This window comes from Streptomyces indicus (assembly GCF_900100315.1).
Lineage (GTDB): Bacteria > Actinomycetota > Actinomycetes > Streptomycetales > Streptomycetaceae > Streptomyces > Streptomyces indicus.
In genome coordinates this window covers 114,635-229,977 of sequence record NZ_FNFF01000006.1, presented here as the reverse complement: position 1 = coordinate 229,977, position 115,343 = coordinate 114,635, and the positions used below count along the sequence as shown (strand labels likewise).

Here is a 115,343-nt window from a genome sequence, read left to right as displayed (position 1 = left end):
TAGTACGCGAAATGCCGTGCCGTCAGGCCTACTTGGGCCGGCCCCGTCGCCACGCCACCCGCCCCCGCCGTCCCCGCGGCCCGGCCGACCGCTTCGACCGCCCGGGCCCGCGCTGCCCCCTCGCCTGTAGCGGGTGCCTCGGCCCGGCCGCCTGTCTCGACCGCCCCGGCCCGGCCGCCTGTCTCGACCGCCTCAACTGCCGTGACCGCCTCGCCCGGTTGCGTCGGCTCCTCTTGCTCGCCCGGCCCGCCCCGTCGCGTTCGCACACCCTGCGCGATCCCCCTGGCCCGTTGCGCCGACCCATCCTGCCCGGCCCACGGCGCCCGCTCACCCTGGCCATCCCGCAGCACCCGCTCACCCAGCCCGCCCCACCGCACCCCCTCGCCCTCCCGGGCCCGGTCACCCCTCGCCGTCGCAGCCGTCGGCATCGTCGCCGTCGCCATCACCGCTCCACCCCCCTCACCCGCGAGCATCTCCGCCCCGTACGCACGAAAGGGCGCGAGCAGTCGGTAATACGGGGCGTGCAGGTCCTCGCGGGAGACCACCGACTTGTCGACGAGGCCGATGAACGCCTCGTGGAGCCGTGGGCCTGACAACGGGCCGGCGGCGCACACGGCTTCAACGGCGTCGAGGTCGAAGGGGCCCGCGAACACGGAGAGCCGGGCCCATAAGTGCCGTTCGTCCGCCGTGCACAGACCGTCGCTCCAGGCCAGGGCGGTACGCAGCGTCCGATGCCGTGGGACGTTGCCGCGCCGCACACCCACGTCGAGCAGCGTCGCGTGTGCGGCCACCTGGCGGCGCAGCCGGTGCAGCGGGACGGTGCGCAGGCGTTCGGCGGCCAGTTCGAGGGCGAGCGGCAGGCCGTCGAGGCGGCGGCACACCTCGGCGAACTCCGTACGCCGCTCCTCGCCGGGAGCGAACCCGGGCAGCACGCCGGCCACCCGCCGCAGGAACAACTCGACCGCGTCACCGCCCCCGTCCCCTTCGCCCAGCGGCAACGGGCCGAGCGTGAACGGGCGTTCCCCCGGCACCCCGAGCGCCTGCCGACTGGTGGCGAGCACACGGACGTCGGGAGCCGTGTGAAGCAACGTTTCGGCAAGGCCGGCCGCTCCGTCGAGCACGTGCTCGCAGGTGTCGAGCAGGAGGAGTGTGCGGCGGTCCTTGAGGTGGTCGAGGACGGCTGCCGTGGCCGGGCCGCGGGTGCTCGCGGGGAGGCCGAGCGCGGTGGCCACCGCGTGCGCCACCAGGCCGGGGGAGCGCAGGCCCGCGAGCTGCACGTACCGGACGCCGTGTGTGAAGCGGTCCGCCACCTGTGCGGCCAGGCGGGTGGCGACCCTGCTCTTGCCCACGCCCGCCGGGCCGCAGACCGTGACCAGACGGGTGCGGGACAGGGCGCCCGCGAGGGCGTCGAGTTCGCCCGACCGGCCGATGAACTCGGTGAGTTGCCACGGCAGTTCCCCCGGGATCCCGGAGGTCTCGTCCAGCACGCTCGGATTCTCCATTCGGCCGACCTGGCGCGGAAGTATCGCTTTCATACTGGTCGGCAGGGTTATGAATCAAAACATTTCGGCTGTTGTCGGACGCGGTCGGCGGGCTCATCAGGCGGCGGCAGGACCCGTCGGCGCGTCCTGACCGGGGGCCGCCGGGGCCGGCAGCAGGCACGGTCCTGGCCGTGCGGGTACGGGTGCGCCGGTGCCGAGCGCGGCGAGCAGCGCGTCGAGGAGGGCCGCGGCGTCGGATCCGGTCAGGTGGGCGGGAAGCGCGTCGCGCAGCCGCCGGGCACGTCGCCAGGCCCGGCCGGTGCGGCCCGCATGGTGGTCGGCGAGGGCCAGCGCGAGCCGGGCGTGGAAGCCGGCCGTGGGGTCGCAGAGGATGCCGGGCTGGGCGAGGGAGCGACGGGCCAGGGTACGGGCGTGGCCTGGCGTCGTCGGTGCGTGGGCCAGGGCGAGGAACGCGAGGGCGAGTGCGGGGGTGGGCCCGTCGGTGGCGTGGGCCGGGATGATGCGGGCGGCGTCTGCCAAGTGGCGGTCGGCGCCGGTGAGATCGCCTTCGCGCCAGGCGATGAGGCCTTGCACGAGGGCGATCCGGCCGGCGTCGGCGCAGTGCGCGTCGAGCACCGTACGGCCCCAGGCCTGGGCAAGCAGCCGGCCGGCCATCTTGGGCGAGTGCACGGCCGTGAGCCAGCCCGCGAGCCACGGCGCGCGCCAGGAGTCCGGCGCGTACGGCGGGCACAGGGCGCGCAGCAGCAGGTGGCGGCGGCCGGGACCAGGAGCGTCCTGGGCGGGCCACCAGAACCACAGGCTCGCCACGATGCCGGCGAGCGTGTCGGCGTGCGGGGGCAGGGCGGGCGCCTGCTCCAACAGCGCCCAGATGTTGTCCAGTTCGGCCCCGACGAGTGCGCGGGCCTCCTGCGGGCTGCCCATGTCCCAGAGCTGCGAGGCCGCGGTCGCGACGTGGCGGCCGTGGATGAAGGATCGTTCCAGCGCGGCTTCGGACTCGCCGGCGCAGGCCAGCATCTCCCGCCCGAAGTCCCGTGCGGCGCGGGTCATCAGGTAGCGGGGGCCGCCCGGCACGGTGCACGTCGGGTGGCTGCGTGGCGCGGTGCCAGGGTGGCGCGGCCCGCCGGGCACCGCGCCAGGCGGGTCCACGATCGTCCGCGGCTCGCGCTCCGGCTCCGTATCCGCCAGGCCGGTGCGCGATGACGCCTCGCGCCCCGGCACCGTACCTGGCACCGCCGCGCCCGCCCGCCGCTCGCGTCCCGGCACCGGTCCGGCTCGCAGCGTATGGACGGTCATGGAATCGCCCGGCATGGAATCGCCCGGGGTGGAATCCCCCGTCCCGGAATCGCTCGCCGCGGAACCAATCCCCGAACCCCCCACCACCATCCGGGCGCCGCCCGCCGCAGCACCCCGCACCACCCGGGCGCCGTCCCTGCCCCCGTGGTCGTCGAGCCGCTCCAGGACGCCCACCGCGACCAGCCGGTCCAGGCACCCCGGTACCGCATCGGCCGGGACCTGGCCGCCCGAGCACAGGAACGCCGCCGCCGACTCGCTGAACGTGCCCTCCAGCACGCTCGCCCGCGCCCACACCGCCTTGTCCCGCCGCTCGCACAGCGAGAACACCGTGCCGATGGTGCGGCGCAGCGAGCGGTGCCGGGCCAGTGCCGCACCCGGGTGCGTCAGCCAGCACTGGCTCTGCCGGAGCCGGGGCAGCAGTTCGCCCAGGTCCAGCGTCCGCAGCTGCTGTGCGGCCTGTTCGATGGCGAGCGGCAGCCCGTCGAGCATCTCGCAGACCGCGGTCGCCTCCCGCAGCGCCGCCGGGCCCACGACGAGACCGGGCCGCACGGCGCGGGCCCGCTCGACGAACAGCCGTGTGGCGGGCGGCAGTCGGCCGTCGCGGGAGCGGGTGCTGAGCGGCCGCAGCCGCAGGGCGTGCTCGTCGCCCCCGCCGAGCGGCCGGCGGGCGGTGACCAGGAGCTTGAGGGTGGGGAAGGCCCGCAGGAGCACGGAGACGGTGCGCCGGCAGCGTGCGAGCAGCGGGTCGATGTCGTCGAGCAGCACCAGGACCGGTTCGCCCGCACCGCCTCCGTCCCCCACCAGCGGGGTCAGCGCGGCCACGGCACGCTCCGGGCGGTCCTGGCTGATCGCGGCCGCCACCGCGGCGGAGGCGGGGCCCTGGAAGGAGCCCTGACCGCCCTGGGGCCAGCGCACCCTGACAGTGATCCGCGCCTCCTGCCGGGCCAGCACCCGTTCGGCGAGCACGCTCTTGCCGACCCCGGCCGGGCCCGTCACGGTGATCAGCCGGTGTGCACGCAGCAGGGCGTCGAGCGCGGCATCCTCCTCCTGACGCCCCACCAGGGCTCCGCTTCCCGCGGTCCGCTGGCGCACAGCCGTCCTGAACCCGTCCCGGCGATACGACACTGCGACCTTCCGTTCCTACGTCGTGATCCTTCTCGGTCGCACGGGAAAACGCCGTTGACGGGGCATGGTGGCGTACCGGAACCGCCCTTCACCCCGAACGCGTATGCGTAAGAACGTATGGATCATGCGTACGGGGCGGGGCGAGGCGGTGTGGGACGGGCGGTGCGGGACGGGACGGGCGCCGTGCCGCGGGCAGCGCTCAGACCCGCGCCCCCGCCATCGCTTCGGCGAGCAGGCCCGGGGTGGTGAGTGCGCCGCTGCCGTCGGGCGGGACCAGCCAGCGCGATCCGCGCGAGGTGACCTCGGGGTGCGGGACCACCAGCCACGCGCCGGACCCGATCACGCGGGCCCGGCTGCCGAAGGGGGCGCAGGACGTGCCCGCGGGCGTGAGGAAGCCGACCCGTGTGCCCGTGGTGTCGGCGAGTACGGGGCCGGTGCGCGCGCCGCGGGCGGTCAGCCGGTCGAGCACGGACAGACCGGCCGCGCCCGCGACGAGGACCATGTCCCAGAGCCGGCCCACCGGCAGCAGCGCCACGTCCAAGGGGTCGCGCTCCCACCGGCGGACGAGCGCCGCGGGGTCGGCCGCCGCGGCGGCCAGCCACTCCACGGCGCTCAGGTCCTGCTGGGGTCCAGGGGTGCTGCGGTCCTGCTGGGACACGGGCGGGGTCCTTCCGGGAGGCGAGCAGGGAACACAGGAATCCTGCGTGCCCCCTTGCCGGAGCGCGACTCGGGCGGGGCGGCACTCGGCTGAACGAGCGCCCCGGACAGGGAGGTTGCGCCCACGCGCGCCGGCCCACGCGTGCCGGTCCGCGCGCGGGCGGGTGCGCGTAAGGGCCTTTCAGGCGCGGGTACGGAGGTTTCACACGCCAGTACGCATACGTACCCGTCCCACCTCACACACCACCGCACCGGCCCGCACCACCGCACCCGCGCCTCAGCGCACCCCCGCAGGCCGCGGCCAGTCGACCAGTACGGCCCGTACCCGGGGCACCGTCCCGTAGCGGCGCAGTCGGCCGCGCAGCGCGGTCCAGCGGGCCTGCGCCACCGAGCTGTGCAGTTCGTCGGCGAGGGCCAGGGCCTTGGCGGCCTGGCTGCAGCCGCGCTCCACATCGCCCTGGTCCAGGGCGAGTTCGGCACGGCGCAGATGGGACAGGGCGGTGCCGCGCCGGTCGGCCGGGGTACGGCGGACGAGCGAGGCGTCCAGCGCCTCCACGGCTCCCCGTAGATCGCCCAGTTCGCGCAGCGCCTCGGCGCGCTGGAACAGCAGGGATGCCTCCGGATACGTGGCGAACGGGTCCTCCTCGCAGGCGGCGCGCCCCTGTTCGTGGTGGCGTTCGGCCGCCGTCAGCGCCCGCAGCGCCTCCTCGCGCCGGCCCAGGCGCGCGAGACAGAGCGCCAACTGGGCCTGTACGTAACCGCGCACCGCGGGCGGCACCGCGTCACCCGCCCGCGCCGCCGCCGACTCCCCGAGCCGCAGCGCGAGCACCGGCTGGTCCAGGGCATGGGCCTGGGCGCTGAGTGTGCGCAACGCGATGACCTGCACGGAACGGTCGCCCGCCGTCTCGGCGAGCGCGTGCGCGGCTTCGAAGCAGTGCTGGGCGAGACCGCGGGCCTGCCCGTCGTCGAACATCCTGCCGAGCAGGTGCACGAGGCGGGCCGTCTCGCCCAGGGCCGCGCCCGCGCCGAGCCGCGTCATCGCGGGCAGGACCGCGTGCGACAGCAGGGTGATGAGGGCGGACCGGCCGAACCCGCCGCCGTACACCTCCATTTGACGGCTGAAGGACTGCACGGTCGCGCGCAGGGTGCCGGCCGCGAGGTCCTGGTGGTCCACAGCGGCCGGCGCCGGTGGCGGCGACGGCGGCAAGTGCCGCGGGCGCGAAGGAGCCGGCAGGCTCAGGCCGGTGGGCAGCGGGGCGGCCCGGGTGCGGAAGGGCAGGGCGAGCAGCCCGGACAGGACCTCCGGATCGGACCACGCGCGGCACAGGTCAGCGAAGGTCGCGGCCTGCGGGCCGTCCCCGAGGGCGGGCGGCCGGCCCTGCGCGGCAGCGAGGCCGAGGTCGCCGCAGGACACGGGCCGGCCGAGCCGGCGTGAGAAGACCTCGGCGAGCAGCTCGGGCACGGGCTCGCGGGGCACGGTGCCGCGCAGCCAGTGGGCCACCGAGGTGCGGTCGTACCGCAGGCTGAGACCGGCCTCGGCACCCACCGCGTTCACCGCGTGCGCCAATCGGTCATGTGTCCATTCGGTCTCGCGCAGAATTCGCCGCAGCTTTTCGTTCGCCGGGCGCGATGCGGGCATGCCGTCTCCAGACGATCGCGGTCGAACCTCGGGGCTCCGAAAGGATGCCCAACGTCCTGCGGGGCATTCCGGGAACGGTCGCGAAACGGAGATCGGCGTTGAATTCAACAGCTTCAACAGGGAGTTGAGGGCATCCTCGATTTTGCGGCGGCCGTGCGGTCCACGATGGCGGTATGAACGCCACCGGAAGGAACGTCACCGGAACACCGCCCGATTCCGTCTGCGTCATCGCCGGGCGCCCCGGTGCGGCACCGGGCCTCGGCACCCTCACCCACCTCGCCGCCCGCTGCCGCGAGGCCCTGACCGTACGGCCCCGGCGTCGCGGCGGATCCGGCGCGGGACAGCCGGCCGCCGCCGGCCGCGGGCACCTCGTCGACCATGTGCGCCGTACGGCGGTGCCGCACGGAACAGGGCAGCAGGAGGTCGTCGCCCGTCTCGCGGCCCTCGAACTGCCCGGCGATCCCTGGGAATTGGCGGCACTGGCCGTCCTCGGCGCCGACGAGCACCACCTCGTCCTGCGGGCCCGCGACTACGCCCTGCGCGAGGACGTACTGCCGCTGCTCCTGTTCCCCGAGGCGGCGTTGGGCGCGTATGGCGGGTCTCCCGGGTCTGCGCCGGGCCGGTCGCCGGAGCCCGCGCCGCGCCGGTCTCCGGAGCCCGCGCCGGGCCGCTCTCCCGAAGTCGCCTTCCACCGGCGCGCAGCCTCACCCCTCCGCCCCGCACCGCCCCACCACAGGTAGCTGCACATGACGCACGACACGGACCTACGTCCGCCCGTACCGACCGCCTCCCCACCCCGTACGCCCCACGCGCCCGGCCGAACACCCCGCACGCCCACCCCCGTCACCCCCCTCCGCTTCACCCTGCCCGACCAGCTCCGGTACGCGGATTCGCGTCGGCTGACCTGCGCCGCGCCGCTGCTGCTGCCCGGCGAGACCGAGACGGTGGCCCGTACCCGGCCCGCGCGCCGGCGTGCGTTCCTGGCCGGCCGGGCCTGTGCCCGCGAGGCCCTGCACGCCCTCGGCGTAGCGGAGGCGCACCGGACACCGCTGCCGCGGGGGCCCGCCGGAGCGCCGGTGTGGCCGCCGGGCGTCACCGGATCCATCGCCCACTGCGGCGGCTTCAGCACGGCCGCCGTCGCACGGCGCGACCACTTCGCCGGACTCGGGATCGCCGTGGCCCCGTCCTGCGCGCCGGTCCGCCGCGAGGACCGGTACGCCTTCACGCGCCGCGAACGCGACTGGCTGCGTGGCCGCGCGGGCGACGGCGAACCGTGGGCCGCCGTGATCCGCAGCGCCAAAACGAGCCTGTACAAGGCGCTGACACCGGAGGACGCGCGCGGACTCGGCCCGCTCGACGCGAGCGTGCTGCCCGACGCGGAGGACGGCACGCTGCGGATCCGCTGGGAGCACGGCTCCCTGAACGTGGTTCTGGCCGGCCGGTTCGCGATCGGCCGGCACCACCTGGCGGCCTGCGTGACGCGCGCCGCCCGCCCCGAGGCCGCCCATGCGGCCGGACCCACGCGGGCCCAGGCCCTGACGGCCGCGCGGGCGGACAGCAGCCCGCCGCTGGCGCTGCTGCACACCATCGGCTGGATATGAGAACCGCCCACGCGTCCGCCTTCAACACATTCAACGGCCAACCAACTGAATTCCACGCGAAGTTGGCACGCCGGAGTGTGTCATGGAACGGCAGTCCGAAGCGGCAGGCGGGGAAGTCCCGGGGAAACTGGAGGAGTTCGGAATGGAAAGAGCCCCGGTCGTCGCCGGCATCGGAATGTGCCTGCCTCCGCGTTCGGTTGACAACCACGAAATGTCACGTGAACTCGACACGACGCACGAATGGATTCTCTCCCGTACGGGAATCGCCCGCCGCAGGCGCGCGGACGCGGGCACCAGCACGGGCGACCTCGCCGTCGGCGCCGCCGCGGGCGCCCTGGCGTCGAGCGGTGACGCGGGCGCCGACGCCCTCGTCGTCGCCACGACCACCCCCGACCGGCGCTGCCCCGCTACCGGCCCCGAGGTCGCCGCGCGGCTCGGGCTCGGCGAGATACCCGCGTTCGACGTGGCGGCGGTGTGCACCGGTTTCCTGTACGGCCTCACCGTGGCCTCCGCGCTGATCCGCTCCCGCACGTACCACCGTGTCCTCGTCGTCGGCGCCGAGACGTACTCCCGCATCGTCGACCCGCTCGACCGGGGCACCGCCGTCATCTTCGGCGACGGCGCGGGCGCCGTGCTCGTGCGCGGCGGCGACCCGGACGAGCCCGGCGCGCTCCTGGGCACCCACCTCGGCAGCGACGGCAGCGGCGCCGACCTGATCGCGATCGCCGCGGGAGGCGCCCGCACCCCGCACCCCGACCCGGAGTCCGGCCGTGAACTCCCGCGCGAGGAGCGCTACTTCAGCATGCGGGGCCGGCAGGTCTACGGGCAGGCGGTGCACCGTATGACCGCCTGCGCGCGCGTCGTGCTCGACCGCGCCGGATGGGCGCCGGGGTCGCTCGGCGCCTTCGTCGGGCACCAGGCCAACCAGCGCATCCTCGACGCCGTCGGCGACAAGCTGCACATCCCCGCCGAGCGCCGCTTCGGCAACATCCGCGACGTCGGCAACACCGCCGCCGCCTCCATCCCCCTCGCCCTCGCGGACACCGCCGCGGCCGGCCGCGTCCGACCCGGCGCCCGCACCCTCCTGACCGCCTTCGGCGGCGGCCTGACCTGGGGAGCGGCCACGCTCACCTGGCCCGCCGCCGCCCCCGTCGCCTGCCCGCCCGCCGTGCGTCCGAGCACGGCGGCCCCCACCGGAAGGACTGTGGAATGAACACCGCACAGGACACGATCGCCCGGATCCTCGTCACCAAGTTCAGCGTGGACGAGGAGAACATCGCCCCCGCGGCCACCCTCGCCGCACTCGATCTCGACTCCCTCGCCGTCCTCGAGCTCTTCGACACCCTCCAGGGCGAGTTCGGGGTGACCATCGACGAGGCCGAGACCAGCGAGGACATGACCGTGGCGGAGCTGGCCGCGTATGTCACGGAGCGGCTGCCCGGCGCGGCGCGCGCGGCGGAGGCCTCGTGATGGCCTGTCTGCCGCAGGAGGCGTTCGCGCAGAGCCGCTCACCGGGTGCGGCCGCCCCGCCCACCCGTACCCCCGACGTCGCCGTCACCGGAATCGGCCTCGTCACCCCGGCCGGGACCGGCCGCGAGGCCTCCTGGGACGGGGTGTGCTCCGGGCGGCCGACGGCCGCGACCGACCCCGAACTCGCCGGTGAGCCGGTGGACTTCTCGTGCCGGGTGCGCGATTTCGACCCCGTACGCGACCTAGAAGATCCCCAGGCGTGGCGCTACGACCGCTGCACCCAGTTCGCCCTCGCGGCGGCCCGTGAAGCGGTCGGCGACGCCGGGCTCGATCCGGTCGCGTGGCCCGGCGAGCGCGTCGGCGTGGTCCTCGGCACGGCGGTCGGCGGCATCTCCACCCTGCTGCCGCAGGCGCGGAAGTTCGACGCCACGGGCGCCGGCGGCCTGTCCCCGATGCTCCTCGCCAAGTTCCTGCCGAACATGGCCGCCGGGCACCTGTCCATCGCGCTCGGCGCACGCGGCCCGAGCCTGCAGACCAGCACGGCCTGCGCGGCGGGCGCCACCGCCGTCGGCCTCGCGCTCTTTCTCCTGCGGTCGGGGGCGTGCGACATCGTGGTGGCCGGGGGCGCCGAGGCCGGCGTCATCCCCATGATGACCTCGGCGTTCGCACGGATGCGGGCGCTGTCGCGCAGGACCGGCGAACCGGCCGCCGCATCCCGGCCGTTCGACCGCGACCGCGACGGGTTCGTGATGGGCGAGGGCGCGGGCGTGCTCGTCCTCGAACGGGCCGCCGACGCGGCACGGCGCGGCAGGACCGGGTACGCGCTGCTCGCGGGATACGGAGCCACCTCCGACGCCCACCACCCGGTCGCCCCGCACCCCGAGGGCCGCGGCGCCCGCGCCGCCATCCGGGCCGCACTCGCCGACGCGGGCGCGGCCGGCACCGAGGTGGACCACGTCAACGCGCACGGCACGAGCACCCCGCTCAACGACGCCGTGGAAGGCGCCGCCCTCCGCCAACTCCTCGGCACCGGCGCCTCGGTGACCTCCACCAAGGGCGTCACCGGCCACCTCCTCGGGGCCGCCGGAGCGGTCGAAGCGGCCTTCACGGCGCTCACGATCGCCCGCGGCCTCGCCCCGCCCTGCGCCAACCTCACCCACCCCGACCCGGCCCTCGACCTCGACCTCATCCGCGGCCCCGCCCGCCCGCAGCGTCCGACCCTGGCCCTGAGCAACTCCTTCGGCTTCGGCGGGCACAACGCGGTGCTCGCGTTCCGGCCGGTGGCGGAGGTGACCGCATGACCGCGGCACTCCCGGCAGTGACCGGCACCGGTACGACAGGACTCCCGCACGCCACCGTCGACGCCCTGCGCGACACCGTGGAGGCCGAACGGCGCGGTCTGCACGAGCAGTTGACCGCCGTCTTCGAGGACCCGCTGTTCGCCGCGGCGGCCTGGCCGCACACCCGCGCGGCCGCCTGGCGCCTGGCCTACGACCGGCTGGCGCTGCTCAGCCGTACCTTCGGCGTCGACCGCGGCACGCTCGCGGCGCCGCAGCGGTACTTCGCGCTGCAGGAGTGGACGGCCGTCGTCGACGGCGTCGTGGCCGGACTCGTCGCCGCCCATCTGAACCTCGGCCTCGGCACGCTCACGCCCTACGCCGAGGACTCCGCACACACCGCCCGGGCGGCCGCCGACATGGAGTCCCTCGCCACCTACTGCGCCTTCCTCGGCACCGAGGCGGCCTGGGGCGTGGACCTGGCCCGCCTGGAGACGGAGCTCCGCCACGACCCCGTGCGGGGCGAACTCGTCCTGCACACCCCGCATCCCGGCGCGCGCAAGTTCATGCCCAACGCCACGCCCCAGCACGTGGCGAAGACCGCCATCGTCCTGGCCCGACTCACCGCACACGGGCAGGACCGGGGAATCGTCCCCGTCCTGTGCCCGATCAGCGACGCCGAAGGACGCACCCTGCCCGGCGTCACCGTCACCCCCATGCCGGACAAGGCCGGCCTGTGGAGCGACAACGCACTCACCGCCTTCGACCACGTACGCCTGCCGGCCGACGCGCTGCTGCACTCCCCGGCCGCCGCGCCCGGCCATCCGCTCGCCCCGGCGGCCCCGCGCACCGACCGGCGGCTCTCCTACGCGCGGTCCGTGCACCGCATCCGCACCGGCAAGATCGGGCTCGCCGCCTCCAGCGTCGCCCAGGCACGTGCCGCCACGGCCATCGCCCTGAAGTTCGCCCGCCATCGCGGCAGTACCGGCGGCGGCAGCGCCCGCGTCCCGCTCCTCGCCCACCGGGTGCACCATGCGGCGCTGCTCGACGCGGTGGCCGACACCTACGCGGTCGGCCACCTCGCCAACGCGGCCATGCGCCGTGAAGCCGAGCTGGCCCGCGGCGCACCGGCGCCGGCGGCCGCCACACCCGCCGACCACCTGCTCGCCTCACTCACCAAGTACGTCACCAGCCGGACCGTCGACCGGGTCGTGCGGCGCTGCGCCCTGCTGTGCGGTGCGCACGGGATGTTCGACGCCAACCGCTTCCCGCACTACTCGGCCTGCACCCAGGGCGTGATGATCGCCGAGGGCGAGAACACGGTCGTCGCCGTCGCCGCCGCCCAGGACATGCTCGCGGGCCGCGGCTACACCCCGCCCGCCCCTGAGCCACCACCGGACCTGCCCGTCGACGACCCGCGTCTGTGGCCCCTGCTCGCCCGTGAACGCGAGCGTCTCGCCCACGCCGCCACCCGTGCCCGGCTCACCCGGGCGCGCGCCGGGCACGGCACCTTCCTCGACAGCTGGAACACCTGTGAGAACGAGGCGCTCGCACTCGTCGAGCGGCACGGACTGCGGCTGGCGCTCGAGGAGTTCCTGCGGGCGGCCGACCGCACGCGCGACGCGAAGGCGGCGCGTCTGCTGCGCGACCTCGCCGGTGTGTTCGCCCTGCGCGACCTGCGTCAGGACGCCGCCTTCCTCGCCGCGCACGGCCTCCTGGACGCGGAGCGGTTCCGTGAGCTGCCCGCCGCACTCGACACCCTCTACGGCCGGCTGGCCCCCGAACTGCCCACGCTGGTCGCGGGGTTCGGCATCCCCGACGCGCTCCTGGACGTCCCCGCCGCCACCGCGGGTTTCATGGACCGCTACGAGGCGCTGGCCCGCCTGCGCGACACCGGAGCCGACGCGGACCCGCGCGGCGCCCTTCCCCGGCAGACGCCCGTACGCGACCCCCGGCAAACGCCTGTACGCGACAAGGAGTCCACCCCGTGAGCGACCAGACCTTCCAAGGCACCCGCGCCCTGGTGACCGGGGCGGGCCGCGGCTTCGGCTACGCCATCGCCGAACGCCTCCTGGGCGAGGGCGCACAGGTGGCGGTCACCGGACGCGACCGCGCGCGGCTGGCCGAAGCCGCGCGACGGCTGCGGGCGCGCGGCGGCACCGTCCTCGAACTGCCCGGTGACGCCAAGGACCCCGCCACCATGACGGCCACGGTCGCGCGCGTGGCCGAGGAGTGGGGTGCGCTCGACCTCCTCGTGGACAACGCGGGCGTCGCCGGACCCGGCGGCCCGACCTGGGAGATCGAGGCGCGCGAGTGGTGGTCCGCGCTGGAGGACAACCTGCTGACCACCGTGGCCAGTTCGTGCGCGGCGGTCGAGTCGATGCTGCGCACCGGCGGCGGCCGGGTCGTGCACATCAGCAGCGAGGCGGGCAACGGCATCTGGCCGTTCGTGTCCTCGTACTCCGTCGCCAAAGCGGGCTGCATCAAGTTCTTCGAGAACCTCGCCTACGAACTGCGCGGCACCCGGGTCGAGGTGTACACGCTGCACCCGGGCATCCTCGAAACCGGCCTGACCGCCCAGGCGCTCACCTATCGCGACGACCCGGACCCGTGGCGCCGCCGGTGCGCCGCCTGGTTCGCGCGCCAGATCCACCAGGGCAACACCATCTCCCTGGACGACGCCCTGGACGCCCTGACGCTGCTGGCCGCGGGGCGCACCGACTGCCCGCAGGGCCGGTTCGTGACCGTGGCGGACGTGCTGGGCGCAAGGGAGGACTCGGGAGCCGCGTGAGACGGAGCGGCCGGGCCCGCCCGTGTCTCCGCTCCGGGCGGGCCCGCGCCGTTCACTCCTGCCCGGCCCTCCGAGGCGCGCCCACCCGCCCCGCCTCCCGCCGCCGTCCCAGGAGGCGGGCGAGGCCGCGGCGGGTCGCCGCCACCACCACGCGGTCCTCGGCGGTGAGGACCTGGCCGGGGTGCAGGTCCCAGACGAGCCCGGACGTGTGGCCCTGGCCGTACGGGGGCGGGCCCGCCGAGAGGTCCGGGAGGCGCTGGGCCGGGGCCGAGGTGTCCAGGGCGACCACGCGCCACGCCCCCGGCCGGAAGGCCTCCGCCACCGTGCGGTCCCGGAGTTCGGGGTGTTCGGCGACGTCGAGCGCCGCGAAGAGCAGGACCTTGCGTTCGACGGGGATCGCCCCGAGGATCCGGCGGCCCATCATCGCGCCCGCGAACGCGGGTGCGGCCAGCGTGGTGACGCTGCGGCTGCGGGTGTTCGCCCCGGGGTGCGCGGCCCGCAGCGTACGGAAGACCGCGAGCGCGAAGTCGTCGTCGTACAGCCGCAGCACCACCCCCAGGTCGGGCTTCACCGACCGCGCGTACAGCGCCGCTTCGAGGTTGGTCGTGTCGACGCTCGTGAGCGCGAGCAGGGCGTGCGCGCGGTGGATCTTCGCCGCCTCCAGGACGCCCTCCTCGGTGACATCGCCGAGCACCACGGGCACCCGCAGCCGCCGCGCGTGCGGGATGCCGCGGGCCTCCGGGTCCTCCTCCACGCAGACGACGGGGATGCCGAGTTCGCGCAGCCGGGTCAGGACGCGGGAACCGATCTTGCCCAGGCCGAGCAGCACGACATGGCCGGACAGACCGCGCGGCGGACGGCGCAGCGCCGCGGCCGTACGGAAGGTGCCGAAGGCCTCCAGTGCCGCGGCGAGCAGCACCGGCAGGAGCAGCAACCCGGCGAGCGCGGCGAGGAGTTGGAGGACCTGGCGGCTGTGCGGTCCCTCGGTGGCGGGGTCGTTGAGGGCGAACAGGTCCAGGAGGGTCAGATACGTGGCGTGCAGCGGGTTGCCGCCCGCGGTCGCCCAGGAGGCCACGGCGAGCCCGAGCACCGCGGTGAGCAGCCCGGCGAGCGCCCAGCGCAGCCGCCGCGAGAACAGTTCGCGCAGCGGCGCTCCGCGTCCGGCCAGCCTTCCCGGGGCGAGCGGCGGCGCATGGTGCCGTACCGCCTGCAGGACGACCGTGCCGCGCCCGGCGGCCGCCGCGACCGCCGCGTCGTCGGGCAGCAGCAGCGGGCCCTCGTCGCCGTTGCCGCCCGCGCCGGTGCGGTTGGTGGACAGGAGCGCCAGCGTGCACAGTCCTTCCGGCGGCGCACCGTCCTGGGCCGGTGCCTGCTGTTCCACCGCCTGAAGCAGCAGCCCGTCGGCCTGGAGCACCTTGCGGGTGCCGGCCACCGCGGCGGCGGCCAGGGCGGGCGCGGCGGTGTCGGCGTCCGAGAGCACCGTCGTGGAGACGTCGCGCGTGGCGAGGTCGGGGTCCGCCAACAGGGCTGCCTGGTCGAGGAGTTCGGCCAGGTGCTGGCCCAGCTTGCGGTTGTAGAGGCGGATGACGAGCCGCAGCCGCGGATTGAGCCGCCGGGCGGCGAGGGCCGCGCGGATGTTGGTCTCGTCGTCGTCGTTCACCAGGGCGAGTGCCCCCGCGTCCGCCACCCCCGCCTCGGCGAGCACCTCCTCGGTGAGCTCGGCGGCCTCCACCACCCGGTCCCCGTCGGGCACTTGGGCGGCACCGGGGCCGCGCCCGAGCGCCGCCGAGAACCGCCCGAGCAGCGCACCCGCCCGCTCGCGTCCGGTCTGCGGCGAACGGCCGCCCGCGGGCGGCACCACGAGCGTGACCCGCTCCCCGTACACCTCGCGCAGCTCACCCGCCAGACGCCGGGCGAGCGCGTCGTCCCCGCAGACGACCATGCGGTCGGAGAGGGGGAGGGCGGAGGAGGAGCCGGGAAGGGAGTCGGAGCGGGGTTCGGATCGGGGTTCCGAGCGGGAGGCCGTGTGGGCCGGGGGAGTTGGGGGAGCGGGAGGTGCCGGGCGCCTGGGCGCAGCCGGGCCGTGCGCGGGGTCGGCGAGGGGTGCGGGGTGCGGGCGTGGTGCCGGGTCGGGGCGCGGCGCGGGATCCGGACGGGGTGAGTGATCGGACTGATCGGGCACGAGGGTGAAGCGTGCCGCATGGGGCGGGGTGCTGCCAAGGAGGGGACGGAGCGCCGGGCCCGGACACGCCGGTGCCGGCGCTGAACGGCTCGCGCCGCCAGCGGGGTGCAGGATGCCTGCGGCGGCCGGCGCAGCCGAGCGCCCCGCCGTCCCGAGCACGCACTGGAGCACCGCATGACCACCGCACACGCCCCCCACTCCGCCCACGCCCACCAGCACGGCGACGGCTGCGGGCACGTGGCGTTCCCGCACGGGGACCACGTGGACTACGCCCACGACGGCCATCTGCACCGCGTCCACGAGGACCACGTCGACGAGTGCGAGCCGGCCGGCCACCACACGCACGACGGCCACGAGCACCGGCACGGCGAGGGCTGCGGCCACGTCGCCGTGCCGCACGGCGACCACGTCGACTACGTACACGACGGCCACCGGCACGCCGACCACGACGGGCACTGGGACGACCACTGAACGGGCGGGCGCTTCGGGTGGGGTGACGGGAGGGCGGGACGGCCGACGACGGTACCTGGGGACCGCCGGCCCTCCCGCCCGCCGCGGTCTTCCCCGCCGCAGTTGGGCCGCCTGCCGGGCCCGCCGCCTGTCCCGTCCGCCGATCGGGTCGCCTGTCCTGCCCGCCGCTCAGCGTGCAGCGCCCGGGCTGAGCCCCTCGGCCCCCGGCCCCTCACCCCCGCCGCCCTCAGCGAACGTCACGTCAACAGGCCCGAACACGACACGCGTCAAGGCCCCGTCGCCCCACCTGACCCGTACCCCCTCGCTGTCCGCGGCCGTCTCCACGACCACTTGGTCCAGAGCGACAGGCTCCGCGGAGAGCACGGCCAGTGCCACGTACACCCCACGCCCCGGCCCGGCCCCGGATCCGTCGTCAGCGTCCGACCCGGCCTCCGCCCCCACCCCCGCCGTCAACCGCGCCATCTCCGCCCACCGCGTGAACGCCGTGCCCTGCGGCGCCCGTTGCACCTCCGGCGCGCCCTCCGTGTCCCAGCCGTACAGCGGACGCAGCCCGGTGTGCAGCCCGTCGTCCGGTCCCGTCGCCCACCCCGTCTGTTCCACCCGCGCCCCCGGCGGTGCGCCGAGCACGCGGTGGATCCGCAGCTCGTAGGGGCCGCGTGCCACCGTCACCGACTCGACCCGCAGTCCGGGCACCGTCGGCGGTCCCACGGGGAACACCGGCCGGTGCCGCGAGGCCGCCCAGCCCCAGCCCTCGCCACCGCCCGCGCCGAGCGGGTGGATCCGGCGCCGGACGCTGCGCACCCCGTCGAGCACCACGGCGAGATGGTTGTCGGGCGCGTTCCCGGCCGCGGTCGGTCCCGTACGGGTCGAGTAGTGCTGCCGTCCGTAGAGCGGATCGTCCTGTGCCGCCGACTCGCCCGCCTCCGGCGGCACATGGTCGCTGCCGTGGTTGTGCACCCGCACGATGCCGTCCGCGCGCGTGCCGTGGATCAGCAGCCCCGGGGAGGCCAGCGGGAGCACACGGTCGGCGGTCCCGCTCGGCGCGGGCTCCTCCACGGCCGTCCACAGCGGAGCGTCCGCGGGCGCGAGCAGGCAGACGAACGCCTTCGAGGCCCAGTACGGCGAGGCGGGACCGGAGTAGCGCTGGAGCGTGGCCTCGTGCGGGCCGTGCCAGCCGAGGGTGAGCAGACCGTCCGCGTCCACCGCACCCCGGTCGAGGAAGTACCGCAGCGCTCCGCTGATCAGCCCGCGGGAGGTGCCGGGACGCCACGGGGTGTCGCCGGTCAGCGCGCCGAGCCCCACCGCGGACGCGGCCGCGAACCGGTACGTCAGGGACCGGCCCAGGTACACCGGCGCCCCGTCGGCCCCGAACAGCAGCCCGAGACCCGCGAGATGCTCCCGCAGCCGCTGCCCGTACACCCCGGTGCCCGCGCCCGACAGGTGCGCGTCGAGCACCGGATACAGGTGCAGCGCCCAGCCGTTGTAGTGGTCGAAGGCACGCCCGTCGCCGTCCGCGTACCAGCCCTGCCCCCGGTACCAGCCCTCCAGGAGCCCGAGCCCCCGCTCGCGCGCCCGCGCCGTCTCCGCGTCCCCGCGGCCCACCTCCTCCAGGAAGCCGGCGACCGTGAACGGGAAGAGGTACCAGTTGTTCGGCGCGGGCACGCGGCGCAGCGCGCCCCGCAGCCAGGCCTCGGCCCGGTCCTGCACGTCGCCGTCGAGCCGGTCCCACAGCCAGGGCCGGGTCAGCCGCAGCCCGAGCGCCACGGACGCGGACTCCACCATCGGCTGTCCGGCCACATGGATGTCGCGGATCACCGGCCAGGACTCGGCGTCGTCCCGGCCCGGCGTACGGGTCCCGGCCGCGAGCCCCTCGGCGTACCGCTCCAACCAGCCGTACGGATCGGCCCCTTGGGCCCCCGCGACCCGGAACGCGGCGGCGAGGAAGGTCCGCGCGTACCCCTCGAGACCGTCCGACCGCACCCCCGACTGGGAGGGCGGGCCGGGCAGGTCGAGCAGCGCGCCGCGCGGAGTGGCCCACCGCCAGGCGGCGTCGAGCAGGCCGTCCGCGGCGGCTTCCCAGTGGGCGCGGGAGTAGCCGGTGTACGGGCTGAGGGCGCGATCCTCCGCGGGCAGCCGTGCGGTCCACGGGCTCATGCGAGAAGCCCCGACCGCTCGCGGCTCACGGCATGGGCGAACCCCTCGCCCGCCGCCCACCGGCGCAGCTCGCTCACCGCGAGATCGGTCAGACGCCCCCATTCGTTGCCCTGGGAGCCGGCGACGTGCGGGGTGATCGTGACGTTCGGGCAGTCCCACAACGGGTGCTCCGCGGGCAGGACTTCGGGGTCGGTGACGTCCAGGACCGCTCGGATCCGGCCGGCCAGCGCGGCCTCGGTGAGCGCGTCCTGGTCGACCACGGCGCCGCGCGCGGTGTTGATGAGCACGGCGTCGTGCCGCAGCGCGCCGATCAGCTCCCGGCCGACGAGGCCGCGCGTCTCGGGCAGCAGCGGAGTGTGCACGCTGACGGTGTCGCAGCGCGCGAACAGTTCGTCGAGGCCGACGAGTTCGGCCCCGAGCCCGGCCGCCTCCGCCGCTGTGACGAACGGGTCGTACAGCAGAACCCGCACGTCGTACGGCCGCAGCAGCTCGATCACCCGGCGTCCGATGAGCGAGGCGGACAGGATCCCCACCGTCCGCCGGTAGTTGCCCACGTCGCGGGGGACCAGCGTCCAGTCGACCTCGGTGCGCGCGGCCCGGTGGTCCCGTGCGGTCTCGAGCACCCGCTTGCCGCTCAGCAGGATCATCGCGACGGTGTACTCGGCGACGGGCAGCGCGTTGGCCGCGGCCGCCGAGCTGATCTCGATGCCGCGCTCCCACGCGGCCCCGGTCATCACCCCGCGCACCGAACCGGCCGTGTGCACCACGGCCTTGAGCCGCGGCGCGGCGGCGAGCGCGGCGGCGTCCAGGGGCGGACACCCCCAGCCGGTGACCAGCACCTCCGTGCCCCGCAGCACGTCCCGCGCCTCGGCCGAGCCGAACTCGTGCAGCAGCCGCGACGCGGGCGCACAGACCTCACGGAACGCGGCGACGGCTTCGTCCGTGAGCACGGCCCGGGCCGCCTGCGGCGAGAACGCGAAAGCGGCGGAGGGCTTCGCGGACACGGAGTCCGGTGGCACGGACGGCTCCGCGGAGACGGTGAGTGGCGCGGGCGCGGAGGGTCGTTCGGGCATACGGGGGTCCCCTTGGCTGCGGGTGGCGTATGGGCGTTGTGGGTGAGGGCGTACGGGCGTACGGGCGTACGGGGGCGAGGCGTACAGGCGTCGTGGGCCGTGGCTGTTGATCCACAGGAATCGTGGGTCGGCGCAGGGCCCGGGGTCAATGGTGCGAAGATCGCGGGTCCTTGCGGACGCGGGCCGGGCCCACGCCGGACCCGGAACGGATGCCCCTCCGCCGGGCCCCGGCCCACGTACCGCCCGCCCCGGCCCGCCCCCTACAGTCACACCCGTGATCCGCTTCGAAACCACCACCCGCATCGCCGCGCCCCCCGAGCGGGTCTTCGACCTCTCCCTGGACGTCGGCCTGCACACGGCCTCCATGGCCCGCAGCGGCGAGCGCATCGTCGGCGGGGTGACCGAAGGGCGGATGGCGCTGGGCGACACCGTCACCTGGCGCGCCCGGCACTTCGGGGTGCCGTGGCGGATGACCTCGCGGATCAGCGCCTGGGAACGGCCGTCGCACTTCGTGGACGAGCAGGTGGCGGGCCCGTTCGCGCGCTGGGTGCACACGCACGACTTCGCGGCGGACGGGACGGGCCGCGGCGGCACCGTGATGCGCGACACCGTCGTCTTCGCCGCGCCCTTCGGTCCGTTGGGACGCCTCGCCGAGGCCGCGTTCCTCGGCCGGTACATGCGGCGGCTCATCCGGCAGCGCAACGCGCATCTGCGCACGGCCGCGGAGACGGGCGGCGGCGACCGCGCGGCCTGACCCGCGCCCGGCCATGAGAGCAGTACGCCGCTCACCCGGCCGTGAACATCCGCGCCCTCACCCGGCCGCGAGCACCCGCGCCCCCACCCGGCCACGAGCACCCGCACCCCGCCTCAAGGCTCCGCCACAAGCACCCCACCCCTCACCCCACCACCAACAACTCCCCCCGAATCGCCCGCCCCGCCTCCCGGTGCCGCTCCGCCGCCTCCGGGTCCGTGTCCGCGAGTACCGCCGCCAGGCCTTCGTGCGCCTGGGCCTCCGCGTGGCGGTTGCCGGCGCGCGGGGCCAACTCCAGGGCCTGGCGGTGCAGTTCGAGCGCCTGGTCCGGCAGGCCCGCCAGACGGCAGGTCTCCGCGTAGTCGTGCAGGAAGTGGATCTTCCAGTGCTCCTCGAAGAGTGCGTCGAGCAGCGTGAAGGCCTCGCGGTGGGCGGCCAGGGCCTCCTCGTGGCGGCCGATGCGGCGCAGCGCGACGCCCAGGCAGTTCAGGCACCACGCCTCGTTGTGCCGGTGGCCGTCCTCGCGCGCCAGGTCGAGCGCCCGCCGCAGCTGGTCCACCGCCTCCTCGGGCGCCTCGGGCGCGAGCGCGACCCCGAGCGTGATGCGCGCGGTCAGAGCCGGCGGCCACGCGGGGTCGGCGTGCGGCACGGCCAGCGCCTCGCGGGCGAGCCGGGCCGCCTCCTCGTGATGCCCCAGCTGCAGCAGCGCCCACGCCTCGTACGCCGTGGCATGCGCCGCCCCCGACGGGCAGCCCGCCTCCGCGTACAGCCCGCCGGCCTGCCGGAACAGCTCCAGCGGCTCGGTCACCAGACCCGCGTCCCACTTCAAGTAGCCGCGCCGCATGGCCAGTTCGGCCTGCGAGCGCGTGTCCCCGGTCTCGGCCACGAGCGGCAGCGCCGAGGCGTAGGCGGCGTCGGCCTCCGCCATCCGGCCCGCGTTGTAGCGCGCGAAGCCGAGGTCGCTGTGCGCCTCCGCGAGCTGCCACGGATCGGCGAGGCGCCGGGCCGCGTCCAGGGAGCGCTCGAAGAGGAAGTTGAGGTGGGTGGTCCCGCAGCGGCGCGCGAAGTACGCTCGCATGAACCGCGGCAGCTCGCACACATGCCGGTCGGCCCCGGCCGCCACCGCCGCCTCGAAGGCCCCCATCAGGTTCGTGTACTCGGTGACGTACCACATCATCGCCGCCCGCTTGTCCGCGAACGACGGTACGGCTGCGGGCGGTTCACCGGCCGAGGGCGCCCGCGTCCCGGCCAGGAACGGCATCGCCGCATCCGCCGCCGCGGCCGTGTGCACGTAGTAGTCGAGCACCCGCGCCAGCGCCTTCTCGCGCAGCGCCGACGGATCCTGCTCGGCCGAGGCCCGCCGCGCGTGCTGGTGCACGAGGTCGTGCAGCCGGTAACGCCCCGGCGCCCGCTCCTGTACGAGATGGGCGTCGAGCAGATCCTCCAGCATCTCCCGCGCCGCGCGCGGCGGCACATCCGCCAGCGCCCCGGCCACGTACATGTCGAAGGTCTCCCCGGGCAGCTGCCCGAGCAGCCGGAAGAGCCGCCCCGTCGCATGGTCCAACTGCCGTACGGACATGGCGAACGCGGTGTCGAACTCGCTCGCCCCCTCCGCGAGCCGCTCCACGAGGATGCCGACGGTCCACCCCGGGCGGTGCCGCAGGCGGGCCGCGGCGAGCCGCAGCGCCAGCGGCAACTGCCCGCACAGCCGCAGCACTTCGGCCGTCGCCTCGGGCTCGCGCCCGAGCCTGCTCTCCGCACGCCCCGACTCGCCGCTCGCCTTCGCGAGCAGCTCGGCACTCTCCTCGGGCGTCAGGACGTCCAGCGATACGGGCGGCACCTCGTCCAGGCCGAGCAGCCGGTTGCGGCTGGTGACCACGGCCACCGAGGAGCCCGCACCGGGCAGCAGCGGGCGCACCTGCTCGGCGTCCGCGGCGTTGTCGAGCACGATCACGGCCTTGCGGTGCGCGAGTTCGGACCGCCACACGGCGGCGAGCGGCTCGACCCCGCCGGTCTGCGGAATGCGCTCGGAGGGCACGTCGAGCGCCGCGAGCAGCGAGCGCAGCGCCGGATCGGGCCCCAGCGGCTCGCGCCCCTCGGTGAACCCGTGCAGGTCCAGGTAGAGCTGGGCGTCCGGGTAGTCCGCCGCGAGCCGGTGCGCGGCGCGCACGGCGAGACAGGTCTTGCCCACGCCCGCCATCCCGTCCACGGCCACCACACGGTCGGCCCGCACGGCGTCGAGCACCGCCGCGAGCTGCTCGCTCCGCCCCGTGAAGTCCGGTACGTCACGCGGCAGATCATTGCGCGGCGGACGTGGAGCACCCGGCGGCGGCGCCGGGGGAGTGACCTGCCGGCTGCTGCGGGGCGGCGCGGGCAGCGGGTTCGACGCCTGCTCCCACAGCGGACGCAGCGGGCGCGGATCACGCCGTACGAACTTGCACAGCGCGAGCACCGCGGGCCAGGGCGGCACGGTCTGCCCGCCGAGGTACCGCGACAGCGAGGAGGAACTCAGCCCCAGTTCGCGCGCGAGCGCCCGCACCCCCTGACCGGACACCTCCTGCAACGCCCGCAGCCGCGCGGCCAGTTCGTCCCGCGGATCCCTCTTCGCCTGCTGCGGCCCCATGGCCCGCCCCCTCGTTCCCGTGCTCCGTCCCGCCCGCGCAGAAGTTTTCCCGGGGACAACGCCCCTGTCCAGGACCGGTGTTGCTGTCCCACGGTGTCCCACATTCCTCGCCGGGCCACCCCCGCCCGGGCTGTCATGGAGTCACACCCCGACGAGAGCCGGGGGAAACGGAAGGCCGGCCCCGCCGGCCGCACCACCGAAAAGACGAAGGCCGGTCCGCCGGCCCACCCACAAGGAGACCGCCATGCAGTCCCGTATGCAGAACCCCGCCGCCCTGCTCCCCGGTTCGATGGAGGCCATCCAGGGCCTGTTCAAGGCCGTGCACTCCGCCGGGGTCGACGGCCACATCCTCGAACTGGTCCACCTGCGCGCCAGCCAGATCAACGGCTGCAGCGCCTGCGTCGACGGCGGCACCAAGACCGCCCGCAAGGCCGGCGTCACCGACGAGCAGCTCGCCACGGTCGTGGCCTGGCGCGAGACCCCGTACTTCTCCGACGAGGAGCGCGCGGCCCTCGCCCTCGCCGAGGCCGCGACCCGGCTGGCCGACCGCCCCGACGCGGTCAGCGACGAGGTCTGGGACGAGGCGGCCTCGTACTTCGACGAGAAGCAGCTGGCCGCGATCATCATGATGGTCGGCGTGACGAACCTGTTCAACCGCCTCAACGCGACCACCCGGCAGATCGCGGGCGCCTGGGGCTGAGCGTGCGGGAGCCCCGCGGGACGGGACGGACGGAGTGAGGCCCCGGCGGCACCGGGGCCTCACCGCCACCCCGGCGGCAACGGGCCTCACCACCACCCCGGCGACGCCCCCGCCCACGCACCACCGCACGCTGCACCGCCCGTCCTGCCGCACGCGGTACAACAGACCCATGCCAGCCCCACCCCGCCCCGACCTCCCCGGCGTGGACGCCGTCACCCGTGCCGTGCTCACCGCCTCGCGGCTGCTCGTGGCCGTGTCGGCGCGCTCCCTCGCGACGTACGAGGACCGGGTGACCCTGCCGCAGTTCCGGCTGCTCGTCGTGCTGTCGGCGCACGGTCCGTCCAAGCTGGTCGCGCTCGCGGACGGCCTGGGCGTCAGCCCGTCGACCGCGATGCGGATGACGGACCGGCTGATCGCGGCGGGCTTCGCGGACCGGCAGATCAACCCGGCCAACCGCAGGGAGACGGTGCTGCGCCTCACCCCGGAGGGCGCCCGCCTCGTCGAGGACGTCACCGCCCGCCGCCACCGCGAGATCGAGCAGATCGTCGCCCGCCTCGCACCGGCCCAACAGGCCGCCCTGGTCGAGGCATTGACGGCGTTCACGGAGGCGGGCGGCGAGCCGGCGGTCTCGGGCGCGGACACCTTCCCGCTGGGCTGGACCCCCGGCGCCGAAACCCTCACCACCCCGCCGGCTACTTGATCGCGGGCTCAGGATCCTCGTCCGTCGTCTCATGCGTGGGCGCGTCCGCCGCCACCGGCACATGCAGCCACACCGCCTCGGAGGGTACCCCGCGGTCGTCGACGGCCATCAGCATGTACCAGCCGGGCGGCACCAGCGCCGGGTTCTCCGGCAGCGTGACGTCCACCCCCTTCTCCGTGCGCTTGAAGTCCAGCGCGATCGACCGCTGTTCGACGTTCGTGACATGCGTGAAGGAGCCCGGCCGGATCAGCCGCATCCTGCTGATCGCCTTCGGGTCGTCGCTGTCGTACGACACCGTGTTCCCGAGCTTCACCGTCCGCCGGCCGCCCTCCGGGTCCCGCAGCACCGGCCGCTCGCCGCCCTGGTGCAGATACGGCGGGGTGTAGAGCTCCAGGCGCTGGTCGAACTTCGCCTTCTTCGAGTTGGCCTCGTCGGAGAAGAGCGAGTCCGAGCCGAAGGTCATCACCCGGCCGTCGGGCAGCAGCAGCCCGCCCGAGTGGTAGTTGCGGCCCACCAGCGGATCGGCGGCATCGGTGAACTTGTCGGTCTTCGGGTCGTAGATCGAGGCCTTGAGCACGTTGCTGTCGGACTTGCCGCGGTAGTCCCCGGAGCCGTTGGTGGTCAGCACCGTGTCGTCGGGCAGCACCACGCTGCTCGGGTAGCGCGCCTTGTCGTACAGCGGCGGCCCGTCACGGAAGCGCGGCTCGTCCTCCTTGAGGTCCACCAGGCGCGTCCGGTCCGTGGACTTCGCGGACTCGCCGACCCCGCCGCCCCCGAGCACCATGTACTTCTGCTCCTGGGCGGGCGGAAGGAGCACGGACATCGAGGTCTCCAGGAGGTCCGGGTCGGACATGCCCGGCACCTTGGTGAACTCGTTGCTGTCCAGATCCCAGATCCCCGGCTCGCGCCCCTTGTCGTCGGGCCCGTAGCCCGCGTTGGAGCCGGTGTAGAAGATCCGCCCGTCCGAGGCGAGGAAGAGTGCGGGATACGTGGGGAAGAACCGGGCCTCGGGCAGGAACTCCCACTTCTTCGTCTTCGGGTCGTAGATCTCGTTCTTGCCCGGCACGACCTGGCCGATCTCGTCGAGCCCGGACACGGAGAGGACCTTGCCGTCCTCCAGGGTGGTCAGCGTCGGATACCAGCGCGCCTCGTGCATCGGGTCGACCTGCACATACCGCTCGGCCACCGGGTCGAACTCGAAGGTGTCCTTGATCCCCTGGAAGTCCTTCTTGTCGAAGGACAGCTTCTGCGCGATCCCGTAGACGTTCTGCTTCTCCTCGCCCTCCAGGCCGGAGATGCGGTACTGGTCCTGTGTGCCGGTCTGGTGCTGCGGCCCCTTCTCCAGCGCCTCCACGTACACCCGCGCGCTGGACGCGGTCACCTCGGCCTCACCCGTCACGGGGTCGACCTTCTTCTTCGCGCGCGGCACGACGATGTTCGCCTGCGAGGTGAAGCTCTTGCCGGTCTCGCGGCCCGTGAACCGGGTGCCCTTGGGGAGGGTCTTGGGCGCGTCCGGATTCTCGTTGTAGACGATCATCAGGCCGCCGGCCTTCTCGACATCGCCTTCGAGCGTCTCGTACCGCTGCGTCCCGCCCGCCACCAGGAGCCTGCCGTCGGGGAGTTGGGTGTGCCCGGCGCAGAACAGGTCGGCCGGGGTGGGGATGTTCTTGAACGAGTTGTCCTTCGGGTCCCACAGGACGGTCCGGAAGGTCTTCGCGTCGAACTGCTTGGCGTCGTTGCCCGACCCCGCGACCAGCAGCACCTTGCCGGTGTGCAGGAGCGCCGCGTGGATCGTGTTGATCCGGTACTCCTTCGGCACGTCGACCAGGCTCCACTGCCCGCGTTCGGCCTTGTACTCGGGCTGGTCGATCTCGTACGCGTGGTACTGGGTGGAGGCGAAGTCGTAGACGGCGGGCGCGTTCGTCGCACCGAGCACCAGCACGGCGCCCGTGCCGAGCAGGATCTTGGAGGTGCGTCGGCTCAGGCGGTGGCGCTTCGGCTCCGGCATGCGGTGACTCCCGGCGGCATTCCGTTTTGCTCGGTTAGTACGGAATGCGACTTTAGGTCAGTGCAAGGGTTCCCGCGCTCCGGGCGTCTCGCCCGAGTGAGCAACTCCCCGTACGGACGCGCGCATCGGCCTGTTCCGCTTGCCGTCTATACGCCTATACGTCGCCGGCGCTGTGCACCACGTTGAAGGCGGCCCCTTCGGGGTCGGCCACCGTAGCCATCCGGCCGTGCCCGCTGTCGTACGGTCCGCGCAGCACATGGCCGCCGAGCTCGCCCACCCGCTCGACCGCCTCGTCCACGTCCTCGACCTCGAAGAACGTGGTCCAGTGCGCCCCGCGGTCGCGCGGCAGCCCGTGCCCCACGCCGTGGATCGCGGCGACGGACCGCCCCTCCACGGAGAGCGACAGATAGTCGAAGTCGGCGGAGACCACCGGCTCTTCGCCGTACCCGAAGACGGCCTGGTAGAACTTCGCGACCGACGCGGTGTCCCGCGTCACCAGCTCGTTCCACACCGGAGTGCCCGGCAGTCCCACGCCACCGGCGCCGATGTGCTCCGCGGCCTGCCACACCCCGAACACCGCGCCTGCGGGATCCGAGGCGATCACGAGCCGTCCCGCGTTGTCCGCGTCCAGCGGGCCCACGCCGACCGTGCCGCCGCAGTGCCGGATGGTGTCCGCGGTGGTGTCCACGTCGTCCGAGGCGAGATACGGGGTCCACGCGACGGGCAGATGCCGGTCCTGCGGCATGACGCCGATGCCGGCCACCTCGTGGCCGTCGAGCAGCGCGCGGACGTACGGGCCGAGCTGCTGCGGTCCGGGCAGGAACTCCCACCCGAAGAGCGCGCCGTAGAACTTCTGCGTACCGGCCAGTCCGTGCACCATCAAGCTCACCCAGCACGGGGTGCCGGGCGCGTGCCGAGCTGCTGACTCGGTCATCGTCACTCTCTCCTCGGGACGGCCGCAGGCCTCGATGTCGTGAGCAGCATGCCCGCTCTGGTCCTGCTCACCCCTCCGTGGCGGGCCGGCACCTCCCGTCCGGCGCGGCCGTGGGCCGCACCGTCCGTGCCTCGGGCCGTGCGCGAGGATGTGCCCCATGACTGCCACGAACGCTATGCAAGCCATCATCTCCGCTGCCGAACTGGCGAGCGAGTCGAAAGGGCAGAATCCGCCGGTCCTGCTCGACATCCGCTGGCAGCTGACGCTGGCCGCGGCCGCGGGCTCGCCGCCCTTCGACGGCCGTGCCGCCTACGAGGCCGGGCACATCCCGGGTGCCGTCTACGTCGACCTGGACACGGCGCTCGCGGGCCCCGCGGGCGATGGCGGCCGCCACCCGCTCCCCGACCTGGACGTCTTCACCCAGGCGATGCGCGCGGCAGGCGTACGGGCGGACCGCCCCGTGGTGGTCTACGACGGCGGCCAGGGCTGGGCGGCGGCCCGTGCGTGGTGGCTCCTCCGCTGGGCGGGCCACCCGTCGGTACGCGTCCTGGACGGGGGCCTGGCCGCGTGGCCGGGCGAACTGTCCACGGAGACCCCGGCCCCCGACCCCGGCGACTTCACCCCCCGCCCCGATTCGATCCCCGCCCTCACCGCGGACCAGGCCGCGGCGCTGGCCCGCGAAGGCCTCCTCCTGGACGCCCGCGCCGGCGAGCGCTACCGCGGCGAGGTGGAGCCCATCGACCGCGTGGGCGGCCACATCCCGGGCGCGGTCTCGGCCCCGACCACGGAAAACGTCACCCCGGACGGCCGTTTCCTGCCCACCCCCCAACTGACCGCCCGCTTCCAGTCCTTGGGCGCTTTCGACGCCCCGAAGGTAGGCGTCTACTGCGGCTCGGGCGTCTCAGGCGCCCACGAGGTCCTGGCCTTGGCAGTAGCCGGCATCGAAGCGTCCCTGTACGTGGGCTCATGGTCGGACTGGTCCTCGGACGAGTCCCGCCCGGTGGCTACGGGACCGAATCCGTAGCGGTTGGGCCGGTTCAGCAGGGGGTCCGGGGCTCGGAGCCCCACGGCTCTGGTGGGGCGGCGCACCTGGGCCCACGAGCGCAGGCATGAGAGGTGCGCCCACGTGCGGGGGTGCAGGGGACGGAGCCCCCGCGGGGCGAGCGGGGCCGCAGTCCCGCCACCTCACCGCGCCGCGGAGCGGCGCAGCAGTCCGGCCCGAGGGGCTCAAGGCTGAGGGCCGCGCCCGCATACGGGGGTGCAGGGGGCGGAGCCCCCGCGGGGTAGGCGGGGCGCCCAGCCCCGCCACCTCACCGCGCCGCGGAGCGGCGCAGCACCCTGGCCCTTTGGGCCAAGGGCCCAGGCGAGCGGGGCCGCAGCCCCGACACCTCACCGCGCCGCGGAGCGGCGCAGCAGCTCGGCCCGAGAGGGCAGGTGCCAAGGGGGCAGCACGAGGGGGCCCGTACCCAACAACGGCACGGGCCCCCTCGTACACATCAATCCTTCTTCTTGCGGCGGGTGCCGAACACGATCTCGTCCCAACTCGGGACCGCCGCCCGGCGCCCCGGCCGGACCCCGTCCGCCTCGGCCTGCCGGTCCGTCGTGCCGACGAGCCGGTCACGGTGACCGGCCACCGAACGCGGCATCAGCACATCCGCATACGCGGACCCCGCCGAAGCCGCCGGCGCGGGCGGCTCCTCGACCTCCGGCTCCTGGGCAGGAGCCGGCTCCTCGACGGCCCGCTCCGCAGGCGCGGGCACACTCGGCCGCTCCGGCACCACCAGATCGCCACGGAAACTCGGCACCGCCTCGAGCAGACTCGTGAGCGAGTCACGCTCGGCAGGCGTGGACTCCTCCGCCGGCTCCGGCGAGGGAGTCGGCGCAGGGATCTGCCGCTCGGGACGCTCCAGCTGACGGTCGAGCGCACGGTCGAGAGGCCGGTCCCGCGGCAGCCGCGCGATCCGCGGCACGAACGGGAAGCTCGGCTCGGGCGCCGCGATGTCGTCGCTCTCGCCGATCAGCGAGCGCGCCTCGTCGTCCACGGCCGCCACCAGACGCCGCGGCGGGTCGTAGGTCCAGCTCGCCGAGTGCGGTTCCCCCGCGACCCGGTACACGAGCAGCACCTCCCACGTGCCGTCGTCACGACGCCACGAGTCCCACTGGACGGATTCCTTGTCGACCCCGCGCAGCAGCAGCCGCTCCTGCACCGCCTCGCCGAGCTGGGGTCCTGCGTTCTCACCGGGGCGGCGGACAGGAGTCTTCCGGGCACGCTCGGCCATGAAGGCGCGCTCCGCGAGCACCGGCCCTTCGAAGCGGCGCACGCGATCGACGGGGATGCCGGCGAGCTGGGCGACCTCTTCCGCGGTCGCACCGGCCCGTATACGCGCCTGGATGTCGCGGGGGCGCAGATGCGACTCGACCTCGATCTCGATCTGGCCGAGCCGTGGCCGGTCGCCGCGCACAGCGGCGCGCAGGCGTTCGTCGATCGGAAGGGTGTACTCCGTTGAGTCCGCAGCCTTCAGCACCAGCCGTGTGCCGTCATTGGAGACGGCCACGACACGCAGTTCGGGCATGGGGACCTCCCGGGTGGTGCCTGCCGACGTCACGTGCGTCGCTGCTTCCGCTAGTCGAGTGTGGCCTGCCCGGGTGCAGCCTGCCACAACCTTGCCGAGTTGCCCGGCGTGTCGGGCATGGGTCCTTGATCGCCGTTATGGCACGGTTACCTATTCGCCACGCAAAGTGACCGAACTTGCCCACATCGGTCACCCTGTGCAGCGATCCCCCTCCCGAAGGTCCCTCACGGGCCCCTGGGTACCCAGGCGGGAGTCCGAACCCAGGGCTCGCAACAGTACTCCATTCGGGCCACCTGGGTGGACCGCCGCGCCGCCGAAGTTGTCCCGGGGCAAGGGAGTTGACCCCTGCCGCACCCATATCCCCTGCTTACAGGGGTGTGCTGCTTCACAGAAACTCCGGAATCGGAACTATCCGCTTCGCCCATAAGTCCCTTCTGGGTAGCAGTCAGACGAGTCGGCGAGCAAGGGACGGGGATGGCTCAGCAGTCGGAAACCGGCGCAGAGGACAAGAAGAAGGGCATAGACGTCAATGTGCCCCAGGTGGCCGGCGGTGCGCTCGCGGCGGTGCTCGCCGCGAAGCTGGCCTCCAGTTTCGGGGTCTACGGCACGATCCTCGGCGCGGGCGTGATGAGCGTCGTGGCCACCTGCGGCGGCCCGGTCTTCCAGCACTTCTTCAAGCGCACGGGGGAGCAGGTGCGCGAGGCCGCGGTGAAGGCGAAGCCCGGCCGGGCACGGCAGGTGCCGGTGACAGGGGACGGACGGCCGGTGCCGGAGACGTTCCGCGCCGATTCCGAGCCTCCGCAGCAGGTCGGCCAGGTGCTGCCGAACACCGCGACGATGGCGACGACTTGGCGCCCGGGCGTGGTGGACGTGCCGCCCGTACCACTGGACGAGGTGGCGACCACGGCGCTCCCGGCGGCAGGTGAGGCCGGTGCGACCAGGGCGACAGGCGCGTCCGGGGCCGACGCCGACAGGACCCAGGTCCTGAACTCGGCCGACGTCACACGGGTCCTCGGTACGGCGGCCGCACCGGTGGACGCCGACGACGCCACCCGCGTCCTGCGGACCGCCGCTCCCACGGACGCCACCCAGGCACTGCCCACGGCACCCGGCGCCACCGGCCCGGCCGACCGGACCATGATGCTCGGCACCGTGATGGGCCCGCACGGCGAGCCGTTGACGACAGGCGCAGCAGCCCAGGCGCACGACGAGTACCGCGTATCTCCCGTACAGGGAAAGCGGATCCGCAGCTGGAAGCGCCCGGTGCTCGCGGCCGCCGCGGTGTTCGCCGTGACGATGGGCGGCATCACCGCGTACGAGGCCGTGGCCGGCGAGAACCTGTCCGGCACCGAGGGCTCCACCCTGACCGGCGTGTTCACCGGGGGAGGCAAGGGCGGCGGGGGAGACCACGGGACGCCCTCCCAGGACCCCTCGGCGTCGAGCTCGGACGGGTCCACGGGGACCGACGGCCGGCAGGGCGACGGCACCGCATCGCCCGACCCCGGCACCTCCCCGGACGGCAACGGCAGCGGCAACGGCGGCACCGACGGCCAGGGCGACGACGGCGGCAGGAAGCCGGACCCGACCCCCACCCCCACGCCCACTCCGACCCCGACTCCCACGCCGACCCCCACCCCGACGCCGGACAACCCGACCGCGGACCCGCAGACGCCGGAACAGCAGCAGGACCCGGGCACGACCGGCTGACGGTCCAGCGGACAGAAACCGGATGACGGGGCAGCGGACCGTAAGGGGACCGCGGCCCGCACCGGGTCAGTCGCCGAGCACCCGCCGCAAATAGTCGTTCCCGAACACCCGCTCCGGGTCGAGCCGGTCGCGCAGTGCGGTGAACTCGCCGAAGCGCGGGTACACCGACGCGAAGTACTCGGCGTCGCGGGTGTGCACCTTGCCCCAGTGCGGCCGCCCGCCGTGCGCGGTGAAGATCCGCTCGGCGGCGGTGAAGTACGCCTGGTAGGGCGTGCCCTTGTACATGTGCACCGCGATGTACGCGCTCTCGCGGCCCGAGGCCGTGGAGAGCGTGATGTCGTCGGCAGGCGCCGTGCGCACCTCGACGGGGAAGCTGATCCGCAGCTTCGAGCGGTCGACCATGGCCCGCAGCTCGCGCAGCGCCTCGACGGCGGCCTCGCGCGGCAGGGCGTACTCCATCTCCACGAAGCGCACGCGGCGCGGAGAAGTGAAGACCTTGTAGGGAATGTCGGTGTACGTGCGGGCGGAGAGCGCCTTGCTGGAGATCTTCGCGATCGCCGGGATAGTCCCCGGCACCGCGCGGCCCAGTGAATTGACCACCTGGAAGAGGCCGTTGGAGAGCAGCTCGTCCTCGAAGAAGCCGCTCACCGTGCCCACCGGCTGCTCGGGGCCCGCGCTGCGGTTGTTGCGCTTGGTGTTGCAGTTGCCCGTGTGCGGGAACCAGTAGAACTCGAAGTGCTCGTTCTCCGCGTGCAGGGCGTCGAACTCCGACGTGACCCGGTCGAAGCTCATCGGCTCCTCGCGCGCGGTGAGCAGGAAGACCGGCTCCACGGCGAAGGTGATCGCGCTGATCACACCGAGTGCGCCGATGCCGATCCGGGCCGCGGCGAAGATCTCGGGGTTCTCCTTGGCCGAGCAGCTGAGCACCGAACCGTCCGCCGTCACGATCTCCAGACCCTGGATCTGCGCGGAGATCGAGGCCGAGTCGCGGCCGGTGCCATGGGTGCCGGTGCTGGTGGCGCCCGCGACGGTCTGCTCCATGATGTCGCCCATGTTCGTGAGCGACAGGCCCTCGCGGGCGAGTGCGAGGTTCAGGCGCTTGAGCGGGGTGCCCGCCTCGACGGTGACCGTGCCGGCCGCGCGGTCGATGTGCCGTATCCCGGTGAGCAGATCGGGACGTATCAGCAGGCCGTCGGTGGCCGCGGCGGAGGTGAAGGAGTGGCCGGTGCCGACCGCCTTGACCCGGCGGCCCTCCTCGGCGGCCTGCCGTACGGCGGCCGCGAGTTCCTCGACCGAGGCGGGAGTGACCTCCTGCCCGGGGCGGGCCGTGACGTTGCCGGCCCAGTTACGCCACGTTGTCGCGGACGCCTTCGGGCCGCTCGCCGCCGTGCCTGTCGATCCCGTCGTACCCATCAGGTCCTCCCCGCTGCGGAACCGGCCTGGTCAGCCGGCGGTAGCCGAGGAACCCGATCACGACCGCGACACCGCCGGCGATGGCCGGCACCACATACGCCCGGTCGGCGCCCACGGCGTCGATGACCCAGCCGGCCGCCGACGAACCGAGCGCGATGCCCACCGCGAGGCCCGTGGAGGTCCACGTCATGCCTTCGGTCAGCTTCGCCCGGGGTACGTGCTGCTCGACGAGGGCCATCGTCGTGATCATCGTCGGTGCGATGGACAGGCCCGCGACAAACAGCGCCACGGCCAAGAACAGCAAGTTCCCGACCAGTAGGAGGGGGATCATACTCACGCCCATCGCACACACGCCCACGAGCCACCGCTTGGCGGCGGGGCCCTTGAAGTGCACGAGTCCGAAGACGACTCCGGCGAGACAGGACCCGGCCGCGTACACCGCGAGCACCAGGCTGGCCGCCTCCTTGGCGCCTTCGTGCTCGGCGAACGCGACGGTCACCACGTCCACCGCGCCGAACACCGCACCGGTCGCGACGAAGGTGGCCATCAGGACCTGAAGTCCCGGGGAGCGCAGGGCACTTCCGCCGGTGTGGTGCTCACGCGGGTGCGGGACGGGCTCGGTGCCGCGCTGCGCGGTCAGCCAGAAGGTGCCGATCGCGAGGAACACGGCGGCGAGCAGCGGGCCCGCCTCGGGGAACCAGACCGTGGACAGACCGATGGAGATGATCGGCCCGAAGATGAAGCAGATCTCGTCGACGACGGATTCGAAGGAGTACGCGGTGTGCAGCCGGCGCCGGTCGCCGCGGTACACCTCCGCCCAGCGGGACCTGACCATCGAGCCGAGCGAGGGCACGAAGCCGACGAGCGCGGCACACAGGAAGAGCGTCCAGTCCGGCGCCTCCAGCTGCGCGGCGACGAGCAGTCCGGCGACCGCCACCAGCGAGACGAGGGTGGCCGGGCGCAGCACGCGCGCCTGCCCGTAGCGGTCCACGAGCCGCGAGACCTGCGGGCCGATCACGGCGGCGGACAGGGCGAGGGTCGCGGAGAGCGCGCCGGCCAGTCCGTAACGGCCGGTGAGCTCGGAGATCATCGTGACGACGCCGATGCCCATCATGGCCAGCGGCAGCCGCCCGATGAGTCCTGCCGCCGAGAACGACAGGGTGCCGGGCGGCGTGAATATCTCGCGGTAGGGGCTGGCCAAGGAGTGCTCCGGTAAGGCGTGTGCGGGGTTCGTACAGCTTACGGCCGGGGTGTACCGCCGCGCGCGCCGATTTCCGGTACGCCCGACGCCGTGCCGTGGGCCGAAGGGCCCGGCCGGACGGCCGGGGCGACGACCTAGGATCGGGAGCATGTCCCACGCGCCCGACCCCAGCCCGTACGACGCCCTGCTGCTCCTCTCGTTCGGCGGCCCCGAAGGCCCCGACGACGTGGTCCCGTTCCTGGTGAACGTGACGAAGGGGCGAGGCATCCCCAAGGAGCGTCTGAAGGAAGTGGGGCAGCACTACTTCCTGTTCGGCGGCAAGAGCCCGATCAACGACCAGAACCGCGCGCTGCTCGACGCCCTGCGCAAGGACTTCGCGGAGCACGGCGTGGACCTGCCGGTCTACTGGGGCAACCGCAACTGGGCCCCGTACCTGACGGACGTCCTGCGCGAGATGGTGACCGACGGGCACCGCCGCATCCTGGTCCTGACCACCAGCGCCTACACCTCGTACTCGGGCTGCCGCCAGTACCGCGAGAACCTCGCGGACGCGCTCGCCGCCCTGGAGGCGGAGGGCCTGGAGCTGCCGCGTGTCGACAAGCTGCGGCAGTACTTCAACCACCCCGGCTTCGTCCGGCCCATGATCGACGGTGTCCTGAAGTCGCTGTCCGAGCTGCCCGAGGACGTACGCGACGGCGCCCACCTCGCCTTCACCACCCACTCCATCCCGGACGCCTCAGCCAACACCTCCGGCCCGGTGGAGGGGCACGGGGACGGCGGCGCGTATGTACGCGAGCACCTGGACGTGGCGCGCCTGATCGCCGACGCCGTCCGCGAGGAGACCGGCGTCGACCGCCCCTGGCAGCTCGTCTACCAGTCGCGCTCCGGCGCCCCGCACATTCCGTGGCTCGAGCCCGACATCTGCGACCACCTGGAGGAGCAGCACGGCAAGGGCGTGCCCGCCGTGGTGATGGTCCCGATCGGGTTCGTCTCGGACCACATGGAGGTCCTGTACGACCTCGACACCGAGGCCACCGCCAAGGCCGCCGAGCTCGGGCTGCCCGTGGCCCGCTCGGCCACCGTCGGCGCCGACCCGCGCTTCGCCGCGGCCGTGCGCGACCTGCTCCTGGAGCGGGCCGCCAAGGAGCGCGGCGCGGCCGTCACGCCCTGCGCCCTGGGCGCCCTGGGCGCGAGCCACGACCTGTGCCCGGTCGGCTGCTGCCCGGCCCGCGCCCCGCGCCCGGCCGCCGCCGGCGTCGACAGCCCCTACGCGTAAGGACCCCGCAGTGACCCGTCACGAGGACCTCCTCGACCTCGCTCTCGAAGCCGCCCACCGGGCCGGTGTCCTGCTGCGCGACGGCCGGCCCGACGACCTCGGCGTGGCCGCCACCAAGTCCAGCGCGGTCGACGTCGTGACCGAGATGGACCTCGCCTCCGAGAAGCTGATCACCGGCTTCCTCGCCGAGCACCGTCCCGACGACGGCTTCCTCGGCGAGGAGGGCGCGAGCCGCGAGGGCACCAGCGGTGTCGAGTGGGTCATCGACCCCATCGACGGCACCGTCAACTACCTGTACGGACGCCCCGCCTGGTGCGTCTCCATCGCGGCCCGCAAGGACGGCGAGACGGTCGCGGGCGTCGTGCACGTCCCGGCGCAGGGCGAGACCTTCCGCGCCGTACTCGGCGGCGGCGCGTACCTGGGGGAGCGGCGACTGCGGGTCGGACCCGCGCCCGAATTCCCGCTCGCGCTGCTCGGCACCGGCTTCGGCTACCTCAAGGAGCGCCGGCTCAAGCAGGCCGACGTGGTCCGCGAGCTGATCCCGCAGGTCCGCGACATCCGCCGCGGCGGCTCGGCCGCGATCGACCTGTGCGACGTCGCGGCGGGCCGCCTGGACGCGTACTACGAACGGGGCCTCAACCCCTGGGACTTCGCCGCCGGCGACCTGATCGCCCGCGAGGCCGGCGCCCTGGTCGGCGGCCGCCCGGGCGAGGAGGCCTCGGGCGAGCTGCTCGTGGCGGCCCCGCCCGGCCTTTTCGCACCGCTCCAGGAGCAGCTGGACCGGCTCGGCGCCTGGCACGACTGAGGCGGCTGTACGGAACCGACGCCGACGTACGAAGGGGCTCACCGCATGGATTGCGGTGAGCCCCTTCGTACGGGATTCGGGATGACGGGATCAGGCAGCGGTACGAGATCGGCTAGGCGACCTGTACGCCGTGTTCGGCAGCCAGGCGGTGCAGGTCGTCGAGCTCGGCCTGCTCCACTTCCGCGAGGAAGTCGTCGCCTTCCTCGCGTGCCCGCGTGAGGTCGGTCTCCGTGGCCCTTATGCGCTGCAGAAGCCCTGCGGTGAATGCGTCCATGGTGCGCCCCCTCGTCGTGGGTCGAGTGTCGGTGGCACGGGGGTGTGCCCTCGGGAAGGGGCGATCACGTCTCTTGCCGCCGATGCCGATGCGGTCCGGGTGCCGCTCGGCGTAAGCGGTTCGTGGCGTGCCACTTGCAAAGAGTGATCGCGGGTGTAAGGCCGTCCTCCCCTGGGTTCCTGTCGCGGAAACCTCAACCTCCGGACGGATCTCCTGATTCCCGTTCGAGGAGCCGGAATTACGTCGGGCCTCAGCGGGCATGCGCCCCGCCACCCCTGCCCGCGTCCCCTCCGCGAGCAGGGACGGCGGCCGTCTTACAGCCGGTTTACGGGCCAAAGGGGCAGGATGGAGACATCACCATGTGACCGGAACCTGTCGCTCGCGCGTCCGGACGGTCGGTGAGGCGGCCCACAGCACAGCGGGCGCATCAGGACTCAGCCCGCTCACCGGGCTCACAGAAGGGACAGCGACGTGCGCGTACTCGTCGTCGAGGACGAGCAGCTGCTCGCCGATGCCGTGGCCACCGGGCTGCGCCGCGAGGCCATGGCCGTGGACGTCGTGTACGACGGCGGCGCGGCCCTGGAGCGCATCGGCGTCAACGACTACGACGTCGTCGTACTCGACCGCGACCTGCCCGTCGTCCACGGCGACGACGTCTGCCGCAAGATCGTCGAGCTCGGGATGCCCACGCGCGTCCTGATGCTCACCGCGTCCGGCGACGTCAGCGACCGCGTCGAGGGCCTGGAGCTGGGCGCGGACGACTACCTGCCCAAGCCCTTCGCGTTCACCGAACTGACCGCGCGCGTACGGGCGCTCGGCCGGCGCACCACCGTCGCGCTGCCGCCCGTCCTGGAGCGGGCCGGCATCAAGCTGGACCCCAACCGCCGCGAGGTCTTCCGCGACGGCAAGGAGATCCAGCTGGCCCCCAAGGAGTTCGCGGTCCTGGAGGTGCTGCTGCGCTCCGAGGGCGCCGTGGTCTCGGCCGAGCAGCTCCTGGAGAAGGCCTGGGACGAGAACACCGACCCGTTCACCAACGTGGTGCGCGTGACCGTCATGACCCTGCGCCGCAAGCTCGGCGAACCCCCGGTGATCGTCACGGTCCCCGGTTCCGGCTACCGGATCTGATCCGGCGATGGCCGCCACCCCGGCGCCGCCATCGGCGCCGCCCAAACCGACGTGGGATCCCCCCAAGGCCGAGCCGCCCTTCCCGTGGCTGCGCCCGACCATCCGCATAAGGCTCACGCTGCTGTACGGCGGCATGTTCCTGATCGCGGGGATCCTGCTGCTCTCGATCATCTACCTGCTGGCCGCGCAGGCGGTGCATGTGGGGAACGAGTTGCCGTTCCGTATCACCGACGGCAAGTTCTCCATCGATTCCAACACCTGCAGCGCGCTGGCGGGCCGCGAGTTCAACGACACCGACACCTTCAACGAGGCGATGCGCCTCTGCGTCGACCACCAGCGCCAAAAGGCCCTCGACGACCTCCTCAGCCGCTCGCTGCTCGCCCTCCTGGGCCTGAGCGTCATCGCCTTCGGCTTCGGCTACGCGATGGCCGGACGCGTCCTGTCGCCGCTCGGCCGGATCACCCGGACCGCCCGTCAGGTGGCCGGTTCCGACCTGACCCGGCGGATCGAACTGGACGGCCCGGACGACGAGTTGAAGGAGCTGTCGGACACCTTCGACGAGATGCTGGACCGCCTGGAGCGCGCGTTCACCGCGCAGCAACGGTTCGTCGCCAACGCCTCGCACGAGCTGCGCACCCCCCTCGCCATCAACCGCACGCTCCTCGAAGTGCACCTCTCGGACCCGGGCGCGCCCCCCGAGCTCCAGCAGCTCGGCAAGACGCTCCTGTCCACGAACAAGCGCAGCGAGGAGCTGGTGGAAGGCCTGCTGCTGCTCGCCCGCAGCGACAACCAGATCGTCGAGCGCAAGCCCGTGGACCTCGCCGAGGTCGCCTCGCGCGCCCTCGACCAGGTGCGGCCCGAGGCCGAGGAGAAGGGCGTGGAGATCCGCGGGGAGCGCGGTCTCGCGGTGGTCCAGGGCAACGGCGTCCTCCTGGAGCGCATCGCCCTCAACCTCGTCCAGAACGCCGTGCGTTACAACATCCCGGAGGACGGCTGGGTGGAGGTCACCACCGAGGTCAAGGACGGCCAGGCGGTGCTCGTGGTCTCCAACACGGGTCCCGTGGTGCCGGCCTACGAGGTGGACAACCTCTTCGAGCCCTTCCGGCGTCTGCGTACGGAGCGGACGGGCAGCGACAAGGGCGTGGGTCTCGGCCTGTCCATCGTGCAGTCGGTCACGCGGGCCCACGGGGGCCGTATCATCGCCGAGCCGCGGGAGGGTGGTGGTCTCGTGATGCGAGTCACCCTCCCGATCTGAGATGCTGTCGCGAATCCGCGCCGAAGTTCGCTTTTAGCGGAATTTTCGGGACCTGGTCCCGAGGAATCCGTGTGGAATCGATCACAGGCGCGAATTTTCGGCCATCTACTCTCCGTGATCGTCGAGGCGGCCGGAAAACCGGGAAAAGTCCGGGTTTTCAGGGGTCTTGATCACGGGAAGTACACGGGGTGGCGCCCGTGAAGGGCGGTCGAAGGGCCATGTATGGTCCCGATCGCCGTCCCAGCCGGGCCCCTTTGAGGGGTGCGGTTGGGTGTCGATTGAGTAACAGACCTTGATGTGAGGCAAAATCTCCGCCTCGGGTCGGGCACAAGTCCGGCCTCTCACGCGTTACGTGCGCTGGAGACACCGCAGACACCCAGAGGGGGAGAGCGACATGGCAACGGATTACGACACCCCACGCAAGACCGATGACGACGTCGAGTCGGACAGCATCGAAGAGCTGAAGGCGCGGCGCAACGACAAGTCGACTTCGGCCGTCGACGTCGACGAGTTCGAGGCCGCGGAAGGCCTGGAGCTGCCCGGAGCAGACCTCTCCAACGAGGAGCTCGCCGTCCGGGTCATGCCCAAGCAGGCGGACGAGTTCACCTGCATGAGCTGCTTCCTGGTCCACCACCGCAGCCAGCTGGCCCGCGAGAAGAACGGCCAGCCGATCTGCCGCGACTGCGACTGAGGCGTGGGTCGGCCATGACTGGTTCGACCCCGCCCCGGAAGCGACTGCTCCGGCGGCGATCACCGAAGAAGTGGCAGGCGGACAGCTCGCAGGGGTCCGCACCGCTCGACGGCGCACGTGACGATGAGCGAGGCCCCACGGCCTCGCTCGAACCCGCGGACGCCGCCACCGGTGGGCCCGCGCAGGCGGGCACCGCCGCTCCCGCAGGAGCCGAGGTCTCGACGACGGACGGCGACGGATACGACGCATACGCCGCCGCCCCGTCGCGCAGGCTCGCCCGCGTACGGCAGGGCGTGCGCAAGGGCCAGGAAGGCGCGAAGGCCGGTATCGGCTACCTCGCCGACCGGATCATGGAGAACGCGCCGCGGGTTCCGGTCCGCGATCTGGCCACCCTGAGGCGGCAGTTCCCGGGCCTCGGCCCCGAACAGCTCGCCGACAAGCTGGTCGCCGGCGCGGCCAACGCCTCATCGACCGTCGGTGCCGGAGTCGGCGCGGCGGCCATGCTGCCGGTGCCGCCCGCGATGCCGGCCGAGATGGCCGCGGAGATCACCGGCGTGGCCGCGATCGAGCTGAAGCTCATCGCCGAGCTGCACGAGGTCTACGGAGTGCGGCCGACCGGCAATCTCAAGGCCCGCTCCACCGCGTATCTGACCTCCTGGACGGAGGAGCGCGGCATCGAGGTGAGCAAGCCGCAGACGATAAACGCGGCACTCGGCGGTCAGATGAAGCGCGAGCTGCGCCAGCAGATCATGAAGCGCATGGTGCGCAACCTGCCGAACCTGATGCCCTTCATGGTCGGCGCGGCCGTGGGCGCCGTGATGAACCGGCGCGACACGAAGAAGCTCGCGGAGAAGATCCGCAAGGACCTGCGGGCCCGCCAGGTGCCGTGGGACGCGCTGGACGCGCTGCCCGCCCTGGACAAGCCCGCCGACCCGCTGGACCCGCTGACGGGTCTGTCCCGCAGGGAACTCGAAGGCTGAGTCCCGCGGGTGCTGCCCGGGTGCGCCGGGGGTTCCTGCCCGGCGCCTACTGCCCGGCGCCTACTGCCCGGCGCCTACTGCCCCGGCGCTTACTGCCCCAGTGCCGCGACCAGGCGCTCCGGGGCACGCGTCGAGACGTACACGTACGGGGTCGGGTCCGCCGGGTCCGTGACCGGGATGCGCACCGCCGTCGGCACGTAACTGCGCAGGAGCATGAAGGCGCGCGGGTCCGCCTTGTGCATGCGCCAGGCCCGGGCCTCCTCCGGATCGAGGATCTCCGGCGTGCCGAGCGCCGTCAGCGGAATGCGGGCCCGGCCCGCGACCAGGGAGCCGGCCACGACCCGGATGCGGGCCGAGCCGTACGAGCTGACGAGCACCGACGCGAGCGCGGTGCCGCCGATCAGACCGCCGAGCAGCGGGAGCGTGCCCAGCGGCAGCAGCATCAGGGCACAGGAGAGGCCCACCAGGACGGCGATCACCCACCAGGAGCGGGGAGCGGTGAGGCGTTCGTCGTACGTTTCGGTCGCGTGCTGCATGCCGTCTAGCTTGGCACGGTGTCCTGAGCGGCCGGAGGCGCGGGTAAGGTCAGCGCCTGTGAGTGGACGAACCCCATCGTTGACGCCCCCGGACGACGCCACGGCGCCGGTGCGGCACCCCGACGCCCCCGCCCCCGGCGAACTGCTCGGCGCGCACTATGCGCACTGTTTCGGCTGCGGCGACGCACAACCGCACGGACTGATGCTCCAGGCGCGGGCCGCCGAAGGCGTGGCGATCACCGCCGAGTTCACCGTCAAGCCCGAACACCAGGGCGCCCCCGGTCTCGCCCACGGCGGCGTGCTGGCCACCGCGCTCGACGAGACCCTCGGCTCCCTGAACTGGCTGCTCCGCGTCATCGCCGTGACCGGCCGCCTCGAGACGGACTTCGTGCGGCCCGTACCCGTCGACACCGTGCTGCACCTCGAAGCCGAGGTGACCGCGGTCGCGGGCCGGAAGATCTACTCCACCGCCGTGGGACGCATCGGCGGCCCCGACGGCGAGATCGCCGTACGCGCCGACGGCCTCTTCATCGAGGTCAAGGTCGACCACTTCATCGACAACGGACGGCCCGAGGAGATCCAGGCCGCCATGAGCGACCCGGACCAGGTCCGGCGCGCGCGTGCCTTCGAGGTGAACCCGTGAGCCGCCCCCCGCTCGACGTGCAGATCCGCCTCGTGGACCCCGAGGTCCCGCTGCCCGCGTACGCGATGCCGGGGGACGCGGGCGCCGACCTGCGCACGACCGAGGCCTGTGAACTCGCCCCGGGGGAGCGGGTCGTCCTGCCCACCGGTGTGGCTATCGCGCTCCCTGACGGGTACGCGGCCTTCGTGCACCCTCGCTCGGGGCTTGCCGCACGCTGCGGTGTCGCTCTGGTGAATGCCCCGGGGACCGTGGATGCCGGGTACCGTGGAGAGATCAAGGTGATCGTGGTGAATCTCGACCCGCGCGAGTCCGTGCGGTTCGAGCGCTACGACCGGATCGCCCAACTTGTCGTCCAGCAGGTCGAGAAGGTCCGCTTCCACGAGGTGGCGGAGCTTCCCGGATCGGCGCGGGCCGAGGGGGGCTTCGGGTCCACCGGCGGTCATGCCGCGGTGGGCGGCGAGGCGGGCTGCGTCGACGGCACAGCCGCCGGCATGGGTGGGAATCGATACGCTTCGGTCGTATCCGACCGGGAAGGACAGTGACGTGTTCGGACGTCGTAAGAAGGACGCCGCCAGGGACGCGGCCGGCGAGGCCGAGCAGGTCGTCGAGGACTTGGACCCGCAGGGAGAGGCCGAGGAGGGTGAGCCGCAGCGGCTGAACCTCCCGCCGGCGCCGCGCCCCGACGGACCGTGGGATGTCTCCGAGGTCGGCAAGCCCGGCGAGGGCCGCGTCGACCTGGGCGGTCTGTTCGTGCCCGGTGTCGAGGGCATGGAGCTGCGGGTCGAGGTCGCCGGCGACGCCATCGTCGCGGCCACCGTCGTCCTCCAGGACAGCGCCGTCCAGCTGCAGGCCTTCGCCGCCCCCAAGAAGGAAGGCATCTGGGGCGAGGTCCGCGAGGAGATCGCCTCCGGCATCACCAAGCAGGGCGGTGTGATCGACGAGGTCGAGGGCCCGCTCGGCTGGGAGCTGCGCGCGCAGGTGCCGGTCCAGCTGCCGGACGGCACGGGCGGTGTGCAGGTCGTGCGCTTCGTGGGCGTGGACGGGCCGCGCTGGTTCCTGCGCGGGGTCATCTCCGGCCAGGGCGCAGTGCAGCCGGAGGCCGCCGGGCTCCTGGAGCAGATCTTCCGCGACACGGTCGTGGTGCGCGGCGAAGGCCCGATGGCCCCGCGCGACCCGATCGTCCTGAAGCTTCCCGAGGACGCGCAGATGGTCCCGGAGGGCGTCAAGGAGGAGTCCCAGGCGGAGTCCCGTTTCTCGGGCGGCATGGGCCAGCTCCAGCGCGGACCGGAGATCACCGAGGTCCGCTGAGCGCAGGGTTTCCGGCACCGGGGCAGTGCCCCGCGTGCCGTGTGGGAGCCGCATCCTTTTCGGAGGGTGCGGCTCTTTCGTGTGTACGGAGAGGGAGTTGCCGTACGGAGTGGGAGTTGCCGTAGGGCGTGGGAGTTGCCGTAGGGCGTGGGAGTTGCCGTACGGAGTGGGAGTTGCCGCAGGGCGTGGGAGCCGCCGTGGAGCGACGGCGGTGCTGCACGGCGAGGGTGCTGCGGGGCGGCGGGTGCGGTGCGGGGCTGTAGCGGACGCCGGGGCCGAGGCGGGAGCCGGGGCGGAAGCGGGCGCCGGAGCCGAGGAGGGAGCCGGGGCCCAAGCGGGACCCTGAGCCGAAGCGGGAGCCGGGGCCCAAGCGGAACCGGAAGCGGAGGCTGTCCCGGCCGGACGGGGCCCCGCAGGACGGCGGGAGCGCGGCATCGGGCGGCCCCAACCACCAGCCCGTACCGGCGACTTGAGCGCGCGCACGGCCATTGCGGGGGTCCGCGGCGGGCGCCCATACTGTGCCCTCGAAACGGGGGTGAGCGGTGCGGGGGAGCGGTACGCGTGTGCCTGCCGTCGTGCGCAGGGGCCGGCACCATGCCCTCGTTCTCGGGGCCGCCGGGCTCGCCGTGCTCCTCGCCGCGACCGTACTCGCCGCCCTCGCGGCGCTGACCGAGCACGCCGTGCTGGGAGCCGCACGGCAGCGGCTCGCCGCCGACGAGGGGGCCGTCGTCTCCGTCAGCGGGCCCTACGAGCCCGGCCGGGAGCAGAGCTACGAGCGCACCGGTGCCTCGGTGCGTGCCGCGCTGGCCCGCGCCTACGGCGACGTACCGCAGCACACGTACGACGCCCTGCGCGTGCCCGAGCAGCTGGCCTCCGAACTGCCCGTGACCGAGGCGGACGGGCGCCCCCGCAGCGATGTCACGGTCGCGCTCGTGGCCGTCGAGGCGGTGCGCGAGCACGTCGACCTGGTGAGCGGACGGCTGCCACAGGCCCGGACCGACGGGGTGGTCGAGACCGCGCTCACGCAGCCGGAGGCCACCGGCCTCGGGGTCGGGCCCGGCGACGAGCTGACCGTACTCGCCGCCTCCGACACCCCCCTGAAGGTCCGGGTCACCGGGGTCTACCGGGCCGACCCGGACAAGGCCGCACTGTGGCGCAGCCTCAGCGGCACCTTCGGCGGGACCGAGTCCCTGGCCGTCGTGCCGTTCACGACGATCACGGGGACGCCGCAGCTCGCCGGGGACAGCGTGCGCTCCTGGCTGGCCCTGCCGGAAGCCGGCCGGTTCCCGCTCGACGCCGTGGGCCCGCTGCGTGAACGCGCCTCCGCGTTCCGCGGCAGCGATCCCGACCGCGTGCTGTTCCAGGGGCAGGTGCCGCGCGAGGGCCGCCACCTGCGGATCGACTCGGGCATCGGCACCGCCCTGATGCGGCTCGAGACGCCCATCGCCGTCTCCCGCGCCGGCCTGTACATCCCCGCCTCGCTGCTCGCCGCCCTCGCGCTGGCGGCCCTCGTCCTCACCGGACGGCAGCTCGCCGGACACCAGCGCGCCGAACTCGCGCTGCTCGCCGCCCGCGGCGCCGGCACCTGGCGGCTCGCCCTGGGCGCCGCGGCGCAGTGGGCGGTGATCGCCGTGCCCGCCGGGATCGCCGCCCCGTTCCTGGCCGGACCCTTGCTCGGATTGCTGCGGGCCGTGACCCCGGTCGGGGGCGAACTGCCGGAGTCCGCGCTGCTCGCCGCCGGGTGGACCGCCGCGCTGCTCGCCGTGGCGGTGCACGGCATCGCGGTGCTCGTGCCCGTCGTGCGCTCCGTACGGGACCGGCGTGCCGTCAGCCGGCTGCGGTGGCGGCCCGCACGGTTCGCGGCCGCCCAGCGGTTCGGCGCCGACGTCGTGCTCGCGGCCGTCGCGGTCCTCGGCTGGCTCCAGCTGCGCCAGTACCGGTCACCGGTCGGCGCGGCCTCCGCCGTCGACCCGGTCCTCGTCCTCGCACCGGTCCTGATGACCGCCGCGGCCGCCCTGCTCGTGCTGCGCCTGCTGCCGCCCGCGGCCCGGCTCCTCGACCCGCTCGCCCGGCGCGGCACCGGCTTCGTACTGCCGCTCGGCGGCTGGCAGTTGGGGCGCCGGGCGGCAGGCCACGCGGGGCCCACGCTCGTCGTCACGCTCGCCCTCGCCGTGGCCGCGCTCAGCTCCACCGCCCTGGTGATCCTGGACCGGGGCGACCAGGACCAGGCCGCCTTCCAGGTGGGCTCCGACCTGCGGATCGAACCCTCCGACCGGCTTGCCGCCGACCAACGCCGCGGTGCCTACGAGGCGTTGCCCGGCGTACGCGAACTGACCCCGGCGAGCGAGGTGGACGTCAGCGTGGGCCAGCGCGCGGTGGGCCTGACCGCCGTCAACACCGCGGCGGACGCCCTGCCCACGCTCGACCCGGCCGACCGCGAGCGCCTCGGAGGGAGCATCCCGGAGCACGGTCTGGCGCTCGACGGGCGCCCCGCCCAACTCACCCTGCGGGCAAGCCTGTCCGCGAGCGGACCGGGCACGGCCGGACCCGTACGGCTCACGGCGTACTTCGAGGACGGGGACGGGCTGGTGCACGAGAGCGGGACCGACCTGCGCACGGGCCCGGCGCGGGCCGTCGCGCTCACCGTGCCGCAGGGCGCCACCCGGCTCGTCCAGCTGGGCCTCGCCATGCCGGACGAGAGCGTGCGGCGCACCTACCGCCTGGTCATCGACCAGGCGAGCGCGCTCACCGCCTCCGGCAGCTGGCGCGACCTGTACACGCCCGCCCCCGATCTGCACGTCGCGGGCTGCCCCGGGGCCGAGCCGCGCGACCGGCCGGGCGACGCGCCCGGTCCGGTGCTGTGCTCGGCCGAGGCGCCGCGCGCGGGCGTCCTGATCGACGGGGTGCTGCGCGGCCCCGACACCGCGCTCGCCTATCCCATCCGCACGATCAGGCTGGGCCTGCAGTCCTCCGGCCGCCCCGAGGCCTCACCCGCACTCGCCGACCGCGCGCTGATCGCCGCCGGCGTCGCCTCGGTCGGGGACACCGTCACGGTGTGGCGGGCCGAGGGCGGCACCGCGCGCCTGAAGATCGTCGGCGAGATCGCCGCCGTGCCGGGCGATCTCAGCCGGGACCGGCCGCGGCTGCTCGTGGACTCCCGTGCGTTCACCGGCCAGTTGGTGCGCTCCGGCGGCCTGCCCGGCGCGGCGGGTCACTGGTGGGCGCGCACGGACGGCGGCGACGCGGGCCCCGCGCTGCGGGCCCTGCGCGCCGACCCGCGGCTCGGCACCGCGCGCGACATCCCCACGGTCCGCGAGGAGTTGGCCGCGGATCCGCTCAGGCGCGGGGCCCGGGCCGCGCTCACGCTGTGCCTGCTGCTCGCGCCGCCGTTCGCCGTCGTCGCGTTCACCCTGCACACGGCGCTCGCGGCCCGCTCGCGCAGCCGGGAGTTCGCGCTCCTGCGCGCCATCGGGGTGCGCAAACGCCAACTGGCCGCCTACCTCTGGACGGAACAGCTCGCCCTCGCCGCGGTCGCGGCCGTGCTCGGCACGCTCCTCGGCGCCGCCCTGGCCGTGCTGATCATGCCGGTGGTGACGGTGGACTCCGGCGGCGACCCGGTCTTCCCCGACCTCGCCACCGAAGTGCCCTGGGGCCGGGTGCTGCTCACCGCCGCCGTCACCACTGCCTTGATCTGCGCGGTGGTGACGGTCGCCGCCCGGTATCTCGGACGCGTGGACCTGGCGCGGGTGCTGCGGGCGGGGGAGGACCTGTGAATCGGGTACGAGTGATGCGGAGGTGGCAGCGGATCCGCGGGGACATCCCGCTGTTCGTCTGCCTCGCGCTGCTCACCGCGCTCATCACCGCGGTCACCGCCGCCGCCCCCGCGCTGCTCGACGAGCTGGCGGGCCGGGCCTTCGCCGCCCGGCTGGCCCAGACGCAGCAGAGCCGGCCCGGGATCACTTACACCGCGAGCTTCGACGTGGCGGAGAAGGGAGGGGACCACGCGCCGGAGTACTTCGCCGACGACCTGACCGCGGCCGCCGGCGTCCTGGAGGACCAGGTCGACGCCGACCTGCGCGGGGCGTTCGTCACCGACTCGGCACGCGCCGTCCTGCCCGGCGCCGGCATGGACCTCGCCTCCGGGCCCGGCAGGCTCTCGCTCCTCTACGCCGCGGACGCGCCGCCGAAGAGCCGTTACGTCGAGGGGCGCGCCCCGCGGGAGCACACCGGCAGCCCCGAGATGGCCGTGTCGACCCGGACCCGGGACGCCCTGAAGCTCCGCGTCGGCCAGAGCGTCCGCCTCGGCGAGGGCGGGCTCAGGGACATCGACGCGACCGTGGTGGTCGTCGGTGTCTTCGCCGCGCCCGACACCCGCATCCTGCGCGAGGAACCGCTGCTCGCCGCCCCGTCGCCGCGCACCGGCGGCGGCTACGAGGCGATGGCCCTCACCGCCCCCGGCGCCATCCTCGAACTCCAGGCGCAGGCCCGGGTGCGGCTCACCGCGCAGTGGGGCGTGCGGCTGAACCTGGACGACGAGCAGGCCAGGGCGTATGCCGGCACCGAGGGGCGCGCCCGGCTCCAGCGGGCCCTGATCGCGTCGAGCGAGCTGGCCGCCGAACAGTTCTGCCCCATGAGCACCTTCGGCGGGCTCGCCTGCCAGCTCGGCCGGCAGCCGGCCACCGGCATGGACGTGGACACCGTCCTGCCCGCCGCCGTCGACGAGTTCGGACGCCAGTGGACGCAGGGCCAGGCCGTCATCGCCTTCGGGCTCGCCACGCTCGCCGTGGTCGCGCTGGCCGCCGCGGTCGTCACGGCGCTGCTCGCCCTGCGCCGCCGCCTCGACGTCCACCGGCTCCAACGCGCCCGCGGCGCCTCCGCGTTCGGGCTCGCCGCCGCACGCGCCGGACACACCCTGCCCGGCGCGCTGCTCGGTCTCGCGGCCGGGCTCGCCCTCGCGGCCCTGGCCGGTGAGGGTGTCGCGACGGCGCGGGGTGTCCTCGCGGCGCTCGGCTGCTGGCTGCTGCTGCCGCTCGTCACCTTCTTCGCCGTACGCGACGGGGCGCTGCTGCACGCGAAGTCCCCCTCGCTGCGCGGCCGCCGGGTCGTCGCGGAAGCCGCGCTGCTGCTGCTCGCGGCGGCCGGGGTGTGGGCGCTGCACGCGCGCGGCACCCGCGCCGAGGCCGGCCCGGACCCGCTGCTCGCCGCCGTACCGGCGCTGCTCGGGTTCGCCGCGGTGGTGGTCCTGGTGCGCTGCTATCCGCCGCCCGTACGGCTGTTGGCGCGCTGGGCGGCGCGGCGGCGCGGTGCCGTGGCCCTGGTCGCGCTGCTGCGGGCCGCGAAGGAGGCGCCCGCGCGGGCCCTCGCGCTGCTCGTTCTGGTGGTCACGCTGGCGGGCGCGGTCTTCGGCGGGCTCGTGGCCGGGACCCTGACCGACGGACGGGTCGAGGGCGCGCGCTGGCGGGCCGGGGCGGACGCCGCCTATCTCGGGGCGGAGGCCCATCCGCGGGCCGCCGAGCAGCTGGCCCGTGCGCGCGGGGTCCGGCACAGCGTGCGGGTCGCGGAGCTGCGGATCTCCCCACGGGGCGCCAACGGCAGCGGGGTCGGATCCACTGTGCTCATCGGCGTCGACAGCGAGGCCCTGCGCAAGGCCGCGCCCGATTCCGCCCTCGGGCACGCGGCGGCCGCGCTGCCCGCAGCCGACGGCGCGGTGCCCGTGCTCACGCGCGGCGGCACCGCACGGGTGGGCGAACTGCTCGACGCGGACGTGGGCGGGCGCACCCTGAAACTGCGGGTCACCGGCACTCTGAGTGACGCGGCCGCCGGCGACCGGGCGCTCGGACCGCTGGCCCGCGCCGACCGGCCCGAGCGCGTGCTGCTCACCGACCTGCGGGGCCTGGGCGCCGTGCAGCGCCGTGACTTCGACGAGAGCCTGCTCCTGCTGTACGGCGAGAGTCTGCGCGCCGGCGATCTGCGTGCCCTGGTCCCGCGCGCCGAGCCCGACGCGGGCACAGGTGAACTGCGCATCCTGGACGAGGAGTTGGCGCGGGTCTCGGAGGACGACCTGGCGGGTGTGCTGATCCGCGCGCACACCGCGACCACCGCACTCGCCGTGGCTCTGGCGCTGCTCGCCCTGGTCCTCGAACTGCTCCTGTCCGCCCCGGCCCGCGGCCGCACCGCGGCGCGCCTGCGCACGATGGGTCTCGGCGACCGGCAGACAGCCGCGCTGCACCTGATCCAGCTGCTGCCCATGGTGCTCGCGGCCGTGGCGGGCGGCACGGCACTCGGCCTCGCACTGCCCTCATTGCTCGGACCGTCCCTGGACCTGGACGAGTTCACGGGCGGCCCCGCCGACCCCGGTCTGCACGCCGATGCCCTCCTGACGACGGTCCTGGCCGGCGGCTGCGCGACCCTGGTCCTGGGCGCCGTCGCCTTGGAGACGTGGCTGGGCCGACGGCGTGGGTTGGGGGCGGTGCTGCGGGTGGGGCGGTCGGATGAGTGAGGGGCGGGGCGGTGTGTGGGAGGGGGGTGCGGGTTTGTTGGCGGCGGTGTGGGTGCGGATCGACCGCGGGACGGTGGCGTTTCGTCGGTGGTACGGGTGCGTCTCGTCGGTGGGACGGTGGCGTTTCGCCGACGGTACGGGTCCGTATCAGCGGCGGTACGGGTGCGTATCGGCCGCGGGTCGGGGCGTATCGACGGCGGAACGGGACCGTCCCGTCGGCGGAACGGGGCCGTACCGACGTCCGTACGCGACCGTACCGACGGCGAAACGCCTCCGTACCGCCCCCACCCGTATGCACCCACGCACCGACAGCGATGCGTGGCAGTGGGGACGGCGAGACGATGACGCGCAGTGGACGGAGGGGCCATGAGCGGGGCTGAACAGGCGCGGCAGGGGCGGGAGTCGGTGGTTCCGCGGCTGACCGACCTCGAGGCGCGGGCGCGCAGCGCGCCGGGCGGCGGGCCCGACGACGGCGTGATCGTGTGCGACAACCTCGTGCGCGTCTACCGGACCGACGAGGTCGAGGTGCAGGCCCTGCAAGGGCTCGACCTCACCGTCACCGAGGGCGAGTGCGTCGCGCTCGTGGGGGCGTCGGGGTCGGGCAAGTCCACGCTTCTGTCCATCCTGTCGGGCCTCGACCTGCCCACCGCAGGACGGGCCCGCGTCGCCGGCCACGACCTGCTCGCCATGGGCCGCCGCGAACGCCTCGGCTACCGGCGCGCGACCGTCGGCTTCGTCTGGCAGCAGACCGGCCGCAACCTCCTGCCGTATCTCACCGCGCAGGAGAACGTCGCCCTGCCGATGAAGTACGCCCGCGTGCCCCGGCGCAAGCGCCAGGAGCGGGCCGCCGAACTGCTCGACACCCTCGGTCTCGCGTACTGCCGTGACCGCCGCCCCACCGAACTCTCCGGCGGCGAGCAGCAGCGCGTGGCCGTCGCCGTGGCCACCGCCAACGCGCCCCGGGTGCTGCTCGCCGACGAGCCGACCGGCGAGCTCGACACCGCCAGCGGCGAGGACGTCTTCGCCGCGCTGCGCCGCGCGAACGAGGAGCTGGGCGCCACCGTCCTCGTCGTCACCCACGACCCGCAGGTCTCCGAGCAGGTGCGGCGCACCGTACGCATCCGCGACGGCCGCACCTCCACGGAGACGCTGCGCGGCGGCGAGCGCGAGGCCGCCGAGGAGTTCACGGTCCTCGACCGTGCGGGCCGCCTTCAGCTGCCGCGCGAGTACGTGGACCGGTACGGGCTGCGGGGACGGGTGCGGCTCACCGCCGAGAGCGACCACGTCGGGGTGTGGGCTGCCGACGAATTCGCGCCGGCGGCCGAGGAGTCCGTGCCGGCCGCCGAGGAGCCTCGGGCCGCCGATTCCTCCGATGAGTAGAGGTTCCTCCATTGCACCGGCCGCGGAGCCATGGCGATACTGACGCGGAAAACACAGGAGCGTACGGGGGGTTGGGCATGACGCAGAGTGCGAGCGGGGCCACGCAGACGGTCACGGCCGAGGCGGGCGAGGGCGCGCCGATGGTCGTCGTCGAGGACGTGCACCGCTCCTACGGCAGCGGTGCCGCCGCCGTGCACGCGCTGCGCGGGGTGTCCTTCAGCGTGCCGCGCGGCGAACTCGTCGCGCTCAAGGGCCGCTCGGGCTCCGGCAAGACCACCCTGCTCAACCTGGTCGGAGGTCTGGACTCGCCCGACGGCGGCACGATCACCGTGGACGGCCTCGACATCGGCTCGCTCGGCGAGAGCGGCCGGCTCGCCCTGCGCCGCGACCGTATCGGCTTCGTCTTCCAGTCCTTCGGTCTGATCCCGATCCTGTCCGCGGCCGAGAACGTGGGCGTGCCGCTGCGGCTGCGCAAGGCCGACCCCAAGGAGCGCGAGGAGCGCGTCGAGCTGCTCCTGTCGCTCGTGGGCCTCGCCGACCATGCCAAGCAGCGCCCGGGCGAGCTCTCCGGCGGCCAGCAGCAGCGCGTCGCGATCGCCCGCGCCCTCGCCAACCGCCCCGCCCTGCTGATCTGCGACGAGCCCACCGGCCAGCTCGACGCCGAGACCGGGCACGCGGTGATGGAGCTGCTGCGCGCCGTCGTCCGCAGCGAGGGCGTGACCGCCCTGGTCGCCACCCACGACGCGGCGATGCTCGACCTCGCGGACCGGGTCCTCGAGCTCAGCGACGGCGAGATCGTCGAGAGCGGCGACGCCGAGCGCGAGTAGCGGGGCAGAGCTCCCGGCGGCCGCGTATCAGAATCCCGTCAAGGATGCGGCCCTGCTCCCCATTCGCCCCATGTGCCGGAATTCCTGGCCTTAAGGTCTACGCAGAGTACGCGGCCGATTCTGGCCGGCGTATGCGGACCACGTAACTCGAAGACAATGGGGCCATGGCACGCGGCAAGCTTCGGATCTACCTCGGTGCGGCACCGGGCGTCGGCAAGACGTACGCGATGCTCTCCGAGGCGCACCGGCGCGTGGAGCGCGGCACGGACTGCGTGGTCGCGTTCGTCGAGCACCACGAGCGCCCGCGCACCGAGGTGATGCTGCACGGCCTCGAGCAGATCCCTCGGCGCGAGCTGGAGCACCGGGGCGGCACATTCACCGAGATGGACGTGGACGCGGTGCTCGCCCGCCACCCCCAGGTCGCCCTGGTGGACGAGCTCGCCCACACCAATGTGCCGGGCTCGCGCCACGCCAAGCGCTGGCAGGACGTGGAGCTGCTGCTCTCGGCCGGCATCGACGTCATATCCACCGTGAACATCCAGCACCTGGAATCCCTCGGCGACGTGGTCGAGTCGATCACCGGGGTACGCCAGCGCGAGACCGTCCCCGACGAGGTCGTCCGGCACGCCGACCAGATCGAGCTGGTCGACATGTCGCCCCAGGCGCTGCGCCGCCGCATGGCGCACGGCAACATCTACAAACCCGACAAGATCGACGCCTCGCTCTCCAACTACTTCCGCATCGGCAACCTCACGGCCCTGCGCGAACTGGCCCTCCTGTGGGTGGCCGACCGGGTCGACGAGTACCTCCAGCAGTACCGCGGCGAGCACAACATCAAGTCCACCTGGCAGGCGCGCGAGCGCATCGTCGTCGGCCTGACCGGCGGCCCCGAGGGCCGCACCCTGATCCGCCGCGGCGCGCGGCTCGCCGAGAAGGGCGCCGGCGGCGAGGTGCTCGCCGTCTACATCGCCCGCAGCGACGGCCTCACCAACGCCTCGCCCAAGGAACTCGCCCTCCAGCGCACCCTCGTCGAGGACCTCGGCGGCACCTTCCACCACGTCATCGGCGACGACGTCCCCTCCTCGCTCCTGGAGTTCGCGCGCGGAGTCAACGCCACGCAGATCGTGCTCGGCTCCAGCCGCCGCAAGGCCTGGCAGTACGTGTTCGGGCCCGGCGTCGGGGCCACCGTCGCCCGCGAATCGGGCCCCGACCTGGACGTCCACATCGTCACGCACGACGCGGTCGGCAAGGGCCGCGGCCTGCCGGTGGCCCGCGGAGCCCGCCTGGGCACCTCGCGGATCATCGCCGGCTGGCTGACCGGTGTGGTCGCCCCGGTCCTGCTCTCGCTGCTGCTCACCTCCATCCCGACGGACGTCGGCCTCGCCAACGACATGCTCCTGTTCCTGTCGCTGACGATCGCCGCCGCCCTGCTCGGCGGGCTGCTGCCCGCGCTCGCCTCGGCCGCGCTCGGCTCGCTGCTGCTCAACTACTACTTCGCGGCCCCCGTCCACCGGTTCACCATCGCCGACCCCAAGAACATCGTGGCCATCGTGGTGTTCGTGGGCGTGGCCGTCGCGGTTGCCTCGGTGGTGGACCTCGCCGCCCGCCGTACGCACCAGGCGGCCCGGCTGCGCGCCGAGTCCGAGATCCTGTCCTTCCTCGCCGGCAGCGTGCTGCGCGGCGAGACCAGCCTGGACGCCCTGCTCGAACGGGTCCGCGAGACCTTCAACATGGAGTCGGTGGCGCTCCTGGAACGGCAGAGCGACCTGGACCCGTGGACGCGCGCGGGCAGCGTCGGCACGAGCAGCCCCATCGAGCGGCCCGAGGACGCCGACGTGGACATGCCCGTCGGCGACCACATGGCCCTCGCCCTCACCGGCCGGGTGCTGCCCGCCGAGGACCGCCGCGTCCTCGCCGCGTTCGCCGCCCAGGCCGCCGTCGTCCTCGACCGCCGGCGTCTGATGGACGAGGCCGAGCAGGCCCGCGCCCTGGCCGAGGGCAACCGCATCCGCACCGCGCTGCTCGCCGCCGTGTCGCACGATCTGCGCACCCCGCTCGCCGGCATCAAGGCCGCGGTGACCTCCCTGCGCTCCGACGACGTCGAGTGGTCCGAGGAGGACCAGGCCGAGCTGCTCGCCGGCATCGAGGACGGCGCCGACCGGCTCGACCACCTCGTGGGCAACCTGCTCGACATGTCCCGCCTCCAGACCGGCACCGTCACCCCGCTGATCCGCGAGGTCGACCTCGACGAGGTGGTGCCGATGGCGCTCGGCGGCGTGCCGGAGGGCTCCGCCGACCTCGACATCCCCGAGACCCTCCCGATGGTCAGCGTCGACAAGGGCCTCCTGGAGCGCGCGGTCGCCAACATCGTCGAGAACGCGGTGAAGTACAGCCCGGACGCGACCCCCGTACGCGTCTCCGCCAGCGCGATCGGCGACCGCGTCGAGATCCGCGTCGTGGACCGCGGCCCGGGCATCCCGGACGAGGCCAAGGAGCGCGTCTTCGAGCCCTTCCAGCGGTACGGCGACGCGCCGCGCGGCGCCGGCGTGGGCCTGGGCCTCGCGGTGGCGCGCGGCTTCACGGAGTCGATGGGCGGCACGCTCAGCGCCGAGGACACGCCGGGAGGCGGTCTCACGATGGTGCTCACCCTGCGTGCGGCCCGTACCGCCGAGCAGGTTCCCGCCGGGCTCGACGCATCGGCTGCGTCATGACGCGGCCGGCCGACGGGATACTTCCTCCACCCCAGCCCACCATCCCTTCCCGAATCCGGGGTTCCGCCCCCGGCCCCCTGCATCCGGCCTCCGGCCGGATCCGCGCAACCGCCGCAGGGGCTGAAATGAAAGGCAGGACCGCATGACCCGGGTGCTCGTGGTCGACGACGAACCGCAGATCGTCCGCGCCCTCGTCATCAACCTCAAGGCACGCAAGTACGAGGTGGACGCGGCCGCCGACGGCGCCACCGCGCTCCAGCTCGCCGCCGCGCGCCACCCCGATGTGATCGTGCTCGACCTCGGCCTGCCCGACATGGACGGCGTCGACGTGATCCGCGGCCTGCGCGGCTGGACCCGCGTCCCGATCCTGGTCCTGTCCGCCCGGCACAGCTCCGACGAGAAGGTCGAGGCGCTCGACGCGGGCGCGGACGACTACGTCACCAAGCCCTTCGGCATGGACGAGCTGCTCGCCCGGCTGCGCGCCGCGGTCCGCCGGGCCGAGCCGGTCGCGGGCTCCGGCGAGGACGACGTGACGGTGGACACCGGGGACTTCACGGTCGATCTCGCCGCGAAGAAGGTGAACCGCGACGGCCGCGACGTCCGCCTCACACCCACGGAGTGGCACCTCCTCGAGGTCCTCGTACGCAATACGGGCCGTCTCGTCAGCCAGAAGCAGCTGCTCCAGGAGGTCTGGGGCCCGTCGTACGGCACCGAGACCAACTACCTGCGCGTCTACATGGCCCAGCTGCGCCGCAAGCTGGAGGCGGACCCCTCGCACCCCAAGCACTTCATCACCGAGCCGGGGATGGGCTACCGCTTCGAGCGGTAGCGGCTGCTCAGGGAGCCGGTCGCAAGCCGTGCACAACCGGGGAGGCCGCCCAGGAGTAACCCGCGCCCACCCCGGTACGCTTCATGTATGAGTGACGATCCGCGCCCGCAGAAGCCGGCGGGCCGCTTCCGCCGCATGCTGGACCGCCTCTCCTCCTCGCAGGAGGAGCTGGAGTCCGAGGAGCTGCAGGAGGACGCGGCCACGGCGGGCTGCACCCGTATCGGAGACTGCCACGACCGGCAGATCGTCACGGTTACTGGTACCTTGCGCACCGTCACCCTGCGGCCACGCGCCGGAGTCCCGGCCCTGGAGGCCGAGCTCTTCGACGGCACGGCCGCGCTCGACGTGGTGTGGCTCGGCCGGCGCTCGATCGTGGGCATAGAACCCGGACGCAAGCTGATCGCATCGGGCCGTGTCTCCATAGACCGGGGCCGCCGGGTGCTGTTCAACCCCAAGTACGAACTCAGACCGCTCGGACGGGAGTAGCCGGTGACGTCAGTCGACAAGCCGACCGACGAAGACGCACGGCCGCAGGGCCAGACGCCGGACACGGACGTGCAGACGGTCACGGAGGCCGCGCTGTTCGAGGCCTTCGGCGGTCTGCGCGGCATGATCGAGACGGTCCTGCCGGGCCTGCTCTTCGTGACCATCTACACGATCAACAAGGACCTGCACAGCTCCGCGATCGCGGCGCTCGGTGTCTCGCTGCTGCTGCTCGTGGCCCGGCTGACCCGCCGCGACACCATCAAGCACGCCTTCAGCGGCGTCTTCGGCGTGGCCTTCGGTGTGGTCTTCGCGATGATGACCGGCAATGCCAAGGACTTCTACCTGCCGGGCATGCTCTACACGCTGGGCCTGGCCCTCGCGTACATCATCACGACGCTGTGCGGTGTGCCCCTGATCGGCCTGATCCTCGGTCCGGTCTTCAAGGAGAACCTGTCCTGGCGCACCCGCAACCCCGGCCGCAAGAAGGCGTACGCCAAGGCCAGTTGGGCCTGGGGCCTGATCCTGCTCGCCAAGTGCGCGATCCTCTTCCCGATGTACTGGTGGGCCGACACCACCAAGTTCGGCTGGGTCCTGGTCGCCCTGAAGATCCCGCCGTTCCTGCTCGCCGTCTGGCTGACCTGGGTCTTCCTCGCGAAGGCCCCGGCGCCGATCGACGTCTTCGCGGAGATGGAGGCGAAGGAGAAGGCGGAGCAGGAGGCCAAGGAGGCGCGCGAGCGCGAGGCGGCGACGCGTGAGCAGTTCGCCCAGCAGATGGACCCGCTGGTGGACGAGACGCTCCAGCGGCTCGCGCAGGAGGAGCCCCAGCAGGCTCGACACCGCAAGCCGTAGCGTTCTGCGGTCATACGCGGAGGGGGCGCCCGGTTCGAACCGGGCGCCCCCTCCGCGTATGCGCTGGTGGGGTCAGGCCCCTTCGGTCTCCCGCCGCACCGACAGCAGATCCTCCAGCTGCTCCTCGCGCGCCTGCGCCGCCACGAACAGCAGCTCGTCGCCGGCCTCCAGGGAGTCCTCGTGGGTCGGTGAGAGCACCCGCGTGCCGCGGATGATCGTGACCAGCGAGGTGTCCTCGGGCCAGGCGATGTCGCCGATCATGGTGCCCGCGAGTGCGGACTCCGGCGGCAGGGTCAGCTCGACCAGGTTGGCGTCGCCGTGGCTGAAGCGCAGCAGGCGCACCAGGTCGCCGACGCTCACGGCCTCCTCGACCAGGGCCGACATGAGCCGCGGCGTGGAGACGGCGACGTCCACGCCCCAGGACTCGTTGAACAGCCACTCGTTCTTGGGGTTGTTCACGCGGGCCACCACCCGCGGCACCCCGTACTCGGTCTTCGCGAGCAGCGACACGACGAGGTTGACCTTGTCGTCACCGGTGGCCGCGATGACCACGTTGCAGCGCTGAAGGGCCGCCTCGTCCAGCGAGGTGATCTCGCAGGCGTCGGCGAGCAGCCACTCGGCCTGCGGCACCCGCTCCACCGAGATGGCGGTGGGCGCCTTGTCGATGAGCAGGACCTCGTGCCCGTTCTCCAGGAGCTCGCCCGCGATGGAGCGGCCGACGGCACCGGCTCCGGCAATAGCGACGCGCATCAGTGACCGCCCTCCTCAGGGCCCTCGGCGAACGCCGCTTCCACCTTCTCGATCTCATCGGTGCGCATCATCACGTGCACCAGATCGCCCTCCTGCAGCACCGTCTGCGACGAGGGCAGGATCGCCTCGCCGAGCCGGGTGAGGAACGCGACGCGCACGCCGGTCTCCTCCTGCAGCTTGCTGATCTTGTGTCCCACCCAGGACGTGGCGGCGTGCACCTCCGCGAGCTGCACCCCGCCGGTGGGGTCGCGCCACAGCGGCTCGGCGCCCGAAGGGAGCAGCCGGCGCAGCATCTGGTCGGCGGTCCAGCGCACGGTGGCGACCGTCGGGATGCCCAGGCGCTGGTAGACCTCGGCGCGGCGCGGGTCGTAGATACGGGCCGCGACGTTCTCGATGCCGAACATCTCGCGGGCGACGCGCGCGGCGATGATGTTCGAGTTGTCACCGCTGCTGACCGCCGCGAACGCGCCGGCATCCTCGATGCCCGCCTCGCGCAGCGTGTCCTGGTCGAAGCCGACTCCGGTGACCCTGCGGCCACCGAATCCGGAACCCAGCCGGCGGAAGGCCGTGGGGTCCTGGTCGATCACGGCGACCGTATGCCCCTGCTGTTCCAAGGTCTGCGCGAGAGCGGCACCCACTCGTCCGCAGCCCATGATGACGATGTGCACGACCGTCCTTCCGGCTGTCAAGCTTCCGTTAAAGTCTGGCGCCGTCCAGCGCGCCCCATGGGCGGCTTATTCCGCCTTCACCAGGGTCTCAGACCACAGGCCAAGCTACACACGCGCCCGGGCAGGTGCGCGGGGGCCCGTTCGAACGCTTACGATCCACTGCGTGTCCAAACTGACCGACCTGCCCAAACGCATTCTGATCGGGCGCGCACTGCGCAGCGACAGGCTCGGCGAAACGCTCCTTCCCAAGCGCATCGCACTCCCCGTCTTCGCCTCCGACCCGCTGTCCTCGGTGGCGTACGCGCCGGGCGAGGTCCTGCTCGTGCTGTCCATCGCGGGCGTGTCGGCGTACCACTTCAGCCCCTGGATCGCGGTGGCGGTCGTGGTGCTGATGTTCACGGTGGTGGCGTCGTACCGGCAGAACGTGCACGCGTACCCGAGCGGCGGCGGCGACTACGAGGTCGCCAACACCAACCTCGGCCGCAAGGCGGGTCTCACCGTCGCGAGCGCCCTGCTCGTCGACTACGTCCTCACCGTCGCCGTGTCGATCTCCTCGGGCATCGAGAACCTGGGCTCGGCGGTCCCCTTCGTGGTGGAGCACAAGGTGCTCTGCGCGGTCGGTGTGATCGTGCTCCTCACCCTGATGAACCTGCGCGGGGTCAAGGAGTCCGGAAAGCTCTTCGCGATCCCCACGTACGTCTTCGTCGTGGGCGTCTTCCTGATGATCGCGTGGGGCGCGTTCCGCGGGATCGTCCTGGACGACACCCTCAAGGCTCCGACGGCCGACTACGAGATCAAGCCCGAGCACCAGGGCCTGGCCGGCTTCGCCCTGGTCTTCCTGCTCCTGCGCGCCTTCTCCTCCGGCTGTGCCGCACTCACCGGTGTCGAGGCGATCTCCAACGGCGTCCCGGCCTTCCGCAAGCCCAAGTCGAAGAACGCGGCGACAACGTTGGCCCTGATGGGCGCCCTCGCGGTCACCATGTTCTGCGGCATCATCGGGCTCGCCATGGCCAGCAACGTGAAGATGGCCGAGAACCCGGCGCACGACCTGATCAACAACGGGCAGGCGGTCGGCAGCGACTACGTCCAGCACCCGGTGATCTCGCAGGTCGCCGAGGCGGTGTTCGGCGAGGGCTCGTTCCTCTTCATCATCCTGGCCGCCGCGACCGCGCTGGTCCTCTTCCTCGCGGCGAACACCGCGTACAACGGCTTCCCGCTGCTCGGCTCGATCCTCGCGCAGGACCGCTACCTGCCGCGCCAGCTGCACACCCGCGGCGACCGGCTCGCGTTCTCCAACGGCATCGTGCTGCTCGCCGGCGCGGCCGCCGTCCTGGTCGTCATCTACGAGGCCGACTCCACGAAGCTCATCCAGCTCTACATCGTGGGCGTCTTCGTCTCCTTCACGCTCAGCCAGACCGGCATGGTGCGGCACTGGAACCGCCACCTGCTCACCGAGCGCGACCCGGCCAAGCGCAGCCGCATGAAGCGCTCGCGGGCCATCAACACCTTCGGCGCCTTCTTCACCGGCCTGGTCCTGGTGGTCGTCCTCGTCACCAAGTTCACGCACGGCGCCTGGGTGGCCCTGCTCGGCATGGTCATCTTCTACGTGACGATGAGCGCGATCCGTAAGCACTACGACCGGGTCTCCGAGGAGATCGCCGCCCCCGAGGGCCCCTCGGACGACAGCGTCCGCCCCTCCCGCGTGCACTCCATCGTCCTGGTCTCCAAGATCCACCGGCCGACGCTGCGCGCCCTCGCGTACGCGAAGCTGATGCGCTCGGACACCCTGGAGGCGCTGAGCGTCAACGTGGACCCGGCCGAGACCAAGACGCTGAAGGACGAGTGGGAGCGGCGCAACATCACCGTCCCGCTCAAGGTCCTCGACTCGCCGTACCGCGAGATCACCCGCCCGATCATCGAGTACGTCAAGAACCTGCGCCGCGAGAGCCCGCGCGACGCCGTCTCGGTGATCATCCCGGAGTACGTGGTCGGCCACTGGTACGAGCACCTGCTGCACAACCAGAGCGCGCTGCGCCTCAAGGGCCGTCTGCTCTTCACCCCCGGCGTGATGGTCACCTCGGTGCCCTACCAGCTGGAGTCCTCCGAGGCCGCGAAGAAGCGCGCCCGCAGGCGCTCCGAGTGGAACGCGCCGGGTGCGGTGCGCCGCGGTCCGGTGGAGAAGAAGCCGGCGTCGAAGAGCTGAGTCCCCGGGGCTCCCGCCTGTGGCGGGCGGTCGTCCGACACCCACGTAGACTCGTGGGTTGTCGTGTGACCGCCCGCCTTCTTCGTATCGGAGCCACCCCACCATGCAGTCAGAACCCAAGAACTCGCTGGTCGGGGAGGAGTACGAGGTCGAGGTCGGCCCCGTCGCGCACGGCGGGCACTGCATCGCCCGTACGTCCGAGGGCCAGGTGCTCTTCGTCCGGCACGCGCTGCCGGGGGAGCGGGTCCTCGCCCGGGTCACCGAAGGCGAGGAGGGCGCGCGCTTCCTGCGCGCCGACGCGGTGACGGTCATCGAGGCGTCCAAGGACCGCATCGAGGCGCCCTGCCCGTTCGCCGGGCCCGGCCGCTGCGGCGGCTGCGACTGGCAGCACGCCAAGCCCGGCGCCCAGCGCCGCCTCAAGGGCGAGGTACTCGCCGAACAGCTCCAGCGCCTCGCCGGGCTCACCCCCGAGGAGGCCGGCTGGGACGGCACGGTGATGCCGGCCGAGGGCGACAAGCTCCCGGCGGGCGAGGTCCCCGCCTGGCGCACCCGCGTCCAGTACGCGATCGACCCCGGCACCGGCAAGGCGGGCCTGCGCCGCCACCGCTCCCACGAGGTCGAGGTGATCGACCGCTGCCTGATCGCCGCCGAGGGCGTCACCGAACTCGGCATCGAGCGGCGCGACTGGACGGGCATGGCGTCCATCGAGGCCATCGCGGCCTCCGGCTCCCAGGACCGCCAGGTGATCCTGACCCCGCAGCCCGGCGCCCGCCTCCCCATCGTCGAACTCGACAAGCCCGTCTCCGTGATGCGCATCCACGAGCGCGACGGCTCGGTGCACCGCGTCCACGGCCGCCCCTTCGTCCGCGAACGCGCCGACGACCGCACCTACCGCGTCGGCGACGGCGGCTTCTGGCAGGTCCACCCGAAGGCCGCCGACACCCTGATGCGCGCCGTGATGCAGGGCCTGCTCCCGCGCAAGGGCGACATGGCCCTCGACCTCTACTGCGGCGTCGGCCTCTTCGCGGGCGCCCTCGCCGACCGCGTCGGCGACAAGGGCGCGGTGCTCGGCATCGAGTCGGGCAAGCGCGCGGTGGAGGACGCCCGCCACAACCTCGCCTCCTTCGACCGCGTCCGCATCGAACAGGGCAAGGTCGAGTCGGTGCTGCCGCGCACGGGCATCACGGAGGTAGACCTCATCGTCCTCGACCCGCCCCGCGCAGGCGCCGGCAAGGACACGGTCCGCCACCTGTCCGGCCTGGGCGCCCGCCGCATCGCCTACGTGGCGTGCGACCCGGCGGCGCTGGCGCGGGACTTGGGGTACTTCAGGGAGGGCGGGTACAGGGTGCGGACGCTGCGGGCGTTCGATCTGTTTCCGATGACGCATCACTTGGAGTGTGTGGCGATTCTGGAGCCGGCCGAGAAGGGGCGCTGACCCGCCGGGTTCGTCGCCTCGTGCGCGAGGGCGCGGGCGGACCCTAGATGCCGGCGGCGCGCAGTTGGTCGAACGAGCCGACCTGCGCCACCCATGCCCGCTGTTCGGGGTCGTGCCGCCAGCCGGCCAGAACGCCGGGCACCACGGGCAGGACCGTGTCGGGCCAGATCATGTACCCGAGCCTGATGAGCTCGCGCCCCGCGGCATGGGCCGCGTCGAACGGGAAGGCCGGGTAGTCGGGCCAGTGCGTCAAGTCCTTCTCGGCGAGGGGTACTTCGACGCCCTCGCGCCGCACCTGCAGAACGTAACCGGTGTCGGCGGCTCGGCAGACGGCGGTGAGGTCGCGGCGGGTGTGTTCGTCGGGCATGGGTGGCACGTTAGTACGCGCCCGCTCGCGAGCCGGCGCGGTGGGGCGGACGGTGCGGCGTTGCGGTCAACTTGTGTCCCCTGTGCGGCAGTTCGTGCAGATTGAGGGCGGCAGGATTGTGGCCCACGTCACGTTACCGGCGGTATCTGAAACAGTGTGTCGCAGGTAAATTGCGGGAAACACAGTTGTGGATCCACGTGTCCGAGCAGCCGTCAGCGGCCGAGCGGCGGGACCCGGTGCCCCGCGCCCCTCGCGGCCCACGAACGAGAAGGACCCCTCGCGATGGACCAGCAGCACGTCGACGTCCTGGTGATCGGTGCCGGGATTTCCGGAATCAGTGCCGCGCGGCATGTCCTGCGCGACAACCCGAAGGCCTCGGTGGTCGTGCTCGAGCGGCGGGCGCGGGTCGGTGGTACGTGGGATCTGTTCCGGTATCCAGGGATCCGGTCCGACTCCGACATGTCCACCTTCGGGTTCGGATTCCGGCCGTGGCGTGACGCGCGGATCCTCGCCGGGGGTGCGCAGATCCGGCAGTACGTCGAGGACGCGGCCTCGGACGACGGGGTGCTCGAGCGGATCCGGTTCGGGCGCCGGGCGGTCGCCGCCGACTTCTCGCACGCCACCGGGCGTTGGACTGTCGAGGTGGAGGACGAGGGCACCGGTGGGCGGGAGGTCTACAGCGCCGGGTACGTCGTCGGGGCGACCGGGTATTACGACTACGACGCCCCGTATCGGCCCGAGTTCGAGGGTGAGGCCGACTTCCGGGGGACGGTGGTGCACCCGCAGCACTGGCCGGAGGATCTCGACTACCGGGGCAAGCGGGTCGTGGTGATCGGGTCCGGCGCCACCGCCATCACCCTGCTGCCGGCGATGGCCGACGAGGCCGCGCACGTCACCATGCTCCAGCGCTCGCCCACGTATGTGCTCGCGCTGCCGGAGGTGGACCCGCTCACCTCGGTGCTCCAGAAGCTGCGGGCGCCGGCCTCGCTCACGTACAAGATCTCCCGTGCGCGCAACATCGCGCTCCAGCGCGGGAGTTACGCCTTCTGCCGCAAGTATCCGCGGCTCGCGCGCAAGGTGCTGCTCGGGCTGGTGCGGGCGCAGGCCGGCAAGAGTGTCGACATGCGGCACTTCAGCCCGCGGTACAAGCCCTGGGACCAGCGGCTGTGCGTCGTGCCCGGCGGCGATCTGTTCAAGGTGCTCAAGAGCGGCAAGGCCTCGGTCGCGACCGATCGGATCGACACCTTCACGGCCGACGGCATCCGTCTGAAGTCCGGTGACGAGCTCAAGGCCGACATCGTCGTGACCGCGACCGGGCTCAGCGTCCGGCTGCTCGGGGGCATGGAGCTGACGGTCGACGGCGCGCCCGTGGACGTCGCCAACCGCGTGCTCTACAAGGCAGTTCTGCTCGAAGGCGTGCCCAACATGTCCCTCGTCATCGGATACACGAACGCCTCCTGGACCCTGAAGGCCGACCTCGCCGCCGGCTACACCGCGCGGCTTCTCGCGCACATGCGGCGGCACGGGCACGACATCGCCACGCCCGTCGCCACCGACGCCGACCGTTCGGAGTTCTCCGTCATGGGTGAGGCGCTGACCTCCGGCTACATCGCGCGGGCCGACAAGGTCATGCCGCGCCAGGGCACCCGCGACCCCTGGCGCCTGTGGAACAACTACTACCGCGACCGCGCCATGCTGCGCGATGCGCCGATCGACGACTCCGTGCTGCGGTTCGAGAAGGCGGGTGGTGCCGGTGATGCCGTGACCGGCGGGTCCGGCACCCCCGAGTCCGTCCACGCCGCCTGACCGCACGGGCCTACGTCCCGTACCGCACCAGCAGCACGCCCCGACGCCCCCGCGCCCCGGGGGTCCTCCGAGCCGACAACCGAGGACGACGATGACCGCGAATCTGACCAGGAAGGCCTACGACGAGCGCCTGCGGACGCTGTCGGAGGGCTCCGTGAACGTCAACTTCAACGCCTTCACCGACATCAAGTGGGACGACCCCGAGTTCGCCGTGGACACCAGCGATCCGCGGTGGGTGCTCACCTCGGCGGACGCGCTCGGCGCCCACCCCTGGTACAAGGAGCAGCCGCTCGACGTGCAGATCCGCATCGGGATCTGGCGCTGGGCGACCATCGCCAAGGTGGGCATGCAGTTCGAGAACCTGCTGATGCGCGGGGCGCTCGACTACGTCTACCAACTGGGCAACCGCAACGAGGAGTTCCGGTATCTCACGCACGAGATCACCGAGGAGACCCACCACACCCAGATGTTCCAGGAGCTGGTGAACCGCACCGGCGTGGACACACCCGGCGGCAAGCGCTGGTTCCGGCAGCTCAGCCGGGTGCTGCCGCTGTTCGGATCGCTGTACCCCGAGGCCTTCTTCACCGGCATCCTGGCCGGTGAGGAGCCCATCGACCATCTGCAGAAGGCCGCCCTGCGCAGTGGTGAGCCGGTGCACCCGCTGCCGCAGCGGATCATGCAGATCCACATTGCCGAGGAGGCGCGGCACATCTCCTTCGCGCACGAGTTCCTGCGGCTCCGTGTCCCGCGCTACGGCAAGGCGCGGCGCGGCGCGCTGTCCCTGCTCTTCCCGGTGATCATGCGCGTCCTGTGCGACGTCATCATGATCCCCGACCGCAAGTCCGCGGCGGAGGTGGGGATTCCGGCCTGGGTGGTCAAGGAGGTCTTCTGGAAGTCCGAGGACGGCCGCAAGATGCTGCACGATCTCTTCTCCGACGTGCGGATGCTCGCCGAGGAGATCGGTCTGATGAACAAAGCGTCGCGTCCGGTGTGGAAGGCCCTGCGCATCGCCGGCCGTCCCGCGCGCTTCCGGGGCGAGCCCGTCCCGCACGCCGTCACCGACTGAGCGCCGGTCCGCTCCACTTGACGGCCTCACCTCCTGTGCGCCCTGCCATCTGAACGCCCGAACGGAGACCAGCCCGCCGTGCCGTACGTCGTCACCCGATCCTGCTGCGCCGACGCCTCCTGCGTGCTGGCCTGCCCCGTCAACTGCATCCACCCCGCACCGGGCGAGCCCGGCTTCGGCACCGCGGAGATGCTGTACGTCGATCCGCGCACCTGCGTGGACTGCGGTGCCTGTACGACGGCCTGCCCGGTGGACGCGCTGAAGCCCCATACGGCCCTGGCTCCGGGGGAGTTGCCGTTCCTGGAGCTGAACGCCTCTTACTACAAGGAGAATCCGCACGACGACCGCGCGCCCATGTACGTGCTGCCGCGGCAACGCACCCTGGCCGCGGGCGAGTTGTCGGTGGCGGTGGTCGGGGCCGGGCCCGCCGGGCTGTTCGCGGCCGACGAGCTGCTGCGCCACCCCGGCGTGCGCGTCACCGTGTTCGACCGGCTCCCGACCCCGTACGGGCTCGCGCGGGCCGGGGTCGCCCCCGACCACCAGGACACCAAGCAGGTCACCGAGCTCTTCCGGGCCATCGAGTCGCAGCCCGGCTTCCGCTACCGGCTCGGCGTCGAGGTCGGCACCGACCTCACCCACGCCGACCTGCTGCGTACCCACCACGCGGTGATCTACGCGGTCGGCGCGGCCACCGACAAACGGCTCGGCATCGAGGGCGAGGACCTGCCCGGCAGTGTGTCCGCCACGGAGTTCGTGGCCTGGTACAACGGCCACCCCGACCACGCGGACACCGTGTACCGCCTCGACACCGCACGCGCCGTCGTCGTCGGCAACGGCAACGTCGCCCTCGACGTGGCCCGCATCCTGACGGCCGACCCCGAGGCCCTGGCCCGTACCGACATATCCGACCGTGCGCTCGCCGCACTGCGCGCGAGCCGGGTCCGCGAGGTCGTCCTCCTGGGGCGCCGCGGTCCGGCCCAGGCCGCCTTCACCGTGCCCGAACTCCTTGCGCTCTCCGCCCTGGACGACGTGGACGTCACGGTGGAGGGCTGGCCCGCGGATCTGCCGATCGACCCCACTCGTGCTGCCCACGCCGACGACCCCGCCGGTGCCGGCGTCGGCGTCGGCGTCGGCGAGAAGATTCGGCTGCTCGCGCAACTGGCGGCCCGCACCCCGGTCGAGGGCCGCCGCCGTATCACCCTGCGCTTCCTGGCCGCCCCGGCACGGCTCACGGGCGACGAGCGCGTACGGGCCCTGGAGATCACCCCCACCGAGCTGCACACCGACGCGGACGGCACCGTGCGCGCCCGGCCCGCCGGACCCGTCGAGACCCTGGAGACCGGTCTCGTGCTGCGCTCCGTCGGCTACCGCGCCCGGCCCGTGCCCGGGCTGCCCTTCGACGAGCGGACCGCGACCGTCCCGCACGACGGCGGCCGGGTCGAGCCCGGTGTCTACGTCGCGGGCTGGATCAAGCGCGGTCCGACCGGCTTCATCGGCACCAACAAGACCTGCGCCCAGGAGACCGTGGAGTCGCTCCTCGACGACTTCGCCGCCGGTCGCCTGGCACAGCCGGAGGCCGGTGCGGACATGGCGCCCGGCGCGCTCGGCCTGGAGGAGTGGCGTGCGATCGACCGTACGGAACGGGCGGCGGGGGAGTCCCAGGGCCGTCCCCGCGTGAAGCTCACGGACCTCGGCGCGCTGCGCCGGGCCGCCGCGGCCTCGACCGCGCCAGCGGCTCCGGTACGCGCCTGACCGGCGCACCGCCGCTCGGTACGGGGCGGGGCCTGGGCCCGGACGCTCAGGCCCTCTCCAGGTCCGACACCCGCTGGTCCGGGGACAGCTCCACGCCCAAGTTCCTGAGGGTCGCGTCGAGCACCGCCCACACCGAGCGGCACAGCATCGTGCGCAACTCCTCCTCGGACAGCTCACGTTGGGGGTCGCGCACCCACTGGTTCACCGCCGTGTCCACGAACCCCACGATGCCCACGGCGACCGACCGGATCGGTGCCCCGCGCACTCCGAGCGCCTCGAGCACCTCGCCGAACCGCTCGCCCAGCATGAGGGCGATGGCGGTCTTGGTGTCCGCGACCAGCGAGCCGTCGCCCATCGCGTGCTCGCCGACGCCCATGTACGCGTACAGGCGCGGGTGTTGGGACACCCAGTCCAGGTGGGCGCTCACCACCCGGCGTACGGACTCCTCGATCGTCCCGTCGAAGGTGAGCGTGGGCTCCATCCGCCGCATGAACGACTCCACCACGCGGCGGCGGATCAACTCGTCCAGCGAGGCACGGTCCTTGAAGTGCCGGTACAGCACCGAGCGCGGCACTCCCACGCGCTCCGCGAGCCGCTGCACACCGAAGACCGCGCCCTCCTCCTCGATGAGCGCCACCGCCGCGTCCACCCACTCGACCTGCCGCTGTGCCTTGTGCTCGTCCCAGCGGGTGGAGCGTCCGTCGATCTGCGGCTCTCCGCCGGTCTTCTGCGCCATCCCGTCACAATATCCGCCGTTCACACACGTCCGGAGTCCGCGTGCGGTGCGGACCCGCAGGCCCGGGCCCCGCCGGCCCGACTGCCGGTCCCCGCGGCCGTGTTCGTGCCGTCCGCGGAGGTGAGCCGCGGTTTTCGGGGCACTCGTCATCCGGATGAGGAAGCGGAGGAGACAACGCTCATGGAAATCTCGGGTGTCATCAGCGCGATAGTGATCGGAATCGTGATCGGCGTGATCGGCAGGCTGGTCGTTCCGGGGCGTCAGCGCATCGGCGTGCTGTGGACCATCGTGGTGGGGATCGTGGCCGCGTTCGTCGGCTCGGCCATCGCCTCGGCGTTCGATGTCGCCGACACCGAAGGAGTCGACTGGGTCGAGTGGCTCTTCCAGATCGGCCTTGCCGCACTCGGCGTCGCCGCGCTCGACAGGGTGAAGGTCCGGCGGCGCTGACGCGGCGCCGACCGCACTGCGCAACCCTCGTGCCCGGGCCGGCCGCGTGCCGGTCCGGGCACGCGCGCGAGCGCACGCCCTGCCGGTTCGCGTCCGCCTCCCGCCGCACCGGTTCGCGTCCGCGTGCCGACCTGCCGGTCCGCGTCCTGTCCTGCCGGTTCGCGTCCGCGCGGCGTCCTACTGGCTCGCGTCGGCGCGCTGTCCGCTGCCCGTGCGCTGCCCGTCGTCCGCGCGCTGCTTGTCGTGCCGCGCCAGCACGGTCAGGAGCGAGGCCACGGTGAGCCCGGCCTCGGCCGGGTGCCGCAGCGGGTTGCTCGGCTCGATGCGGTACGTGTTGGAACGTCCCTCGCGCGTGTGCGAGAGGTATCCCGCGGCTTCGAGGTCGCCGATGATCCGCTGCACCGCCCGTTCCGTCAGCCGGCAGTGGGCCGCGATGTCACGGATCCGTGAGGACGGTTCATCCGCGATCGTGGCCAGCACACGGGCGTGGTTGGTCAGGAAGGTCCACCCGGAGTGAGGTTCTGGTACGCCACTCATGGCTTCAGGGTAGACGTACCATTCGCGACAGGAAATAGACGAAAACAATTTCCTGTATCGCTTGACGCGTAAGTTCTGTCAGACGACTCTGGAGATGGGATTCCGTTACGCCAGGGTGCAGGCACATCCGGGGAGCCGACGCCATGTCCGACCACCAGTCGACGACTGCCGTCCCGGGCAGCGCCGCACCGCCCAGCCCTGGGCCGGTGCCCGGGCCGTCGGGGCAGCTGGTCGTCGAGGTGTACGAGGTCGGGCCGCGCCGGCACATCGTGGTCGGCGGCGAGATCGACCTGGACAGCGGTCCCGCCCTCGCGGACGCCCTCGCGGCGGCGCTCGAGGACTCGCAGACCGGGATCGACCTGGACCTGAGCCGTGTGGGCTTCTGCGACGCCACCGGGCTCAACGTGCTCCTGAGCCTGCGCGAGCAGGCCCTGGAGCAGGACCGGACGCTGGTCCTGCGGGCCGCGAGCCCGCTGCTGATCCGGGTCCTGTCCGTCACCGACTCCCTCGCCCTGCTGGCCGGCTGGCCGGAGGGCGAGGACGCGCAGGAGGGGGAGGAGCTGCGGACCGAGCTCGCCCATCTGCGCAGGGCCATGGAAACCCGTCCCGTCATCGACATGGCGCGCGGCCTCCTCATGGCCACGTTCCGGCTGGACGCCGAGGACGCCTGGACCGTACTGGTCGAGGTCTCCCAGCACACCAACATCAAGCTGCACGAGGTGGCGCGGATGCTCCTCGACGCCGGTACGGCCGAGGAGACGGTGGACCCGCAGGTGCAGCAGGAGGTCGCGGCCGCGGTCGGCCGTCTGACGGCCCGGAGCGCGGCGTCGGCGTCGGAGCGGCCCGCGGAGGTCTCGTCGAACGGGTCGGCTCCGGAGCATGGGGCGGCTTCGTCGAACGGGTCCGCTCCGAAGCATGGGGCGGCCCCGGGGCAAGCGTCGGCTCCGAAGCACGGGTCGGCCCCGAATCACGGGCCCGCCCCGGCGCATCAGCCCGCCCCCGTGCCGGGCCCGGTCCCGCGCCGGGTGAACGGCTCGGCGCCGTCGACCGGTTCCGGCCCCGGGGACGCCGCGGAGTACACCGACGCGCCCGCCCCGCCCACCGACAACACGCAGCCCACTGGCGCACCCGCCCCGCCCACCGACATGCAGCCCACCCGCGCACCCACACGCGGCCCGCGGTCCGGTGCGACCCGGTCAGGCGGCTGACGCGGCCGGCGCCGACATCTCGCGCACCGAGGCGTCGCGCACCCTGCGCCCCGTCTCGGCCAGCCGCACCGCCGCCCTGGCCGCCGCCTCGTAACACCGCCGTACGAACGGCAGTTGCTCCAGGTGCGGCGAGAGCCCGGCCAGGGCGATGGCCGCCGCGACCCCGGCCCAGGCCACCGGGCCGAGCGGCGTGCAGCCGAAGAAGTGGCTGACGCCCGGCGTCTGCACGAGCGCGACGAGCACCGCGGCCGAGCCGAGCGCCGTCGCCCACACCAGCGGGCTGCGCCGCCGGCCCGCGAGGGTCTGCGCGAGCTGCGCGCCCACCACCCCGCACAGCGCCATCGTGCCGGCGCGGCGCTCCGTACCGGGAGTCCAGCGGCCGATCAGATACGCGGCCACGGCGCCCAGACAGGTGGTCACGCCGCGCCGCCGGATGTGCCGCAGCAGCGGCGCGCCCAGGATCCGTACGCCCATGGGCTCGGTCCTGGCCCGCTCGGCGGTTGCCTCGTCGTCGCTCGGGGTGACCGCGACCGCCATCGCCGGGAACATGTCGGTGAGCAGGTTCACCAGGAGCAACTGCCGTGTGGAGAGCGGCGACGCACCGGAGATCAGCGTGCCCAGCACACTGAACGCGACCTCGCCCGCATTGCCGCCGATGAGGATCGCGATCGCGTCCGCGACGCTGCGCCAGAGCGCGCGGCCCTCGTGGATCGCCTCCGCGAGGACGGACAGATCGCCGTTGGTCAGGACGATGTCGGCGGAGCCGCGCGCGGCCGCCGAGCCGCGCGAGGTGATCGCGATCCCCACGTCGGCCGCGCGGATCGCGGCCGCGTCGTTCGCGCCGTCGCCGGTCATCGCCACCACCCGGCCCGCCTCCTGGAGCGCCTCGACCACCTGGAGCTTCTGCTCCGGCGCGACCCGCGCCACCACCCCGGCGCCGTGCAGCGCGCGGGCGCGGCCCGAACGGTCCATGGCCAGGAGCTCGTCCCCGGTGACCACGCCCGCGTCCTCGGGCCAGCCCAGCTGGGCGGCCACCGCCTGCGCCGTCTGCGGATGGTCGCCGGTGAGCATCACCGGAAGGACACCCATCTCCCGCAGCTGGGCGAGGAGTTCGGAGGAGGTGGCGCGCGGCAGGTCGGCGAGCGCGAGCAGACCGGTGAACTCCAGGTCCTTGAGCGGCTGTTCGAGATCGCCCTCGCGGGCCTCGGCCACGGCGAGCACCCGCAGGCCCTGCCCAGCGAGCTCCTCGGCGGTGGCCGCCGCGTGCTCGGGCAGATCACGGCAGGCGGGCAGGACCACCTCGGGGGCGCCCTTCACCACCAGATACGGTTCGCCGCCGCCGTTGTGCCCGGTCGCGGCCGCGTACCCGCGGCTGGCCTCGAACGGCAGCTCGCCCGTCGGGGTCCACCCCTCGTCCGCCGGTGCCGCGTCGAGCACGGCCTCGTCGGTGGCGTGCGCCGGACGCCTGCCCTGCTCCGTGTCCACCGGCGGGCAGGCCCGCGCCGCGAGCCGCAGGATGCGCTCGGCCGCCTCCTCGTCCGCCGCGTACACCGTGCCGTCGGGCGCGGCCACGCGCGACAGGCGCAGGCGGTTCTCGGTGAGCGTGCCCGTCTTGTCGAAGCACACCGTGTCCACGCGGCCCAGCGCCTCCAGGGTGCGCGGTGTGCGCACCAGCATCCCGCGGCGCGAGAGCCGGCGGGCCGCCGCCATCTGCGCGACCGTCGCCACCAGCGGCAGCCCCTCGGGCACGGCGGCCACCGCCACCGCGACCCCGCCGCCCACCGCACGGCGCAGCGGAGTGCCGCGCAGCAGCGAGAGCGCGCTGACGGTCGCCCCGCCGAACAGGGTCAACGGCAGTGCCTTGCCGGTCAGTTCGCGCAGCCGCGCCTGGACCCCCGCCGCCGGCGGGGTGCGGGCGGCGAGCGAGGTGGCCCGGCCCGCCTCCGTGTGCCGGTCGGTGGCGACGACCACGGCGCGCGCCCGTCCCGCGACCACGATGGTGCCCTCGAAGACCATGCAGTGCCGCTCGGCCACCGGGGCGCCAGGCGTCGGATCGGTCTGCTTCGGCACCGGCAGGGACTCCCCGGTGAGCGAGGACTCGTCGACCTCCAGGCCCTCTTCGTGGACGAGCCGGGCGTCGGCGGGGACCACGTCGCCGGATTCGAGCAGGATCTCGTCGCCCGGCGAGAGCCGGGCCGCGTCGACGGTCCGCGCGTGCTCGCGGTCCGGCCGCGAGCCCTCCTGGATGCGCCGCGCCTTCTGCTTCTGCCCGGCGGCCAGCCCCTCCAGGGCCTGTTCGGCCCGCAGCCGCTGCACCCCGCCGGCCATCGCGTTGAGGTCCATGGCGCCGACCACGAGCAGCGCGTCCACGACGGAGCCGAGCAGAGCCGAAGCGGCCGCGCCGGTGGCGAGCACCGGCGTGAGCGGATCGTTGAGCTCTTTGCGTACGGCGTCGGCGAACCGCAGCGACCACAGCGCCGGTGCCGCCGCCTTGTGCCGCAGTACGGAAGCGGTCGCCTCGCGAGCCGAGCCGCGCAGCCGGTCGAGCGTCGAGGGGGCTGCCGGGCGCTGCTCGGCGAGCCGGGCGCGCACCTCCGCCGGGTCCAGGCCGTGCCAGGGCACGCGCGGACGGGGCGCCGGCGGCCGGGCGGCGGCCACGGCGAGCGCGCCGCGCCACCCGGTGAACAGGGCCACCGCCGCGGCACCGTTGACCGGGGCGTGCCGGGTGCCGGGCAGCAGCGGTGTGCTCTGCCCCTTGCCGCCGCCCGCCACCATCAGACCGGACAGGGCGGCGCCCGCGCGGGCCAGGGCCTGGGAGCGGGCGCCGGTGCGGCGCGCGGCCGGGATCGCGGTCAACAGCCGCCATACGTCGGTCAGTCCGCCGCGCGCGAGCACGTCGGCGCCCCACACCAGCGCCGAGTCCTCGTCGGTCACGGCCACCGCGAGGTCTCCCGCGAGCAGCCCCCGTACGAGCGCCGCGTCGTCGTCCGTGCCGATGCGCGCCACGGTCAGGACGACGCGCCCCTCGTCCCGGAGCGCGCCCACCACCTCGTCGAACGGCCGCTGCGCCGGGGCCACTTCGTCGGCCACCGAGGCCACGTCGCCGAGCGCCGGATCGCCGCAGAGCACGAGCCGCAGGCCCGCCCGCCGTGCGGCGTCGAGCACGGGCTCGGTCATCGGGTCGAGGGCCGGGGGCCGCTCCGGCCCGCCACCGGTGTCCGTGCCGGTTGCGTCACGGGCCGGACGCAGGGCGCTCGGGTGTACGACGAGGGTGTCGGCCAGTTCCAGCCGCCGCAGCCGGCGTCCGTCGCGCACCAGGACCCCGGCCCGGGCCAGCGCCAGGCCCAGGCCGGAGGAGAAGGCGGCGGGGCCGTAGCGCGCGGCCTTCGGCGACCCCGCGAGCACGGCCTCGGCCGCCTCCGCCAGATCGTGCTTGACGAGCAGCGCGGCCGCCGCGCCCGCCCCGCTCCCGGCGCCCGCCGCCGCGGCGTACTCCTGCGCGGGCGTGACCCGCAGCGGCGGCCGGACGCCCTCGGGTGCGGGGAGGCTCTGCCGTCCGGGCGCGCACAGGTCGTCATGCAGCGCCTCGAAGGCCGCGGCCCGTGCCGTCGCCTCCGCCAACTGCCCCGCGCGCAACGTGCCGTCGAGCAGCAGGGAGACCGGCGACTGGCCGGCGCCGTGGGCCGCGGCGTTGGCGGCGGCGAGCAGCAGATCGCGCCCGGTGCGGCCGAACCTGCCCCGCAGCAGCGCGCGGGCGCGCGGGTTCTCCCGTACGAGCGTGACCCCGGCGGTCACCAGACGCGAGGAGGGCGGCAGCCGCAGCGCACGGCTTGCCACGGCCGCGACCACGCCGGCCGCGTCCAGGGCGAGCACGCCCGCGGCGTCCCGTATCGCTCCCGTGTCGCCGGGATGCGCGGTCTCCTCCGGCGCGTCCTCGTCGTCCCCGTCCTCTCCGACAGCGGGTGCGTCCGCGGCCAGACCGTGTCCGGCGAGCAAGTCGCGCGCCTTGGCGACGAGGTGTTCGGCGGCCTCGTCGCCGACCGCGGTCAGGATGAGCCGGCCGAGCCCGTCGTCCCAGTGCGCCGTCAACACATCGGGATGGGCGGCGAGTTCGGCCGCGGCCTTGCGGGCGGCGGCGGTCAGCCGGGAGCTGCGGCCGTGCGGCGCGGCTTCGTCGGCGTGCCGGACCGGCAGGTGGACGCGCGGGCCGGCCCGCCAGGTCCCGGAGCGTCCGCGCAGGGTGTTGCGGGCCACGTGCTCGACCCGGGTGACGGCACCGTGCACGGCGTCGGCGCCGGACACGACCGTCCGCAGAACACCGGCCGTCAGTCCCGCGGCGGCACCCGCGGACGCGGCGAACGAGAGCCCCGAAGGCATGCTGAACACCATGAGTTACCTAGACCTGCCTTGTCCGTACGCGGGTGGGAGGGGTGGGGATCGGCGGGCCGCCGGCATCCAACTGGCCTGTGGGGCCCGCTACTTGAGGGGCTCCTCGGCCCGGACGGCTTCGCGTGCACCGGCCGGCTGACGCGTACCGCGCCGGCCGGTCCCGGCGCTCTTCGTGGCGGGGAGCTTGGCGCCCGGGCCGGGCGGGGTGGGGTCGTCGGTGTCGGGTGCCGCGGTCTCACTTGTGCCGGGCGGCGGCGCGGGCTTCGCGCTCTTGCGGCGGGAGGCCGGCGGGGTGCCCTTGCCAGGCGTGGCGGGGTGGTGGCCCTCGCCGGTGGCGGGCGGGGTGGCTTCGCTCAAGGCCTCGGGTTCCCTGCCCGGCGGCGGCGCGGGTGCGGTCTCCTGGTCCGGGGCCGCGCGCTCCGTACCCGCCGACGCGGACTCCACGTTCCGGCCCGCGGACCCCGTCTCCGCACCACGGCCCGCCGCCGCCTCGTCCACGTCCTCGTCCTCGTCGCGGGACTGGGTCAGCCACACCACGGCGGCTCCGGTGACGGCGATCGGCCACTCGATGGCCCCGGCCACGCCGAGCAGCCCGGCGCCCGCGTACGCCACGATGCGTCGGCTCTTCGGCGACACCACCCCGACCCGGTCGAGGGTTTCGTCGGCGACCCTGGCCACCACACCCGCTCCCGGAAGCTGCCGCAGCCGTGCGGCGGCCGCGCGCACGGGACGGGTGAGGTCGGGGGGCGCGCTCCGGTTCTCGCTCACGACGGCCTCCTGCTGCTGCTTGCTGCCTTGCGACGGTTTCCCCGCCGGGTTCCCAGAAACCTTCGGGGAAAGCCCGCGCGAGCAGCGGCAGTTCAGTGGAGGCGGGGTGGAGACGACGGGTGTGGGTGCAGGAGGCGGATCAGTGGACGCAGAGGCAGAACGGGTGCCCCGCGGGGTCCGCGTACACCCGCCAGTTGGCACCCGGACGCACCTCGTCCGTGCGCTCCAGAAGGGTCGCGCCCAGTGCGAGCGCCCGCTTCTCCTCGGCCTCGAGGTCGTCCACGTCGAAGTCCAGATGGAGCTGCTGCGGATGCTCCTGGCCGGGCCACTGCGGCGGCCGGTACCCGTCCACGCGCTGGCAGGCCAGCGGGGTCCCCTCGAATCCGCGCACCTCGATCCACCCCGGGTCCTCGGGGTCCCGCTCCACCCGGCCGCCCAGCAACTGGGCGTAGAATGCGGCCAGTTGTACGGGATCGGCGCAGTCGAGCGCGATGGCCTGAAGCTTCCGGATCACCGGCGTCACTCCTCGTTCCGTGTTCGCCCGCGCGGCGCCGCCCGCCGGTACCGCTGCGGCACAGCCGTCACGCCGCCGTCGCCGCACCGCCCTCACGGACCCGCCTACGCACCTTTTGTGCCCTCTCGTTCCCCGCGGAAGCCGGCCCACACCACCATGGTGGCCGCCAGGACGACGAGGGTGACGGACCGGAGCGTGGCCGACATCCCGGCCGTGTGGTCCTGGCCCGCCGAGACAGCCAGACGACGTAGAGGCCGTACGGGGTGTGCTCGCCCGCCGTGGGCAGCGCGAGCAGGCCCAGCCGCCGCGGTGCGGTGGAGCACGGTGCGGTGGTGGGGGCGTCAGCCCAGCCCTCTGTCGCCGCGGAGCCGCGGAGCAGGGCGCCCACAACCCCCTCAACCCGAAAACCCCGCCTCCCCGAGCGACTTCTCGATCCGCGCCCGGTGGTCCGCCTCCCACTCGTCGAGCGTCAGGGCCTCCTCCTTCGCCGTCTTCAGGCGCGCGGCCGTGAGCACGTCCTGCGCGCGGTCCCGCGGCACGACCACCACCCCTTCCTCGTCCGCCACCACGATGTCGCCCGCGTGCACGATCACCCCGCCCACGCGGACCGGCTCGTTGAAGGGTTCGACCGTCTTCTTGTTGCCTGGGAGGGGGACAACTCCCCGCGCGTACACGGGAAACCCGCTCGCGCGCACCTCGGCGATGTCCCGGATCGCGCCGTTCATCACGAACCCCGCGATGCCGCGCCGCTGGGCGATCGCGCACACGTTGCCCCCGGCCAGCGCGTAGCGCGCGTCGGCCGCCTCCACGACGAGGACCGACCCGGGCTCGGCGCGGTAGATCGCGGCGTGCAGGCCCAACTGGTCGCCCGCCGGGCAGCGCACCGTGAAGGCCGGGCCCGCGATCCGTGGCGCGGGGCCCCACAGCGGACGGATGTCGAGGTCCATCACCTGCGCACGGCCGACCGCCTCGGCGAGGGTGGTGGGCGAGAGCGCACGGAACGCGTCGTACGTGCGGTCCTCGTCCGCACGGCCACTACCCGTCGCGCCGCCGCCGCTGCTCTGCTCGTCGTCGTTCATATCCGTTACGTCCTCGCTGAGTTCGAGTGGGTGCGCGCCGGGTTCGACCTGATCACGAAGGGGACCCGCGAAACAAGTGGTGACGGATGCGCGGCCGCGTGACCCGTGTCGCTGTTGGGCCGATCGGGTGAGTCTGCGCAAGAATCGGCTGGTGCAGACAATCAGTGCGAGCCGGAAGAGCCGCTCAGGCTCCCAGGACGGCGCGGCGACGGGCCGCGCCGGAGACCGACGGACGGGACAGGTGGAGCAGTGAACCGGCACAGCCGCGACGTCACGGACGAACAGTGGGAGGGACTCGCCGAGGTCGTCCCCCTGCGCAGCCGTGACGCATGGCCGTCCTGGCCGGGCTACCGAGCCCTGCCGGAGGCCGAGACCGAGACACGGCGCCGTTTCACGGTGCTGCGCGTGAACGTCTTCGCCGACGCGCGCGACGTCGCCCGCTCCCTCATGGGCGGGATACCCGTGCTGCTCGACCTGAGCGGTGCGGAGACCCAAGTGGCCAAGAGAGTCCTGGACTTCAGCAGCGGGGTCGTCTTCGGCCTCAACTGCGGCATGACCCGCGTGGACCGCAACGTGTTCCTCCTGACGCCCCCGGACACCGAGGTGCAGGGCTTCGTACAGGAAGCGACCGGGATCGCGCTGCCGCGCCCGTAGCGGCGTCCTTCGATCGTAGGAAGGCCCGGACGGTAAAACGGTTCGGCAGAAAAGCCCTGCTTAGCCTCGCGGCATGACGCTGCTCCAGGAAGGCGAGGCCACCGGTGCCGCGACCGCGCCCGACCGCCCCGCCGCCCCGTACACCGACCACCCCGCCCACCGCCCCGCCGTCCGCGCCCTGCGGCTCTCCGCCTTCGCCGGACACCGCCGCATCACACTGCCGCTCGGGCCGTTCACCCTCATCACGGGACCGAGCGGCAGCGGCAAGTCCAGTGCGCTGCGCGCGTACGAGCTGCTCGCGCGCCTCGCCTCCGGCACACCCCTCGCGCAGGCCGTGCCGGACCCGGAGGCCTGCGTGCCGGAACAGGCCGGGCCCGACCGGCAGGGGCGGCGCGGGTTCCGGCTCGGGTGCCTGGTCGAGGGACCGGCAGGGCGCGTACGGCTCGACCTCGCCGTCCAGGTCGAGCCCGAACTGCGCATCGCCGGCGAGCGCCTGAGCCTCGGCGACGTGGTCCTCATGGAGTCCGCGCTCCGCGACCCCGCCCGCCGCGCGGTCCACGCGGTATGGCACCCGGCGGGCCACGCGCCCGCCACCGGAGTGCCCCTGCCCGACGACCAGCTGGCCACGGCTCTGCTCCCGCTGCACGTGGCCGGTGCGACGGACGGACAGCGCAGCGTCCTCGCCGCGGCCGAGCAGGCCGTGCTCGCCCTGCGCTCCTCGTACGCCTGCGATCCGCAGCCCTCCCGCATGCGCGCCCCGGTGCCTCCGGGACCGGGCCGGCTGCTGCGGGACTGCGGGAACCTGGCCGACGTGCTGCGCCGCACCCGGGCCGAGTGCGGCACACGGCACGCCCAGCTCGTCGCGGCGGCGCGGGCGGGTTCGACGGGCGCGGTCATGGACGTACGGGCGGAGAGCGCCGCAGCAGGACACATCCGCGCGGTCCTCGACCGGGGCGGGGCGGCCGCCACCCCGCTCGCGCACCTCGGAGACGGGGAGCTGCGGCACCTCGCCCTCTCCCTGGTCCTGCTCACCGGCCCCGGTGTGCTCGCCGTGGACCAGGTCGGCGAAGTCCCTTCGGCGCTCCAGCCGTTGACCGTGCTGGCCGACGGACTCGACCGCGACCTGGACCGGCGCCAGCGCGAGGAGCTGCTCCGGCTCGCGGCGCGGATGTGCGCCCGCGGCCACATCCGGCTCGTGGCGGCCGTGGGCGAGGACGCGGCGGGGGCGGGACGGGCCGCCGGGGCCGCGATGGTAGACCTGGGGCGTGACAGAGAAGGAACAGAGCACCACGAGCGGCGATCTTGACGTACGGGACCTGCAGCGCAGGCTGGCCGCGTTCGCGGCCGCGCGGGACTGGGGCCCGTATCACACGCCCAAGAACCTGACCTCCGCGCTCAGCGTCGAGGCGGCCGAACTCGTCGAGATCTTCCAGTGGTTGACGCCCGAGCAGTCCGCGCGGGTCATGGACGACCCGGACTTCGCGCACCGCGTCCGTGACGAGGTGGCCGACGTCCTCGCGTATCTGCTGCAATTGTGCGAGGTGCTCGGCGTGGACGCCCTCGCGGCCCTCGCGGACAAGATCGAGCGCAACGAGAAGCGGTATCCGGTGGGGGCGGAGGGTCCCGCCGTGCCGGGTCGGATCAAGTCGGCTCCGGAGTCGGCCGGGGGCCCGGACCCGGCGAAGTGAGCAGCGCCACGGGGTGCGGGCCGACCGCCCGCACCCCGTGCCCGACAGCAGCAGGCCTCAGCCCAACTGCCCCTGCACCTGCGAAGAGATCAGCTCCAGGTGGTCCAGGTCGTCCAGATCGAGGATCTGGAGATACACCCGCTGCGACCCGATCTCCGCGTATCGGCCGATCTTGTCGACCACCTCGGCCGGCGAGCCCGCCAGCCCGTTGGCCTTGAGCTCCTCCACCTCGCGTCCGATGACCGCCGCGCGCCGCGCCACCTCGGCGTCGTCCTTGCCCACGCAGGCCACCAGGGCGTTGGAGTACACCAGGCTGTCCGGCTTGCGCCCTGCCAGCTCGGCCGCCGAGCGGACCCGGCCGAACTGCCGCTGGGAGTCCTCGATCGAGGCGAACGGAATGTTGAACTCGTCCGCGTACTGGGCCGCGAGCCGCGGCGTGCGCGTCGCACCGTGCCCGCCGATCAGAACCGGCACCTTGCTCTGCGCCGGCTTGGGCAGCGCGGGCGAGTCGGTCAGCCGGTAGTGCGTGCCCTCGTACGAGAAGGTCTTGCCCGTCTCCGTGCCCCACAGGCCGGTGACGATGGCCAGCTGCTCCTCGAGCCGGGCGAACTTCTCCTTGGGGAACGGGATCCCGTACGCCTTGTGCTCCTCCTCGAACCAGCCCGCGCCCAGGCCCAGTTCGACCCGGCCGCCGGACATCTGGTCCACCTGTGCGACCTGGATCGCGAGCACACCGGGCAGCCGGAAGGTGCCGGCCGTCATCAGCGTGCCGAGGCGGATGCGCTTGGTCTCGCGCGCCAGGCCGGCCAGCGTGATCCACGCGTCGGTCGGCCCCGGCAGCCCGTCGGCGGAGCCCATCTTCAAGTAGTGGTCGGAGCGGAAGAAGGCGTCGAAGCCGAGGTCCTCGGTCGCCTTGGCCACGGTCAGCAACGTGTCGTAAGTGGCCCCCTGCTGGGGCTCGGTGAAGATGCGAAGATCCATGTCCTCCATCCTGCACGCTCGAACGGCCGTCAACCGAGCCGACCCCGCGCGTCCGCCCTGTCCTCGGTCGGGTGAAAGTCCGTCAACTCCATGCATGAGGACGGTTGCTGACAGTGACCGGCCCCAGAGGTGATCGTTGGCTCGGGCGGAGCCGGAACGCCCGGCGCCGGCGAACGCTGCCCGGGCGTCGCCCGCACGTACTGCTCCGCCCCACTGGACGGAGCGCAGGCCGAGGAGGCCGTCAATGTCCCAGGAAGCCGCGCCGGAACAGACCGCCGACTCCATCCCCGCCCAGGGCGGCCGGCCCAAGGGCCTGTTGCAGCAGATGGAGGAGCTGATGGCCGCGCTCAACGCGGACCTGTCCCAGCTCGACGCCGAACTCCAGACCTCCCCCCGCACCCGCACCGAGGACACTCCCGGGACCGCGCCGGACACCGTCGGCTAGGGTGTCGGCCCGAACGAGGGGCCCGAACGCGGGCCCCGACGCGGGCCCCGACGCGGGCCCGGATGTGGGTCGGCACGCAGGGCCGAGCTCGGGGCCGGACGAGGTGGGGGAGATGGCGCAGACGCGCGGCAGCAGTGTGACGGGCTGGATCCATGCGACGGCCAGCGTGCTCGTCGGCGCGGGCGCCATGCTCATGCTGGGCGTCCAGTTCTTCTCCGCCACGACGGCCGGCGCGATCGCCATCGGCGTCGCGCTGGTCGGCCTGGTCGTCGAGGCCAAGAACGGCGACACCTCCCCCCGCCGCACCTTCCACCTGGCCGGCCTCCTGATGGGGCTCGCGGCGGCGGTCCTGGCGCAGATCGTGCCGGGGCTGTTCCTGTTCGCGGCGATGTAGCCGCTTCTCCGTCCCCCGCTTCCCCGCTTCTGTGCGGGGCTGTGGGCCGCGGCCCGTTTACTGCCCGGATCGGCCCGGCTCCCCTTCTGACCTCCGGCTTTGCATAATGCTCGGGTGACAGCAGGACGGCATCGAAAGCAGCGCGCGGAAGGGGGAGTTGGGCGTTCCGGTCATGCCGGATATGTACGGGTGTGCCGTGCCCTCGCCCGCAGGCTCCGCCGCCCGGCCCTGCCGCCGCCCCTGTGGCTCCGTCTCGAAGGCATCGCCGTCGCGGTGCTCGGTGCCGGCGCGATCGTGGTCTGCGGCGCGGCGGGCACCCTGGCCGGGTTCCCGTCGGCGCAGTCCGCCGCGGCCGGCGCGGTCGCCGCGCTCGCGCTGACCCTGTACCTCCTGGTCACCCGCGCCGGCCGGATCCTCGGCGCCGCCGTCGCCGCGCTCGGCATCGCGCTCGCCCTGCTCGTCCCGCAGCTCACCACCGACGTCACGCTGGCCGGACGCGGGGAGCGGGTGCAGGTGGTGGTGACCGCCGTCGCCGTGAGCCAGGAGGACGACGAGAAGTACCTCTGCTCCGTGCGGTACGGCGACGGGACACCGGTCAAGCGCCGGCTCTCGCGCGGCTGCTCGGCCGCGGTGACCCCCGGCTCCTCGATCGGGATGCTGTACGACCCGAAGGGGCGGCTGGCCCCGCACGGCATCAGCCCGGCGGGCGCGACCTGGCGCCTGGTGGCCCAGGGTGCGGCGCTGACTGCGGGCCTCGCCGTGCTGGCGTATCTGGCGGTCGTACGCTCCATCCGCCGCGGCGCCTGAGCGCCCGCCCGTCGCGGCTGCCGGGAGCCCGCCCGCCTTCGGCCCGTACCCGCGCGATGCGCCCTGGAGAGCCCCCGAAGAGCCCTTGAGCCCTGAGCCTACGGGCCGAAAATCCCTGCAGGTCGCAGCGGTGACCGGGGTACTTTGTGCGGACGCCCGGCCCCGGGCGCACTCCACCCGACGGCGTCATCGCGCCCTCGGACGACCGCCTACGTATCGAGGCACCCACCGTGTTCCTGACGATCTCCACCACCGGCACCCCGGACCGCCCGGCGACCGACCTCGGCTTCCTGCTGCACAAGCATCCCGACAAGGCGCAGGTGTTCAGCACCGCGCAGGGCAAGGCGCATGTGCTGTATCCCGAGGCGGACGATCAGCGGTGCACGGCGGCGCTGCTCCTGGAGATCGACCCCGTCGCGCTCGTCCGCAAGGGGAAGGGCAAGGGCCGCGGCGGCGCCCCCGACGCGGCACTCGCGCAGTACGTCAACGACCGGCCGTACGCCGCCTCGTCCCTGCTCGCCGTGGCTCTGAGCACCGTGTTCAAGTCCGCCCTGCGCGGGGTGTGCACCGCCAAGCCGGAGCTCGTCGGCCGGAAGCTGCCGCTCACCGTCGAGGTGCCCGCGCTGCCCGCCCGCGGCGGGGCGGCCCTGGTCACCAAGCTCTTCGAGCCGCTCGGCTGGACCGTCACGGCCGAGCCCGTCCCGCTCGACGCACAGTTCCCCGACTGGGGCGACTCGCGGTACGTACGCCTCGTACTCGAAGGGGAGCAGGTGCTCGCCGAGGCGCTGCGGCACCTCTATGTCCTGCTGCCGGTGCTCGACGACGCCAAGCACTACTGGGTCGCCCCCGACGAGGTGGACAAGCTGCTGCGCGCCGGCGAGGGCTGGCTCGCGGAGCACCCCGAGCACAAGCTGATCACCAGCCGCTACCTGTCCCGGCGCTGGTCGCTCACGCGCGAGGCGATGGACCGCCTCGAACTGGTGCGCCTGGCCGACCTCGACGACCTGGCGGTCGAGGAGGTCGACAACGCCGTGGACGAGACCACCGACACCGAGGAGAAGCCGGTCCCGCTCGCCGTGCAGCGGCGCGACGCGATCATCGAGGCGCTCAAGGGCGCCGGCGCGCACCGCGTGCTCGACCTGGGCTGCGGCCAGGGCCAGTTGGTGCAGGCACTGCTCAAGGACGTCACGTTCACCGAGATCGTCGGCGTCGACGTGTCGATGCGCGCCCTCACCATCGCCGCGCGCCGCCTGAAGCTGGAGCGGATGGGGGAGCGGCAGGCCTCGCGCGTGCAGCTCTTCCAGGGCTCGCTCGCGTACACCGACAAGCGGCTCAAGGGGTACGACGCCGCGGTGCTCAGCGAGGTGATCGAGCACCTCGACCTGCCGCGGCTGCCCGCCCTGGAGTACGCGGTGTTCGGCTCCGCGCGGCCCGCGACGGTGCTCGTGACCACGCCGAACGTCGAGTACAACGTGCGCTGGGAGTCGCTGCCCGCCGGGCACGTACGCCATGGCGACCACCGCTTCGAGTGGACCCGCGAGGAGTTCCGCATGTGGGCCGGGCAGGTCGCCGAACGGCACGGCTACGGCGTGGAGTTCCGGCCCGTCGGGCCCGACGACCCCGAAGTGGGACCCCCCACACAGATGGCTGTTTTTACGATCAGCAGCACCACCGAAACCACCACCGCGAAGGGAGAGAAGGCAGCATGACGAACGACATCCGCACCGAAGCGCCGCGCGCGGGCCGCGTCCTGCCCGTCACCGACCTGTCCCTCGTAGTCCTGGTCGGCTCCACCGGTTCGGGCAAGTCCAGCTTCGCCCGCAAGCACTTCAAGCCCACCGAGGTGCTCTCCAGCGACTTCTTCCGCGGCCTGGTCGCCGACGACGAGAACGACCAGAGCGCCAGCGGCGACGCCTTCGACGTGCTGCACTACATCGCCGGCAAGCGCCTGGCCGCGGGCCGGCTCACCGTCGTGGACGCGACCAACGTGCAGACCGAGGCGCGCCGTCAGCTGGTCCAGATCGCCCGGCAGCACGACGTCCTGCCGATCGCGATCGTCCTCGACGTGCCCGAGGAGGTGTGCGCCGCGCGCAATGCCGGCCGCGCCGACCGCGCGGGCATGCCGCGCCGCGTCATCCAGCGCCACCAGCGCGAACTGCGCCGTTCGCTGCGGCACTTGGAGCGCGAGGGCTTCCGCAAGGTGCACATCCTGCGCGGCGTCGAGGAGATCGAGCACGCCTCGATCAGCATCGAGAAGCGCTACAACGACCTCACGCACCTCACCGGCCCCTTCGACATCATCGGCGACATCCACGGCTGCCGCTCCGAACTCGACACCCTGCTCGCCACGTTGGGTTACGAGGACGGGGTGCACCCGCAGGGCCGTACCGCCGTGTTCGTCGGCGACCTCGTCGACCGCGGCCCGGACTCCCCGGGCGTCCTGCGCCGCGTGATGTCCATGGTCAAGTCGGGCAACGCGCTGTGCGTACCGGGCAACCACGAGAACAAGTTCGGCCGCTACCTCAAGGGCCGCGGCGTCCAGCACACCCACGGCCTCGCCGAGACCATCGAGCAGATGGAGGGCGAGAGTGAGGAATTCCGGGCGGAGGTAAGGGAGTTCATCGACGGGCTCGTCAGCCACTACGTCCTCGACGAGGGCAAGCTGGTCGTGTGTCACGCCGGGCTGCCCGAGAAGTACCACGGCCGTACGTCCGGCCGGGTGCGCAGCCACGCCCTGTACGGGGACACCACCGGCGAGACCGACGAGTTCGGCCTGCCCGTGCGCTACCCGTGGGCCGAGGACTACCGCGGCCGGGCGGCGGTCGTGTACGGGCACACCCCCGTGCCGACCGCGACCTGGCTCAACAACACCATCTGCCTCGACACCGGCGCCGTCTTCGGCGGCAAGCTCACCGCGCTGCGCTGGCCGGAGCGCGAACTGGTCGACGTACCGGCCGAGAAGGTCTGGTACGAGCCGGTCAAGCCGCTCGCGACCGAGGCGCCCGGCGGGCACGAAGGCCGGCCGCTGGACCTGGCGGACGTGCACGGCAAGCGGATCGTGGAGACCACGCACGCGGGCCGGGTCGCGGTGCGCGAGGAGAACGCGGCGGCCGCGCTGGAGGTCATGAGCCGCTTCGCCGTCGACCCGCGCCTGGTCCCGTACCTGCCGCCGACCATGGCGCCGACGGCGACCTCTGCCGTCGAGGGCTTCCTTGAGCACCCGGCCGAGGCCTTCGCGCAGTACGCCGCCGACGGGGTCGAGCGGGTGGTGTGCGAGGAGAAGCACATGGGCTCGCGGGCCGTGGCGCTGGTCTGCCGCGACGCCGCGGCCGCCCGCGAGCGCTTCGGCGTCGAGGGCGTCACCGGGTCGCTGTACACACGTACCGGTCGGCCCTTCTTCGACGACTCGGTGGTCACGGAGGAGATCCTCGACCGCGTACGGAAGGCGGCCGACGAGGCCGGACTCTGGGCGGAGCTCGGCACGGACTGGCTGCTCCTGGACGGGGAGTTGCTGCCCTGGTCGCTGAAGGCGGGCGGCCTGCTCCGCTCGCAGTACGCGGCGGTCGGCGCCGCGGCCGGCGCGGTCTTCCCGGGCGCGCTCGCCGCCCTCGAATCTGCGGTTGCGCGCGGGGTGGACGCGGGCGAGCTGCTTGCGCGGCAGCGCGAACGGGCCGCCGACGCCTCGGCGTTCACCGAGGCGTACCGGCGCTACTGCTGGACCACCGACGGTCTGGAGGGCGTGCGCTTCGCGCCCTTCCAGGTGCTCGCCGTCAAGGGCCGCAGCATGGCGGCCGTCCCGCACGACGAGCAGTTGGCGCTGCTCGACCGCCTGGTGGCCGCCGACCCGACCGGTCTGCTCCAGACCACCCGCAGGCTCTACGTCGACACGGGCTCGCCCGAGTCGGTGCAGGCGGGCGTCGACTGGTGGCTGGAGATGACCGGGCGCGGCGGCGAGGGCATGGTGGTCAAGCCGCTCGGTGCCCTGGTGCGCGACGGCAAGGGCCGGCTCGTGCAGCCCGGCATCAAGTGCCGCGGGCGCGAGTACCTGCGGATCATCTACGGAGCGGAGTACACGCGCCCGGAGAACCTGGAGCGCCTGCGCCAGCGGTACCTCGGCCACAAGCGGTCGCTCGCCCTGCGCGAATACGCCCTCGGGGTCGAGGCCCTCGACCGGCTCGGCGCGGGTGAGCCGCTGTGGCGGGTGCACGAGGCGGTGTTCGCGGTGCTGGCTCTCGAGTCGGAGCCCGTGGACCCGCGCCTGTAGGACACCGGCGGGCGGCGGCAGGGGACCATCCCGTGCCGCCGCCCGCCCGAACCTGTGCCGAGCCCGGCGCTGACCGCCCCGAACTGGGGAAGGATGCCGTCATGGGATTCCATGTCGCCTCCGAGACCGGGCGCCTGCGCCGCGTCATCCTGCACCGACCCGACCTCGAACTGAAGCGCCTCACCCCCAGCAACAAGGACGCCCTCCTCTTCGACGACGTGCTCTGGGTCCGCCGGGCCCGCCAGGAGCACGACGGGTTCGCCGATGTGCTCCGCGACCGCGGCGTCGAGGTGCATCTCTTCGGCGACCTGCTCCGCGAGGCACTCGACGTGCCCGCCGCCCGCACCCTCGTCCTGGACCGCGTCTTCGACGAGAAGGCCTACGGCCCGCTGGCCACCCCGACCCTGCGGGCGGCCTTCGAGACGATGACCGCCGCCGACCTCGTGTCGGCGCTCGTCGGGGGCATGACCAAGCGCGAATACCTGGAGCAGCACCCCGAGCCGACCTCCGTGCGCTTCCACGCGATGGAGCTCGACGACTTCCTGCTCGGCCCGCTGCCCAACCACCTCTTCACGCGCGACACCTCCGCCTGGATCTACGACGGGGTCTCGATCAACGCGATGCGCTGGCCCGCCCGGCAGCGCGAGACCGTGCACTTCGAGGCGATCTACCGCCACCACCCGCTGTTCGCCGGCGAGCAGGGCGGGGCCTTCCACCACTGGTCGGAGGGGCAGTCCGACTACCCGTCGACGATCGAGGGCGGGGACGTCCTCGTCATCGGCAACGGCGCGGTGCTGATCGGGATGAGCGAGCGCACCACACCGCAGGCCGTGGAGATGCTCGCGCACAAGCTCTTCGCGGCCGGCTCGGCCCGCTCCATCGTGGCCCTCGACATGCCCAAGCGGCGGGCCTTCATGCACCTGGACACCGTGATGACGATGGTCGACGGCGACACCTTCACGCAGTACGCGGGCCTCGGCATGCTCCCCTCGTACACCATCGAACCCGGCGTGGGGGAGCGGGAGCTGAAGGTCACCGACCATCCGCCGGAGCACATGCACCGGGCCATCGCCGCCGCACTCGGCCTGGACGCGATCCGCGTCCTCACCGCCGTCCAGGACGTGCACTCCGCCGAGCGCGAGCAGTGGGACGACGGGTGCAACGTGCTGGCCGTCGAGCCCGGGGTCGTGATCGCGTACGAGCGGAACGCCACGACGAACACCTATCTGCGCAAGGAAGGCATCGAGGTGATCGAGATCCGGGGCAGCGAGCTGGGACGCGGCCGGGGCGGGCCGCGCTGCATGAGCTGCCCGGTCGAGCGGGATGCGGTGAACTGAGGGGGACCTCCGACCGCACCGGGTGGCTGTATATATTTGCCGACTCTCGTATAGAGTTGCAGACGTAGCCGAACCCGTCCCCTCACCGCCTTGGAGCATGCGCATGGCCACCGACCTGACCGGGCGTTCCTTCCTCAAGGAGCTCGACTTCAGCGCCGAGGAGTTCCTCGCCCTGGTCGAGCTGGCCGCCGAGCTCAAGGCGGCGAAGAAGGCGGGGACCGAAGCCAGGCGTCTGGCCGGGAAGAACATCGCGCTGATCTTCGAGAAGACCTCCACCCGTACGCGCTGCGCCTTCGAGGTCGCGGCCGCCGACCAGGGCGCCTCCACCACGTATCTCGACCCCTCCGGCTCGCAGATAGGCCACAAGGAGTCCGTGAAGGACACCGCGCGGGTGCTCGGCCGGATGTTCGACGGGATCGAGTTCCGCGGCGACAGCCAGAGCGCCGTCGAGGAGCTCGCCGCCTACTCCGGGGTGCCGGTCTGGAACGGTCTGACCGACGACTGGCACCCGACCCAGATGCTCGCCGACGTGCTCACCATGACCGAGCACAGCGCCAAGCCGCTCACGGAGATCGCCTTCGCCTACCTGGGCGACGCCCGCTTCAACATGGGCAACTCGTACCTGGTGACCGGCGCGCTGCTCGGCATGGACGTACGGATCGTCGCCCCCCGCGCCTACTGGCCGGCCGAGGAGATCGTGGCGCAGGCCCGCGCCCTCGCCGACAAGAGCGGTGCGCGCATCACGCTCACCGAGGAGGTCGCGGACGGGGTGCGGGGCGCCGACTTCGTGGCCACCGACGTATGGGTCTCCATGGGCGAGCCCAAGGAGGTCTGGGCCGAGCGCATCGAGGCCCTCACCCCGTACGCCGTGACCATGGACGTGCTGCGCGCGACGGGCAACACAGACGTGAAGTTCCTGCACTGCCTGCCGGCCTTCCACGACCTGGGCACGAAGGTGGGCAAGGAGATCCACGAGCAGTACGGGCTCGCCTCGCTGGAAGTCACCGACGAGGTCTTCGAGTCGGCACACTCGGTGGTGTTCGACGAGGCGGAGAACCGGCTGCACACCATCAAGGCCGTCATGGTGGCGACCCTCGCCTGAGAGGCCGTGCGAACGGAGAGGACGGGCCGGGAACTCAGAGGGCCGGCCGCGCGGGGAGCGTGAACCACACCGCCTTGCCGGAATCGGTGAGGCGGTGTCCGCATGCCTGGCTCAGGGTGCGGATCAGGAGCAGCCCGCGGCCGTGCTCCTGCCAGGGGTCGGGCTCCTCGAGCGCGCTCGGGCGGGTCAGATCGCCCGGCGGGTTCGGCGAGGGGTCGTGCACCTCGACCTGGCAACCGGTGGGCAGCAGCTCCACGACCAGCTCGATGGGGGCGTCGCCGGAGGTGTGCTCGACGGCGTTCGCGACCAATTCCGCGGTGAGCAGCTCCGCCGTGTCGCAGTCGGCCGCCGTCTCCGGGTCGATGTCCTGGAGCGCCGTACGGACCAGGGCGCGGGCGACGGGCACGGCCGCGACGGTGTGCGGGAGTGCGATACGCCAGGAGGCAGGGGGTTCGTGCAAGGTGGGTCCGTTCACAGGCAGGCTGTCCTGCTTTCAACCTTAGGAAGCGTAACCCCCGACACAGTAGAGCCGCCGGGCCGGGGGCAAGTGGGACGAACGCCACAGTGGTCAGGACCTTTGGCAGCTTCCGCTCTGCGGTTCTCACCCGCCTCCCGCCCTTGCCGCGGAAGGCTTATCGCGTACTCGTGACGGCAGTCATATCCGGGTGATAGCTTCGAAGGGCCGCCCCACCCACAGGAGGCCCGAGGTATGAGCCCGTTCACCGGTTCCGCGCCCCGCACCCCCGAGTGGCGGCACCTGCGGGTGACCGTCGACGAGAGCGGGGTCGCCACCGTCACGTTCGCCCGCCCCGAGAAGCTGAACGCGCTGACCTTCGGCGCCTACGCCGACCTGCGCGACCTGCTCGCCGAGCTGTCCCGCGAGAAATCCGTCCGCGCGCTGGTCCTCGCAGGTGAGGGCCGGGGCTTCTGCTCGGGCGGCGACGTGGACGAGATCATCGGCGCCACACTCGCCATGGACACCGCGCAGCTGCTCGACTTCAACCGGATGACCGGCCAGGTGGTGCGCGCGATCCGCGAGTGCCCCTTCCCCGTGGTCGCCGCGCTGCACGGGGTGGCCGCGGGTGCGGGCGCGGTGCTCGCCCTGGCCGCGGACTTCCGGGTCGCCGACCCCTCGGCGCGTTTCGCCTTCCTGTTCACGAAGGTCGGTCTGTCCGGCGGCGACATGGGCGCGGCCTATCTGCTGCCCCGCGTGGTCGGCCTCGGCCACGCGACCCGGCTGCTCATGCTCGGCGACACAGTGCGCGCGCCGGAGGCCGAGCGGATCGGCCTGATCAGCGAGCTCACCGACGAGGGCAGGTCCGACGAGGCCGCGCAGGCCCTGGCCCACCGCCTCGCCGAGGGCCCGGCGCTCGCGTACGCGCAGACGAAGGCGCTGCTCACGGCCGAGCTGGACATGCCGCTCGCGGCGGCCGTGGAGATGGACGCGGCCACGCAGGCGCTCCTGATGAACGGGGAGGACTACGCCGAGTTCCACGCCGCCTTCACCGCGAAGCGGCCGCCGAAGTGGCAGGGCAGGTGACCGGCGCGAAGGCGGCGCCGCGGGTCGCCGTCATCGGCGGCGGTCCCGGCGGCCTGTACGCCGCCGCCCTGCTCAAGCGCCTCGACCCGACGCGCGAGATCACCGTCTGGGAGCGCAACGCACCGGAGGACACCTTCGGCTTCGGCGTGGTCCTCTCCGACGAGACCCTCGGCGGCATCGAGCACGCCGACCCCGTGGTGTACGCGGCGATGCAGCGGGAGTTCGTGCGCTGGGACGACATCGACATCGTGCACCGTGGTCACCGCTCCACTTCCGGCGGCCACGGCTTCGCCGCCCTCGGCCGCAAGCGGCTGCTCCAGATCCTGCACGAGCGCTGCCGCGACCTGGGCGTGGAGCTCCGCTTCCGTACGGAGGCGCCCCCGGCCGCCGATCTGAGCCGCGCGTACGACCTGGTGATCGCCGCCGACGGCGTGCACAGCGCCACCCGCACGGCGCACGCCGAGGCCTTCGGCCCGCACATCGAGGAGCACCGCTGCCGCTACATCTGGCTGGCCGCGGACTTCGCCTTCGACGCCTTCCGCTTCGAGATCGCCGAGACCGGGGCCGGCGTGATGCAGCTGCACGGCTACCCGTACAGCGACAGCGCCTCCACCGTCATCGTCGAGATGCGCGAAGAGGTCTGGCAGGCCGCCGGATTCGAGGGGCTCGACGAGCACGAGTCCGTGGAGCGCTGCGCCAAGCTCTTCGCCGACGCCCTCGACGGCCGCCCGCTGCGCTCCAACAACTCCGCCTGGATCCGCTTCCGCACGGTGGTCAACGACCGCTGGTCGCACGGCAATACGGTGCTCATCGGCGACGCGGCCCACACCGCGCACTTCTCCATCGGCTCCGGCACCAAGCTCGCCGTCGAGGACGCCCTCGCGCTCGCCGCCTGCCTCCAGGAACAGCCCACCATCGAGCGGGCGCTGCACGCGTACGAGGAGGAGCGTCGCCCCGTCGTGACCTCCACGCAGCGCGCGGCCCGCGCGAGCCTCGAATGGTTCGAGGAGCTCAAGCGCTACGTGGACCAGCCGCCGCGGCAGTTCGCGTTCAACCTGCTCACCCGCAGTCGCCGCGTCACGCACGACAACCTGCGGCTGCGCGACCCGGAGTTCACCGCGGACGTGGAGCGCGAGTTCGGCTGCCCGCCGGACACCCCGCCCATGTTCACCCCGTACAAGATCGGCGCACTGACCCTGCGCAACCGTGTGGTCGTCTCGCCGATGGACATGTACTCGGCCGTCGACGGCGTGCCCGGCGACTTCCATCTCGTCCACCTCGGCGCGCGGGCCCTCGGCGGGGCCGGGCTGGTGATGACCGAGATGGTGTGCGTCAGCCCCGAAGGCCGGATCACGCCCGGCTGCGCCGGCCTGTGGACCCCCGAACAGGCCGCCGCCTGGACGCGGATCGCGGAGTTCGTGCACCAGCAGGCCCCCGGCACGGCGCTGGGACTCCAGCTCGGCCACTCCGGCCGCAAGGGCTCCACGAAGCTGATGTGGGAGGGCATCGACGAGCCGCTGGACGAGGGCAACTGGCCGCTGTCCGCGCCCTCCCCGCTCCCGTACAAGGCGAACAGCCAGACCCCGCACGAGCTCACGCGCGACGGACTCACCGAGATCCGCGAGCAGTTCGCCGCCGCCGCCTGGCGGGCCGCGCGCTGCGGCTTCGACCTGCTCGAACTGCACTGCGCGCACGGCTACTTGCTGTCGAGCTTCCTCTCCCCGCTGACCAACCACCGCACGGACGCCTACGGCGGACCGCTGGAGAACCGGCTGCGCTACCCGCTGGAAGTCTTCGACGCCGTACGGGCGATCTGGCCCGCGGACCGGCCCATGACCGTCCGTATCTCCGCCACCGACTGGGCCGAGGGCGGCAACGGCGGGGACGAGGCCGTGGAGATCGCCCGCGCCTTCGCCGCGCACGGGGCGGACGCGATCGATGTGTCCACCGGGCAGGTGGTGGCCGAGGAGCAGCCCGCGTACGGCCGCTCGTACCAGACCCCGTACGCCGACCGGATCCGCCAGGAGACCGGCCTCCCGGTGATCGCCGTCGGGGCGATCTCGTCCTGGGACGACGTCAACTCCCTGATCCTGGCCGGGCGTACGGACCTGTGCGCCCTCGCCCGCCCGCACCTGTACGACCCGCACTGGACCCTGCACGCCGCGGCCGAACAGGGCTACACGGGCCCGGGCATCTCCTGGCCGCTCCCGTACCGTGCGGGCAGCCGCCGCCCCCAGACGGGCCGCACCGACGCACCGAAGCCGCGCTTGACCCTGGGCTGACGCCTGTCCCCCGCACAGCGCTACCCGAGCCCGGCGAACTCCGCCCCGGCCTCCCGCAGCCGCGCGTGCAACCGCGAGAACACCTCCGCCGACCGCCCGCCCGGCCAGTCGTCCGGCAGCAGTTCGGCCGGCAGGACGGGGTCGGCGTAGGGCAGATGGCGCCAGGAGTCGAGCGCGAGCAGATAGTCCCGGTACGCCTCCTCGGCCGGGGTGTCCGCGCGCGCCTCCCAGGCGGCGAGCACCGGTTCGTGCCGGTCCAGGAACTCCCGGTGGAGTTTCGCCACCGCCGTCAGGTCCCACCACCGCGCCACCGTGTCGACGGTCGCCGCGAACCCGAGGTGGTCGCCGCGGAACAGGTCCACGTACGGGGCGAGTTGGAGCCGTTCGAGCGTGTGCCGGGTCTCCTCGTGCAGGCGGGCCGGCGCGATCCACACCCCGGGCGCCGCCGTGCCGAAGCCGAGCCGCGCCAGCTGGGAGCGCAGGACGTGCCGCTTGCTGCGCTCGGCCTCCGGCACCGAGAACACCGCGAGCACCCAGCCGTCCGCGAGGGACGGCGGGCCCTCGGCGTAGATCCGCCGGTCCCCGTCGTCGAGCAGCCGCCGCGCCTCCTCGGACAGCGCGTACCCCGCGGCACCCTGCCCGGTGCGCTCCGGCACGAGCAGCCCGCGCCGCTTCAGGCGCGACACCGAGGAGCGCACGGCCGGCGCGTCCACGCCCACCGCGCCGAGCAGCCGGATCAACTCGGCGACCGGGACGGGACCTTGGGAACGGCGCCCGTAGGCCCCGTAGAACGTGACGATCAAGGATCGCGGGGTCTGCTGCTCTGCCACGTGATCACTCTGCCACGCGCGCGCCCGGGAGCGTGATCACTCCGCAGCGCGCAGCTTGAACCGCTGGAGCTTGCCCGTAGGCGTCCGCGGCAGGGCTTCGGGGAACTCGATCAGGCGCGGGCACTTGTACGGCACCAGCTCGCCCTTCACGAACTCCCGCAGCGCCTCGGCCGTCACCTCCGAGCGCGGCACCCCCTCCCGCAGTACCGCATACGCGGCCACGACCTGCCCGCGCAGCTCGTCGGGCTGCCCGACCACCGCCGCTTCCAGCACGTCGGGATGCCGGAGCAGGGCGTCCTCGACCTCGGGACCCGCGATGTTGTACCCGGCCGAGATGATCATGTCGTCCGCGCGGGCCACGTAACGGAAATAGCCGTCCGCCTCGCGCACGTACGTGTCCCCGGTGACGTTCCAGCCGTCCCGTACGTACTCCTGCTGCCGCGGATCCGAGAGATAGCGGCAGCCGACCGGGCCGCGCACCGCGAGCAGCCCCGGCTCCCCGTCGGCCACCGGCTTCCCCTCGCCGTCCACCACGCGCGCGGACCAGCCGGGCACGGTGGTGCCGGTGGTGCCGGGGCGGACGGCGTCGTCGGCGGCGGAGATGAAGATGTGCAGCAGCTCGGTGGCGCCGATCCCGTTGATGATCTTCAGTCCGGTCCGCTCGTACCAGGACTGCCAGGTCGCGGCCGGCAGGTTCTCGCCGGCGGAGACGCAGCGCCGCAGCGACCGCACGTCGGCGCCCCGCTCGATGTCCTCCAGCATCACGCGATACGCGGTCGGCGCGGTGAACACCACCGACACCCCGTGCTCGGCGATGGCAGGCAGCAGCTGCTTGGGACCGGCCTGTTCGAGCAGCAGCGCGCTCGCGCCCGCCCGCATTGGGAAGATCACCAGACCGCCGAGCCCGAAGGTGAAGCCGAGCGGGGGACTGCCCGCGAACACGTCGTCCGGCTCGGGCTTCAGGACGTGCCGCGAGAAGGTGTCGGCGATGGCGAGCACATCGCGGTGGAAGTGGATGCAGCCCTTGGGCCGTCCCGTCGTGCCGCTGGTGAAGGCGATCAGCGCCACGTCGTCCGCGGCCGTCGCGACCGGGGCGAACGCCTCCGGCTGCCGCTCCGCGAGCCGCAGCAGATCGTCCTCGCCCTCACCGCCGAACGGGGTGACCCGCAGCCCGGAGATGTCCTTCAGGTCCTCGGTGAACCGCGCGTCGCACAGGGCATGGCTCACCCGCGCGATCTCGCACATGGTCGCCAGCTCGTGCGCGCGGTGCTGCGCCAGCACGGTCACGGCCACCGCGCCCGCCTTCATCACCGCGAGCCAGCAGGCCGCGAGCCAGGGCGAGGTCGGGCCGCGCAGCAGCACCCGGTTCCCGGGCACGACCCCGAGCTCCGAGGTCAGCACATGCGCGATCCGGTCGACATGAACCTGAAGCTGCCCGTACGACCACACCTCGCCGCCGCCCGTACGGAACACGGTCCGCTCGGCTCCGAAGCGCTCGACGGTGGCGTCGAGGAGCTCGGCCCCGCAGTTGAGGCGGTCGGGATAGCGCAGCTCGGGCAGGTCGAAGGTGAGCTCCGGCCACTGGTCCGCGGGTGGGAGATGGTCCCGCGCGAAGGTGTCGGCGTGGGCGGAGGGCGTGAGCGGTGTCGGCTCCATGGTGGCTGCCCCTTCACTGTGGTGGGGTCGCGCAACGAGCGTATCGTGATGGTGACGACAGTCAACTGTGCGCGATATACCCGTGTGAGTGAGCGGTGCGAACCGTGGAGGGAGACGCGTGGTGCCGGAATTCGCCTTGGATCCGAAATCCGTCCAGTGGTGCGAGGAGGTGCGCGCGCTGGCCGCCGACCGCCTGCGTCCGCTGGCCGAGGCGGGTGAACCGGGCGCGGTCAACCGCCCGTTGGTCGCCGCACTCGGCGAACTCGGCCTGCTCGCCCGCCTGTTCACCTCGGGCTCGCTCGACCTGTGCCTGATGCGCGAATCCCTCGCGTACGGGTGTACGGAGGCGGAGACGGCCCTCGCGCTCCAAGGCCTCGGCGCCCACCCGGTGCACGCCCACGGCACCGAGGCCCAGCGCGCCCGCTGGCTGCCCGAGGTCGCAGCCGGCCGCGCGGTCGCGGCCTTCGCGCTGAGCGAGCCGGATGCCGGGTCGGACGCGGCGGCCCTCGCGCTCGAAGCCCGCGCCGACGGCGACGAATGGCTGCTCACCGGAACGAAGTGCTGGATCTCCAACGCGCCGGGCGCCGACTTCTACACCGTCTTCGCCCGCACGACCCCGGGCGCCGGAGCCCGCGGGGTGACCGCCCTCCTGGTCCCGGCGGACCGCCCCGGACTGACCGGCTCGCCCCTCGACATGCTTTCGCCGCACCCGATCGGCAGGCTCGACTTCGACGGCGTCCGGGTCTCGCGCGCCGACCTGCTCGGCCAGGTCGACCAGGGTTTTCGCGTGGCGATGACCACGCTCAACCTGTTCCGCCCGAGCGTCGGCGCCTTCGCGGTGGGCATGGCGCAGGCGGCCCTGGACGCGACCCTCGCGCACACCGCCGAACGCCGGGCCTTCGGCGGGGTGTTGAAGGATCTCCAGGCGGTGGCCCACCAGGTGGCCGACCTCGCCACGCGCACCGAGGCGGCCCGCCTGCTCGTCTACGCCGCGGCGGCCGCGTACGACCGCGGCGAACCCGATGTCCCGCGCCGGGCGGCCATGGCGAAACTCCTCGCCACGGAGACGGCGCAGCAGGTGGTCGACGCCGCCGTCCAGCTGCACGGAGCGCGCGCCCTGCAACGCGGTCACCTCCTCGAACACCTCTACCGCGAGGTCCGCGCGCCCCGCATCTACGAGGGGGCGACGGAGGTGCAACGCGAGATCATCGCCAAGGAGTTGTACAAGGAGCTGCACACGCGGCTCTCCGAGGAGGCAGCCCGCTGATGGCCCTGGAACGCATCAACCCCGCCGAACTCTCCCCGCCCACCGGCTTCTCGCACGCCGTCACGGTCACCGGCTCCCGCCTCGTCTTCCTCGCGGGCCAGACGGCGCTCGACGGCGAGGGCAAGGTGGTGGGCACGACCCTGCCCGAGCAGTTCGAGCTGGCCCTCACGAACCTCCTCGCGGCCCTGAAGGCTGCGGGCGGCACGCCGAAGGACCTGGCCCGGGTCACGGTGTACGCGACGGACGTGGCCGACTACCGGGCCAGGGCCGCCGAACTCGGCCGTATCTGGCGGCGGTTGGCGGGCCGCGACTACCCCGCGATGGCGGTGATCGGGGCCGTCCGGCTGTGGGACGAGGAGTGCCTCGTGGAGCTGGACGGGGTGGCGGCGGTCGGCTGAGACGCGGCCGGGATGCGACTCCCGCCCTCGTGAGCGGGTACTCGTCGGATACGGACTTCACCGGACTTCACCCGACTTCACCGACGAGTGAAGGGAGGCGATCCCCATGCGCGGGCTGAAGCACGCCTTCGACCGGAGCCCGGCCGCGCAGATCGCGCTGTCCCTGGTCCTGGTGGCCGGGATCTTCCGCCTGGCACACCCCGGCGAACCGCCCTCCCTGACCCTGCTGCGTGCCGTCCTGCTCACGGCCCTGGCGGCCGTGGTGTTCCTGGCGCGCCGCCACGCGTATCTCAAGGCGCTCAAGGTGGACGCCGAGGAACTGCGGGTGGCGGAAGGGCAGTTCAGGCGGGGCGAGGTCCCGGCGAGCCTCCGTGAGCGCGAGGTGCTGCGCCGCCTCGTCGCCAAGCGCCGCGCCGAACTGGCGCAGCCCGGCGCCCTCTTCTACCTGTTCCTGGTCCTCGCGGCCGTGGGCCCGATCGGCCTGATGGCACTCGGCGCCTGGGTGCCCGCCCTCACGCTCCTCGCGGTGTACGCGGCCCTCACCGGCTGGATGGTGTGGATGCGCCGCCGCACCCGGGACCGTGTGGCCCGCATGGAGGAGGCCCTCGGCCGGTCTCCCGACGCGAGGGCCTCCTCCCATACATGACGTACTAGATGTCGCGGAACGTCTCGATCTGCGCGCCCACCGAGTTGAGGCGCTCGGCGAGGTCCTCGTAACCGCGGTTGATCACATAGACGTTGCGCAGGACCGAGGTCCCGTCCGCCGCCATCATCGCGAGCAGCACGACCACCGCCGGGCGCAGCGCGGGCGGGCACATCATCTCGGCCGCGCGCCAGCGGGTCGGGCCCTCGACCAGGACGCGGTGCGGGTCCAGGAGCTGGAGCCGGCCGCCCAGGCGGTTGAGGTCCGTGAGGTAGATCGCGCGGTTGTCGTAGACCCAGTCGTGGATCAGGGTCTTGCCCTGGGCCGCCGCCGCGATCGCCGCGAAGAACGGCACATTGTCGATGTTCAGGCCCGGGAACGGCATCGGGTGGATCTTGTCGATCGGCGCCTCCAGCTTGGAGGGCCGGACGGTCAGGTCCACCAGACGCGTGCGGCCGTTGTCCGCCGCGTACTCCGCCGAGCGGTCGTGATCCAGGCCCATCTCCTCCAGGACCGCGAGCTCGATCTCCATGAACTCGATCGGGACGCGGCGGATGGTGAGCTCGGACTCCGTCACGACGGCCGCGGCCACCAGGCTCATCGCCTCGACCGGGTCCTCGGAGGGGGAGTAGTCCACGTCGACGTCGATGTTCGCGACGCCGTGCACGGTGAGCGTGGTGGTGCCGATGCCCTCGACCTTGACGCCGAGCGCCTCCAGGAAGAAGCACAGGTCCTGGACCATGTAGTTCGAGGAGGCGTTGCGGATCACGGTCGTGCCGTCGTGGCGGGCTGCCGCCAGTAGCGCGTTCTCCGTCACGGTGTCGCCGCGCTCGGTCAGCACGATCGGCCGGTCCGGCTTGATCGAATGATCCACCTCGGCGTGGTAGATGCCCTCGGTGGCCGCGATGTCCAGGCCGAAGCGGCGCAGCGCGATCATGTGCGGCTCGATCGTGCGCGTGCCGAGGTCGCAACCGCCCGCGTACGGCAGCTTGAAGCGGTCCATGCGGTGCAGGAGCGGGCCGAGGAACATGATGATCGAGCGGGTGCGGATGGCCGCGGCCGAGTCGATCGCGTCCATGTCCAGCGTGGCCGGCGGGACGATCTCGAGGTCCTTGCCGTCGTTGATCCAACGCGCGCGGACCCCGATGGAGTTCAGGACCTCCAGGAGGCGGTAGACCTCCTCGATGCGTGCGACCCGGCGCAGCACGGTGCGGCCCTTGTTGAGCAGCGAGGCGCACAGGAGCGCGACGCAGGCGTTCTTGCTTGTCTTGACGTCGATCGAGCCGGACAGGCGTCGTCCGCCGACGACCCGGAGGTGCATCGGTCCCGCGTAGCCCAGAGAGACGATCTCGCTGTCCAGGGCTTCACCGATTCGGGCGATCATCTCAAGGCTGATGTTCTGGTTGCCGCGTTCGATGCGGTTGACGGCGCTCTGGCTGGTACCGAGTGCCTCGGCAAGTTGCGACTGTGTCCAGCCCCGGTGTTGACGGGCGTCACGGATGAGCTTGCCGATGCGTACGAGGTAGTCGTCTGCCATGGGGCGACCGTATACCGGATGTGAGATAGAGGAAAAACGGAGTGCGTCCGTCCGAGTAACCGCCCGTGTCGGCGGTCCGGTAACCGAGGCTCCGTCACCTGCCCATCCAGCTGCGGCGATTGCGCCGGGTTCGTCCGGAATGCGTGGTTCGGCGCCAGCCGAAAGGGCCCGGCAGATCCATCGACGTGGTGCGCCGGCCGGTGCTGCTGTGCGTGCGGCGCGGTCCGTGCCGGCCGCCCGTGGTGATGGACCAGGAGCGGCGGTTGAGGTTCAGCCGGACACCCGGAAGGATCCGGAAACTCTTGCGGAACGTGAGAGGCATACGGGTCTCCTGACGCGTGTCGTGCTCCGACCGTGCAGGTGCTGGGCTCCGGGTACCCGCCCGAGGGCGCGTCAGACGCGCGGCGCCGGCGCGGGACTCGGCAGACCTCCGACGCCCGCCGCGGCTCCGCTCACAGGCCGTGCGCCACGGGGTGCTGCGGCTGGTACAGCGGGAGTTCGGCCCCGCTCGGCATCCGTACACCCGTCAGCCGCCCCCACCCCTGGTCGCTCACGGGCCGGCTGAAGGAGAGCCCGTGCCGGGCGAGTGCGTCCCGTACGGCATCGAGGTCGTCGCACATCAGATACAGCTCGTGCCGCGGCTCCGCGTCCGTCGGGTGCACCGCGACCTCCGCGGGCGGCAGCCGGAAGATCAGCCAGCCGTGGCCGGCGTCGACATGGGCGAAGCCGAGGACGTCCCGGATGAAGGCCCGGTCGGCCTCGGCGTCCTGGCTGTACAGGATGACGTGCGCGCCGCTGAACATACGGAGATCGTCGGTCCGGCCGTGAGGCGGTGCAACAGAAGGCGGGCCGCGGCGCCCTGTTACGGTCGCCGCCGTGACCGAACAAGCGCTCGCCCTGCTGCGCCGCGAACCCCGCCTCGCCGCCCTCGCCGCCTTCCCGTTCAACTTCGACCTCGGACGGGCCGCGCACGGCCATGTGGAGGAGGTGCGGCTCGCATCGGGCGGCGCGCTGGAGGTGCTCGCGGGCGACGACACCGGCGGCACCTTCTTCCGGTGCGCGGACGGCTCCGTCCTGTACGCCTCCTCGGAGGGCGACGCCGGGATCATCGGATCCACCGTCGACGAGGCCCTCGACATCCTGACCGGCCTGCCCGGCTGGGGCGCGTATGTCCGTCTGTCACCGGCGGACGGCGCCGAGGCCGTACGGGCCGCCGTCGAGGAGACGGAGGAGGAGCTGCGCGAGTACTACGGCATCGACGACGAGCGCGCCGAACTGCGCACCGCACTCGGCTTCCCCGACCGCTCCCCGCTGGAACTCGTCGGCCTCCTCCATGCCGCACTCCTGCGCACCGAACCCGGCTTCGTGCTGCTCAACGCGGAGGAGGGCCGCGCCTACCGGCTCCTCGACGACCATCCGCGGCCCCCGCTGTGGGAGGCGGTGCTCGCGTCCGGACGCGCGGACCTGGCCGCACTGCGCAACGGAGACGGCGAGCGCGCGGTGTGGCAGGGCGTGGCCGAGGATCCCGTACGGCGCCGGCTCGTCCTGCGCGCGGCCCAGTTCGACCGCGCGGACGAGGACCTTCCTCTGCTGCGCCGGCTGATCCGGTACGAGACGGGGTCCTCCATGACGGACGAGCTCCGGCTCGCCGCCGTCCTCATCGGACGGCACGGCCGGGCGGAGGACCTGCCGCTGCTCGACGAGGTGCGCGGGACGGACTTCGACACCGCGTGCGGACTGAGCGAGATACGGGAGCTGTCCGACGGCGCGGCGCTGCGGCAGTGGGCGCGGGAGATGGACGACGCGATGTTCGGCACCGATCCCGCCGGTGAATCCCTGTTCACCTGGACCGAGCTGGCCACGGCGCAGGGTCTGACCGAGCACGCGCGCATCCCGCTCATCCGCCGCCTGGACGCGATCGAACTCGACCAGGGCCTGCTCCGCGACCCCGGGAACCCCGGCCGCCTGGTCGCCGACCGCCTCAACTCGCTCGTGTACGCCTTCGAGGAACTCGGCGATCTGGCACAGGCGTTGCGCGCCCGCCGCCTCTACGCCGCACTCCAGGAGAGCGCCTGGGACCGCGTGTCCACCCTGTACGACCTGGCCGCGCTGGAGCGGCGGGCGGGGGAGCTCGACGCGGCGGTCCGCTCGTTGTCGTCCGTCCGGGCGGTGCTGCGGGATCCGGGGGACGAGAGCCTCCGGTACTGGGAGCGGATCAATCTGGGCCGCTTCATCGTGCGCGAACACGACGAGCTGGCCGGGGCGTTGGCCGACGCGGGCCGCACCGCTCTCGCGGCGGAGGTGGCGGAGGCGGCCGAGGAACTGCGGGCCCAGCTGGTCCCGCCGCGGGCTCCGTAGCGTCCGCCGCGGACTTCGCAGCCGTCCGCACCGTTGACCCCCGCCCCGCCGTCGGCTGTCCTGGCCCGATGGCGATCAGCGACGCTCACCGGACCGACAGCGGGACCCGCACCGACCCCCTCGTCCAGCTCACCCTCGACCAGCTGCGCCGCCGCACCAGCGTGAAGTGGCGCACGCACCCCGAGGACGTCCTGCCGCTGTGGGTGGCCGAGATGGACGTCCCGCTCGCCCCCGCGGTCGCGGACGCGCTGCGGGCGGCGGTCGACCTCGGCGACACCGGCTACGCGTGCGGCGGCGACGGCTACGCCCGCGCCCTCGCGGACTTCGCCGCCGCACGCTGGGGGTGGCAGGACCTCGCCGTCGAGCGCACCGCGCTCGTGCCCGACGTGATGCTCGGCGTCGTGGAGGTGCTCCGCCTGGTCACCCGGCCCGGGGACGCGGTGGTGGTGTGCTCCCCGGTGTACCCGCCCTTCTACGCCTTCGTCGGGCACGACGCCCGCGACGTGATCGAGGCACCGCTCGGCCCGGCCGGCCGGATCGATCCCACGGCCCTGGAGGACGCCTTCGAGCGGGCACGGCAGGGCGGCCGCGGCGCCGCGTTCCTGATGAGCAACCCGCACAACCCCACCGGCGCCGTGCACACCCGTGAGGAGCTGGAGACCGTCGCCGAGCTCGCCCGCCGGTACGGGGTCCGGGTGGTGTCCGACGAGATCCACGCGCCGCTGGTCCTGCCGGGCGCCGTCTTCACGCCGTATCTGAGCGTGCCCGGCGCCGAGAACGCCTTCGCGCTCACCTCCGCGTCCAAGGCCTGGAACCTCTCCGGACTCAAGGCGGCGCTCGCGATCGCCGGGCCCGAGGCCGCCGAGGACCTGCGGCGCCTGCCCGAGGAGGTGGGCCACGGCCCCAGCCACCTCGGCGTCATCGCCCACACCGCGGCCTTCCGCGACGGGGGCGGCTGGCTGGACGGGCTCATCGCCGGACTCGCCGCGAACCGGGAACTGCTGGGAGACTTGGTCGCGCAACACCTGCCGGGCGTCCGGTACCTCGCACCCGAGGGGACCTACCTCGCCTGGCTCGACTGCACCGCGCTCGGCCTGCACGACGAGCGTCCGCTCGACGGCCCGGGCATCGTCTCCGACCTGGCCGGACCCGCGAAGATGTTCCTCGACCGCGGGCGGGTCGCGCTCAGCTCGGGCCATGTCTTCGGCACAGGAGGTGCCGGCTGTGTACGGCTGAATTTCGCCACGTCACCGGATGTCCTGACCGAGGCGCTGACCAGGATGGGCCGCGCGCTCGGGGGCACTCGTACGTGACCAGCGCAACAGAGCAGCCCGCGGGGCCGGGGCATGACCAAGCCCCGGCGATGTACTAGAGTTATCTCGACATCGAGATATCTGCCGAGGCGCGCCGCAGGTCGCCACCCCGGCCACCCCGGTAAGGGTTACCTAACTTAGCCCTACCTTAGCGGACCGGGCTCAGGTCGTGGCGGCAGGATGCGGTGGGAACGCGCACATATATGAAGGAGACTGTCGTGTCGGCGAACAGCTTCGACGCCCGCAGCACGCTGCGCGTGGGCGACGAGTCCTACGAGATCTTCCGGCTGGACAAGGTCGAGGGCGCCGCACGCCTTCCCTACAGCCTCAAGGTTCTGCTCGAGAACCTCCTCCGTACCGAGGACGGCGCGAACATCACCGCCGACCACATCCGCGCCCTCGGCAACTGGGACTCGCAGGCTCAGCCGAGCCAGGAGATCCAGTTCACGCCCGCCCGCGTGATCATGCAGGACTTCACCGGTGTGCCCTGTGTCGTGGACCTCGCCACCATGCGCGAGGCCGTGAAGGAGCTCGGCGGCGACCCGGCGAAGATCAACCCCCTGGCCCCGGCCGAGCTGGTCATCGACCACTCCGTCATCGCCGACAAGTTCGGCACCAACGACGCGTTCGCGCAGAACGTGGAGCTGGAGTACGGCCGCAACAAGGAGCGCTACCAGTTCCTGCGCTGGGGTCAGACCGCCTTCGACGAGTTCAAGGTCGTCCCGCCGGGCACCGGCATCGTGCACCAGGTCAACATCGAGCACCTGGCCCGTACGGTCATGGTCCGCAACGGCCAGGCGTACCCCGACACCCTCGTCGGCACCGACTCGCACACCACGATGGTCAACGGCCTGGGCGTCCTGGGCTGGGGCGTCGGCGGCATCGAGGCCGAGGCCGCGATGCTCGGCCAGCCGGTCTCGATGCTCATCCCGCGCGTCGTCGGCTTCAAGCTGACCGGTGAGCTGAAGCCCGGCACCACCGCCACCGACCTCGTGCTCACGATCACCGAGATGCTGCGCAAGCACGGCGTCGTCGGCAAGTTCGTCGAGTTCTACGGCGAGGGCGTCGCCGCCACCTCGCTGGCCAACCGCGCCACCATCGGCAACATGTCGCCGGAGTTCGGCTCCACCGCCGCGATCTTCCCGATCGACGACGAGACCCTGAACTACCTGAAGCTGACCGGCCGTTCGGAGCAGCAGGTCGCGCTGGTCGAGGCGTACGCCAAGGAGCAGGGCCTCTGGCTCGACCCGGCCGCCGAGCCCGACTTCTCCGAGAAGCTGGAGCTCGACCTCTCCACGGTCGTCCCGTCGATCGCCGGTCCGAAGCGTCCGCAGGACCGCATCGTCCTGGCGAACGCCGCGGAGCAGTTCAAGAAGGACGTCCTCAACTACGTCGACACGGTGGACGAGGCCGGCCAGGAGTCCTTCCCGGCCTCGGACGCCCCGGCCGTCGCGCCCAACGGCGTCCCGTCGAACCCGGTCACCGTGACCGCCCCCGACGGCTCCACGTACGAGATCGACCACGGCGCCGTCACCGTCGCCGCGATCACCTCCTGCACCAACACCTCGAACCCGTACGTGATGGTCGCCGCCGCGCTCGTCGCGAAGAAGGCCGTCGAGAAGGGCCTGACCCGCAAGCCGTGGGTCAAGACCACCCTCGCCCCGGGCTCGAAGGTCGTCACCGACTACTTCGACAAGGCGGGCCTGACCCCGTACCTCGACAAGGTCGGCTTCAACCTGGTCGGTTACGGCTGCACCACCTGCATCGGCAACTCGGGCCCGCTGCCCGAGGAGGTCTCGAAGGCCGTCAACGACCACGACCTCGCGGTCACCTCGGTCCTCTCGGGCAACCGCAACTTCGAGGGCCGCATCAACCCCGACGTCAAGATGAACTACCTGGCGTCCCCGCCGCTGGTCGTCGCGTACGCCATCGCCGGTTCGATGAAGGTCAACATCACCGAGGACGCCCTCGGCACGGACCAGGACGGCAAGCCGGTCTACCTCAAGGACATCTGGCCCACCGAGGCCGAGGTCAACGACGTCGTGGCGAACGCCATCGGCGAGGACATGTTCAACAAGTCCTACCAGGACGTCTTCGCGGGCGACGCCCAGTGGCAGGCGCTGCCGATCCCGACCGGCAACACCTTCGAGTGGGACAGCGAGTCCACCTACGTCCGCAAGCCCCCGTACTTCGAGGGCATGGAGATGGAGCCGGCCCCGGTCTCCGACATCTCCGGCGCGCGCGTGCTCGCCAAGCTGGGCGACTCGGTCACCACCGACCACATCTCCCCGGCCGGTGCGATCAAGGCCGACACCCCGGCCGGCAAGTACCTCACCGAGCACGGTGTCGAGCGTCGTGACTTCAACTCCTACGGCTCGCGCCGAGGCAACCACGAGGTCATGATCCGCGGCACGTTCGCCAACATCCGCCTGCGCAACCAGATCGCGCCGGGCACGGAGGGCGGCTTCACGCGTGACTTCACGCAGGAAGGCGGCCCGGTCTCCTTCATCTACGACGCCTCGCGCAACTACATCGAGCAGGGCATCCCGCTGGTCGTCCTGGCCGGCAAGGAGTACGGCTCCGGCTCGTCCCGCGACTGGGCGGCCAAGGGCACGGCCCTCCTCGGTGTGAAGGCCGTCATCGCCGAGTCGTACGAGCGCATCCACCGCTCGAACCTCATCGGCATGGGCGTGCTCCCGCTCCAGTTCCCGGAGGGCGCCTCCGCCGCGTCCCTGGGCCTGACCGGCGAGGAGACCTTCTCCTTCACGGGCGTCGAGGAGCTGAACAACGGCACCACGCCGCGCACGGTCAAGGTCACCACGGACACGGGCGTCGAGTTCGACGCGGTCGTCCGCATCGACACCCCCGGCGAGGCGGACTACTACCGCAACGGCGGCATCATGCAGTACGTGCTGCGCTCGCTGATCCGCAAGTAAGCGACGCCGAGCGGCTGTCGAGGGCCGCATCCCCTGCGCGGGGGTGCGGCCTTCGCCGTGTCCGGGGGGTGCTGACCCGGCCGGTCTCCGGGGGCGCTGACCCGGCCGGTCTCCGGGGCTCCGGAAGAGTTGGGGTGGGTGGGCCGTGAGGCGGACTACTACCGCAATGGCGGCATCATGCAGTACGTGCTGCGTTCGCTGATCCGCAAGTAAGCGACGCTTAGCGGCTGTCGAGGGCCGCATCCCCTGCGCGGGGGTGCGGCCTTCGCCGTGTCCGGGCGGCGCTGACCCGGCCGGGCTCCGGTGGTTCTGGGCCGCAAGTAAGCCGTACGGCGCAGCAGTCGGGCCCCTCTCCCGTGGGGGAGAGGGGCCCGACTGTTACCTGTTCCTACTGCTTCGGCCAGCCGCCGTACGGCACGGTCAGGATTTCCATCGCGTGGCCCGACGGGTCGAGGAAGTACACGCCCTTGCCCCCGTCGTTGGTGTTGTACTCGCCGGGGTGCTGACGGTGCGGGTCCGCCCAGTGCTCGATCCGACGGTCCGCGATCTTCTTGTACGCGGCGTCGAAGACGTCTTCCGAGACGAGGAAGGCGTAGTGCTGGAGCGGGGTGTTCCCGTCGGGGGCGGTGGCGAAGTCGAGGGTCACCCCGTTGTCGAGGACGACGGGGATGAACGGCCCCCAGGGGGCGCCGACTTCGAGACCGAGGAGCTCCGCGAAGAACTCCGCGGACTCCCGTGCGTCCTGGGACGCGATGATGGTGTGGTTGAACTGCACGGACAAGGTGAATGCCTCCAAGGGCAAACTCCGGCACCTCCATGCCTCACCCGGTCGGTGACCGGCACGCGATGCTGGCGAAGAGCCTAGGCAGGTCCTGGTTGATCTGTCGAGCCGGTTTCCCGCTCACCCGGCCGCGTCAGGCCCCTGCGCACGCACCCTCCGTACCGCCTCCAGGGACTCCTGCAACTCCGCCAGCCAGTCGTCGGCATGGCGCTGCACCAGACGTACGCACCAGGCCAGGGCCTCGCTGCGGCTGCGCGCCACCCCGCCCGCGACCAGGGTGTCGAGTACGTGCCGCTCGGGCTGGCGAAGACGCGTCATCACGGGCGCGGACACGTGCGTGAACAGGGCCTTCTCCGCCCCGCAGCGCACCCCCCACGAGACCTTCCTGCCGAAGCGGTGCTCGGCCTCGCGCGCGACGCCGATGCGCTCCTCGCGGGTGCGTTCGCGGAACTCCTGGATACGGCCCTCGACCGCCGCGGCCTTCTCCGCGGCGGAGGCCTGCGCGTCGACGGCGGGCTCGGGGACGGTCCCGACGACGGTGATCTCCTCGCGGTCCACCGTGACCTCGGGCGGACCGTCGAAGAGACCTTCGGGGATGCGGCCGGCGAACCAGCCGCGCACCTGCTCGTGCTGCTCGGCTGTAAGCATGTAAGCAACGTTGCACCGCCAGGACGCGACGGCAAGACCCCCGGCGGGATCAACTTCCGGGCGCGGCCGGGGTGTTGGTGTCCTGGGACGGCAGCGGATCGGGGTCCACATCCGGCGCGGCCGGCTGATCCGGCTCGCACACGATCTCGTTGCGCGGCGTGTAGTGCGTGTGGAAGGTCTTGCGGCCGACCTCCTTGCCGTCCTTCACCAGCACGCGGTCGACATCGACGTCGAAGCCCTCGTACGGGGTCTGCGGCTCGCACTTGTCGCCCTTGCCCTCGATCTTCTTGGGCTCGGTGATGTTGGTGCGCGGCCCCTTGACCGACTTCACCTCGTCGTACTTCTTCGTGCCGAGGAAGGTGACCGTGACGTTGTGGTCGGTGGCCGCGGTCTGGATGTAGATGGCGTGGCCCGAGTCGTTCTGCCAGCGCAGGTCCAGCGTGCCCCAGGCGACGGTGGCCTCGCGGCCCTCCGGGTAGCGCTCGATGTAGAACGAGTGGGCCCCGTACTCGACGGGCTTCACGCCGGCGAAGAACATCGCGTTGAACATCGTCGTCGCCACCGTCGAGACACCGCCGCCGGGCGCGCTGTAGTAGCGGCCGTCGAGGATCATCGTCCCGTCGGTGAACCCGTTCTCCTTGGTGCGTTCACCGACCGTCCGGTTGAAGGACCACTCCTCGCCGTCCTTCACCAGCGACCCGTTGATCAGCTCGGCGGCCCGCCCGATGTTGATGGTGCGGTAGGCGGCCTTCGGGAACTCCACGGTGTACGAGGACACCTGCTCCTTGATCCCGAGGTCCTTGATGCTCTGCGCCGTGAGCTCCGGCTGGACGGTCTCCGTCGCCACTTCGGCCGCGCGCTGCCCGCCCGACTTCGTGAGCAGCGGGAGCACCGCCGCCTCGACGGCCGCCGCCTTCACCTTGCGCCCCGGCCTGCCGTCCTCGGTGACGACCACCCGTCCGCCGTCGAGCCGGATCTTCGCGTTCACCGGAGCGCCGATCGCGCTGCTCAGCGGACGGGCCACCGCCGGGTCCTTCAGCAGTCCGGCACCGTCCAGCTCCGGCGTGAGCCTGCCCTGCCCGTCGGCCTTCAGGCTGAGGTGCCGGCCGAGCGCGGCCGTCGGCACCTCCAGCTTGCTGTCGCCGACGGTCAGCGACACCGGCCCGGACATGGCCGGCTCGGCGAACTCGTCCACGGCGCGCCGGACTTCGGCCGCCCCGACCTTCGGCTTGCTCTCGGCCACCGGCAGCGTCACGGCCTCCTCGGCCGGAAAGGCGGACCGCAGCGTCTTCAGCGCGCCGGCCGTGTCCAGGGTGATCCCGGAACGCGCCTCGGTGACGTCCGGCTTGCCGTTCTTGAAGGAGACGGCGCCGTCGCGTTCCTCGCGGTCGTACTTCTGCGCCAGCGCGCCGAGCGCGTTCTTCATCTTCGCCTCGTCCACGCGGACGACGGGCTCGACCGTGCGGTCGCCGCCGCCGAAGAGGCCGGCTATCACGGTCACGGGGTTGGATCCGGTGTCACCCGCCTGCTCGACGGTCGCCCCGGTGTCCACGGAGAGCCCCGCCTCGGCCGGGTCCAGCTCGGCCGTCTCGTCCCCGATGCGCAGGGGCTGCGGCGCCGACCACGCCTTTCCGCGTTCCTGTTCCAGGCGCTCGCGCGCCGCGGCGGCGCTCAGGCCGCCCAGATCCACCCCGTCGACGCTGGTCCCTTCGGGTATGCCGGACCCCTCGGATATGAGCCCGGCCGCGTACAGCCCGCCGAGGACCACGACCACTCCGCCCGCGGCGTACAGGGCGGGACGTATGCGACGCCGGGACGCGTGCCGCGGGCCGGCAGGCCGCTCGGACACGGGGCCGGGCTCCGGCTGCGGCTCGGGCCCGGGGGACTGGGGGAGGTCCGATGGCGACAATGCGCTCTCCTTTGGGCCGCACAACGTGAGGTATCCACAGAATGCAGATATTCACCCTATAAGCGGCGTACGGAGCTGTCGCGCCCGGGAGGCGGCGGGCTGCTCCGACGCCGGGCAGGCTTGCCCCGGCGGCCCGCCCGGCGTCCTCACTGCGCACGGCGCCGCGGTCGCGTCGTGTGCTCCTCCCGGATGTGGGCCGTCAGTGCGATGGACGCGGTGGCACGGTCGTACGAGAGCTGCGCCACCCGGGCGTACAGGCAGTCGATGATGAGCAGGACCGAGTGGCGGGTGCCGAAGCCGCCGTGCCGGAAGCTGGTCTCGCCCGAGGCCGAGGTCAGATGGATGGAGGCGGCCTGGGCCACGGGGGAGCGGGGGGCCGAGGTGATGGCGATGGTGGTGGCGCCGCGCTCGGCGGCGAGGCGCAGCGGGCCGAGGACCTCGCGGGTGCTGCCGGAGTGTGAGAGCGCGAGGGCCGCATCGGCCGGGGTGAGCAGGGAGGCCGAGGTCTCCGCCGCGTGCACCTCGGACCAGTCGCGGGCCTGACAGCCGATGCCGAAGAGCCGCGCCTCGGCCTCGCGGGCCAGGATGCCCGACTGGCCCACGCCGTAGACATCGATCCTGCGCGCCTTCACCAGCGCCCGGGCCGCACGCTCCAGAGCCTCGCGGTCCAGGCGCTCCACCGTGGCGCGCAACGCCTGGGCGTCCGCGTGCGCGATGACGTCGATGACTTGGTCCAGGGTGTCGTCGGGGCCGATGTCGGGCCCGAGCGGCCGGCCCTGGGCCGAGGGGCCCCGGGTGAAGTGGTCGTGCGCGAACTGGCCCTGCTCCTTGGCCAGTTCGAGCAGCAGCGCCTGGTACGAGTCGAGGCCGAGGGCCTGGCAGAAGCGGGTGACGGTCGCCTGCGAGGTGCCGGTACGCCGTCCCAGGTCGGCCGCTGAGGTCTGGGCCAGCGCCGCCGGGTCCGCGAGGACGTGCTCGCCGACCTTGCGCAACGAGGCGGTCAGCCTGGGCAGTTCGGACTGGATCAGAGCGGTGATCACGGCGGGGTCGACTCGATTCGTTCCGGGGCGCGCGGCCCGCACCCGGCTCTGCGCGGACCCGCACTCAACTCTTGCCAGACGGTGATTCTATCAACCACCATTCGGCAAGATCTGTGAATGATGGGAACACCACATGCCCTCCAGGGAACAGCACCTGCTGATCGGGATCGACGCGGGCGGCACCCGCACCCGCGCGCACTGCGCCGATGCGGAGGGCCGCCTGATCGGCACGGGCGACAGCGGCCCCGGCAACGCGCTCGGGGTCCAACCGGACGAACTCGTACGGCACTTGAGCGAGGCCATCGCCGCGGCCCTGCCGGAACAGTCGCGCGGAAGGACCGTGGCGGTGGCGGCCGGCTTCGCCGGCGGCGGCTTCGGGCGCGGGCGCGAGAACGCGGCCTCGTGCCTGGCGCGAGCGCTGGACCACCTCCATCTGTCGGCGCAGGCCGTCGAGCTCTACGGCGACGCCGAGATCGCCTTCGCATCCGGGCCCGGCGCACCGGCGGACGGACTGGTCCTGATCGCCGGCACCGGCGCGACCGCGGGGCGGATCAGCGGCCGGCGCGAAGTACGCCTCGTCGACGGGCACGGCTGGCTGCTGGGGGACGAGGGCAGCGGTTTCTGGCTCGGGCGGCAGGCACTCAAGGCCGCGCTGCGGGCCGTGGACGGGCGCGGTCCCCGGGGCCCGCTGGTGGAGCGCGTCCTTGAGGCGGTGACCCCCGGACGCGGGCGGTCCGCGGAACAGTCGCCCGAGCTCCCACCGCTCAGGGACGCCATTGCCGACTGGGCCTACTCCCGTCACCCTACGGCGCTGGCGGCCCTGTGCCCGCTGGTGGTCGAGGCCGCCGCGGAGGGCGACCCTCCGGCGCTCGCACTCCTCGACCGGGCGGCCGACGAACTGGCCGACAAGCTGGCGGCGTTGGGCGCCCGTGAGGGCGAACTGCTGGTCGCGACCGGAGGCCTGATCGCTCCGGGCGGCCCGCTGACAGGCCGCCTCGCCGCCCGTGTGGAGCCGATGGGCCTGCGCATGACGGCGGTTCGGGACGGCGGGGCGGGCGCGGTGGCGCTGGCGGGGCTCTTGACGCGACCTGCCGTCTGATTCATTCTTCCAGGGCGAGGTGGCTTCTCTGGTTCATCCAACCGAAGCGGCGTGGGCCTCACACCCGTAACCACGCACCGGCCGGATCAGCCGCCACCAGGACCTCAATCGCCCCAACCGCCCCAGGAGAGTGGGAACTCGATGACCGACCCGCAGATCAGCGCGAGCCTCTTCGCCGACCAGGCGCGCGCGTCGCTGGACGCCGCGATCGACGCCAACAAGGAAGCGGTGTCGGCGGCGGCCCGGCTGTTCGCGGACTGCGTGGCGGCCGACGGGGTGATCCATGCGTTCGGCACCGGACACTCGCAGGCCACCGCGCTCGAGATCTCCGGCCGCGCGGGCGGCCTGATCCCCACCAACCGGATCGGCCTCGCGGACCTCGTCCTCCTCGGCGGCGAGGACCGCGCGGTCCTGGACGACCCGCTGCTCGAACGGCGACCGGGGCTCGCGGAACGCCTCTACGAACTGAGCACCCCGCGCCCCCAGGACCTCTTCGTGATCATCTCGAACTCGGGTGTCAACAACTCCATCGTGGACATGGCGCACTTGGTGAAGGACAAGGGACACCACCTGGTGGCGCTCACCTCGATGCAGCACACCCGCGCCGTACCCGCCCTGCACGAGAGCGGCAAGCGGCTCGCCGACCTGGCCGACGCGGTCCTCGACAACGGCGCACCGGCGGGCGACGCACTGCTCCCGCTGCCCGGCGGGGGCGGCCTGTGCGGGGTGTCCACGATCGTCTCCACCACCCTGGCCCAGATGGTGGTGGCCGAGAGCGTGGCCCTGCTCCTGGCGGAAGGCCACGACGTCCCCGTCTACATCTCCGCGAACCTGCCGGGCGGCTTCGAACGCAACGCGAAGCTGGAGGCCCATTACGAGGGCCGGTTGCATCGGGGCGGGTTCTGACCGCGCCACTCGCGACCGCTTCCGAAAGGGAAACCCGTCAGCGGGTTTCAGGACGCAACGAAAGCGCCGAATAACGGCTCACCGGACCACACGTGCATCGACGGCATCCTGCCCGCATAGGGCGATGCCGTCGGTTGCTTTCCCGGGTGCGGCGGTCCTCGCCACACTCTCCACATTCACGAGTTCCACCCCGAACGCATGCGCCACGGGCAGGGCCCCACGGCCCCAGTCGACCCACCACACCCGTCCGAAGAAGGCCCACCACGGCCTCCGCAGCGCAACGACGGTCCCAACGTTGTTCCCCTCGCGATAGTGCGTAACCCTGTCGCCCACCGCGACCCGACGCGTCTCCGACCTGCTCACGAAACCCCCTGGACCGACTCAAGATTGAGCCGCATTCCTAAGCAGCGACGGAAACAGGTGTCAACCGCCCTCACGTATCGGGCATGTGGAGAAGCGTCCGAATTGCACGGCCGGTTGACATGGCCGCGGTCAACTCCCTGAAAATCCACCTCCATCATTCGTTCACTGCTCGCCGGTATCGGCGAGTAGTGCCCAGTGCTGCCTTCCTTCCGTCACGTGCCGCCGCATGGCGGGTGCGGACGGAATCGGCAAGGCAGGGAGGAAAACACCACAGTGGGAACCGGTCGACGCCGGCTGATCGCCGGCCTGGTCATTTCGGGATTTCTGGGGGCTGTTCTGCCCCAGGCCGCCCAAGCGGCACCCGACGCGATATCCGAGAGACCTCCTGAGGAGAGACCGAAGGAAAAGGGAAATCCACCGCCTGATCCGCCGGAGAAGCGCTACCCCAAGAACTCACCGGCCCTGAAGGTCGCCTACGGCGCGGGCGGTGCACGGCTCGCAGAGCCGAAGGTCGTGCACGCGAACGGGCCCGAACTCTCGTGGTCCAGGGCGAAGCCCAAGGGCGGCGTCGTCGGGTACGAAGTGCACCGGTCGACGCGACCGGACTTCAAGCCGACGACTTCGACGCACCTCGCCACGTTGGGCAAGGGGGCGACCCGGTACACCGACACCACTGCGGAGCCCACTGCGGCCTCGAGTGCCGAGGAGACAGGCCGCCACTACACGTACCGGGTCCTCGCCCGTACCAAGGGCGGGCGGCTGATCGGCTCCGACGTACTGCGCGTCGGTGTCCCCAAGCCCGGCCATACGCTGCGGGTGATCGACGCGAAGCGTGCGGACGCCGCGCGCATCGACGGAAAGTCCGGCGCCGTCCTGGAGTTCCCGACCGCCGGCCTGCCGCGGAAGTCGCTGGTCATCGAGGCGCAGCTGAGCGTCACACTTCCGGGAGCGGAGAAGTCGCGCTACGAACTCCACTCGCTGAAGCGGAAGTTCACAGCCAAGAACTCCGGCGGACTCGCCGAGCCCACCGCGGGCGGCAAGCCCGACGGCGAGACACTCACACTGGATGCCTCGGCGCTCGCGGGCCAGTGGGTGAAGGACCCGAGGTCCAACAAGGGCGTGCTGGTCGCACCGGCCGAGCAGAAGCGCACAGAGCAGGAGGTCGCCGACGCCGAGCTGCGCGTCGTCGCCGCCGAACCGACGCCCTGGGACACGTACCACGCGCCGGGCACGCCGACGCGTATGACCGCGGGCAACACCTACCCGGTCGATGTCACGGTCACCAACACGACCACGGCCGAATGGCCTGCCGGCGAGCGTGAGTTGAGCCACCGGTGGTCGTACCCGGACGGCTCGGACGCCACCACGGCCGACAACCAGCTGAAGGCCGCCATTCCGGCTCTGGCCCCCGGGGCCTCCGCGACGGTCAAGGCCACGGTCAAGTCGCCGAAAGTCGACGGCAACCGCCGCGCGGGATTCACCCTCACCTGGGACATCCACAACAAGGCCGACGACTCCTGGCTCTCCCAGAAGCCCGGAATCGGCGGACTGACGCAGAAGACCGCCGTCGAGGACCCGACCGCCGACCGGCTCGGTCTGGAGAAGTACCACGCGTACACCGGCAAGAACACCGGCGCCGGCTCGACCCTGATGGCCAACCTCGGTTCGGGCAACGCCGTCTGGTCGTACAACGCGATCAGCAACCCCGGCCGCGGCATCAACACCTTCGCGCGCTTCACGTACAACGCGCAGGACACCTCCGACAGCCATCTCGGCCACGGCTGGTCCGCGCAGATGTCGGGGCCCTTCCGCCTCGGAGGCATGCTCGACGTGCACCCGGACTCCAACCCGTCCGAGGTGTATGTGACGGACGGTGACGGCACCCAGCAGTCCTTCCGCAAGCAGGACGACGGCAGCTGGAAGCCCGCCCCCGGCTATCACTACCGCCTGACGCAGAAGGAGGGCGCACCCGCGAGCTGCGAGGTCGGGTCCGCCGCCGAGGTTCCGGACGCGTGGACGATGACACGCCCCGACGGCACGCGCTTCGTGATCGGCTGCGACGGGCATCTCACGTCGGTCGTCGACAAGAACGGCAATACGCAGACGTACGAGTACGAGCTGCGCGACACCGGGAACCGCCGGGTCAAGTTCCTCACGCAGATCAAGGACCCGTCGGGCCGCATCTCGCTGAAGCTCGACTACTACCGTTCGGGCGACGCCGCGTACGAGTACCTGAACGCCCAGGGCGAGAAGGTCTCCGGGACCGACCTGTGGAACCCGTCCATTTACGGCCACCTGAAGTCGGTCACCGACATCTCCGGCCGCAAGGTCTCCTTCCTCTACACGGAGAAGGGGCACCTGGGCCGCATCACCGACGGTGAGGGCTCCTCCCAGCCGAAGGTCTTCGCCTTCACATACGACGCGGAACAGGGCGCCAAGAACGCGAAGCTCACCAAGGTCACCGATGCGCGGGGCAACGCGACCTCGCTCGGCTACTCGGTCACCGCGGAGACGGACTACCGCTGGTCCATGAAGGACATCACCGACCGGCTCGGCCACCGCACCGACTTCGCGTACAAGAAGCTGGCGGGCGGCGACGAGACCAAGGTCACGGATGCCGAGCAGCACACCTCCACGTACGAGACCGACTCGGCGGACCGCCCGGTCAAGGTGACCGACGCCAAGTCGCAGGCCACCAGAATGACCTGGGACTCGGACCACAACGTCACGGTCCTCGAAGAGGCCAACGGGGCGAAGACGGCGTACTGCTACGACCCGAAGACCGGATTCCCGCTGTGGATGCGCTCCGCGGAGGAGAACAAGGCGGGTCTGCCGGCGGCCGCGGACTGCGCGCCGGGCAAGTCGCCGGCCCACTCCGTGCGCTACGAGTACAAGATGCGTGCCGACGGCTACGCGGCGGACCTGGTCAAGAAGACCTCGGCCGAGGACCGCAGCTGGCACTTCGGCTATGACGCCAAGGGCAATCTGAAGACGGTCACCGACCCCAAGGGCGTCGCCTCCGAGGCGGCCGACGACTACACGACCTCGTACGACTACGACGCGTACGGGCAGTTGACCAAGGTCACCGATGCCAACGGGAACGTCTCGACGTATCAGGACTTCGCCCCGTCGGGCTACCCGGCGACCGCGACCGATGCGTTGAGCAAGGTCACCAGGACCGAGTACGACGAGCGTGGGCAGGTCCTTTCCGTCACCGACGCGCTGGGCAAGAAGACCACGCAGACGTACGACGCCTTCGGGCGCCCGCTGGTCTCCAAGGTTCCGAAGGACCAGGCGGCCGGCGTGTTCATCACGACGCCCGCTCCCGAGTACGACCCGAACGACAACGTCACCAAGTCGACCGCTCCGAACGGCGCGGTCTCGACGGCGACGTACGACAAGGCGGACCAGGTCACCGAGGCCTCGGCCCCGAAGGACACGGCCACCGCGGCGGACCGCGTCTCGAAGTACACGTACGACAAGGTCGGGAATCTGCTCACGACCACCGAACCGAAGGGCGTGGCGACCCCGTCCGTGCCGGACGACTACGTCACGACCAACGTGTACGACGAGATCTACCAGCTCGTCGAGGTCGTCAACGCCAAGAACGACAAGGTCCGTTACCTCTACGACGACGTCGGCAACACGGTCCGCGTCATCGACCCGAAGAAGAACGCCTCGGCCGACCCGGACGACTACACCACCAAGACCGACTACGACATGAACCACCGTGTCGTCGCGGTCACGGACGCCGCAGGCCGCACGACCAAGCAGTCCTACGACAAGGACTCCCTGGTCGTCTCCACGACGGACGCGGAGAACAACACCACCAGGCAGCACTACGACGAGCGCGGCAAGCTCGCGGTCGTCCAGGTCCCGCACGACGCGGACACCGTCCGCGAGACGAAGTTCGGCTACGACGAGGTCGGCAACCGCATCAAGGTGTTCACGCCGCGCGGTGTGAACACCGAGGCGGAGGCCGACGACTTCGTCGCGCAGACCACGTACGACGCGCTGAACCGGCCCTCGCGCCAGATCCAGCCGTACGACCCGAAGGACGCCCGCTACAACCGCAAGGTCTGGACGGAGACCTCGTACGACGCGGTGGGCCGGGTCTCGAA

The 115,343-nt window shown here is 72.8% G+C and carries 93 protein-coding genes (2 of these 93 running past the window's edge); 58 read left to right on the top strand and 35 right to left on the bottom strand.

Annotation, left to right across the window (positions count from 1 at the left end):
* The 4 genes from BLT97_RS17750 to BLT97_RS17735 form a co-directional block, all read right to left on the bottom strand.
* Positions 1-1,487: the start of a LuxR C-terminal-related transcriptional regulator gene (locus BLT97_RS17750; RefSeq protein WP_176953803.1), read on the bottom strand. The gene continues 1,774 nt to the left of window position 1, outside the view; only the first 1,487 of its 3,261 coding nucleotides appear in the window; its start codon is at positions 1,485-1,487; its stop codon lies off the left edge, out of view.
* Between the two features lie 111 nt (positions 1,488-1,598).
* Positions 1,599-3,854 (bottom strand): hypothetical protein, encoded by a 2,256-nt coding sequence (locus BLT97_RS17745; protein WP_093611273.1) that lies wholly within the window; start codon positions 3,852-3,854, stop codon positions 1,599-1,601.
* A gap of 265 nt (positions 3,855-4,119) precedes the next feature.
* The gene (locus BLT97_RS17740; protein ID WP_245769388.1) at positions 4,120-4,578 is read right to left on the bottom strand and encodes a hypothetical protein; all 459 of its coding nucleotides are present in this window, start codon (positions 4,576-4,578) and stop codon (positions 4,120-4,122) included.
* A 276-nt stretch (positions 4,579-4,854) separates the two neighbouring features.
* Entirely contained in the window at positions 4,855-6,216 is a 1,362-nt protein-coding gene (locus BLT97_RS17735; RefSeq protein WP_143041347.1) for an NsdA family TPR-like regulatory protein, read from the bottom strand.
* 173 nt (positions 6,217-6,389) lie between these two features.
* Between BLT97_RS17735 and BLT97_RS17730 the strand changes: the two genes are divergently transcribed.
* The 7 genes from BLT97_RS17730 to BLT97_RS17700 all read left to right on the top strand — a co-directional run bounded on the left by BLT97_RS17730 (position 6,390) and on the right by BLT97_RS17700 (position 13,355).
* Positions 6,390-6,956, top strand: a complete 567-nt coding sequence (locus BLT97_RS17730) for a hypothetical protein (RefSeq protein WP_093611269.1) — start codon at positions 6,390-6,392, stop codon at positions 6,954-6,956.
* Positions 6,957-6,962: 6 nt separating this feature from the next.
* A complete protein-coding gene (locus BLT97_RS38290) occupies positions 6,963-7,817 on the top strand; it encodes a 4'-phosphopantetheinyl transferase family protein (RefSeq protein WP_093611267.1) in 855 nt (284 codons plus the stop codon).
* Positions 7,818-8,028: 211 nt separating this feature from the next.
* Complete coding sequence (locus tag BLT97_RS17720; protein WP_425442722.1) at positions 8,029-9,030, top strand: beta-ketoacyl-ACP synthase 3; 1,002 nt, start codon at positions 8,029-8,031, stop codon at positions 9,028-9,030.
* Positions 9,027-9,287 carry an acyl carrier protein gene (locus tag BLT97_RS17715; RefSeq protein WP_093611263.1) on the top strand — a complete coding sequence of 87 codons (261 nt, stop codon included), beginning with the start codon at positions 9,027-9,029 and terminating at the stop codon, positions 9,285-9,287. Before BLT97_RS17720 ends, BLT97_RS17715 begins: the two co-directional genes overlap by 4 nt.
* Positions 9,287-10,588, top strand: a complete 1,302-nt coding sequence (locus BLT97_RS17710; RefSeq protein ID WP_093611261.1) for a beta-ketoacyl-[acyl-carrier-protein] synthase family protein — start codon at positions 9,287-9,289, stop codon at positions 10,586-10,588. The genes BLT97_RS17715 and BLT97_RS17710 overlap by 1 nt, the downstream gene beginning before the upstream one ends.
* Entirely contained in the window at positions 10,585-12,555 is a 1,971-nt protein-coding gene (locus BLT97_RS17705; protein ID WP_093611259.1) for an acyl-CoA dehydrogenase family protein, read from the top strand. Before BLT97_RS17710 ends, BLT97_RS17705 begins: the two co-directional genes overlap by 4 nt.
* Entirely contained in the window at positions 12,552-13,355 is an 804-nt protein-coding gene (locus BLT97_RS17700; RefSeq protein WP_093611257.1) for an SDR family NAD(P)-dependent oxidoreductase, read from the top strand. Before BLT97_RS17705 ends, BLT97_RS17700 begins: the two co-directional genes overlap by 4 nt.
* Before the next feature lie 52 nt (positions 13,356-13,407).
* On the opposite strand, the gene BLT97_RS17695 is transcribed toward BLT97_RS17700, so the two are convergent.
* Positions 13,408-15,297: an NAD-binding protein gene (locus tag BLT97_RS17695; protein ID WP_093611255.1), complete on the bottom strand. Its 1,890-nt coding sequence runs from the start codon at positions 15,295-15,297 to the stop codon at positions 13,408-13,410.
* Between the two features lie 414 nt (positions 15,298-15,711).
* Here BLT97_RS17695 and BLT97_RS17690 point away from each other — a divergent pair, with 414 nt between their 5' ends.
* Positions 15,712-16,008, top strand: a complete 297-nt coding sequence (locus BLT97_RS17690) for a hypothetical protein (protein ID WP_093611253.1) — start codon at positions 15,712-15,714, stop codon at positions 16,006-16,008.
* Between the two features lie 168 nt (positions 16,009-16,176).
* Here the strand turns inward: BLT97_RS17690 and BLT97_RS17685 are convergent, their stop codons facing one another.
* Both BLT97_RS17685 and BLT97_RS17680 read right to left on the bottom strand, forming a co-directional pair.
* Entirely contained in the window at positions 16,177-18,162 is a 1,986-nt protein-coding gene (locus BLT97_RS17685) for a DUF2264 domain-containing protein (RefSeq protein WP_093611251.1), read from the bottom strand.
* The gene (locus tag BLT97_RS17680; RefSeq protein WP_093611249.1) at positions 18,159-19,235 is read right to left on the bottom strand and encodes a hydroxyacid dehydrogenase; all 1,077 of its coding nucleotides are present in this window, start codon (positions 19,233-19,235) and stop codon (positions 18,159-18,161) included. Before BLT97_RS17680 ends, BLT97_RS17685 begins: the two co-directional genes overlap by 4 nt.
* A gap of 274 nt (positions 19,236-19,509) precedes the next feature.
* On the opposite strand from BLT97_RS17680, the gene BLT97_RS17675 reads away from it, so the two are divergent.
* Positions 19,510-19,989, top strand: a complete 480-nt coding sequence (locus BLT97_RS17675; protein ID WP_176953802.1) for an SRPBCC family protein — start codon at positions 19,510-19,512, stop codon at positions 19,987-19,989.
* Positions 19,990-20,131: 142 nt separating this feature from the next.
* Here the strand turns inward: BLT97_RS17675 and BLT97_RS17670 are convergent, their stop codons facing one another.
* Positions 20,132-22,609 carry a tetratricopeptide repeat protein gene (locus BLT97_RS17670; protein WP_093611245.1) on the bottom strand — a complete coding sequence of 826 codons (2,478 nt, stop codon included), beginning with the start codon at positions 22,607-22,609 and terminating at the stop codon, positions 20,132-20,134.
* Positions 22,610-22,853: 244 nt separating this feature from the next.
* Between BLT97_RS17670 and BLT97_RS17665 the strand changes: the two genes are divergently transcribed.
* On the top strand, positions 22,854-23,309 hold the full coding sequence (locus BLT97_RS17665; protein WP_093611243.1) for a carboxymuconolactone decarboxylase family protein: 456 nt from the start codon (positions 22,854-22,856) through the stop codon (positions 23,307-23,309).
* A 169-nt stretch (positions 23,310-23,478) separates the two neighbouring features.
* On the top strand, positions 23,479-24,009 hold the full coding sequence (locus BLT97_RS17660; RefSeq protein ID WP_093611241.1) for a MarR family winged helix-turn-helix transcriptional regulator: 531 nt from the start codon (positions 23,479-23,481) through the stop codon (positions 24,007-24,009).
* Here the strand turns inward: BLT97_RS17660 and glxA are convergent.
* Both glxA and BLT97_RS17650 read right to left on the bottom strand, forming a co-directional pair.
* Complete coding sequence (gene glxA / locus BLT97_RS17655; protein ID WP_093611239.1) at positions 24,002-26,017, bottom strand: radical copper oxidase GlxA; 2,016 nt, start codon at positions 26,015-26,017, stop codon at positions 24,002-24,004. The two genes, BLT97_RS17660 and glxA, sit on opposite strands and share 8 nt — an antisense overlap.
* Before the next feature lie 154 nt (positions 26,018-26,171).
* On the bottom strand, positions 26,172-26,951 hold the full coding sequence (locus BLT97_RS17650; RefSeq protein ID WP_093611237.1) for a VOC family protein: 780 nt from the start codon (positions 26,949-26,951) through the stop codon (positions 26,172-26,174).
* 175 nt (positions 26,952-27,126) lie between these two features.
* Between BLT97_RS17650 and BLT97_RS17645 the strand changes: the two genes are divergently transcribed.
* Positions 27,127-27,975, top strand: a complete 849-nt coding sequence (locus tag BLT97_RS17645; protein ID WP_093611235.1) for a sulfurtransferase — start codon at positions 27,127-27,129, stop codon at positions 27,973-27,975.
* A gap of 472 nt (positions 27,976-28,447) precedes the next feature.
* Here BLT97_RS17645 and sepH read toward each other — a convergent pair whose 3' ends face one another.
* A complete protein-coding gene (sepH, locus tag BLT97_RS17640; RefSeq protein ID WP_093611233.1) occupies positions 28,448-29,524 on the bottom strand; it encodes a septation protein SepH in 1,077 nt (358 codons plus the stop codon).
* Between the two features lie 474 nt (positions 29,525-29,998).
* Here sepH and BLT97_RS17635 point away from each other — a divergent pair, with 474 nt between their 5' ends.
* On the top strand, positions 29,999-31,231 hold the full coding sequence (locus BLT97_RS17635; RefSeq protein ID WP_093611230.1) for a hypothetical protein: 1,233 nt from the start codon (positions 29,999-30,001) through the stop codon (positions 31,229-31,231).
* Between the two features lie 66 nt (positions 31,232-31,297).
* Here BLT97_RS17635 and BLT97_RS17630 read toward each other — a convergent pair whose 3' ends face one another.
* A complete protein-coding gene (locus BLT97_RS17630; protein ID WP_093611228.1) occupies positions 31,298-32,644 on the bottom strand; it encodes a D-arabinono-1,4-lactone oxidase in 1,347 nt (448 codons plus the stop codon).
* Positions 32,577-33,845 carry an MFS transporter gene (locus BLT97_RS17625; protein WP_093611226.1) on the bottom strand — a complete coding sequence of 423 codons (1,269 nt, stop codon included), beginning with the start codon at positions 33,843-33,845 and terminating at the stop codon, positions 32,577-32,579. The genes BLT97_RS17630 and BLT97_RS17625 overlap by 68 nt, the downstream gene beginning before the upstream one ends.
* Before the next feature lie 148 nt (positions 33,846-33,993).
* Between BLT97_RS17625 and BLT97_RS17620 the strand changes: the two genes are divergently transcribed.
* On the top strand, positions 33,994-35,121 hold the full coding sequence (locus BLT97_RS17620) for a ferrochelatase (RefSeq protein WP_093611224.1): 1,128 nt from the start codon (positions 33,994-33,996) through the stop codon (positions 35,119-35,121).
* Positions 35,122-35,131: 10 nt separating this feature from the next.
* On the top strand, positions 35,132-35,926 hold the full coding sequence (locus BLT97_RS17615) for an inositol monophosphatase family protein (RefSeq protein WP_093611222.1): 795 nt from the start codon (positions 35,132-35,134) through the stop codon (positions 35,924-35,926).
* A gap of 112 nt (positions 35,927-36,038) precedes the next feature.
* Here the strand turns inward: BLT97_RS17615 and BLT97_RS37880 are convergent, their stop codons facing one another.
* On the bottom strand, positions 36,039-36,200 hold the full coding sequence (locus BLT97_RS37880) for a hypothetical protein (RefSeq protein WP_176953801.1): 162 nt from the start codon (positions 36,198-36,200) through the stop codon (positions 36,039-36,041).
* A 471-nt stretch (positions 36,201-36,671) separates the two neighbouring features.
* Here BLT97_RS37880 and BLT97_RS17610 point away from each other — a divergent pair, with 471 nt between their 5' ends.
* The 4 genes from BLT97_RS17610 (at position 36,672) to BLT97_RS17595 (ending at position 40,251) form a co-directional block, all read left to right on the top strand.
* Positions 36,672-37,325, top strand: coding sequence for a response regulator transcription factor (locus tag BLT97_RS17610; RefSeq protein WP_093611220.1), 654 nt, complete (start codon positions 36,672-36,674; stop codon positions 37,323-37,325).
* A 7-nt stretch (positions 37,326-37,332) separates the two neighbouring features.
* Positions 37,333-38,580, top strand: coding sequence for a sensor histidine kinase (locus tag BLT97_RS17605; RefSeq protein WP_093611218.1), 1,248 nt, complete (start codon positions 37,333-37,335; stop codon positions 38,578-38,580).
* A 394-nt stretch (positions 38,581-38,974) separates the two neighbouring features.
* Positions 38,975-39,271 carry a DUF4193 domain-containing protein gene (locus tag BLT97_RS17600; RefSeq protein WP_093611216.1) on the top strand — a complete coding sequence of 99 codons (297 nt, stop codon included), beginning with the start codon at positions 38,975-38,977 and terminating at the stop codon, positions 39,269-39,271.
* A 14-nt stretch (positions 39,272-39,285) separates the two neighbouring features.
* A complete protein-coding gene (locus BLT97_RS17595) occupies positions 39,286-40,251 on the top strand; it encodes a hypothetical protein (protein ID WP_093611214.1) in 966 nt (321 codons plus the stop codon).
* 89 nt (positions 40,252-40,340) lie between these two features.
* Here BLT97_RS17595 and BLT97_RS17590 read toward each other — a convergent pair whose 3' ends face one another.
* Complete coding sequence (locus tag BLT97_RS17590; RefSeq protein WP_093611212.1) at positions 40,341-40,787, bottom strand: DUF3093 domain-containing protein; 447 nt, start codon at positions 40,785-40,787, stop codon at positions 40,341-40,343.
* A gap of 58 nt (positions 40,788-40,845) precedes the next feature.
* Between BLT97_RS17590 and BLT97_RS17585 the strand changes: the two genes are divergently transcribed.
* From BLT97_RS17585 to BLT97_RS17535, 11 genes are all read left to right on the top strand, one after another.
* Positions 40,846-41,430 carry a PaaI family thioesterase gene (locus BLT97_RS17585; protein ID WP_093611210.1) on the top strand — a complete coding sequence of 195 codons (585 nt, stop codon included), beginning with the start codon at positions 40,846-40,848 and terminating at the stop codon, positions 41,428-41,430.
* On the top strand, positions 41,427-41,972 hold the full coding sequence (dut, locus tag BLT97_RS17580) for a dUTP diphosphatase (RefSeq protein WP_093611208.1): 546 nt from the start codon (positions 41,427-41,429) through the stop codon (positions 41,970-41,972). Before BLT97_RS17585 ends, dut begins: the two co-directional genes overlap by 4 nt.
* Position 41,973: 1 nt before the next feature.
* Positions 41,974-42,738 (top strand): DUF3710 domain-containing protein, encoded by a 765-nt coding sequence (locus tag BLT97_RS17575; RefSeq protein ID WP_093611206.1) that lies wholly within the window; start codon positions 41,974-41,976, stop codon positions 42,736-42,738.
* A 563-nt stretch (positions 42,739-43,301) separates the two neighbouring features.
* Positions 43,302-46,511, top strand: coding sequence for an ABC transporter permease (locus BLT97_RS17570; RefSeq protein ID WP_093611204.1), 3,210 nt, complete (start codon positions 43,302-43,304; stop codon positions 46,509-46,511).
* Positions 46,512-46,525: 14 nt separating this feature from the next.
* On the top strand, positions 46,526-49,237 hold the full coding sequence (locus tag BLT97_RS17565; RefSeq protein WP_093611202.1) for a hypothetical protein: 2,712 nt from the start codon (positions 46,526-46,528) through the stop codon (positions 49,235-49,237).
* Between the two features lie 366 nt (positions 49,238-49,603).
* Positions 49,604-50,617, top strand: a complete 1,014-nt coding sequence (locus BLT97_RS17560; protein ID WP_093611200.1) for an ABC transporter ATP-binding protein — start codon at positions 49,604-49,606, stop codon at positions 50,615-50,617.
* Between the two features lie 77 nt (positions 50,618-50,694).
* On the top strand, positions 50,695-51,444 hold the full coding sequence (locus BLT97_RS17555; protein ID WP_093611198.1) for an ABC transporter ATP-binding protein: 750 nt from the start codon (positions 50,695-50,697) through the stop codon (positions 51,442-51,444).
* A gap of 164 nt (positions 51,445-51,608) precedes the next feature.
* Positions 51,609-54,155 (top strand): sensor histidine kinase, encoded by a 2,547-nt coding sequence (locus tag BLT97_RS17550; protein ID WP_093611196.1) that lies wholly within the window; start codon positions 51,609-51,611, stop codon positions 54,153-54,155.
* A gap of 142 nt (positions 54,156-54,297) precedes the next feature.
* The gene (locus BLT97_RS17545) at positions 54,298-54,984 is read left to right on the top strand and encodes a response regulator (RefSeq protein ID WP_093611194.1); all 687 of its coding nucleotides are present in this window, start codon (positions 54,298-54,300) and stop codon (positions 54,982-54,984) included.
* 87 nt (positions 54,985-55,071) lie between these two features.
* On the top strand, positions 55,072-55,470 hold the full coding sequence (locus BLT97_RS17540; RefSeq protein WP_093611192.1) for an OB-fold nucleic acid binding domain-containing protein: 399 nt from the start codon (positions 55,072-55,074) through the stop codon (positions 55,468-55,470).
* 3 nt (positions 55,471-55,473) lie between these two features.
* Positions 55,474-56,319, top strand: coding sequence for a DUF3159 domain-containing protein (locus BLT97_RS17535; protein WP_093611190.1), 846 nt, complete (start codon positions 55,474-55,476; stop codon positions 56,317-56,319).
* 72 nt (positions 56,320-56,391) lie between these two features.
* Here BLT97_RS17535 and BLT97_RS17530 read toward each other — a convergent pair whose 3' ends face one another.
* Complete coding sequence (locus BLT97_RS17530) at positions 56,392-57,069, bottom strand: potassium channel family protein (protein ID WP_093611188.1); 678 nt, start codon at positions 57,067-57,069, stop codon at positions 56,392-56,394.
* Complete coding sequence (locus BLT97_RS17525; RefSeq protein WP_093611186.1) at positions 57,069-57,737, bottom strand: potassium channel family protein; 669 nt, start codon at positions 57,735-57,737, stop codon at positions 57,069-57,071. The genes BLT97_RS17530 and BLT97_RS17525 overlap by 1 nt, the downstream gene beginning before the upstream one ends.
* Before the next feature lie 163 nt (positions 57,738-57,900).
* On the opposite strand from BLT97_RS17525, the gene BLT97_RS17520 reads away from it, so the two are divergent.
* The gene (locus BLT97_RS17520; protein WP_093611184.1) at positions 57,901-59,940 is read left to right on the top strand and encodes an APC family permease; all 2,040 of its coding nucleotides are present in this window, start codon (positions 57,901-57,903) and stop codon (positions 59,938-59,940) included.
* Between the two features lie 103 nt (positions 59,941-60,043).
* Complete coding sequence (locus tag BLT97_RS17515; RefSeq protein WP_093611182.1) at positions 60,044-61,375, top strand: class I SAM-dependent RNA methyltransferase; 1,332 nt, start codon at positions 60,044-60,046, stop codon at positions 61,373-61,375.
* A gap of 43 nt (positions 61,376-61,418) precedes the next feature.
* Here the strand turns inward: BLT97_RS17515 and BLT97_RS17510 are convergent, their stop codons facing one another.
* Positions 61,419-61,742, bottom strand: coding sequence for a hypothetical protein (locus BLT97_RS17510; protein WP_093611180.1), 324 nt, complete (start codon positions 61,740-61,742; stop codon positions 61,419-61,421).
* A gap of 282 nt (positions 61,743-62,024) precedes the next feature.
* Between BLT97_RS17510 and BLT97_RS17505 the strand changes: the two genes are divergently transcribed.
* The 3 genes from BLT97_RS17505 to BLT97_RS17495 all read left to right on the top strand — a co-directional run bounded on the left by BLT97_RS17505 (position 62,025) and on the right by BLT97_RS17495 (position 66,366).
* Entirely contained in the window at positions 62,025-63,548 is a 1,524-nt protein-coding gene (locus BLT97_RS17505) for a flavin-containing monooxygenase (protein ID WP_093611178.1), read from the top strand.
* A 91-nt stretch (positions 63,549-63,639) separates the two neighbouring features.
* Entirely contained in the window at positions 63,640-64,614 is a 975-nt protein-coding gene (locus BLT97_RS17500) for an AurF N-oxygenase family protein (protein WP_093611176.1), read from the top strand.
* A 78-nt stretch (positions 64,615-64,692) separates the two neighbouring features.
* Complete coding sequence (locus BLT97_RS17495; protein ID WP_093611174.1) at positions 64,693-66,366, top strand: FAD-dependent oxidoreductase; 1,674 nt, start codon at positions 64,693-64,695, stop codon at positions 66,364-66,366.
* Between the two features lie 46 nt (positions 66,367-66,412).
* Here BLT97_RS17495 and BLT97_RS17490 read toward each other — a convergent pair whose 3' ends face one another.
* Positions 66,413-67,102 carry a TetR/AcrR family transcriptional regulator gene (locus tag BLT97_RS17490; protein ID WP_093611172.1) on the bottom strand — a complete coding sequence of 230 codons (690 nt, stop codon included), beginning with the start codon at positions 67,100-67,102 and terminating at the stop codon, positions 66,413-66,415.
* A 180-nt stretch (positions 67,103-67,282) separates the two neighbouring features.
* On the opposite strand from BLT97_RS17490, the gene BLT97_RS17485 reads away from it, so the two are divergent.
* Positions 67,283-67,549 carry a GlsB/YeaQ/YmgE family stress response membrane protein gene (locus BLT97_RS17485; RefSeq protein ID WP_093611170.1) on the top strand — a complete coding sequence of 89 codons (267 nt, stop codon included), beginning with the start codon at positions 67,283-67,285 and terminating at the stop codon, positions 67,547-67,549.
* Positions 67,550-67,726: 177 nt separating this feature from the next.
* On the opposite strand, the gene BLT97_RS17480 is transcribed toward BLT97_RS17485, so the two are convergent.
* Positions 67,727-68,086 (bottom strand): helix-turn-helix transcriptional regulator, encoded by a 360-nt coding sequence (locus BLT97_RS17480; protein ID WP_093611168.1) that lies wholly within the window; start codon positions 68,084-68,086, stop codon positions 67,727-67,729.
* A gap of 143 nt (positions 68,087-68,229) precedes the next feature.
* On the opposite strand from BLT97_RS17480, the gene BLT97_RS17475 reads away from it, so the two are divergent.
* On the top strand, positions 68,230-69,294 hold the full coding sequence (locus BLT97_RS17475) for an ANTAR domain-containing protein (RefSeq protein WP_093611166.1): 1,065 nt from the start codon (positions 68,230-68,232) through the stop codon (positions 69,292-69,294).
* Here the strand turns inward: BLT97_RS17475 and BLT97_RS17470 are convergent.
* The 4 genes from BLT97_RS17470 to BLT97_RS17455 form a co-directional block, all read right to left on the bottom strand.
* Positions 69,283-73,671, bottom strand: coding sequence for a cation-translocating P-type ATPase (locus tag BLT97_RS17470; RefSeq protein ID WP_093611518.1), 4,389 nt, complete (start codon positions 73,669-73,671; stop codon positions 69,283-69,285). The genes BLT97_RS17475 and BLT97_RS17470 overlap by 12 nt on opposite strands.
* Before the next feature lie 99 nt (positions 73,672-73,770).
* The gene (locus BLT97_RS17465; protein ID WP_093611164.1) at positions 73,771-74,451 is read right to left on the bottom strand and encodes a hypothetical protein; all 681 of its coding nucleotides are present in this window, start codon (positions 74,449-74,451) and stop codon (positions 73,771-73,773) included.
* Positions 74,452-74,590: 139 nt separating this feature from the next.
* Complete coding sequence (locus BLT97_RS17460) at positions 74,591-74,965, bottom strand: VOC family protein (protein WP_093611516.1); 375 nt, start codon at positions 74,963-74,965, stop codon at positions 74,591-74,593.
* Positions 74,966-75,360: 395 nt separating this feature from the next.
* Positions 75,361-76,044 (bottom strand): RraA family protein, encoded by a 684-nt coding sequence (locus BLT97_RS17455; RefSeq protein WP_093611162.1) that lies wholly within the window; start codon positions 76,042-76,044, stop codon positions 75,361-75,363.
* A 249-nt stretch (positions 76,045-76,293) separates the two neighbouring features.
* On the opposite strand from BLT97_RS17455, the gene BLT97_RS17450 reads away from it, so the two are divergent.
* From BLT97_RS17450 to BLT97_RS17440, 3 genes are all read left to right on the top strand, one after another.
* Entirely contained in the window at positions 76,294-76,698 is a 405-nt protein-coding gene (locus BLT97_RS17450) for a cell division protein SepF (protein ID WP_093611160.1), read from the top strand.
* 73 nt (positions 76,699-76,771) lie between these two features.
* Positions 76,772-78,004 carry an AAA family ATPase gene (locus BLT97_RS17445; protein WP_245769387.1) on the top strand — a complete coding sequence of 411 codons (1,233 nt, stop codon included), beginning with the start codon at positions 76,772-76,774 and terminating at the stop codon, positions 78,002-78,004.
* The gene (locus tag BLT97_RS17440) at positions 77,964-78,386 is read left to right on the top strand and encodes a nucleotide pyrophosphohydrolase (RefSeq protein ID WP_093611158.1); all 423 of its coding nucleotides are present in this window, start codon (positions 77,964-77,966) and stop codon (positions 78,384-78,386) included. The genes BLT97_RS17445 and BLT97_RS17440 overlap by 41 nt, the downstream gene beginning before the upstream one ends.
* 57 nt (positions 78,387-78,443) lie before the next feature.
* On the opposite strand, the gene BLT97_RS17435 is transcribed toward BLT97_RS17440, so the two are convergent.
* The gene (locus BLT97_RS17435; protein WP_093611156.1) at positions 78,444-79,367 is read right to left on the bottom strand and encodes an LLM class F420-dependent oxidoreductase; all 924 of its coding nucleotides are present in this window, start codon (positions 79,365-79,367) and stop codon (positions 78,444-78,446) included.
* A 244-nt stretch (positions 79,368-79,611) separates the two neighbouring features.
* On the opposite strand from BLT97_RS17435, the gene BLT97_RS17430 reads away from it, so the two are divergent.
* The 7 genes from BLT97_RS17430 to argF all read left to right on the top strand — a co-directional run bounded on the left by BLT97_RS17430 (position 79,612) and on the right by argF (position 87,716).
* Positions 79,612-79,812 carry a hypothetical protein gene (locus BLT97_RS17430; RefSeq protein WP_093611154.1) on the top strand — a complete coding sequence of 67 codons (201 nt, stop codon included), beginning with the start codon at positions 79,612-79,614 and terminating at the stop codon, positions 79,810-79,812.
* A 112-nt stretch (positions 79,813-79,924) separates the two neighbouring features.
* Positions 79,925-80,206: a hypothetical protein gene (locus BLT97_RS17425; RefSeq protein WP_093611152.1), complete on the top strand. Its 282-nt coding sequence runs from the start codon at positions 79,925-79,927 to the stop codon at positions 80,204-80,206.
* 189 nt (positions 80,207-80,395) lie between these two features.
* A complete protein-coding gene (locus BLT97_RS17420; RefSeq protein WP_093611150.1) occupies positions 80,396-81,013 on the top strand; it encodes a hypothetical protein in 618 nt (205 codons plus the stop codon).
* Positions 81,014-81,243: 230 nt separating this feature from the next.
* Positions 81,244-82,722: a 3' terminal RNA ribose 2'-O-methyltransferase Hen1 gene (locus BLT97_RS17415; RefSeq protein WP_093611148.1), complete on the top strand. Its 1,479-nt coding sequence runs from the start codon at positions 81,244-81,246 to the stop codon at positions 82,720-82,722.
* The gene (locus tag BLT97_RS17410; protein WP_093611146.1) at positions 82,719-85,277 is read left to right on the top strand and encodes a polynucleotide kinase-phosphatase; all 2,559 of its coding nucleotides are present in this window, start codon (positions 82,719-82,721) and stop codon (positions 85,275-85,277) included. Before BLT97_RS17415 ends, BLT97_RS17410 begins: the two co-directional genes overlap by 4 nt.
* A gap of 101 nt (positions 85,278-85,378) precedes the next feature.
* The gene (locus BLT97_RS17405; protein WP_093611144.1) at positions 85,379-86,614 is read left to right on the top strand and encodes an arginine deiminase; all 1,236 of its coding nucleotides are present in this window, start codon (positions 85,379-85,381) and stop codon (positions 86,612-86,614) included.
* A gap of 103 nt (positions 86,615-86,717) precedes the next feature.
* Positions 86,718-87,716 carry an ornithine carbamoyltransferase gene (argF, locus tag BLT97_RS17400; RefSeq protein ID WP_093611142.1) on the top strand — a complete coding sequence of 333 codons (999 nt, stop codon included), beginning with the start codon at positions 86,718-86,720 and terminating at the stop codon, positions 87,714-87,716.
* Between the two features lie 34 nt (positions 87,717-87,750).
* On the opposite strand, the gene BLT97_RS17395 is transcribed toward argF, so the two are convergent.
* Positions 87,751-88,191, bottom strand: coding sequence for an ATP-binding protein (locus tag BLT97_RS17395; RefSeq protein WP_093611140.1), 441 nt, complete (start codon positions 88,189-88,191; stop codon positions 87,751-87,753).
* Positions 88,192-88,425: 234 nt separating this feature from the next.
* Between BLT97_RS17395 and BLT97_RS17390 the strand changes: the two genes are divergently transcribed.
* Positions 88,426-89,256: an enoyl-CoA hydratase family protein gene (locus BLT97_RS17390; RefSeq protein WP_093611138.1), complete on the top strand. Its 831-nt coding sequence runs from the start codon at positions 88,426-88,428 to the stop codon at positions 89,254-89,256.
* On the top strand, positions 89,241-91,538 hold the full coding sequence (locus BLT97_RS17385; protein ID WP_093611136.1) for a bifunctional salicylyl-CoA 5-hydroxylase/oxidoreductase: 2,298 nt from the start codon (positions 89,241-89,243) through the stop codon (positions 91,536-91,538). The genes BLT97_RS17390 and BLT97_RS17385 overlap by 16 nt, the downstream gene beginning before the upstream one ends.
* Before the next feature lie 20 nt (positions 91,539-91,558).
* Here BLT97_RS17385 and BLT97_RS17380 read toward each other — a convergent pair whose 3' ends face one another.
* Positions 91,559-92,368 carry a PaaX family transcriptional regulator gene (locus BLT97_RS17380; RefSeq protein WP_093611134.1) on the bottom strand — a complete coding sequence of 270 codons (810 nt, stop codon included), beginning with the start codon at positions 92,366-92,368 and terminating at the stop codon, positions 91,559-91,561.
* 36 nt (positions 92,369-92,404) lie between these two features.
* Positions 92,405-94,024 (bottom strand): AMP-binding protein, encoded by a 1,620-nt coding sequence (locus tag BLT97_RS17375; RefSeq protein ID WP_093611132.1) that lies wholly within the window; start codon positions 94,022-94,024, stop codon positions 92,405-92,407.
* Positions 94,025-94,145: 121 nt separating this feature from the next.
* On the opposite strand from BLT97_RS17375, the gene BLT97_RS17370 reads away from it, so the two are divergent.
* From BLT97_RS17370 to BLT97_RS17360, 3 genes are all read left to right on the top strand, one after another.
* Positions 94,146-95,291 (top strand): acyl-CoA dehydrogenase family protein, encoded by a 1,146-nt coding sequence (locus tag BLT97_RS17370; protein ID WP_093611514.1) that lies wholly within the window; start codon positions 94,146-94,148, stop codon positions 95,289-95,291.
* Positions 95,291-95,689, top strand: a complete 399-nt coding sequence (locus BLT97_RS17365; RefSeq protein ID WP_093611130.1) for a RidA family protein — start codon at positions 95,291-95,293, stop codon at positions 95,687-95,689. Before BLT97_RS17370 ends, BLT97_RS17365 begins: the two co-directional genes overlap by 1 nt.
* 106 nt (positions 95,690-95,795) lie before the next feature.
* Positions 95,796-96,335 (top strand): hypothetical protein, encoded by a 540-nt coding sequence (locus tag BLT97_RS17360; protein WP_093611128.1) that lies wholly within the window; start codon positions 95,796-95,798, stop codon positions 96,333-96,335.
* 4 nt (positions 96,336-96,339) lie between these two features.
* On the opposite strand, the gene BLT97_RS17355 is transcribed toward BLT97_RS17360, so the two are convergent.
* The 3 genes from BLT97_RS17355 to BLT97_RS17345 all read right to left on the bottom strand — a co-directional run bounded on the left by BLT97_RS17355 (position 96,340) and on the right by BLT97_RS17345 (position 98,672).
* Positions 96,340-97,869 carry a helix-turn-helix domain-containing protein gene (locus BLT97_RS17355; RefSeq protein WP_093611126.1) on the bottom strand — a complete coding sequence of 510 codons (1,530 nt, stop codon included), beginning with the start codon at positions 97,867-97,869 and terminating at the stop codon, positions 96,340-96,342.
* A 94-nt stretch (positions 97,870-97,963) separates the two neighbouring features.
* Positions 97,964-98,191, bottom strand: a complete 228-nt coding sequence (locus tag BLT97_RS17350) for a DUF4236 domain-containing protein (protein ID WP_093611124.1) — start codon at positions 98,189-98,191, stop codon at positions 97,964-97,966.
* 130 nt (positions 98,192-98,321) lie between these two features.
* On the bottom strand, positions 98,322-98,672 hold the full coding sequence (locus BLT97_RS17345; protein WP_093611122.1) for a VOC family protein: 351 nt from the start codon (positions 98,670-98,672) through the stop codon (positions 98,322-98,324).
* Positions 98,673-98,745: 73 nt separating this feature from the next.
* On the opposite strand from BLT97_RS17345, the gene BLT97_RS17340 reads away from it, so the two are divergent.
* From BLT97_RS17340 to acnA, 3 genes are all read left to right on the top strand, one after another.
* Positions 98,746-100,227: a hypothetical protein gene (locus BLT97_RS17340; RefSeq protein WP_093611120.1), complete on the top strand. Its 1,482-nt coding sequence runs from the start codon at positions 98,746-98,748 to the stop codon at positions 100,225-100,227.
* Positions 100,228-100,295: 68 nt separating this feature from the next.
* Positions 100,296-101,540, top strand: coding sequence for a MalY/PatB family protein (locus tag BLT97_RS17335; RefSeq protein WP_093611118.1), 1,245 nt, complete (start codon positions 100,296-100,298; stop codon positions 101,538-101,540).
* Positions 101,541-101,758: 218 nt separating this feature from the next.
* Positions 101,759-104,476, top strand: coding sequence for an aconitate hydratase AcnA (acnA, locus tag BLT97_RS17330; RefSeq protein ID WP_093611512.1), 2,718 nt, complete (start codon positions 101,759-101,761; stop codon positions 104,474-104,476).
* Positions 104,477-104,864: 388 nt separating this feature from the next.
* Here the strand turns inward: acnA and BLT97_RS17325 are convergent, their stop codons facing one another.
* The 4 genes from BLT97_RS17325 to BLT97_RS17310 form a co-directional block, all read right to left on the bottom strand.
* The gene (locus BLT97_RS17325; protein WP_093611510.1) at positions 104,865-105,257 is read right to left on the bottom strand and encodes a VOC family protein; all 393 of its coding nucleotides are present in this window, start codon (positions 105,255-105,257) and stop codon (positions 104,865-104,867) included.
* Between the two features lie 120 nt (positions 105,258-105,377).
* Entirely contained in the window at positions 105,378-105,905 is a 528-nt protein-coding gene (locus BLT97_RS17320) for a hypothetical protein (protein WP_093611116.1), read from the bottom strand.
* Positions 105,906-105,954: 49 nt separating this feature from the next.
* Positions 105,955-107,754 (bottom strand): VanW family protein, encoded by a 1,800-nt coding sequence (locus BLT97_RS17315; protein ID WP_176953800.1) that lies wholly within the window; start codon positions 107,752-107,754, stop codon positions 105,955-105,957.
* Positions 107,755-107,960: 206 nt separating this feature from the next.
* The gene (locus BLT97_RS17310) at positions 107,961-108,854 is read right to left on the bottom strand and encodes a MurR/RpiR family transcriptional regulator (RefSeq protein WP_245769385.1); all 894 of its coding nucleotides are present in this window, start codon (positions 108,852-108,854) and stop codon (positions 107,961-107,963) included.
* Positions 108,855-108,987: 133 nt separating this feature from the next.
* On the opposite strand from BLT97_RS17310, the gene BLT97_RS17305 reads away from it, so the two are divergent.
* The 3 genes from BLT97_RS17305 to BLT97_RS17295 all read left to right on the top strand — a co-directional run.
* Positions 108,988-109,953, top strand: coding sequence for an N-acetylglucosamine kinase (locus BLT97_RS17305; protein WP_093611112.1), 966 nt, complete (start codon positions 108,988-108,990; stop codon positions 109,951-109,953).
* 141 nt (positions 109,954-110,094) lie between these two features.
* Positions 110,095-110,859: a sugar isomerase domain-containing protein gene (locus BLT97_RS17300; protein ID WP_093611109.1), complete on the top strand. Its 765-nt coding sequence runs from the start codon at positions 110,095-110,097 to the stop codon at positions 110,857-110,859.
* An 876-nt stretch (positions 110,860-111,735) separates the two neighbouring features.
* Positions 111,736-115,343: the 5' portion of an RHS repeat-associated core domain-containing protein gene (locus BLT97_RS17295; protein ID WP_245769384.1), read on the top strand. The gene runs 2,749 nt beyond the window's last position; only the first 3,608 of its 6,357 coding nucleotides appear in the window; the start codon lies at positions 111,736-111,738; the stop codon falls past the right edge of the window.

Coding starts and splice junctions, on each gene's coding strand:
- BLT97_RS17735 (WP_143041347.1), bottom strand. CDS start 6,216: ATGCCCGCATCGCGCCCGGCGAACGAAAAGCTGCGGCGAATTCTGCGC.
- BLT97_RS17730 (WP_093611269.1), top strand. CDS start 6,390: ATGAACGCCACCGGAAGGAACGTCACCGGAACACCGCCCGATTCCGTC.
- BLT97_RS38290 (WP_093611267.1), top strand. CDS start 6,963: ATGACGCACGACACGGACCTACGTCCGCCCGTACCGACCGCCTCCCCA.
- BLT97_RS17720 (WP_425442722.1), top strand. CDS start 8,029: ATGTCACGTGAACTCGACACGACGCACGAATGGATTCTCTCCCGTACG.
- BLT97_RS17715 (WP_093611263.1), top strand. CDS start 9,027: ATGAACACCGCACAGGACACGATCGCCCGGATCCTCGTCACCAAGTTC.
- BLT97_RS17710 (WP_093611261.1), top strand. CDS start 9,287: ATGGCCTGTCTGCCGCAGGAGGCGTTCGCGCAGAGCCGCTCACCGGGT.
- BLT97_RS17705 (WP_093611259.1), top strand. CDS start 10,585: ATGACCGCGGCACTCCCGGCAGTGACCGGCACCGGTACGACAGGACTC.
- BLT97_RS17695 (WP_093611255.1), bottom strand. CDS start 15,297: ATGGTCGTCTGCGGGGACGACGCGCTCGCCCGGCGTCTGGCGGGTGAG.
- BLT97_RS17690 (WP_093611253.1), top strand. CDS start 15,712: ATGACCACCGCACACGCCCCCCACTCCGCCCACGCCCACCAGCACGGC.
- BLT97_RS17685 (WP_093611251.1), bottom strand. CDS start 18,162: ATGAGCCCGTGGACCGCACGGCTGCCCGCGGAGGATCGCGCCCTCAGC.
- BLT97_RS17680 (WP_093611249.1), bottom strand. CDS start 19,235: ATGCCCGAACGACCCTCCGCGCCCGCGCCACTCACCGTCTCCGCGGAG.
- BLT97_RS17670 (WP_093611245.1), bottom strand. CDS start 22,609: ATGGGGCCGCAGCAGGCGAAGAGGGATCCGCGGGACGAACTGGCCGCG.
- BLT97_RS17665 (WP_093611243.1), top strand. CDS start 22,854: ATGCAGTCCCGTATGCAGAACCCCGCCGCCCTGCTCCCCGGTTCGATG.
- BLT97_RS17660 (WP_093611241.1), top strand. CDS start 23,479: ATGCCAGCCCCACCCCGCCCCGACCTCCCCGGCGTGGACGCCGTCACC.
- glxA (WP_093611239.1), bottom strand. CDS start 26,017: ATGCCGGAGCCGAAGCGCCACCGCCTGAGCCGACGCACCTCCAAGATC.
- BLT97_RS17650 (WP_093611237.1), bottom strand. CDS start 26,951: ATGACCGAGTCAGCAGCTCGGCACGCGCCCGGCACCCCGTGCTGGGTG.
- BLT97_RS17645 (WP_093611235.1), top strand. CDS start 27,127: ATGCAAGCCATCATCTCCGCTGCCGAACTGGCGAGCGAGTCGAAAGGG.
- sepH (WP_093611233.1), bottom strand. CDS start 29,524: ATGCCCGAACTGCGTGTCGTGGCCGTCTCCAATGACGGCACACGGCTG.
- BLT97_RS17635 (WP_093611230.1), top strand. CDS start 29,999: ATGGCTCAGCAGTCGGAAACCGGCGCAGAGGACAAGAAGAAGGGCATA.
- BLT97_RS17630 (WP_093611228.1), bottom strand. CDS start 32,644: ATGGGTACGACGGGATCGACAGGCACGGCGGCGAGCGGCCCGAAGGCG.
- BLT97_RS17620 (WP_093611224.1), top strand. CDS start 33,994: ATGTCCCACGCGCCCGACCCCAGCCCGTACGACGCCCTGCTGCTCCTC.
- BLT97_RS37880 (WP_176953801.1), bottom strand. CDS start 36,200: ATGGACGCATTCACCGCAGGGCTTCTGCAGCGCATAAGGGCCACGGAG.
- BLT97_RS17605 (WP_093611218.1), top strand. CDS start 37,333: ATGGCCGCCACCCCGGCGCCGCCATCGGCGCCGCCCAAACCGACGTGG.
- BLT97_RS17600 (WP_093611216.1), top strand. CDS start 38,975: ATGGCAACGGATTACGACACCCCACGCAAGACCGATGACGACGTCGAG.
- BLT97_RS17595 (WP_093611214.1), top strand. CDS start 39,286: ATGACTGGTTCGACCCCGCCCCGGAAGCGACTGCTCCGGCGGCGATCA.
- BLT97_RS17590 (WP_093611212.1), bottom strand. CDS start 40,787: ATGCAGCACGCGACCGAAACGTACGACGAACGCCTCACCGCTCCCCGC.
- BLT97_RS17565 (WP_093611202.1), top strand. CDS start 46,526: ATGCGGAGGTGGCAGCGGATCCGCGGGGACATCCCGCTGTTCGTCTGC.
- BLT97_RS17560 (WP_093611200.1), top strand. CDS start 49,604: ATGAGCGGGGCTGAACAGGCGCGGCAGGGGCGGGAGTCGGTGGTTCCG.
- BLT97_RS17555 (WP_093611198.1), top strand. CDS start 50,695: ATGACGCAGAGTGCGAGCGGGGCCACGCAGACGGTCACGGCCGAGGCG.
- BLT97_RS17550 (WP_093611196.1), top strand. CDS start 51,609: ATGGCACGCGGCAAGCTTCGGATCTACCTCGGTGCGGCACCGGGCGTC.
- BLT97_RS17545 (WP_093611194.1), top strand. CDS start 54,298: ATGACCCGGGTGCTCGTGGTCGACGACGAACCGCAGATCGTCCGCGCC.
- BLT97_RS17540 (WP_093611192.1), top strand. CDS start 55,072: ATGAGTGACGATCCGCGCCCGCAGAAGCCGGCGGGCCGCTTCCGCCGC.
- BLT97_RS17530 (WP_093611188.1), bottom strand. CDS start 57,069: ATGCGCGTCGCTATTGCCGGAGCCGGTGCCGTCGGCCGCTCCATCGCG.
- BLT97_RS17515 (WP_093611182.1), top strand. CDS start 60,044: ATGCAGTCAGAACCCAAGAACTCGCTGGTCGGGGAGGAGTACGAGGTC.
- BLT97_RS17510 (WP_093611180.1), bottom strand. CDS start 61,742: ATGCCCGACGAACACACCCGCCGCGACCTCACCGCCGTCTGCCGAGCC.
- BLT97_RS17505 (WP_093611178.1), top strand. CDS start 62,025: ATGGACCAGCAGCACGTCGACGTCCTGGTGATCGGTGCCGGGATTTCC.
- BLT97_RS17500 (WP_093611176.1), top strand. CDS start 63,640: ATGACCGCGAATCTGACCAGGAAGGCCTACGACGAGCGCCTGCGGACG.
- BLT97_RS17490 (WP_093611172.1), bottom strand. CDS start 67,102: ATGGCGCAGAAGACCGGCGGAGAGCCGCAGATCGACGGACGCTCCACC.
- BLT97_RS17485 (WP_093611170.1), top strand. CDS start 67,283: ATGGAAATCTCGGGTGTCATCAGCGCGATAGTGATCGGAATCGTGATC.
- BLT97_RS17480 (WP_093611168.1), bottom strand. CDS start 68,086: ATGAGTGGCGTACCAGAACCTCACTCCGGGTGGACCTTCCTGACCAAC.
- BLT97_RS17475 (WP_093611166.1), top strand. CDS start 68,230: ATGTCCGACCACCAGTCGACGACTGCCGTCCCGGGCAGCGCCGCACCG.
- BLT97_RS17470 (WP_093611518.1), bottom strand. CDS start 73,671: ATGCCTTCGGGGCTCTCGTTCGCCGCGTCCGCGGGTGCCGCCGCGGGA.
- BLT97_RS17455 (WP_093611162.1), bottom strand. CDS start 76,044: ATGAACGACGACGAGCAGAGCAGCGGCGGCGGCGCGACGGGTAGTGGC.
- BLT97_RS17445 (WP_245769387.1), top strand. CDS start 76,772: ATGACGCTGCTCCAGGAAGGCGAGGCCACCGGTGCCGCGACCGCGCCC.
- BLT97_RS17435 (WP_093611156.1), bottom strand. CDS start 79,367: ATGGATCTTCGCATCTTCACCGAGCCCCAGCAGGGGGCCACTTACGAC.
- BLT97_RS17430 (WP_093611154.1), top strand. CDS start 79,612: ATGTCCCAGGAAGCCGCGCCGGAACAGACCGCCGACTCCATCCCCGCC.
- BLT97_RS17425 (WP_093611152.1), top strand. CDS start 79,925: ATGGCGCAGACGCGCGGCAGCAGTGTGACGGGCTGGATCCATGCGACG.
- BLT97_RS17410 (WP_093611146.1), top strand. CDS start 82,719: ATGACGAACGACATCCGCACCGAAGCGCCGCGCGCGGGCCGCGTCCTG.
- BLT97_RS17405 (WP_093611144.1), top strand. CDS start 85,379: ATGGGATTCCATGTCGCCTCCGAGACCGGGCGCCTGCGCCGCGTCATC.
- argF (WP_093611142.1), top strand. CDS start 86,718: ATGGCCACCGACCTGACCGGGCGTTCCTTCCTCAAGGAGCTCGACTTC.
- BLT97_RS17390 (WP_093611138.1), top strand. CDS start 88,426: ATGAGCCCGTTCACCGGTTCCGCGCCCCGCACCCCCGAGTGGCGGCAC.
- BLT97_RS17375 (WP_093611132.1), bottom strand. CDS start 94,024: ATGGAGCCGACACCGCTCACGCCCTCCGCCCACGCCGACACCTTCGCG.
- BLT97_RS17365 (WP_093611130.1), top strand. CDS start 95,291: ATGGCCCTGGAACGCATCAACCCCGCCGAACTCTCCCCGCCCACCGGC.
- BLT97_RS17360 (WP_093611128.1), top strand. CDS start 95,796: ATGCGCGGGCTGAAGCACGCCTTCGACCGGAGCCCGGCCGCGCAGATC.
- BLT97_RS17355 (WP_093611126.1), bottom strand. CDS start 97,869: ATGGCAGACGACTACCTCGTACGCATCGGCAAGCTCATCCGTGACGCC.
- BLT97_RS17350 (WP_093611124.1), bottom strand. CDS start 98,191: ATGCCTCTCACGTTCCGCAAGAGTTTCCGGATCCTTCCGGGTGTCCGG.
- BLT97_RS17345 (WP_093611122.1), bottom strand. CDS start 98,672: ATGTTCAGCGGCGCGCACGTCATCCTGTACAGCCAGGACGCCGAGGCC.
- BLT97_RS17335 (WP_093611118.1), top strand. CDS start 100,296: ATGGCGATCAGCGACGCTCACCGGACCGACAGCGGGACCCGCACCGAC.
- BLT97_RS17320 (WP_093611116.1), bottom strand. CDS start 105,905: ATGCTTACAGCCGAGCAGCACGAGCAGGTGCGCGGCTGGTTCGCCGGC.
- BLT97_RS17305 (WP_093611112.1), top strand. CDS start 108,988: ATGCCCTCCAGGGAACAGCACCTGCTGATCGGGATCGACGCGGGCGGC.
- BLT97_RS17300 (WP_093611109.1), top strand. CDS start 110,095: ATGACCGACCCGCAGATCAGCGCGAGCCTCTTCGCCGACCAGGCGCGC.